The organism is Pseudonocardia sp. ICBG601 (genome assembly GCF_020496245.1).
The window spans coordinates 2487362-2601053 of the sequence record NZ_JAHLJA010000148.1 but is presented as its reverse complement, the minus strand read 5'-3'; the positions used below and the strand labels follow the sequence as shown (position 1 = coordinate 2601053).

The window sequence follows — 113692 nt, the reverse complement described above, 5'->3', positions numbered from 1 at the left end:
TCTCCGAGAGCGGTACGAAGCCGATCGCCGGGAAGATCGAGAACTGCACCGCGAACAGCAGCACCAGCAGCAGGGCCAGCACGTAGTTCGCCACCGACAGCCCGGTGATGCTGACGAGCATGCTGAGCCGGTCGAACAGGCGGTTCGGCCGGTAGGCCGCCAGCAGCGCGACCGGGATCGCCAGTCCGAGCGACAGGACGAAGGCCATCCCCACCAGCTGTCCGGTGACGGCCAGTCGCTCCGCGAGCACCGGGGTGACAGGCTGGCCGCTGACCACCGAGTTGCCGAGGTCACCGGTCACGGCGCCGCCGAGCCACTGCAGGTAGCGCACCGGCCCGGACCGGTCGAGCCCGAGCCGCTGTTCCAGCGCGGCGATCTGCTCGGCGGTCGCCTCCGGTCCGAGCAGCTGCTGCGCCGCCCCGCCCGGGATCAGGCTGAGCACCCAGAAGGTCAGGACGCTGGCCCCGAGCACGATGGGGACCGCCACCAGCGTCCGCTTGCCGACCATCCGCAGCGCCGGTGACCCGCGCAGCGCCGCGAGGCGCGCGGAACGGTCGCGGACCGGTACGCCCGCGGTCACTGCTGCGACTCCCGCCAGACCTCGTCCCAGTGCACGCCGGTGTTGACGACGATCGGCGGGATCCGGCTGGTCAGGCCCGGTCCGTACACCCCCGGGACCGCGAGGTTGGCCGGAGCGAACGCGAGGCCGAACGGGCCGTAGTGGTTCTCGGCGATCAGGCCGCCCGCCCGGTCGTAGAGCTCCTGGCGCTGCGCGGGATCGACCGAGGCGGCGGCCTGGTCGAACAGTGCGTCCAGCGCGGGGTCGGCGACCCCGGAGAACGGGCTGTCCGAGTCGAACCGGAAGTTGACGCCGACCCCGGCGGCCGGGTCCCACGAGCCGGCGGTCTGCAGCATCGCCTGCCAGCCGCCCCCGTTGAACTCCTGGACCAGTGTGGACAGCTCGTAGGTCTCGGTCCGGACGGTGATTCCCGCCTCCTGCCACTGCGTCTGCAGCGCGGTCATGACCTGCTCGGCCACGTAGGACCCGAGTGTCCCGAGGTCGACCTCCAGCCCGCCGAGCTCCGCGACGAGCTGCCGCGCCCGCTCCGGGTCGTGGCCGGTGTAGCCGGGGGTCGACTCGGTGTGGAACAGCCCGCCCGGACCGGTGAAGCTCTGGCTGACCGGGTAGAGGCCGCGGAACAGGCCCTGCCCGATCGCGTCGAAGTCGGTGGCGGCGTAGATCGCCTCCCGGGCCCGCGGGTCGTCGAACGGCGCGGCCCGGGTGTTGAGCTGGACGACGTAGGGCGACGTCGCGGGCTGCACGGTCACGGCGAGCCGCCCCTGGGACTGCGCCTGCTCCAGCAGCGGCGTCGTGGTCAGCCCCTCGTACGCCTGCGCCTGCCCCGCCAGCAGCGCCTGGTAGGCGGGCTGGTCGCCGCCGATCGACTGGAAGGTCAGCCGGTCCAGGTAGGGCAGACCCTCCTTGAAGTAGTCCGGGTTGCGTTCCAGCACCAGCTCGGAGCTGAGCTGGTTCGACACCACGGTGAAGGGCCCGGCGCCGACCGGCTCGATCGCGAACGCGTCCTCGCCCTTCGTCGCGAGCGCGGAGGGCGAGGCGATCCAGTTCACGTTCGTCACCGGCATCGCGTTGATCACCGCGGCGTAGGGCCGGGTGAACTCCAGGACGACGGTCAGCGGCCCGTCCGTGGTGATCCCGCCGTCGGCCAGTGGCCAGTTCGGCGAGCAGGTGCAGGGCGAGTCCACGGCGCGGCGGAAGTTGGCGGCGACCGCCTCGGCGTCGAACGGCGTGCCGTCGGTGAACCGGAGCCCCTCACGCAGGGTGATCCGGACCGTCCGGCCCCCGTTCTCGACCGAGCTGCTCTCCGCCTGGTGCGGCTCCACCCGGGCGTTGCTGCCGTCGTCGTCGGCGACGAGCCGGAACAGCCCGCCGTAGATCGCGCTCATCTGCGGCACGTTCGCCCCGCCGGTGGTGTTGGTCGCCGGATCCAGGCCGGTCGGCCAGCCGCCGGCGAACGACGCGTTCTCCAGCACCGTCAGCTCACCGCCCCGCTGGGGTGGACCGGTCGGCTCCGCGGGAGCGCCGCCCGCGTTCGTCGTCGCCCCACCTCCGCAACCGGCCACGACCATGGCCGTGGCCAGCAGCAGGGCCGGCAGGTGCATCCGTCGTCTCACGGGGCACTCCCGTTCGGTTCGGGACCGGCCGGCCCGCGCTGCGGCGGGGCGTCCGGTCGGTGGTGGGACCCGGGGACCGGCGGTCGGGGCGGCCGGGAACGTGATCGGGCTCACTGTGATGTCGACCAGCGTCGGACAGCCCCACGGTCGCGGTGGAGGGCGCTTCCGCCCGGCGGAAGACAACTTGGCGCCCCGCCCGGCCCGACCACGACGAATGACGTAGGCAGCTCTGTCCCATCCGACCCGTTCGTCCGTGCTGCCCTTGTGACGCAGCGTGTGACCTGCGGAGACTGGCCGGGCGCCGGCTCCGGCCGCCGCACGACGTGGACGCTGGACAAGGGGGTCGGGCGTGGTGGAACCCTGCGGTACGACGGGCACGAGGGCCGGTCGATGACGGTCACGGCGGAGCGCGGCCCGGGGTGGGCCCACGAACCGGATCCCGGCCGGCGGGTCACCGCCGCGGGCCGGATGCTGGCGGTGCTCGACGCCTTCGGACCCCGGCACCGGTCGCTCACGCTCAGCGACATCGCGCGGCGTGCCGGGCTGAGCCTGTCGACCGCGCACCGGCTGGTGCACGAGCTCGTGGCCTGGGGTGCGCTGGAGCGCGACGGCGAGGGCCGCTACTCGGTCGGGCTGCGGCTGCTGGAGCTGTCGGCGCTGGCACCGCGCGGTCTCGGCCTGCGCGAGGCCGCCTACCCGCACCTCGAAGACCTCCACCGGGCCACCCGCGGCAACGTCCACCTGGGGGTGCGGGACGGCACCGGCGTGGTCTACGTGGAGGCGATCCGTGCCCGCGTCCGCAACCCGGTGAACAGCCGGGTCGGGGACCGCTGGCCGATGCACGCCACCGGCACCGGGCTGGTGCTGCTCGCGCACGCCGAACCGGAGTTCCAGGAACAGGTGCTGAGCGCGCCGCTGGAACGCTTCAGCCCGCTGACGGTGATCGACCCGGACGAGCTGCGCCGCACCCTGGCCTCGATCCGGCAGACCGGGGTGGCGGTGGCGCGCGGGCAGATCACGGTGCCCGACATGGTGGTCGCGGTGCCGGTGCTCGACGCCGGCGGACGGGTCGCCGCGGCCGTCAGCGTGGTCGTGGAGGCGACCGACGCGCGGACCCGCGAGCTCGCGGGGGTGTTGACGCAGGCGTCCCGGGCGATCTCCCGGACCCTGGGGCCACGCCCGGTCACCGGCCTCTGAGCGTCCGGCACACGCCGCTCCCCCGGGCACCGGGCCCGGGGGAGCAAGCGTGCGGCGATACCGGGTCAGACCGGTGGGTCGACCCCGAGCCAGCGGAAGGTGTTGTGCCACAGGATGTCGTCCAGCTCGGCCGCGGACAGGTCCAGCGACCGCAGGGTCCGGCCGCAGGGCTCCTCGCGCGGCATCGCCGGGAAGTCCGAGCCCGCCAGCAGCCGGTCGTGGCCGAGCAGGTCGACGAGGTAGCGCAGGGCGCGGTGGTCGAAGACCATCGTGTCGTAGTAGAAGCGCCGGGCGAGCTCCGACGGGGACGGGCCGTCGTCGTGCGCGAACGCGCGCTCGGGCACCGCGGGCTCCTCGTTCCAGGTGCCGCTCCAGAAGTACTGCGCCCGCGGCAGGACGAGCGGGAACCCGCCGGCCGCGTGGCTGAACGACAGCCGCAGGTCCGGGCACCCGGCCGCGGTCCCGCCGGTGACCATCGACGCGGCGGCGGTCGCGCCCTGCAGGCCGACCACGTGGGTGCCCATCGCCGAGGCCGGGAGCTGGTCGGTCGGGGCGGGCATCGCGTGCACGAACACCGGCAGCCCGAGCCGTTCCGCCTCGGCGAAGAACGGCCGGAACCGCTCGTCCCCGATCGGCCTGCCGAGCACTCCGGAGGCGATCTCGACACCGTGCAGGCCGGCGTCGCGGATCTGCTTCAGCTCCGCGGTCGCGGTGTCCGGGTCCTGCATCGGGACGATGCCGAAGCCGTAGAGCCTGCCCGGGGCGGCCGCGCTCAGCGTCGCGGTGAACTCGTTGACGTGCCGGGCCAGTGACAGCCCGTCGGCGACCGGGAGGTCGTAGCGCAGCAGCGGCGGCATCGGGGTGATCACCTCGGCGTCCACACCGGACGCGTCCTGGGCCTCGATCCGCCGTTCGGCGTCGAAGAACGCGGCCTTCGCGGTGAACCGCACCGACCCGAACACCAGCAGCCGGGCGTCGGTGCCGTCGATCGCCTCCATCCGCGGGAAGCACCCGGGGGCGTCGCCGGGGTAGTCGTGGGGCAGCAGGTGGGCGTGTGCGTCGATCAGCACGGCGACTCCTCAGCGCAGGTGGGGATGGACCGACACGTGCACCGCGCGCTCGCCGGGCTCGTCCCCGCCGAGGGTCCGCAGTGCCAGCGCGGTGTCGTCGAGCCCGAAGGTGTGGGTGTGCAGCTTCTCCAGCGGGAAGCGGCCGGACTCGATGATCGCGATGGCCTCGGCGTAGCCGCGGGCGTCGACGCCGAAGGCACCGCGCACGGTCAGCGCCCGGTTGATGATCAGGTCGGTGTTCAGCGGGTTCTCCCGGCCGCCCTTGAGCCCGGCGAGCACGACGGTGCCGCCGTGCTTCGCGGCGCGCAGTGCCTGGGTGAGCGGGGCGGCGGCCATCGGGGTCAGCTCCAGGACGACGTCGGCCCCGGCCCCGCCGGTCAGGTCGAGCACCGTCTCGACCGGGTCCTCGGCGCCCTCCCCGTCGACGACGACGGTGTGGTCGGCGCCGAACTCCCTGGCCAGCTCCAGCTTGTGCACGTCGGACTCCAGTCCGGTGACGACGATCGTCCCGGCCCCGGCCGCACGGGCGGCGATCACCGAGGCGATCCCGCGCTGGCCCGCACCCAGCACCAGCACGGTGTCGCCGAGCCCGACGCCGCCCAGGTGCACCGCCCACCGGACGCCGGCGCCGAGCGGGTTGAACATCACCGCCAGCTCGGCGGGCAGGTCCCGGTCGACCTTGTGCAGCACCGCGTTCGGGGCCAGGTAGAGGTGCTCGGCCATGCCGCCCCAGAGAGACGGCGCGACGTCGGTCCCGGTCACGCCGTGTGCGTTCCCGCGGTGGCGGCAGGACTGGTAGCGGCCGGTGAGGCAGTCGTGGCAGGCCCGGCACGGCACGATGACCTCGAGGGCGACCCGGTCACCCGGCTCGACGCCCCACCGGGCGGCCGCGCGCTCGCCGACCTCCTCGACGATCCCGAGCGGCTCGTGCCCGGGGATCACCGGCTTGCCCGAGCCCATCCGCATGTGGCCGCGGAACATCTCGACGTCGCTGCCGCAGATCCCGTTCGCCTCGACCCGCAGCAGCCCGTCGTCGGCACCGATCGCGGGGCGCGGGAACTCGCGCAGCTCGATCGTCCCGGGTGCGGTCTGGACGGCCGCGCGTACCTGGTCGCTCATGGTGTGTCTCCTGCGTGGTCGGCGGGTCGGGGCAGCGGGAACGGGCTGAGCCCGCCGCCGTCGAGGACGAGGGTCTGGGCGGTGACGTAGCCGGCGTCCTCGGCGGCGAGGTAGGCGACCGCCGCGGCGACGTCGTCGGGCCGTCCGGCCCGCCCGACCGCGATGGACCGCCCGCGGGCGGCGACCGCCGCGACGGCGGCCTCGTCGTCCAGCGTCGGATCGAGCACCGCCCGGCTGGTGGCGAGCAGGCCGGGACAGATCGCGTTGACCGTGATCCCCCACCCGGCGACGTCCATCGCGAGCGCGCGGGTCAGCCCGACCACCCCGGCCTTGGACGCCGAGTAGGCGGCCGAGCGCGGGGCCGCGGACAGCCCGGCCATCGAGGAGATGTTGACGATGCGGCCGTAGCGCTGCCCGCGCATCACCGGCACCGCCTCCCGGCACATCAGGAAGGTGCCGGTCAGGTTGGTGTGCAGCAGCTCCTGCCACACCTGCAGCGAGGTCTCGCCGATGTCGGCCCGGTCGGCGCCCTGTGGTGCGGCGGCGTTGTTGACCAGGACGTCGAGCCGGCCGAACTCCTCGACGGCGGTGCCGACCATGCGGGCGGCGTCCTCGGGCCGGCCGATGTCGCCGAGCACGGCGACGGCCCGGGCCCCGGTGCCGGTGAGCTCCGCGGTCAGCGTCGTGAGCCCGTCGTGCGTCCCGGTCCCGGTCTGCGCCGCCTGCCGGGCGTTGGGCACGCCGCCGGGCGCCCGGTCGGTGACGACGACGGCGTACCCGGCCGCGGCGAGCCGGCGGGCGATCCCCTGGCCGGCGCCGTCCGGCTTGCCGCAGCCGGTGACCAGTGCGACCCGGGCGCTCACCGGGTCACCCCCGCCACCGGGACCGAGGTGCCCGACCAGTCGGAGAACAGCCGCACCACCATCGAGATGCCGGCGTTGCGGGCCCCGGCGACGGCCAGCAGCAGGTTCTCCCGGCCGGAGCCGGCGAGCAGCGGGTCGAAGCCGTCGCCGCGGGTGCCGTCGGCGAACCGGACCTGGCCGTCCAGGCCGTCCTTCCCGGCCCGGGCGAGGTCGGTGACGCTGCGGCCGCACCGCTGCGCCAGCCAGGCCCGCACCTCGGCACGGCCGAACCCGGCGGCGGCGAGCTGCTGGGCGTGCTCGGGACAGAACACGACCCCGGCGCTCGCGTGCCGGAAGATCCAGGCCCCGGTGCGAGAGAGCGTGTCGGCGACGTCGGCGAGCAGCTGCTCGGCCGAGCCGGTGTGCCGGTTGTCGACGTACTCGCAGGTCCGCAGCAGTGTCGCGGACACGGCGGACTCCCCCGGCGCGACGCCGGCCTCGACCGACAGCGGCTCCCAGGGGCTCTCCTCCTCGTTCTCGGCGATGCAGATCTGCCAGCGCCCGGGCAGCCCCTGGGTGGCCTGCTCCAGGGCGTGCGGGTGCACGCCGTAGACGTTGCGCACGATCAGCCCGATCGACCGGGCGACGGTGGCGTTCGGCCGGAACCCCGGCCCGAACACGCCGCCGGTGGAGTTGAACCCGAGCGCGTCGCGGACCGGGCCGTTGACCACGATCAGCGGTGCCGGGCCGCTGGTCGACTGCCAGCCCCCGCCGCCGGTGGCACGTTCCGCGGTCAGTGCGGCCCAGGCCGCGAGCACGACGGGGAAGTACTCCGGGCGGCAGCCCGCCATCACCGCGTTGATCGCGGCCAGCTCGACGGTGACCGCCCGGTCCAGCTGCGGCAGCCTGCCGATCTCGGTCTCCGGGGCCAGATCGGTGGTGGCGAGGAAGCGGTCGACCAGCGCGCGCGACGCGGGCACCACCGGCAGCCCGTCGGTCCAGCCCTGCTCGAAGCAGTGCTCGACCGCGGCGGCGGCGAGATCCGGGTCCGGGTCGGTCCCGGCGGTCACCGCTGCGCCCCGGTGAGCAGAGCGGCGACGTCGCCGGCGAGCCGCGCGGCACGGTCCCGGACCTGGTCCGGTTCGAGGATCGCGACCGGGTGCGGGGTGGTCAGGTAGCGGTAGCCGGTGGCGCCGCGCAGCGCGGCCATCGTGTCGGCGGTGGCGGCGAACGCGTCGCTGCAGATCACCGCGGCGGGCACCCCCGCCTGTTCGAACAGCACCCCGTCGGCGACGGCGGAGGCGCTGCACGATCCGCAGTCACCGACCCCGGTGACGACGACGTCGCAGCCGCGGGCGTACTCCTCGATCAGCTCGTCGGGCGCGGGGACGGCGAACTGCCGTTTCGTGCGGGCCACCGTGACCCCGGCGGCGCCGTGCTCGTCGACGAGCAGCCGGGCCAGTTCGCTGAGCAGCAGGTCGGCGTTCTTCTTGGTGTTCTCCAGGACCCCGATCCGGAGGCCGGTCAGGTCCGGGCGGCGCGGTGCGAGCAATGCCGCCCCGGGCTCCGGGGAGGGATCGGCGCCCCGGCCGGTCGGATCGAGTATGGGGTTGGGCTTCTCGGACACGTCTCGTTTCCTTCCCGCTCAGCCCGTGAGCCGGGTCAGCCGGGACTTCATCTCGGCGCGTTCCAGCGAGCCGGGCGGCACCAGCGTCACCGTGGCCCTGACCGACAGCCGGGTCCGGATCGCGGTCTCGATCTCCCGGCCGAGCTGCTCGGTGTCCCCGGCCGCGTCGCCCCACTCGGCCTCGACCCGCAGCGGCGGGTCGACCCGCGGGCCGTGCTCGGGCAGCACGATCTGCACGGCGCCGGTGGTGCGCGGGTGCAGCGCGACGACGAGGTCGCGCACCGCGGACGGGAAGACGTTGACGCCGAGCACGATCAGCATGTCGTCGGTCCGGCCGATGCAGCGGATCAGCGGGGCGTCGTCGGCCGCCCGGCCGGTGACGACCACCCGGTCCCGGGTGCGGAAGCGCACGAGCGGGCAGCACTCGCGGTCCACCGAGGTGTAGACGAGCTCGCCCTGGGCGCCGGGTTCGGCGCCCACCGGCTCGCCGGACTCCGGGTCGATCAGCTCGGCGACCACGTGCCGGCCGCCGGTGAAGCGCATCCCACCGCTGCCGGGCTGCTCGGCGAACAGCACCGGGGCCATGTCGGCGTTGCCGAGACCCTCGGTGACCGGGGCGCCCCACTCCTGCTCGACCTGCCTGCGGAACGCGGGTTCCCCGCCGCCGGGCTCGCCTCCGACGAAGATCTTCCGCAGCCCGAACTCGCGCGGGTCGCGGCCGGCCGCCCTCAGGTACTCGGCCAGGTAGCGGGCGTAGGACGGCGTCGAGTGCAGCGCCGTGACTCCGAGCGACTCCAGCGCCAGCACCGCCTTCTCCGACGCCCCGGTCCCGATCGGGACCATCGTGCTGCCGATGCGTTCCAGCGCGTCGCGGATCGGGAGGCCGCCGACGAACAGGGTGAGCCCGGCGCCGTGCAGGACGACGTCGTCGCGGGTGGCCCCCATGGTGCGGAACGCCCGTGCGACCAGCTCGGTCCAGGCGCCCGCGTCGCGCCGGGTCACCCCGACCCAGCTGGGGCGTCCGGTCGTGCCGGTGGAGGCGTGCACCCGCACGACCTCCGACATCGCGACGCCGGCGTGCCGGCCCAGCGGCGGCTGCGCGGCCTGGGAGTCGCGCAGCATCTGCTTGCCGGTGAAGGGGAACCGGGCCAGGTCGGCGAGCGAGCCGAACGCCGACGCGTCGATCCCGTGCTCGGCGAACAGGTCGGCGTAGAACGGTGAGCGGGCGGGCAGGCCCTCGAGCTGGGCCCGCAACAGGTCGGTGACGGCCTCGGCGTCGGCGGACGCGACGAACCCGGGCACGGGTGCAGGGGACACGGTGGCTCCTCGGATCGCGGCGGGCGTCAGACGTCGTGGACGATCACGCCGCGGATGGTGCGGCCGGCGGTCATGTCGGCGTAGCCCCGGTCGATCTCGTCCAGCCGGTACCGGCGGGTGATCAGCTCGTCGAGCTTGAGGTCGCCGGCCCGGTAGAGGCCGAGCAGGCGGGGGATGTCGTACAGCGGGTTGCAGCCGCCGAACAGAGCGCCACGGATCTGGCGCTGGTAGCTGATCATCATCCCGGCGTGCACGTCGACGGTGTTCTCGCCGAGCCGCCCGACCGCGGTCAGGGTGACCCTGCCGCCCTTGCCGACGACCGCGACGGCGTCGTTCACGATCTCCGGGGTGAGCACGCCCGGGGTGCAGATCGCGTGGTCGGCGAGCTGGCCCCAGGTGGTCTCGACGACGAACTCGTGCGCGCTCGCCGCGTCGGCGAAGGTGTGCGTCGCCCCGAACATCTCGGCGGACTCACGCTTGAACGTGACCGGATCGACGACGACCACGTTCTTCGCGCCGGCGTAGCGAGCGCCCTGCACGGCGTTCGAGCCGACCCCGCCCGCGCCGTAGATCACCACGGTCTCCCCCGCCCGGACGCCGGCGGCGTACACCGCGGAGCCCCAGCCGGTGGGGACGCCGCAGCCGACCAGCGCGCCGATCTCGAACGGGATGTCCTCGGGCAGCGGGACGCACGCCCACTCCGACACCACCGCGTACTGCGAGAACGTGCCGAGCGTGCAGAAGCCGCCGAAGTCCACGCGGTCGTCGCCGGTGCCCTCGTGGAACCGGAACGACCCGTCGAGGAACATCCCGGTGCCGGCGTTGAGGCCCTTCACGCACATGTTCTGGTGCCCGGTCGAGCAGGGACGGCAGGCACCGCAGGCGGGGATGTAGGAGCAGACGATCCGGTCGCCGGGGCGGACCCGGCGCACGTCCGGGCCGACCGACTCGACGATCCCGGCGCCCTCGTGGCCACCGACGACCGGGAACCGCACGGGCGCGTCGCCCGCGGTGATGTGGTCGTCGGAGTGGCAGAGGCCGGCGGCGTGGAACCGGACCCGCACCTCGTGCGCGCGGGGCGGTTCGAGCCGCAGGTCGGTCAGCTCCCAGCCGGTGTGCGGGCCGCGGGCCACCGCCGCCCGGGTGGTGATGACACCGGAGTCCGTGGTGGACGGTCCGGCCGTCGTCTCTGCTGTGCTCACTGCAGGGCCCCCTCCGGTCGCGCCGCGACGTGCGGCAGCACCTCCGCCCCGATCAGGGCGATGTGGTCGAGATCGGCGATGTCGTAGACGTGCAGGTAGACGGTGTCCGCGCCGGCCTGCGCCAGCCGTCCGATCCGGTCGGTGACCTGCTCCGGAGACCCGATGGCGGCGTTGTCGCGCATGAGGTCGGACCCGATGACCGCGCCGCGGCGGGCGACCTGCGCCGGGTCGGCGCCGCAGGCCACCGGCAGTACCGCGGAGCGGCGTGCGGTCGCCGGGTCCCGGCCAATCGCCTCGCACGCGCGGTCGAACACTGCGTAGCGCTCGGCCAGGTCGCCGCCGAGGGCACCGTTGAACTCGTCGGCGAAGCGGGCGGCGATCGCCGGGGTGCGCCGCGGACCGGACCCGCCGACGATCACCGGTGGGTACGGGTCCTGTGCCGGCTGCGGCGGGGTGTGGTTGTCCGCGATCCGGTGGTGGCTGCCCTCGTGCGAGAACGACGTGCCGTCCCGGGCGGCCCGCCACAGGCCGGTGACGACCGTCAGCTGCTCCTCCAGCCGGTCGAACCGGTCGCGGGTCGGCGGGAACGGGATCCCGAACGCGGCGTGCTCGCGCTCGTACCAGCCGGTGCCCAGTCCCAGCTCGACCCGGCCGCCGCTCATCTCGTCGACGGAGGCGACGATCGTCGCGAGCAGGCCGGCCTCGCGGAACGTGGCGGCGCCGACCAGGGCGCCGAGCCGGACCCGGCGGGTCTCGCGGGCCAGCCCGCCGAGCGTCGTCCAGCAGTCGGTGGGGCGGTAGGTGCGGTCGTGCGGGTCGACGCCCATCAGATGGTCGGAGCGGAAGAACGCGTCGAACCCGGCAGCCTCGGTCGCCCGGGCCAGCGCGAGGATCTCGTCGTAGCGGGCGCCGTGGCGGGGTTCCATCAGCACCCGCATCCGCACGTCACCCACGGATCGACACCGTCTTCACCTGCGTGTGCTCCAGCACGGCGTCGGCGCCCATGGTGCGGCCGAAGCCGCTGCGCCGGTACCCGCCGAACGGCCCGCCGATCACCCCGGCTCCGAGGGCGGCGTTGACCGCGACCTGCCCGGCGGCCAGCCCGCGCGACATCCGCACGGCGCGGCCGACGTCGCGGGTCCAGACCGACGCGACCAGCCCGTAGTCGGTGCCGTTCGCGACGGCGAGGGCCTGCGCCTCGTCGTCCACCGCGAGCACCGACAGGACCGGGCCGAAGATCTCCTCGCGGGCGATCGTCATGCCGGGATCGACGTCGTCGAACAGCGTCGGTTCGACGAAGAACCCGCGGTCCAGGCCGTTCCCGGTCGGTGTGCCGCCGCCGGTGACCAGCCGGGCGCCCTCCTCGCGTCCGGTGCGGACGTAGCCGAGCACCCGGTCCCGCTGCCGGGCGTTGATCAGCGGGCCCATCCGGGCGCGTTCGTGCCAGGGGCCGACGGTGACCGCCGCCATCTCGGCGGCGAGCCGTTCCACCACCTCGGCGCGGATCGACCGGTCCACCACGACCCGGGACCCGGCGGCGCAGATCTGTCCGGTGTTGAGCGTGATGCCCGCGACGATCGCCGGGATCGCCCGGTCCAGGTCGGCGTCGGGGAACACCACCTGCGGGGACTTGCCGCCCAGCTCCAGGTGCAGCGGGACCAGCCGGCGTGCGCAGGTCGCCATCACCGCGGACCCGGTCTCCGGGGAGCCGGTGAACCCGACCCGGGCGACGTCGGGGTGCGCGGGCAGCGCGGCGCCGGCCTCGTGGCCGTAGCCGGTGACGACGTTGACCACCCCCGGCGGGATCCCCGCCTCGCGGGCGAGCCGGGCCAGTGCGAGCGGGGTCAGCGGGGCGTCCTCGGCCGGTTTGACGACGACGGTGTTGCCCGCGGCGATCGCGGCGCCGGTGTCGTTGGCGAACATCGGGCCCGGGGCGTTCCACGGGATGATCGAGGCGACGACGCCGTAGGGCTCGCGCAGGGTGAGCCCCAGGACGTCCGAGGTGTGCGTGGGCAGCGAGAGCCCCTGCACCTTGTCGGCCTGCCCGGCCAGGAAGGTGAGCATCCGGGCCATCGGCGGCGGGCCCCAGTGCGGCCGCCCCACCTCGCGGGACTCCAGCCGGTCCAGCTCGTCGGCGTGCCGCTCGACCAGCTCGGCCCAGCGCAGCAGCAGCCGCCCGCGCTCGGTGGCACTGGTGTCGCGCCAGGCCGGGAACGCCTCCCGGGCGGCCGCGACGGCGGCGTCGACGTCGGCGGCGGTGCCGCGCGGCACCCGGCCGACGACCTCGCCGGTGGCGGGGTCGAGCACGTCGATCGTGCGGCCGTCGGCGGCGGGCACCCAGGCGTCGCCGATCAGGTGGGTGGCCCCGGCGGGCGGTGCGGTGCCGGTACCGGCGTCCGTGCCGGTTGTCGTGTCGGTCGTCATGGTCACCGCCTCAGTGCTCGTGGACGATCACGCCGCGGACGTTCCGGCCGTCCGCCATGTCCGCGTAGCCCTGGTTGACCTCCTCCAGGCGGTACCGCCTGGTGATCAGCTCGTCCAGCTTCAGATCGCCGGAGCGGTACAGGTCGAGCAGCCGGGGCACGTCGTGCAGCGGGTTGCAGGCGCCGAAGATCGCGCCCTGCACCCGGCGCTGGTAGCCGATCAGCATCCCGGACGGCGCCCGGACCGAGCCGTTGCCGACCGCGGTGACGGTGACCTGGCCGGACTTCCCGATGATCGCCAGCGCGCGGCCGATCACCTCGTCGTGCAGCACGCCGACGGTGATGATCGCGTGGTCGGCGAGCTCGCCCCAGGTGGTCTCGACGACGAACCGATGGGCCTCCTCGGCGTCGGCGAAGGTGTGGGTGGCACCGAACACCTTCGCCATGTCCCGCTTGAACGGCACCGGGTCGACGACCACCACGGTGCGGGCACCGGCGAGCCGGGCCCCCTGCACCGCGTTCGCGCCGACCCCGCCGCAGCCGTAGACGACGACCGTCTGCCCGGCACGGACCCCGGCGGCGTGCACCGCCGAGCCCCAGCCGGTCGGGACGCCGCAGCCGACCAGGGAGGCGACGTCGAACGGGATGTCGTCGGCGATCGGGATGCAGGAGAACTCGGAGACCACCGCGTACTGGGAGAACGTGCCGAGCACGCAGAGTCCGCCGAGGTCCTCGCCGTCGAGGTGGAACCGGAACGTCCCGTCCGGGAACTCACCGGTGGCGGCGTTCTTCCCGGCGTCGCACAGGTTCTGCCGGCCGGTGGAGCAGTACCGGCAGGAGCCGCAGGCCGGGATGAAGGAGCACACGACGTGGTCCCCGACCTGCACCCGGGTGACACCGGGACCGACCGCCTCGACCACCCCGGCACCCTCGTGCCCGCCGACGACGGGCATCCGCATCCGGGCGTCGCCCTTCTGGATGTGGTCGTCGGAGTGGCAGAGCCCCGCCGCGTGGAACCGGATGCGGACCTCGTTGGCGCGCGGGTCGTCCAGCTCGACGTCGGTGGTCTCCCACGGCGTCCCCGGTTCGCGGCAGATCGCGGCTCGGGTCGTCATACCCATGTCGGCTCCTCTGTATGGGAACGGATACGGCCGCCTCGGCGGAGGTCCGGGGCCCGGCCCGGAAGGGGATGTGGGCCGGGTCACCGGCTCGTGACCTCACGATGCCGCCCTCCCGGCGGGTGCCGGGAGGGCGCTTTCACGTCGTGGAAGGACGGTCCACACGAGCCCCGGCCAGCCAACGCTCGGCGTCGATCGCCGCGGCGCAGCCCGACCCGGCGGCGGTGACCGCCTGCCGGTAGTGCCGGTCCACCAGGTCGCCGCAGGCGAAGACCCCGTCGACGGCGGTCCGGGTGGTCCCGTCGAGCGTGCGGACGTAGCCGTCGGGGTCCAGGTCGAGCCGGTCGGCGACCAGCCCGCTGCGCGGGTCGTGGCCGATCGCGACGAACACCCCGGCGACGTCCAGCCCGGACTCGGAGCCGTCCCGGACGTCGCGCAGGCGCAGCCCACCGACCGCGCCGTCGCCGGTCACCGCGACGACCTCGCGACGGGTCGCCCAGCGGATCGCCGGGTTCGCCCGTGCCCGCTCCAGCATGATCCGCGACGCCCGGAAGGTGTCCCGGCGGTGCACGACCGTGACGCTGCGGGCGAACCGGGTGAGGAACTGCGCCTCCTCCATCGCGGAGTCCCCGCCACCGACGACGGCGACGTCCCGGTCCCGGAAGAAGAACCCGTCGCAGGTCGCGCAGGACGAGACCCCGCGTCCGAGCAGCTCCTGCTCCCCCGGCACGCCGAGGTAGCGCGGCGCGGCGCCCATCGCGAGCACCACCGCACGGGCCCGGTGCACCTCCCCGTCGGTCACGATCTCCGTGACCGGGCCGTCCAGCCGGATCTCCCCGACGTCGCGGGGCCGCAGGTCGGCGCCGAACCGCTCGGCCTGCGCCCGCATCCGTCCCATCAGGCCGGGCCCGTCGACGCCGTCGGGGAAGCCGGGGTAGTTCTCCACGTCGGTGGTGGTCATCAGGGCGCCGCCGTGGCTGGAACCCTCGAACACCAGCGGGGCCAGCCGGGCCCGGGCGGCGTAGACCGCCGCGGTGTACCCGGCCGGGCCGGACCCGACGACGACGAGATCGTGTACCGGGTCGTTCACGGCGACGCCGGCTGGTCGCTGAGCCACACGTCGGCGAGCCGGCGGCCCTGGTGGATCGGCACCGGGAACAGGTCCTGGGTCCGCGAGGAGAAGATCGTGTAGTCGAACTTCTGGATCGGGAACAGGCCCTGCACGATCTCGGTCTCCATCCGCCTCTGCATGGCGCGGTGCAGCTCGCGCCGCTCGGCGTCGTCGGTGGTGGTCCGGGTCCGGGCGTAGCCCTCGACCAGCTCCCGGTCGTCGACGAGCGCGTAGTTCTCGATGTAGCCCGGCATGAAGTCGCGCCAGGTCTGGTCGGGCAGGTGCACGGTCCGGAGTGCCTTCGTCATGGCGAACTCGTGGGTGCGCCGGCGTTCGATCCCGGTCCCGGGGTCGACGGTCTCGATCGTGACGTCGATCCCGACCTCGGCCAGGTCGGCCTGCATCCACTGGGCCTCGCGGACGTCCTCGTCGTCGACCCGCTGGACGAGCAGCGTGGTCGCGAAGCCGTCCGGGACGCCCGCCTCGGCGAGGAGCCGGCGGGCCTGCTCGGGGTCGAACGGGCGGATCTCGCGTACCTCGTCCTCGGACAGCGCGGCGTCGGAGATGTCGGGACGCAGGATGGAGGTGAGGTTGAACGAGCCGCGGATGGTCTCCCCCATCCCCTCCCAGTCGATCGCGAGGGACACCGCGCGGCGCACCCGCACGTCGTCGAACGGCTCCACGCGCGGGTTGAGGTAGAAGCTCACCGGCGCGCCCGGTGTCTCGACCACGGTGTGGTCGCCGTCGCGGAACTCGTCGGCCACGGTGACGTCGCTGGTGGTGCCGACGTCGAGGCGGCCGCTCCGCAGGGCCGCGGTGGTCGCCGCCGTGTCGTTGATGACCGGTCGCCGGACCTCGTCGAGGTACGGACGGTCGGGGACGTGGTAGTCGGGATTGCGCCGGAGCACCCACTCGACGTCCGGGGTGTGCTCGGCGAGCAGGAACGGCCCGGTGCCGATCGCCACCGTGTCCAGGTCGTAGCGCCCCTCGATCCCTTCCCGGGGAACGATCAGGAAGGTGTGGTAGGCCACGTACTCCAGCAGCGGGGCGAAGGGCCGGTCCAGGGTCAGGACGACGGTGTGCTCGTCCGGCGCCTGCACGGTCCGCACCGCCTCGAGCATGTAGGCCTGCAGGCCGCGCTCCTTCATCGCGGTGATCGTCGCGACGACGTCGTCGGCGACGAAGGGCCGGCCGTTCACCGGCTCGACGTCGTGCCAGGTGACGTCCCGGCGCAGGCGGAAGGTGTAGGTCAGACCGTCCTCGGAGACCTCCCACGACTCGGCCAGGTCGCCCTCCAGCTCCATCTCCGTGACGTCGGGTCCGGTGCGCCAGTCGAGCAGCTTCCCGTAGACCGAGCCGGAGATCAGCCCGGTGGCGCTCGGGTCGGAGCTCTCGAGCGGGTTCAGGTCGGTGGACACCTCGGCCGGCAGCTGCCACACCAGCGAGCCGCCGGGACGCGGGTCCCCGACCGGCTCGTCGCTGCCGCCACCGCCACCGGCCCCGCACGACGACAGCACGAGCGCTGCGGCCAGCAGCAGCGCCGCGGCGCGACCCCGTCTCACACCGTCTCCCGGTCGAGCTCGCCGGTCACGTCCAGCCCGACCAGCGGCACCGGGCCGGCGAGGTCGGCGGCCGCCGCCGGGACGTAGGCGAAGTTCTTCGCCCGGGCCCCGCCGTCGACGACGAAGTCCTGGCCGGTGATCAGCCGGGCCTGGTCGGAGCACATCCAGGCGACGCAGTGCCCGATGTCGGTCGGGGTGCCGGTGGTGCCCATCGGCACCATGGGCACCCGGTCGCCGCTCCAGCGGGCGGGCCGCCGCCACGGCTCGTCGCCGGTGCCGCCGCCGATCCCGTTCCGCGGCCGGTCCATGACCGACTTCCCGTCCGGTCCGGTCAGCGCCGGGTTGTCCGGGGTCGGCGCGGTCGGGGTGAAGGAGTTGACCCGGATCCCGTAGGGGGCGAGGTCCATCGCCGCGGCCCGCACGAAGTTGTTCACCCCGCCCTTGTGGAAGGCGTAGGCGATCACCCCGGCCGAGCCGGACCAGCCGTTCGACGACGAGACCAGCACGATCGAGCCACGGGTGCCGCGCTCGGCCATGTGCCGTCCGACCGCCCGGGTGTTGAGGAAGCTGCCCAGCCCGGCGACCCGCACGGCGCGGTCGAAGAACTCGGCGCTCTCGTCGAGCACCCCCTTGCCGCCGAGCAGGGCGGCGTTGTTGACCAGGATGTCGATCCCGCCCAGCTCGCCGACGACCCGTTCGACGTAGCCCGCCACCTGGTCCTCGTCGGTGACGTCACCGGGGACCGCGATGGCCCGGCCACCGTTGCGCTCGATCCGCTCGACGGCGGCGGCCGCCGCGTCCGGGTCGATGTCGTTGCAGGCCACGGTCGCGCCGTAGCGCGCGAGCGCCAGGCCGATCCCGCCGCCGATGTTCGGACCGGCTCCGGTGACCAGGGCCACCTTCCCGTCGAGTGAGATGTCCACTGTGCACGCTCCTAGTCGGGTCGTCGGTCGGTGGGATCGGTGGCGTCGAGCTCCTCCGCCGCCCGGGCGAGGCCGGGGGCGAGGCGGGCCGGCGGGCGGGGCCGCCACCACCGCCGGGACTCGGCGAAGGTGGCGTGCTGCAGGCGCGGGTCCAGGTGGTCGCGCAGCGCGTCGCCGAGCAGGTTGAGGCTGAAGACGGCCAGCGAGAGCAGCACCGCGGGCACGACGATCAGCCACGGCGCGCGCTCCACGTACCGGACGCCCTCGGAGAGCATCAGCCCCCAGGACGGGGTCGGCGGCGGCGCGCCGATGCCGAGGAAGCTCAGCGCCGACTCGGCGATGACGACCCCGGCGAAGATCAGGCTGGCCAGGGTGAACACCGGGGCGACGATGTTCGGCAGGACGTGCCGGAGCAGGATCCGGCCGGTCCCGGCACCGGTGGCCCGGGCCGCCTCGACGTAGCGCTCCTCGCGCACCCGCAGCGTCTCGCCGCGGGCGATCCGGTTGAACGACGGTGTGATCACCACGGTCAGCGCGATGATCGTGTTGCGCACCGAGGGCCCGAGGATCACCGCGATGAACAGCAGCAGCACGATGCCGGGGATCGCCTGGACGGCGTCCATCACCCGTTGCAGGACGATGTCGACGCCCCGGCCCGCGTAGCCGGAGACCACCCCGATCGTGGTGCCCAGAACCAGGCTGACCGCGGTGGTCACCACCCCGATCAGCAACGAGGTCCGTGCGCCGTGCAGCGAACGGCTCAGCACGTCCCGGCCGAGGTCGTCGGTGCCGAGCAGGAACCGGGCGGACGGGCCGTCGAGGATGTCGCGGCGGAACTGTTCCAGCGGGTCGTACGGCGCCACCAGCGGGGCCAGCAGCCCGGCCAGCACGAACAGCGTCAGTACCGTCAGCGCGATCCCGCCGAGGGGCTGGGCGCGGACGAACCGGGCGACGGCGCCGGGGACGGCGCGCAGCCGCGCGGGGGTGGCCGGCGCGCTCACGAGAGTGCCCTTCCGGTCCGGATCCGCGGGTCGACCAGCGCGTAGAGCAGGTCGATCACGATGATCGTCACCACGAACAGCCCCGCGTAGAAGATCGTGCAGGCGACGACCACCGGGTAGTCGCGCTCCAGCACCGCGGAGTAGATGAGCTGCCCGGTCCCCGGGATCCCGAACATCTGCTCCAGGATCACGGTGCCACCGAGCACCGTCGCCAGCTCCAGGCCGAGCAGCGTGAGCACCGCGATGGTGGAGTTCCGGGCGGCGTGCTTGCCGACGACGGTGCGCTCCCGCGCGCCCTTCGCACGGACCGTGCGCACGTAGTCCGACCCCAGCGACTCCAGCAACGACGACCGCGCCATCCGCGCGGTCCCCGCCATCCCGGCGGTGCCCAGCGCGATCACCGGGATCGCCATCTGCTGGATCCAGTTCACCGGGTCCTCGGTCAGCGGCCGGTAGGCCAGCGGTGGCGACCAGTTGAGCCAGACCGCGCACGCGGTCAGCGCCAGCAGCGCGACGACGAAGTTGGGCACCGACAGGAACGCGACCGCGAAGCTCCGCACGGCGGCGTCCAGCGCGGAGCCGCGGGTGACCGCGGCCAGCACACCCAGGGTGATGCCGGCGACGGTCGCGAACAGCATCGCCAGCAGGCCGAGTGAGACGGTGACCGGCACCCGTTCCAGGAACAGCCCGGTCACCGGTGCGCCGCCGCCGTAGAACGACCGGCCGAGATCGCCGCGTGCGACACCGGCGAGCCAGTTCCCCAGCTGCGTCCAGACCGGCACGTCGAGGCCGAACTCGGCGCGCAGCGCCGCGACCTGCTCCGGGCTCGCGCCGGACTCGGCGAGCTGCATCGTCACCGCGTCGCCGGGGACCAGCCGCACGAGCACGAACACCAGGGCGGTCACCAGCGCCATCACCACACCGCCGTAGGCGAGCCTGCGCAGGACGTAGCGGGTCACGGTCGCACCGCCCCGGACGTCCGTGCCCCGGCCAGCAGGCAGGCGACGTCGCGGTCGGCGACGACCCTGCGCAGCGCGGGCCGTTCCTCGCGGCAGCCGGCCTCGGCCTGCGGGCAGCGGGTGTGGAACCGGCACCCCGGCGGCGGGTCGATCGGGCTGGGCACCTCGCCGACCGGCGTGACCTCCTGGGCCGGTCCGGCGGTGGCCAGGTCCGGCACGGCGGACACGAGCATCCGGGTGTAGGGGTGCTGCGGGTCCCGCAGCACCGCGTCGCCGTCCCCGCGTTCCACGATCTCGCCGAGGTACATCACGCAGACCTCGTCGGACATGTAGCGGACGACGTTCAGGTCGTGGGCGATGAACAGGTAGGACAGCCCGCGCTCGGCCTGCAGGCCGCGGAGCAGGTTGAGCACCTGGGCCTGCACCGAGACGTCCAGCGCGGAGACCGCCTCGTCGCACACGATGAGGTCCGGGTCGGTGGCGAGCGCGCGGGCGATCCCGATCCGCTGGGCCTGACCGCCGGAGAACTGGTGGGCGTACCGGTTCAGGTCGCGGGCACCCAGCCCGACCCGTTCGAGCAGCTCGACGACCCGGTCGGCGAGCGCGGCCCCACGGGCCATCCGGTGCACCACGAGCGGCTCCCCGACCGCCTGCAGGACGGTCATCCGGGGGTTCAGCGAGCCGTTCGGGTCCTGGAAGACGATCTGCATCCGGCGACGCAGCCGGCGCAGCGCCGCGCCCGAGGCGGCGCCGAGATCGTCGCCGTCGAACGACAGCGTCCCCGAGGTCGGTTCGAGCAGCCGCAGCGCGAGCCGGGCCACCGTGGACTTGCCCGAACCCGACTCGCCGACCAGGCCGACCGTGCGACCGCGCGGGATGCTCAGCGACACGCCGTTGACGGCCTGCACGACCCCGCGCCGGCTCCGGAAGTGCTTGACCAGGTCGTGGGCCTCGAACAGCGCCGGCCCGTTCACCGGGCACCCGCCGTGGTGCCCGCGGGACCGCACCCGATCCGGTCGGCGTCCCCGGCCAGCCAGCACCGGCTGATCCGGCCCTCCCCCGTCCGGACCACCGGTGGCACCTCGGTGCGGCACCGCTGCACCGCCTGCGGGCAGCGCGGATGGAACCGGCAGCCGTCCGGCACGTCGGCCGGGTTCGGCACGCTCCCCGGGATCACCGTCAGCAGCTCGTCCCGTCCGGTGTGGACGGTCGGGACGGAGCCGATCAGCGCCCGGGTGTAGGGATGGGTGGGCGTGCTCAGCACCTCGGCGACGGTGCCCCGCTCGACGACCTGGCCCGCGTACATCACCACCACCCGGTCGGCCATCCGGGCCACCACCGACATGTCGTGCGTGATGAGCAGCAGTGCCGCGCCGTGCTCGCGTTGCAGCCGTCGCATCAGGGCCAGGATCTGCGCCTCGACGGTCACGTCCAGCGCGGTCGTCGGCTCGTCGGCGATCAGCAGCTCCGGGTCGCAGGCCAGCGCCATCGCCACCCCGACCCGCTGTTGCTGACCGCCCGACAGCTCGTGCGGGTAGGACCGCATCCGGCGCTCCGGGTCCGGCAGCCCCACCTCGCGGAGCAGCTCGACGGCGCGCTCCCGGGCCTGCGCCCGGCCGACCGGCCGGTGCACCCGGATCGCCTCGACGACCTGGTCACCGACGCTGAACAGCGGGTCCAGCGCGCTCATCGGGTTCTGGAACACCATCGCGATCTCGGCGCCGCGCAGCCGGCGCAACCGCTCGGAGCCGGCTCCGGCGATCTCCTCGCCCCGGAACGACACCGACCCGCCCGCGATCCGGCCCCTGCCGAGCAGCCCGAGCACCGCCAGCGAGCTGACGCTCTTGCCCGATCCGGACTCCCCGACCAGCGCGACCGTCTCGCCCGGCCCGACGTCGAACGAGACGCCGTCGACCACCCCGAGCGCACCGGCCGCCGTCGGGAACTCGACACGCAGGTCCCGCACGTCCAGCACCGGGTTCACGCCGCGGCCCCGCCGACGTGCACCGGGTGCGTGGTGCGCGACCACCCGCCGAAACCGAACGGCCGCACCACCAGCGACATCCCGGCGTTGCGGGCGCCGGTGACCACGATCGGCAGGTGCTCCGGCTCCGGCACCATCGGGAACGGGGCGTCGTCCGGGGCGTCCCCGGCCGCGCGGCCCTTCCCGGCGGCCCGCAGGTCGGCGGCGGTCCGCACGGCGTGCTCGCTGATCCAGGCGGCGACGTCGGCCTTGCCGAACCCGCCGTCGGCCAGCAGCGTGGCGTGCTCGACGCCGAGCAGCAGGCCCGCCGACGACCGTCCGCCGACCACCGTGCCGGTCCGGGCCACCGTGTCCGCGATGTCGCGGAGCAGGTCCTCCGGGTCGGTGGAGTCCCGGTTGTCGACGAACTCGCAGGTCCGGATCAGCATCGCCGAGACCGACCCGGCGCCGGGCGCGGCGCCGAGCTCCACCGAGAGCGGCTCCCAGGGGCTCTCCTCCTCGTTCTCCCCCACGCACACCGCGAACCGGCCGGGCAGCCCCTGGGTGGCCTGGTCCAGCTCGTGCGGGCGGATGCCGAGCACGTTGCGCACGGTCAGCCCGATCGCGCGGGCGATCGTCGCGTTCGCCCGGAAGCCGGGCCCCACCGAGCCGCCCGCCGAGTTGATCCCCAGCTCGGCCCGGACGTCGCCGTTCACCACGATCAGCGGGGCCGGGCCGCTGGTGCTCTGCCAGCCGCCGCCGGTGACGACCCGCTGGGCCATCAGCGCGTCCCACGCGGCCAGCACGACGGGCAGGTACTCCGGTCGGCAGCCGGCCATCGCGGCGTTCACCGCGACCCGCTCGACGGTGCACTCCCGGCCCAGGCTCCCGGCGTGCGCGACCACCTCGCCCGGATCGCGCGGGGTCGCCGCGAGGAACTCGTCGCGGGTCGCCGCGGTCACCGGGACGACCGGCAGCCCGTCGGTCCAGCCCTGGTCGTAGGCGTGCTCGACCGCGGCCCGGGCGATGTCCACCGGATCGACGGAGGTCGCGGCGCTCACCGGGCACCCGCCCCGGGGTGGTCCGCGCCGTTCCCGGGCGGGCCGGCCGGTCCCACCGGCGCGCGCAGCAGCCGGACCAGCCCGGGCAGCACCTCGCCGGCCCGGGCCGCGATGCCGGCGACGTCCAGCGAGGCGACCGGGTGCGGCACGACCGCGTAGTCGTAGCCGGGGCTGCCGCGCAGCCCGGCCATCGCGTCCGCGGTCGTCCGGAAGGCCTCGCTGACCAGCACGGCGGCCGGGACCCCGGCCGCCTCGAGCGCGATGCCGTCGGTGACGGCGGACGCGCTGCACGACCCGCAGTCGCCGACCCCGACCAGCACCACGTCGCACCGCTCGACCAGGTCGGCGAGGACCTCCGGTGCGACCGGGTCGTTGATGTGCGGCTTGACGTGCCGGGCGGCGGGCACCGTGCCGTGCTGCCGTGCGCACCGCTCCGCGACGGCGTCGAGCAGCTCCGCCGCGTTGCGCTTGGTGTTGAGCAGCAAGCCGAGCCGCAGCCCCGCCAGGTCCGCCGGGCGCGGAGCGAGCGCCGCGCCCGCCGGGGCGACCGGATCGGCTGCCCCGGTCGGATCGATCATGGTCTCGAACATGGCGGGTCCCGTCGTCGGAACTGAGGGTCACCGGCACGCTAGGAAGCCCGTCACCGGACCCGCCAGACCACCTTCCACCAGGTAAAAGGGTGCTGCCCGCCGCGCGACGGATGACGTAGCGGCCACGGGTCGTTCGCGCGTTACCCCCGTCCCGCGGCGCTGCCTACCGTCGGAGCCCATGACGTCGCACGACCGACCTTCCGTCCAGGTGATCAGCGCGCACTCCGGGGACTTCGTGTGGCGGGCGGGCGGGGCACTCGCGCTCTACGCCGAGCGCGGCCACGACGTGCGCATCGTCTGCCTGAGCTACGGCGAGCGCGGCGAGTCCCCCGGCCTGTGGCGACGGCCCGGGATGACCGTCGACGCCGCGAAGGCCGCCCGGCGCGACGAGGCGGAGGCCGCCGCCGCCGCGCTCGGCGCGAGCGTCACCTTCCTCGACCTCGGCGACTATCCCCTGCGGATCGACGACGACGCGCTGACGCGGATCGTCGCGGAGATGCGGGACGCGGCGCCGGAGGTGCTGCTCACCCACGTCGCCCACGACCCGTACAACCGCGACCACGACGCCGCCCACGAGGCGACCCTGCTGGCCCGCCAGGTCGCGCAGGCCGCCGGGCACGATCCCTCCACGCCGCCGATCGGTGCGCCGCAGGTGCTGCAGTTCGAACCGCACCAGCCCGAGCAGTGCGGCTTCGTGCCGAACCTGCTGCTCGACATCACCCCGGTGTTCGAACGCAAGCGCAAGGCCATGGAGTGCATGGGCGCGCAGTCGCACCTGGTGCAGTACTACACCGACCTCGGGCTGCGCCGCGGCGTGCAGGCCGTCCGCAACGGCGGTGACCGGTCGATCGTGCAGGCCGAGGCCTACCAGCGGGTCTTCCCGGTCGTCGGGGACGTGCTGCGGTGAGCGGGCACGTGATCGTCCGGACCCGGCGCGGCCCGGATCCCGGCGTGCTGGCCGAGCTGGCCCGGCACGGCGTCGCGACGGTGCACGAGGCGCACGGTCGCCGCGGCCTGCTCGCCCCGGAGATCCGGCCGGTCCAGCGCGGGGCGCGGATCGCGGGCCGCGCGGTCACCGTGCTGTCGCACCCCGGCGACAACCTCATGATCCACGCCTGCATCGAGCAGTGCGGGCCGGGCGACGTGCTCGTCGTCGCCACCACCTCGCGCTCCACCGACGGCATGTTCGGCGAGCTGTTCGCGACCCAGCTGCGGTACCGCGGGGTGCTCGGGCTGGTCAGCGACGCCGGCGTCCGCGACGTCGCCGAGCTGGCCGCGATGGGCTTCCCCGCCTGGTCGCGGGCCGTGCACGCGCAGGGCACCGCGAAGGCCGTACCCGGCTCGGTGAACGTGCCGGTCGTCGTCGCCGGGCAGCGGATCGACCCCGGCGACGCGGTGGTCGCCGACGACGACGGCGTGCTCTGCGTTCCCCGCGCCGAGGCGGCCGCCGTCGCCGCGGCCGCCACCACCCGCGCCGCGGACGAGGAGGACAAACGCCGCCGGTTCGCCGACGGCGTCCTCGGCCTGGACCACTACGACCTGCGCCCCACCCTGGAACGGCTGGGCGTGCGCTACCTCGACGACCCCGAGGGAGACCGGACATGAGCACCGTCGTCCTGCTGCACGGAGCCTGGCACGGCGGATGGGCGTGGCAACGGGTGGTCCCCGGGCTGCGCGCCGCCGGCCACGACGTGCACACCCCCACGCTCACCGGCCTCAGCGACCGGGCCCACCTGCTCACCCCGCAGGTGGGGCTGTCCACTCACGTCCAGGACGTCGTCGCGCTGCTGGAGGCCCACGACGCCCGCGACGTCGTGCTGGTCGGGCACAGCTACGCGGGCCAGGTCGTGACCGGGGTCGCCGACCGTGTCCCGGACCGGGTGGCCCGCCGGGTGTACCTCGACGCCTTCGTCGGCGACGACGGCGACGCCGCGATCGACCTGCTCCCCCCGACCGTCGCCGGGCACTACCGGGAGTCGGTGGCCGGGCCCGGGTTCGGCTGGCTGGTCCCGGTCCGCCCGCTGGAGCGGCTCGGCGTCACCGAGCAGGCCGACCTGGACTGGCTCACCCCGCGGCTCACCCCGCACCCGTGGCTCACCTACACCGAGCCGCTGCGGCTGACCGGGAAGGGCGACGACGTGCCCGCGACGTTCGTCGAGTGCACCGACTGGATGCGGGTCTTCCGGGAGCACGCCGGGCGGGCCGCCGGACGCGGCTGGCCGGTGCACGGCATCGCCACCGGCCACGAGGCGATGGTGACCGCGCCCGGCGAGCTCACCACGCTGCTGCTCGAGGAGACCCGCTGATGGAGTTCCTGGTCCGCACCGAGAACCGGCTCCCGGTCGACACCCCGGCCGCCACCCGCGACGAGCTGAGGGCCGGCGAGCGTGCCCGCGCCGTCGAGCTGCGCGAGGCCGGGATCCTCAAGCGGCTGTGGCGGGTCCCCGGGCGGAACGCGACCGTCGGGCTGTACGAGGCCGAGGACCCCGCGGCGCTGCACGACGCGCTGGCGTCGCTGCCGATGTTCCCGTGGATGGACGTGACCGTCGAGGCGCTGGCCACGCACCCGCAGGAGCGCTGACCCCGCAGGCCCGGAGGAGGACGGGGGTCAGGGGAAGACGACGGTGCGGTTGCCCGACACCGCGATCCGGTGCTCGCTGTGCCACCGCACCGCCCGGGCCAGGGCGAGCCGCTCGGCCTCCCGGCCACGGGCGGCGAGTTGCTCGGGGCTCAGCGAGTGGTCGACGCGCAGCAGCTCCTGCTCGATGATCGGGCCCTCGTCGAGGTCCGCGGTCACGTAGTGCGCGGTGGCCCCGATGAACTTCACCCCGCGCTCGTGCGCCTGGTGGTAGGGCCGCGCCCCCTTGAAGCTGGGCAGCATCGAGTGGTGGATGTTGATCGCCCGCCCCCGCAGGGCCGTGCACGCGTCGTCGGACAGGATCTGCATGTAGCGGGCCAGCACGACCAGCTCGACGCCCTGGTCGTGGACCAGGTCGAGCAGCTCCGCCTCGGCGGCCGGCTTGGTCTCCCGGGTGACCGGGATGTGCCGGAACGGCACCCCGAACCCCTCGGCCAGCGGCCCGAGGTCGGGATGGTTCGACACCACCGCGACGACGTCGAGCGCCAGCTCACCGGTCGAGTTCCGGAACAGCAGGTCGTTGAGGCAGTGCGCGAACCGGCTGACCATGATCACGGTGCGCGGGCGGTGCCCGGTGTCGGCGAGGCTCCAGGTCATCCCGAAGGGCGCGGCGAGCGTCGCGACACCGGCACCGAGCCGGTCCAGGTCGGGACGGTCGCCGTCCACCCGGGCGAACTCGACCCGCAGGTAGAAGGTGCCGGTGGTGGCGCTACCGAACTGGTGGCTCTCCACGACGGTGCAGCCCTCGTCGGCGAGCAGGCCGGTCACGGCGTGCACGATGCCGGGGGCGTCCGGGCAGCTGAGCAGCAGGACCGCGCGTGGTCCCCGCGCCGAGCCGGTCACGACGCGACCCGCGGCCCGGTCGGCGGCGCCGTCATCGGCCGAGGCGCTCGAGCAGCCGACGTCGCCACGTCTCGGTGCTCTCGAGGTCGTTGAAGGTGAACACGTGGATCCCGGCCAGTCCGGTGTCCCCCGCGGCCAGCGCCGGGGCGATGCCGTCGAGCACCCGGTCCGGCCGGTAGCCGCCGGGGGTGAAGAACCGCCGGACCATCCCCTGCTGCTTGCGCAGGAAGCGGGCCGACTGACCGAGCCCCAGCCCGGCGGAGACCCGGATCAGCTTCTGCCTGCTGACCGCCCCCGGGACCCCGACCCGGACCGGCAGCCGCACCCCGGCGGCGGCGATCCGGCGGGCCCAGCGCACGGTGGCGGACGGGTCGAAGCACAGCTGGGTGACGATCTGCGTGGCGTACGGCGCCTTCGCGGTGAGCGCGCCCTCGATCAGCTCGTCGGCGATGCCGCCGTGCCCCTCCGGGTAGCCGCCGATCCCGATGTGGTCGAACCGGCCGCCCGCGACCTCGTGCAGGTCGGTGAGCAGGGCGAGGGAGTCCGGGTAGCGCCCCGCGGGCTCCGCGGCGTCGCCGCCGACGACGAACAGCGTGCGGACACCCGCGCCGGTGAGCCGGTCGGCCAGGTCGGTGAGGTGCGCCCGGTCCCGGACGAGCCGGGCCGCGAGGTGCGGCGCGACGCGGTAGCCGTGCCCGGTCAGCCGGACGGCGAGGTCGACGGTCGGTCCGAGGCCCTTCGCCTCGGTCGTCGTCACGCTCAGCCCGGTGCCGGTGGGCACGTGCGCGAGCACCTTGTCCGCGGCGCTCGGGAACGGCAGGACCTCGTAGGTGGCCTCGCGCAGCACCCGGGCGAGCACGGCCCGCCGGTCGGTGCGCCGGGGCCCGGTGCCCCGGTCGGGAGGATCGAGCAACGACGTCACGGGGTGCTCCGGTTGTCCAGCAGGGCGAGCCCGGCGGCGGTGTTCGACGCCGGGACGTGGTAGGCGGTGTGCACCGTGCGGACGCGCTCGTTCATCGCCCCGCGCATGACCAGCCACATGATCAGCTCGATGCCCTCGGACCCGGCGAGCCGGATGTACTCGTCGCGGTGCAGGGCGGTGAGCCGCTGCGGGTCGTCCGCGATCGCCTCCAGGAACATGTGGTCGAAGCCGGGGTTGACGAACCCGGCCCGCGTGCCGGCCAGCTGGTGCGACATCCCGCCGGTGCCGAGGATGCCGACGGTGCGTGCGCCGTCGTAGGAGGCCAGGGCGCGCCCGATCGCCTGCCCGAGCGCGTAGCAGCGGGCCGCGGTCGGCTGCGGGTAGCGGATGACGTTGACCATGATCGGGACGACCGGGCAGGGCCAGGCGTCGCCGGGGTCGGGCGTCCACACCGACAGCGGCACGGTGAAGCCGTGGTCGACGTCCAGCTCGGAGAACACGGTGAGGTCGAACCCGTCGTCGACCAGGTGCTCCAGCAGGTGGAACGACAGGTCCGGGTCCCCGGTGACGTCCGGCACCGCGCGCCGGCCGTACCCCTCGTCGGCGACCCGGTACCGCTCGGCCGTCCCGATCGCGAAGGTCGGCACGATGTCCAGGTCGACGCCGTTGGCGTGGTCGTTGTAGACCAGGATCGCGACGTCCGGGGTCCGCTGGGCCAGCCACGCCCGGGCCGGGGCGTAGCCGTCGAACAGCGGCGCCCACCGCGGGTCGGCCGTCAGGTCACGGTCCATCGCGGCGCCGATCGACGGCACGTGCGAGGTCCCCAGGCCCCAGATGACCTCAGACATCGGTCCGTCCCCCCGCCGCCATCGCGGCCGTGAACTCCGCCTCGGTCATGCCGGTGAACACACCGCCCAGGTACTGCATCGAACGTCCGTCCATCATGGCCAGCTTGTAGACGTAGAAGATGCTGCCGCCGAGGTCGAGCATCGCCTGCCAGTCGCGTTCCAGGACGGCCGTGGTCTGCTCCGCCGACAGCGCGAACCGCAGGCAGTACGCGGCCTCGTCGGCGCGGAAGTCCGTCCGCGCCTCCTCGGTGCACAGCGACTGCAGCATCCGGTTCAGCGGCCGCCCGAGGCGCCCGGCCGGACCGTCGAAGACGTAGGTCCCCCGTGGGGCACTCCTGCCGGTCATGCTGGTTCCCCCCGCGGTCGGCTCTCGGCACCGACGCTAGGAGCCGGGCGGGCCACGGCCATCGCCCGGATGTCCCGACCGGTCGCGGCCGCCGCGCCCCGTCCGGCCCGCGACGGATGACGTAGCGGCGGGTCGCTACGTCATCCGTCGCACCCGATACGGCCGCCGTGGCAGGGCCGCTGCCGTCGTTCCGCGCTGCCGTGACCGAGCCCGGCGTTCCTAGCGTGGGTCCGATCGTCGTCGAGGACTGGAGCACCATGAGCGCGAAGAACCTGCAGGACGTGCTGGACCGGGCCGGCGATACCGTCGACCTGCTGCGCAACGCCCAGCTCGGCGCCTACATCTACCCGGTCGTCCCCTCCGAGTTCAGCAACTTCCGGCGCGAGGTGCGCGCCTGGCAGCGCACCGCGGTGCTGTTCGACCAGACCCACCACATGGTCAACCTGTGGGTGTCCGGGTCGGGTGCGCTGCAGCTGTTCACCGACACCGGGATCAACAGCACCGCGAACTTCCCGGTGGACTCCGCGAAGCAGTTCGTGCCGGTCGCGCCGGGCGGCGGGGTGATCGGCGACGGCATCCTGTTCCGGCTCGCCGAGGACCGGTTCGTCTTCGTCGGCCGCGCACCGGTGGCGAACTGGCTGACCTTCCAGGGCCAGGGCTACGACGTCGACATCCGCCGCGACGAGCGCTCCCCGTCCCGCCCGTACGGCCGCGAGGTGACCCGCGACGTCTGGCGGTTCCAGATCCAGGGCCCGCGCGCCTGGGAGGTCATCGAGAAGGTCAACGGCGGCCCGCTGGAGAAGGTGAAGTTCTTCCGGATGGGGCACATGAACGTCGGCGGGGTGGCGGTCCGGACGCTGCGGCACGGCATGGCCGGCGCGCCCGGGCTGGAGATCTGGGGACCGTACGAGAGCTACGGCGCCGTGCGCGAGACGATCCTCGAGGCGGGCCGCGAGTTCGGGATCGAACCGGCCGGGGCGCGCGCCTACTCCTGCAACACCCTGGAGTCCGGCTGGATCCCGTCGCCGCTGCCCGCGATCTACACCGGCGACGAGCTGAAGGCCTACCGGGAGTGGCTGGGCGCCGACTCCTACGAGGCGAACAACGCGGTCGCCGGCAGCTTCGTGTCCGCCGACGTCGAGGACTACTACACGAACCCGTGGGAGCTGGGCTACGGCGGCTTCGTGAAGTTCGACCACGACTTCGTCGGCCGTTCCGCGCTGGAGCGGATCGACCCGGCGGCCGAGCGCCGCAAGGTCACCCTCGCCTGGAACGCCGAGGACGTCGCGACGCTGCTCGCCTCCCCCGTCTCGGACGGGCCGGAGTACCAGTTCTTCGACCTGCCCAACGCGAACTTCGGGTCGTCCAACTTCGACGCGGTGGTCGACGCCGACGACAACGTGGTCGGCCTGTCGATGTTCACCGGGTACAGCGCGAACGAGCGCAAGGCGCTGTCGCTGGCCACGGTGGACCCGGGCGTCCCGCTCGGCGCCGAGGTGCGGGTCGTCTGGGGCGAGCCGGACGGCGGGACCCGCAAGACCACCGTCGAGCCGCACCAGCAGTTCGCGGTGCGCGCGGTCGTCAGCCCCGCCCCGTACAGCGAGATGGCGCGCGAGGACTACCGGCCCGGCTGGCGGACCGCGACCTCCTGATCCGGTCCCGGTCCCGGTCACGGGGCGGGCGCGCCGGCGGCGCGCCCGCCCCGTTCTCACGCCAGGTGCCGGGTCAGGAAGGTGACCACGCAGGCGGGTTTGGCGGCGCCCTCGACGGTCATCGTCATCGTGATCGTGACCTGCAGGCCCCCGGTCACCTCGGTGACGTCGTCGAGGACCGCGGTCGCCCGCAGCGTCGACCCGGTCGGCACCGGCGACGGGAACCGCACCTTCTCGCAGCCGTAGTTCACGACCATCGAGAAGCCGTCCAGCCGCAGGATGTCCGGCAGCAGCCGCGGCACCAGCGACAACGTCAGGTAGCCGTGCGCGATCGTGCCGCCGAACGGTGTCCCGGCGGCCCGCTGCGGGTCGACGTGGATCCACTGGTGGTCGCCGGTGGCCTGCGCGAACAGGTCGACGTCGTGCTGGGTCACCGTGACCGGGCCGCTCTCGCCGAGCACCTCGCCGCGCGGCAGCGCCCGGACGCCGTCGACGCCGGTCGCGACCGTCGGGGCGCTCACCGGGTACCGCCGGTGGCCGCGGCGGGCAGCGCCTGGGTGAAGTCCTGCAGCGGCGCGTCCGCGAACTCCGCGGCCACCGCCTCGGGGCTCCAGCCGCCGTCGCGCCACCGCTCGGCGACCTCCTCCGGGTGGGTCCACAGCGCGATCCGGTCGCCGCCCGCGGCGATCGCCTGACCGGTCACGTGCGCGGACGCCGCCGACGCCAGCCACACGACGACCGGTGCCGCGTCGTCCGGTGTGCCCAGCCCGGTGCGCCGCACCTCCGGCGGCACCGGCTCGCCCCGGTCGACGGCCTCGACCAGCTCGCCGAGCCCGGGGATGGTCGCGACCATCCTGGTCAGCGCGGTCGGCAGGACCGCGTTGGCGGTGACGCCGATCTTCGCGTGCTCCACCGCCCAGGTCCGCATCATCGCGACGATCGCCCCCTTCGACGCCGAGTACGCGCTCTGGCCGAAGCTGGCCCGCTGCCCGGCGGGTGACCCGACCAGGATCAGCCGGCCGCCGTCGCCCTGCTCGCGGAACCGGGCGGCCGCCGCCCGGCCGCAGGTGAAGGTGCCGCGCAGATGGCTGCCGACGACGAGGTCGAAGTCCTCGTCGGTCGTCCTGCGCAGCGTCCGGTCCCGCAGCGCCCCGGCGTTGGTCACCATCGCGTCGAGCCGCCCGAACTCGCCCACGGCGCGTTCGACCAGCGCGTCGGCGACCTCCGCCGTCCCGACCGCGCCGGGCTCGGCGACCGCGCGCCCACCGGCGTCGGTGATCAGCGCGACCGTCTCCTGCGCGACGCCGGCGTCGAGGTCGTTCACCACCACCGCGGCGCCCGACGCCGCCATCGCCCGGGCGTACGCCCGGCCCAGCCCCCGGCCCGCTCCCGTCACCACGGCGACCCTGCCGTCGAGCATCCGTACCTCCTCGCCTGCCCCGCCGTGCGGGCGTCCGGCGCGGGAGCCGACGTGCGGGCACCCGGCACCGGCGCCCGGCGGGCGCTCCTCCGACCGCGGGCGTGGTCCGCCCCGGCGTCCGACGCTAGGGGCCGCGCGGGGCGACGGCGGCGGTCTGCCGTCCCGGCCGCCCTACGTCATCCGTCGTGGCCGCCCGGTCAGCCCTGCGGCGGGACGAGCCCCTGCCGGACGGCGACCAGCGCCGCCTGGGTGCGGGAGGTGAGCTGCAGCTTGCGCAGGACGTTGCTGACGTGGGTGCGCGCGGTCCGCTCGCTGATCACCAGCTGGTCGGCGATCTCCTGGTTGGACCGGCCCCGGGCGACGAGGACCAGCACGTCCCGCTCGCGGTGGGTCAGCGCGCCGAGCCCGCTCGGCGGCGAGATCATCTCCTTGGTCAGCTGCCGGGCGACGCTCGGGTCGAGGAACACGTCGCCGCGGGCGGCGGCCCGGATCGCGGCGATCACCTCGCCCGGCTCGGCGCTCTTGAGCAGGTAGCCCGACGCCCCGTTGCCGAGCGCGGTGTGCACCCGCTCCATCTCGCCGAAGCTGGTCAGCACGACGACCCGCACCCCCGGGAATCGCTCGGCCACCAGCGCCGTCGTCGCGGCGCCGTCGAGGCGGGGCATCAGCAGGTCGATCAGGACGACGTCGGGCAGCTCCCGGTGCACGGCCATCGCACCGAGCCGGTCCAGCACCTCCTGCCCGTCCCCCGCCTCACCGACGACCTCGACGTCGTCGAGGGACTCCAGGTAGGCCCGGATCCCGCGCCGGACGACGGCGTGGTCGTCGGCGACGAGGACCTTGACCGGGGTGGTCGTCGTCGGTGACTCGGTCGGTGCGTCCACTCGCAGCGCCTCCGCTCGGCCGTCCGGGCTCCGGCGCCCGGGGGTTCCAGCATGGCAGCAGGATCCGCGAGGTCCCCCGAACTACGTCATCCGTCTCGGTCCGCCGCGGCCGGACGACCACCCCGGTGACGGTCATCGGCCGATCGCCCGCCGGGTGGCCGGGTTCCTACGGTCGGTGCATGGACGTCGCCTTCGGCACCGTGTGGGAGGCCGTCGCCGCCCGGCTCCCGGATGCGACGGCCGTGTGCGAGCCCGGGGCACGCTGGACCTTCGCCGAGTTCGACGACCGCGCGTCGCGGCTGGCGACCGCGCTGGAGTCGGCGGGCGTCCGGGCCGGGGACACGGTCGCCTGCTACCTGTACAACGGCTCGGCGTACCTGGAGACGGTGTTCGCGGCGTTCAAGCTCGGCGCGGTCCCGGTGAACGCCAACTACCGCTACACCGCGGCCGAGCTGACCTCCCTGCTCGACGACGCGGGCGCCGCCGCGATCGTGTTCAGCGGACCGCTCGCCCCGAACGTCGCGCACGCCGCGGCGCACCTGTCCTCGCTGCGGCTGCTGGTCCGCGACGGCGACGCACCCGCCGACGACCCCGGTCCGGACGCGGCCGACCTGGCGACGATCCGCCGCGCCACCCCACCCCGCCCGCACGTCCCGCGGCCGGGAACGGACCGGCTGTTCATGTACACCGGCGGCACCACCGGACGGCCGAAGGGCGTCGTGTGGCGGCAGGTCGACCTGCTGCACAGCATCGCCGTCGCGGTCTTCGGGCCGCTCGGCCGCGACGCCCCGCCCGCCGACCTCGACGACGCCGTGGAGCTCGCGGTGTCCGCCCGGACCGGCGGCCGCTCACCGGTGACGCTGCCGGTGGTGCCGCTGATGCACGGCACCGGGCTGTTCAACACCCTCGGTGCGCTGCTCGTCGGCGGCCGGGCGGTGCTCACCCGGCCCGGCCGGCTCGACCCGCGCCACGTCTGGGAGACCGTCGCCGCGGAGCGGGTCGGGACGATCGTGGTGGCGGGCAACGCGGTCGCCGTCCCGCTGGTCGACGAGCTGGTCCGGGCCGAGTCGGCGGGCAGCCCGCACGACCTGTCGTCCCTGCGGGTGGTGCTGAGCTCGGGGACCGCACTCGGCGACCGCACCAAGGAGGCACTGCACGCACGCACCGCGCTGACCGTCACCGACGCGATCGCCGCCAGCGAGGGCGGCCCGTTCGCGTTCGCGGTGACCCGCTCGGTCGACGACCTGCCGGCCCGGTTCCGGCCGGTGCCCGCCACCCGGCTGATCGCCGACGACGGCCGGGTGCTCGCCCCCGGCGAGCCCGGGACCGGGGTGCTCGCCTACCGCGGCCCGCTGCCGCTGGGCTACCACGGCGACGCCGAGCGCACCGCTGCGACGTTCCGGTTCGTCGACGGGGTGCGCTACGCAGTGCCCGGCGACCTGGCCGAGCTGACCCCGGACGGTGTCATCCGGTTCCTCGGCCGCGGCGCCGGGGTGATCAACACCGGTGGCGAGAAGGTGCACCCGCAGGAGGTCGAGGACGTGCTGCTCGCCGACCCGGCGGTGGCCGACTGCGTGGTCGTCGGGGTCCCCGATCCGGTGTGGGGTGAGCGGGTGACCGCGGTCGTCGCCTCCCCCGGCGCGGGTCCGGAGCTGCCCGGACGGCTGCGCGAGCGGGTCCGCGCGGTACTGGCCGGCTACAAGGTGCCGCGCGCCGTGGTCGTCGTCGACGAGCTGCCCCGCACCCCGACCGGCAAGATCGAGATCGCCCGGGCCAGGGAGCTGGCCGGGGCGGTTCCGTCCGCCGGGTGAGACTTCCTCGCCGTGCCCGTTCTCTGATAGAAGGTGAGCCTCACCTTACCTGAGGAGAACGATGAGGCCCCGTGGATCCACGCTGCTCGCGGCGCTGCTCGGTGCGGCACTGGTCCTGACCGGCTGCGGCGCGTCCCCCGGCAGCACCGGCACCGCCCCGGCGACGCCGACCGGCGGGGCCGCGTTCCCGGTGACCGTCCGGCACGCCTTCGGCGAGACGACGGTGCCCGCACCCCCGCAGCGGGTCGTCGCGCTGGGCATGAACGACCTGGCCGTCGCCCAGGCCGTCGGCGCACCGGTCGTCGGCGCGGTCCGCAGCTCCGGCGACAGCGGTCCCGTGCTCCCCTACCTCGACCCCCTCCCGCCCGAGGTGCTCGCAATCGAGCCCGACGGCACGCTGCCGCTGGAGCAGATCGCGGCGTTCCGGCCGGACCTGGTCCTCGGGGTCTCGGCGTTCCAGATCACCGACCGGGCGGGCTACGAGGCGCTGTCGCGGATCGCGCCGACCGTCACCTACGCCGAGGGCCTGTACACCGCCTCCATGCAGGACGACGCCCGCCAGATCGGGCGGGCGCTGGGCCGCGGGGACGCCGTCGAGACGCTGGTCGCCGAGGCGGACCGTCGGATCGCCGAGACCCGTGACCGGCTGCCCGGGCTCGCCGGGAGGACCTACCTCTACGGGCAGGCGCGCGGGGAGATCCTGCCGATGGTGGTCGGCGCGCAGAACCAGTCGACGGTGTTCCTGCGGTCGCTGGGGCTGGAGGTGCCGGCGTCGTTCCGGGACGCGCCGGCGAGCGACGCGCTGGCCCCGGGCACGGTCGGGGTGTCCTACGAGGAGGTCGGCAGGCTGTCGGAGGCCGACCTGCTCCTGATGACCTTCGCGGGGGCGGGCGACCGCGCGAGGTTCGAGGGCGACGAGCTGGTGCGCCGGGTGCGCGCGGTGCGGCAGGGCACCTACACACCGGTGACGCTGGACCAGGCCATCGCCCTGCAGGCGCCGAACGTGGTGTCGGTGGGCTGGCTGCTCGACGGGCTGCGGCCCGCGCTGGAGAAGGTCGCGACGAGCTGACGAGCCCGGCTACCCGCCGGTAGGCTCGGGGCGTGAACCCACCCGACATCGCCCTCAAGGCCATGAACGCGGGCCACCGTCTGCTGATCCGGCTGACCGGTGGGAAGGTCGGCCACTCGGCGATGGGGATGCCCGTCGTCGAGCTGACCACCCGCGGCCGGCGCTCCGGCGAGCCGCGCACGGTGATGCTCACGGCACCGGTCCACGGTGACGGGAGCTACGTCGTCGTCGCCTCCCGAGGCGGCGACGACCGCCACCCCGCCTGGTTCCTCAACCTGCGTGCGGACCCGGACGTCGAGGTCGCCGTGCAGGGCGGGCCACGCGTGCCCATGCGTGCCCGGATCGCCGACCCGGCCGACCGCGCGACGCTCTGGCCGCAGATCGCCGGGAAGTACCGCAACTACGCCGGCTACCAGCGCAGCACCACCCGGGAGATCCCGCTGGTCCACCTGGAGCCGCGCGGCTGACCGGCCACGCATCATCAGGGCAGATGATTCCGGAGATCCGGATCATCTTCGTAGGGTCGGGGTATGTCCGGTCCTGCCGTGCCTGCGGAGGCGGTCCCCCCACAGGCGTCCCCACTGCAGCTCTCGGTCCTCGGAGGTGTGCGGGCGCGCTGTGACGGCGACGACCTGCCGCTCGGCGGGCCGCGCCCGCGGGCCCTGCTCGCGGCACTCGTCGTCGCCGCCGGGCGTCCGGCCACCGAGGACCTGCTCATCGACGCCGTCTGGGACTCCGAACCCGCCCCGGCCGCGAAGCAGGCGCTGCACACCTACATCGCCCGGCTGCGCGGTGTCCTGGAGCCCGGCCGCTCGGCCCGCGGGGCCGCGACGGTGCTGGTCCGCGGCAGCGGCGGCTACGCCCTGGCCGTCCGGCCCGAGCAGGTCGACGTGTGGGCGATGCGCGAGCTCGCCGCCCGGGGCGCGACCGCGCTGGCCGAGCGACGCCCGCACGAGGCGGTGTCCGTGCTGGACCTGGCGCTGGCCACCGGCGACGGCACCCCGTTCGGCGACCTCGCCGACCGCGCCTTCCTGGCCGCCGAGGTGGCCGCGCTGACCGAGCTGCGCGCCGGGATCCGCGAGGACCGGGCCGCCGCCGCGCTCGCCACCGGCGAGGACGTGACGCTGCTCGACGACCTGGCCGCCCTCACCACCGAGTACCCGCTGCGCGAGCGCGCGTGGGAGCTGCGGGCCCGCGCGCTCTACCGCGCCGGGCGCCAGGCCGACGCCCTCGCCGTCCTGCGGACCGCGCGGGACCTGCTCGCCGAGGAGCTCGGCGTCGACCCGGGGCCCGGCCTCGCCGCGACCGAGCGGGCGGTGCTCGCCCACGACCCGGAGCTGCTGCACCGGGCCCCCGCCGCCGACGCCCCGGCGCCCGCCGCCGGGACCACCCGCAGGCCGCTGCCGGTGCCGTCGACGGCGCTGCTCGGCCGCGACGACGACCTCGTCCGGCTCCGCGCCGCCCTCGACGCCCACCGGCTGGTCACCGTCGTCGGCCCCGGTGGGGTGGGCAAGACCCGCGTCGCGCTGGCCGTCGCCGCCGACGCGGGCGGTCCGGTGTGGTGGGCCGAGCTCGCCGACCTCGCCCCGGGGACCTCCGGCGCGCTGCTGGCCCCGGTCGTCGCCGAGGCCACCGGGGTGCTCACCGCGCAGGGCGCCGACCAGCTCGCCGCCGCCCTGGCCGGCACCCCCGGCCTGCTGGTGCTCGACAACTGCGAGCACGTCCTCGACGCCGTCGCCGAGCTGCTCACCACGCTGCTGCCCGCGTGCCCCGGCGTGCGGGTGGTCGCGACGAGCCGCGAGCCCGTCGACCTGCCCGGTGAGCAGCTGCTGGAGCTCGCGCCGCTGTCGGCCGCCGCGGCCGAGCAGCTGTTCCTGGACCGCGCGTCGGCCGCGGCACCCGGCGCGGCCCCCACCGGCGACGACCGGGCCCGCGTCGCCGAGGTCTGCGCCCGGCTCGACGGGCTCCCGCTGGCCGTCGAGCTGGCGGCCGCCCGCAGCCGCACCCTGTCGGTCGGGGAGATCGCCGACGCCCTCGACGACCGGTTCTCCCTGCTCGTGGGGGCCGGCCGGGGCACCCCCGCCCGGCACCGGAGCCTGGAGCACACCATCGCGCTGTCGGTCGACGATCTCGGCCCGGCCGACCGCCGGCTGTTCGGGGCGCTGTCGGTGTTCACCGGCGGGTTCGACGCCGCCGCGGCCGCCGCCGTCGCCGGGGTGCCGGTCCGCGACGGGCTGGCCACGCTCGTCGCGAAGTCCCTGGTCGGCGTCGACACCGGCGCGCCGGGCCCCCGCCGGTTCGCGCTGCTGGAGACCCTGCGGGCCTTCGGCGACACCCTGCTCGACGACGCCGCGCGCACCGCCGCCCGCACCGCGCACCGGCGCTGGGTCCTCGACGTCGTCACCGAGGCCGACGCCGCGTGGCTCGGCCACGACGCGGCCCGCTGGTTCGGGCGGGTCCGCGCCGAGCAGCCGAACGTGCGGGCCGCCTTCGGCGCCGCGCTGGCCGACGGAGGCACCGCCGCGGTCGACGACGTGCTGCGCCTGGCCGGGGCGCTGGGGTGGTACTGGTACCGCTTCGGCCGGGTCGCCGAGGGCATCGGGTGGGTCACCGCGGCGCTGGCCGCGGCGGGGCCGGACGCCGACCCGGAGGCCGTCGGGCTGGCGCACTTCGCCTCCGGCCCCCTGCGCTACCTGGCCGGTGACCCGGCCGGTGCGGCCGCCGACGTCGCGGCCGGGCTGGAGCGGATGGACCCGGCCCGGCACCCGACGAAGGTCGCCCGGGGGCTCGCGTTCCGCGCCTACCTCGCGGCGGCGACCGACCCGGCGGCCGCGCAGGCCCTGCTGGGCGAGGCGCTCGCGGTCTCGCGCGCCGCGGGCGACGGCCCCGGCGAGTCCGAGACGCTGATGGCCGCCGGGCACCTCGCGCGGCTCGGCGGGGACACGGCGACGGCGCTGGACGTGCTGCGGTCCGCGGTGGCCGTCGCGCGGCGGGCCGGGCACGGGTTCGCCGACGGGTCCTCGCGCTGGCACCTGGTGAAGACCCTGCTCGACCGCGGCGACCCGGCCGCGCTGGACGAGGCGGAGTCGCTCGTGCGGTTCCTCGGCGGCGAGCCCGACGTGACGTCCTGGCTGGTCGCGACGCACGCCCTCGCGGGCGCGCTGGGGCAGTCCGGGGACGGCGTGCGGGGCGCCCGGCTGCTGGGGGCGGTGTCCGCGGTCGGCGGCGAGGTCGGCTACCGGCCCGAGGAGATGGACCCGCAGGACTCCGAGCGCAACGTCGCCCTGGTCCGGGCCGGGCTCGGCGGCTCCGCCGAGCGGTACGCGGCCGCGTTCACCGAGGGCGTCGCGGGTGGGCGGGCGGCGATCGCCGCGGTCCTCGACGAGCTCGGCGACGACGGCACCGTCGCCGCCCGGGTGGTGGGCCGGAGCGCCTGAGCCGCGCTCCCCGGGACCGCTTGCGCCGACCCTGCAAGGCCGCTGCAAGTGGATTGCCAGTGGCCCACCGCAGAGTTCGTGGTGTTCGCCCCACCGGCCGCCCGGGCCGCCGAGGCCACCACCCGAGGAGACACCATGAACGCCACCCTGCGCAGCCTCGCCCGGCTCGGCCTGGTCGCCGCAGCGACGAGCACCGTCCTGTTCGGCACCACGGCCTGCAGCCTCGCCTCCGTCCCGGCGGACAGTGTCGAGCAGCAGATCGTCAGCAAGCTGGGCGCGCAGGGCGTCTCCCTCGACAACGGGAAGGCCGACTGCGCCACCGACCTCGACGCGACCGTCGGGGCGAGCCAGACCTGCGAGTTCCACTCCGGTGGCCAGCCGGTCGGCGCGGTCGTCACCGTCACCGCCGTCGACGGGGACAACGTCTCCTTCGACATCACCACCGAGCCCCGCCCGGTGCCGAAGGCGCTGCTGCAGGACACCGTCGGCTCGCTCGTCGCGCAGAACGCCGGCGTCCCGATCGACACCACCACCTGCGAGGGCGACCTCGCCCCCACCACCGGCCAGGCCGTCGGCTGCCGCGTCACCTCCGGCGAGGAGTCGATCGACGTCCGCGCGACCGTGACCGAGATCCAGGGCGGTCTGGTCAACTTCGATGTCGAGCAGGTCTGAGCCGTGCGCACCGCGACCTGGCTCTCCGCGCTCGCGCTGGTCGTCGTCGCCGGGGCCCCGCTGACCGCCTGCTCGACCGGACCGGAACGGCAGGTGTGCGGGGTCCTGGAGGCCGACGGCGACGACTACCTCGAGGTGGACCCGGCCGCCTGCCCGGCGCCCGAGGCGGTCGTGTCACCGGCCGGGCCGCGGTGGGTGCCGGTGTCCGCACTCGACGACGACGACCACGACCACCACCGCACGGTCGTCGCCCGGTCCCCGGGTACACCGCGGACCACCGCCGCACGGACCCCGGCACCCCGGGCGACCGCGGCGCCGCGGACCACGACGAAGACGACGACGAAGACGACGAGTCCGAAGCGGACGACCCGGTCCCGGTGAGCACCGTGCCCCGGTCACCGCGGGCGGGCCGCCGGCGGGCCCGGGGTCCGCCGCCGGGCCGCCCGGGGACGCCGGGTGGGCCGGGGCACCGGGCCACGGGCTCCGCGCCGCAGCAGCGGTGCGGGACCGTGTCGCCCCGGGCCCGGCTCCGGGCCGTGTCCCCGCGTGTCCCCGCGTGTCAGCCCGTGGCCGGACCCCAGCGCAGCGTCAGCCGGGTACCCGCACCGTCCACCACGACGTCCCCCGGCCCGGCCCGGTCCACGCCGGGCCCGCGCTCCGGCCCGCCACCGGGACCGGCGAGCGACGGGACGACCGCCTCGATCCGCAGGTCCGCCGCGTGCGGGCGGCCCGCGTCGACCCACCCCGCGACCAGCCCGGCCAGCCGTTCGGCGGCGAGGTCACCGTCCGGCCCGCAGGCCCGCACCGTCGCCTCCGGGTCCGCCAGCAGCACCGCGCACCCGTCGCCCGCGACCAGGCCCAGCGTCGCGCGGACACCGCCGAGGTCGAACAGCGCCGGTGCGGCCCCACCCTCGGCCGGGCCGAACAGCCGCACCACCCCCGGGTCCGCGACCGCGCACCACAGCCCGAGCCCGTCCCACAGGTCCGCCACCGTGCCCGCCGCGGCCACCGGCCGGTCGGTGCCCGCACCGGTGGTCGCGCGGGCCAGCGCCCGCGGGTCCGGGACGTCGGCGTCGTCGGAGCCGCAGGCGGGCTGCACCCGCCACCGGCCGTCCGGCAGGGCGACCTCGGCACCCGGGTCGGCGCCCTCCCCGCGCAGCCGGACGAACGCGCAGCTGCGCACCGACCGCGAGTGCAGCCGTCCCGGGGCGGTGTGGGCGAACGCCACCGACAGCTGGCTGCCGCGCACCGTGAGCGGCAGCAGCAGCCGGCCGCCGGGCGCGAGCTGGGCGACCCACTCCGGCCGGACGCCGGTGGAGCCGACGGTCAGCTCGATCCGGTCGTAGGGCGCCGCGGGCGGGTACCCGAGCGCCCCGTCCCCGACGACGACGTCGACGCCGTCGAACCCGGCGGCGTCCAGGTTCGCCCGGGCCCCGGCGACCAGGTCGTCGTCGATGTCGAGGGTGGTCACGGCCCCGTCCGGACCGACCAGCTCCGACAGCAGCGCCGCGTTCCAGCCGGCCCCCGCACCGATCTCCAGCACCCGGTGCCCCGGCCCGGCCGCCAGCTGTTCCAGCATGATCGCGACCATCGACGGCTGGGAGACCGAGCTGACCGTCACGCCGTCGTCGACCTTGATCGGGACGGCGACGTCGGCGTAGGCCCCGCCGGGGTCGAGGGCGGGCAGGAACAGGTGGCGCGGCACCGTCTCCAGTGCCGCGCGGACCGCGGGGGTGCGCACCCGGCCGTCGCGGACCAGGGACGCGACCAGCGCGGAACGGGCGCGGTCGGCCGACATGCGGGCATTGTGCCCCTGCCGCCGTCTAGAGCAGAACGAGGTCGTCCGCGTGGACGAGCTCGCGCCGCTGCTCGGGCGGCAGCTCGCGGGTCCGGCGGCCGATCATGTGCGGCAGCTCGGTCGCGTCGTAGGAGACGACACCGCGTGCGATGGCCCGCCCGCCGGGGGCGAGCAGTTCGACGACGTCGCCGGCGTCGAAGTCGCCGGACACGCCGTGCACCCCGGCGGCCAGCAGCGAGCGGCGACGGCGGCGGACGGCCTCGACGGCGCCGTCGTCGAGGTCGAGGGCCCCGCGGACGTCGGCGGCGTGCCGCAGCCAGAACCGGCGGGCGCCCATCCGGGTCCCGGCGGCGCGGAACACGGTGCCGACCTTGGGGCCGTCCTCGGTGGCGGCCAGGGCGTCGGCGATCCGGTCGGCGGAGGTCAGCAGCACCGGGATCCCGGCCGCCGACGCCATCGCGGCCGCCTCGACCTTGGTGGCCATGCCGCCGGTGCCCAGTCCCGACCCGGGGCGGGTGACGCTGACCCCGGCGAGCTCGGCCGGGTCGTCGACCTCGGTGATCAGCGACGTCCCAGGGTCGCGCGGGTGGCCGTCGTAGAGGCCGTCGACGTCGGAGAGCAGCACGAGCGCGTCGGCGCCGACGATGTGTGCGACGAGCGCGGCGAGCCGGTCGTTGTCGCCCACCCGGATCTCGGCGGTGGCGACGGTGTCGTTCTCGTTGACCACCGGCAGCGACCCGAGCTGCAGCAGCCGTTCCAGGGTGCGCTGGGCGTTGCGGTAGTTCGAGCGGCGGATCATGTCGTCGGCGGTGAGCAGGACCTGCCCGATGCCCTGCCCGTGCCGGGCGAACGACGCCGAGTAGGCGTGGGCGAGCAGGAGCTGCCCGACCGACGCGGCGGCCTGCTGGGTCGCCAGGTCCCGCGGCCTGCGGCGCAGCTGCAGCGGCGCGAGGCCGGCCGCGATCGCCCCCGAGGAGACGAGCACGACCTGCGCACCGGCGGCGCGGCGCCCCATCAGGGCGTCGACCAGGGCGTCGAGCCGGGCCGGGTCGAGACCACCGGTCAGGCTCGTCAGCGACGACGACCCGACCTTCACCACGATCCGCTTCGCCGCACCCAGTGCGGCGCGCGTGCTCACGCGGGTCTCACTCCTCGATCTCGTGGTCCGACGAGTAGCGGGCGCCCGCGGCGAGCTCGGCGTCGGACAGGTGGTTCCGGCGCGCGACCCGGGCGCGCTTGCGCTCGGCGGCGCCGACCCGGTCGTTGCCCTCCAGCCGGATGTCGGTGCCGCGCCCGGTGAGCAGGGCGGCGACGCCGGCCGGGGTGGACGGCTCCCAGTCGAAGGTGACCTGGCCGATGGTGACCGGGCAGCCGGGCACGGCACCGGCCTTGGCCAGCGCCTCCTCCACGCCGAGCCGGGCGAGCCGGTCGGCGAGGTAGCCGACGGCCTCGTCGTTCTCGAACGCGGTCTGGCGGATCCACCGCTCGGGGCGCTCCCCGCGCACGACGAACCCGCCGTCGAGCTCCGAGTCGGGCGTGATGGTGAAGCCGGTGTCGTCGACGGCGCGCGGGCGCAGCACGATCCGGCTCGGCTCGGCCTCCGGGCGCGCGGCACGGGCCGCGGCGACCCGCTCGGCCATCGCGAAGCTCAGCTCCCGCAGCCCGGCCCGGGACGCGGTGGAGATCGCGTACACCGGCCAGCCGAAGCGCTCGGTCAGGTCCTCGCGGACCATGTCGACCAGGTCCGCGGCGTCCGGGACGTCGATCTTGTTGAGCGCGACCAGGCGCGGGCGCTGGTCGATCCGCTCCCCCAGCGCGCTGGTGCCGAGGGCCTCGGCGTAGTGCGCCAGCTCGGTCTCCAGCGCCTCGATGTCGGACACCGGGTCGCGCTCGGTCTCGAAGGTCGCGCAGTCCACGACGTGCACCAGCACCGAGCAGCGCTCGATGTGGCGCAGGAACTCCAGGCCGAGGCCGCGGCCGTCGGCGGCACCCGGGATGAGGCCGGGGACGTCGGCGACGGTGAAGGTGTCGTCGCCCGCGCTGACCACGCCGAGCTGGGGCACGAGGGTGGTGAACGGGTAGTCGGCGATCTTCGGGCGGGCCGCGGACAGCGCCGCCACCAGTGAGGACTTGCCCGCGCTGGGGAACCCGACGAGGCCGACGTCGGCGAGGCTGCGCAGCTCCAGGGTCAGCTCGACCTCGTCGCCGGGCTCACCGAGCAGCGCGAAGCCGGGGGCCTTGCGGGCGGCGGAGGACAGCGCGGCGTTGCCGAGCCCGCCCCGTCCGCCCTCGGCGGCGACGAACCGGGTGCCGACACCGACCAGGTCGGCGACGACCTCGCCGCGGGCGTCGAGCACGACGGTGCCGTCGGGCACCCGCAGCTCCAGGTCCGGGGCGTTCGCGCCCTGCTTGAACGCGCCCTGCCCCTGGGTGCCGCTCTTCGCCTCCGCACGGGGGCGGTGGTGGTAGTCGAGCAGCGTGTGCACACCCGCGTCGACGACGAGCACGACCGAGCCGCCCCGGCCGCCGTTGCCGCCGTCGGGGCCGCCGAGCGGCTTGAACTTCTCGCGGTGTACCGAGGCGCAGCCGTTGCCCCCGGCACCCGCGGTCGCGTGCAGCACGACGCGGTCCACGAACCGGGACATGACGGTGCTCCTGTCGTTGTGTCGTACCACGGCGGGGCCGCGGTGGGTGGTGACACGACGAACGGCGGGCCCCCCGTTACCGGGGTGACCCGCCGTCGGCGTCGCTGTGCTGGCGGGTCGCTCAGACCTCGGCCGGCACGATGTTCACGGTCTTGCGGCCGCGCTTGGAACCGAACTCGACGGTCCCGGCGGCGAGGGCGAACAGCGTGTCGTCCTTGCCGCGCCCGACGTTGACACCCGGGTGGGTGGCGGTGCCGCGCTGACGGATGAGGATCTCGCCGGCCTTGACCGACTGGCCGCCGAAGCGCTTCACACCCAGGTACTGGGCGTTGGAGTCGCGACCGTTACGGGAGCTGGACGCACCCTTCTTGTGTGCCATGACGCGGGCTCCTTACTTGCCGATCGCGGTGACCTGGACCTTCGTCAGGGGCTGACGGTGCCCCTGACGCTTGTGGTACCCGGTCTTGTTCTTGAACTTGTGGATCCGGATCTTCGGACCCTTGGTGTGCTCGACGACGGTGGCCGTCACCGCGGAGGTGAGGCCGCTGGCGTCGGTGGTCACCTGGTCGCCGTCGACGAGCAGCACGGCGGGCAGAATGATCTCGGCGCCGGGCTCACCGTCGAGCTTCTCGACGGTGACCACGTCGTCGACGGCCACCTTGTACTGCTTGCCGCCGGTCTTGACGATCGCGTACATCGCTGACGCACGACTCCTGAACATCGGGGGCGCACCTGGTGCGCTCGGGCTTTCACAGCTCGCGCCGGTCCCCGGCGCGCACACCACGGCCCCCGTGCCGAACACTGTCGTGTGCAGAGGCGTGGCTTCTGTCGGTCAAGGTTACGCGACCCCGTCGGAGTGCTCTCCGCCGGGGTCGCCGTCACCCTCCGTCCTGGGGCGGACCCGCCGGGCGGGAGGCCGCCCGGCGCGGACGACGGGTACGGGTGACGGCCGCGGCGGGCTCCGGCTGCGCGGCGACGGCCGGAGCGGCCGCCGTTCCCGCGTCGGCCGGTGCCGCCGTGGCCGCCGGCGGAGCGGACTCCTCCGGCGTCGAGGCGGTCGTGATGACCACCGCCTCACCACCGCGGACCGGGGCGCCGGCGGAGCGGCTGACCCGGCGGCGGCGCGGTGCGGGTGCGTCGGGCTCCGGGGCGGCGGGGATCGTCCCCGTCGGCTCCGGGGCCACGTCCTGGGCCGGTGCCGCGGCCTGCGGGGCACCGGTGGGCTCGGCGACCACCGGGGCGGCCGGACCGGTCAGCTCACCACTCGGCTCGGCGACGACGGTCTCGTCGTCGTCATCGGCCGGGGCCGGTGCGGGTGCGGCGTCGGTGACGGTGGTGTCGGCCGTGGCCGGCACGGAGACCCCGGTGGACCCGGCGGCCGCGCCGTCGTCGCCCTTCGGGGTGCTGCCCGCGGCGACGGCCGCGACTCCCGCGGCGGCGTCGACGCGCCCGGTGGCGCCGGAGCCGTCCCGCTCCTCGGCACGGTCGGAACCGTTGCGGTGCCCGGAGCCGTTGCGGTCGGAGTCGTGGCGGTCGGCGTCCTGACGGCCCTCGTCCCCGTTCCCGGAGTCGCCGTGGCCGGACTCGCCGTTGCCGTTGCCGCCGCGGCGACGACGGCGACGCCCGCCGCCGTCGGAGTCGCCGTTGCCGGCATTCCCGGAGCCGGACCCGTTGCCGGATCCGCCACCGTTGCCGCCGCCGTTGCCGGAGCCGTTGCCGTGCTGCGCGCCGTTGCCGGAACGGCCGTGCTGGTGGTCCGGCCCGGTGTCGGTCGAGACGATCACGCCCCGCCCGCGGCAGTGCTCACAGGTGGTGGAGAAGTGCTCCAGCAGCCCGCCGCCGACCCGCTTGCGGGTCATCTGGACCAGGCCGAGCGAGGTCACCTCGGCGACCTGGTGCCGGGTGCGGTCCCGGGCGAGGCACTCGGTGAGGCGGCGCAGGACCAGGTCCCGGTTCGCCTCGAGCACCATGTCGATGAAGTCGACGACGATGATCCCGCCGATGTCACGCAGCCGCAGCTGGCGGACGACCTCCTCGGCCGCCTCCAGGTTGTTGCGGGTGACGGTCTCCTCGAGGTTGCCGCCGGAGCCGGTGAACTTGCCGGTGTTGACGTCGACGACGGTCATCGCCTCGGTCCGGTCGATCACCAGGGTGCCGCCCGAGGGCAGCCAGACCTTGCGGTCCAGCGCCTTGAGCAGCTGCTCGTCGATCCGGTACTCGGTGAAGACGTCGGACGGGCCGGTGTGGCGGTGCATCCGGTCGGTGAGCTCGGGCGCGACGTGCCCGACGTAGCCGGACACGGTGTCCCAGGCGTCGGCGCCGGACACGATCAGCTTCGAGAAGTCCTCGTTGAACTGGTCGCGGACGACCTTGACCAGCATGTCCGGCTCCTCGTAGAGGAGCGTCGGGGCCTTGGGCGCGCCCGGGCCGGTCTTGTTCGCCTTCTCCTTGACGACCTCCCACTGCGCCTGCAGGCGGCGGACGTCACGCTCGAGGGCCTCGTGCGAGACCCCCTCGGAGGCGGTCCGGATGATCACACCGGCGTCGGCCGGGACGATCTCCTTCAGCATCTCCTTGAGGCGCTTGCGCTCGGTGTCGGGCAGCTTGCGGGAGATCCCCGCGGCACCGCCGGAGGGCACGTAGACCAGGAAGCGGCCGGCGAGGGAGATCTGCGTGGTCAGCCGGGCACCCTTGTGGCCGACCGGGTCCTTGGTGACCTGCACCAGCACCTGGTCGCCCGAGGAGAGCGCCTGCTCGATCTTGCGCGCCTTGCCGTTGAGGCCGGCGGCGTCCCAGTCGACCTCACCGGCGTAGAGCACGGCGTTGCGGCCGCGCCCGATGTCGACGAAGGCCGCCTCCATCGAGGGCAGCACGTTCTGCACGCGGCCGAGGTAGACGTTGCCGACCATCGAGCTGCCGGAGTTGCCGCCGGTGATGAAGTGCTCGACGAGGATGTCGTCCTCGAGCACGCCGATCTCGGTGCGGTCGGAGCGCTGGCGGATCACCATCTGGCGGTCGACCGACTCGCGCCGGGCCAGGAACTCCGACTCGGACAGGATCGGCGGACGGCGGCGGCCCGCGTCGCGGCCGTCCCGCCGGCGCTGGCGCTTGGCCTCGAGCCGGGTGGAGCCGCGCACGCCCTGGACCTGGTCGTCGGAGGACGACCCGGAGTCCTGGCGGGACTCGCTGCGGGCCTCGCGGACCCGGGTGACGGTGTTGGGCGGGTCGTCCTCGGAACGGTCCTCGACGTCGGACCCCCCGCGACGACGACGGCGCCGCCGGCGGCGCGAGCCGCCCGAGGACTGCTCGTCGGAGTCGTCGTCGGAGTCGTCGTCGGAGTCGTCCGAGGAGTCGGAACCGGTGGAGCCGGAGTCCTCGGAACCGAACTCGTCGGAGTCCTCCGCGTCGTCGCCGTCCTCGCCGGAGTCCTCGCCGCCCTTGCCGCGGCCGCGGCCACGACGGCCCCGGCGGCGACGACGGCGGTTGCCGTTCTCGTCCTCGCCGTCGTCGTCGGAGCCGTCGCCCCGGTCGTCGGCGTCGGTGGTCCCGTCGGCGTCGGTGTCGTCGGCGGCCGGGGTGGTGGCCCCGGTGTCCGCGGCCGGGGCCGCGGTGGTGTCGGTGTCGCGGTCCTTGCGACGGCGGCTCTTGCGGCCGCGGCGGGGGCCGCCGTCGGTGCCGTCCTCGCCACCGGACTGCTCGGCCGCGTCCTCACCGGCGGGCTCGGCGGCCGCCGGGGCGGTCTGCGCGGCGCCCTGGGCCGTGGGGGCCTGGAACATCGGGACGGCGAAGACCGGCGCCAGCGCGGGCGCGGAACCGCCCCGGGCGGCACCGGAACCGGTGTCGAACGGGTTCGCCGGGACCTCGGTGGTCGCGTCCCCGGCGTCGGCGGAGCCGATGTCGAGTACGGCCGCGGCCTCGGCGAGGGCGGCGTCCGGCGTGTCGGCCGCGGGAGCGGGCTCCGCCGCGGCGGGCTCGGCCCCGTCGGCGGGCTCCGGGGAGGTGGCCCCGGCGGCGTCCGTGACCGGGCGCAGCGCCGCGACGACCTGCTCGGCCGTCGCACGGGTGATGCTGGACTGGGCGCTGCGGACCTCCTGGCCCAGACCGACCAGGGTCGCCAGGACATCGCGGCTCGCCGTGCCCAGCAGCTTGGCCAGGGCATGGACCCGCATCTTCTCCGGCAGCTCGGAGAGCCCGCCGGTGCTACCGGCGGGCGCGTCGTTCACGGACATTCAGCTCCTTCGCCCCCGGGCGCCTCACGTCGGAGGCGGCCGCTCAGGGACCTTGCGCGTACGTTCCGCAGCTCGCGCGGGTTGCGCGGTACGGCACATCTGGTGTCGCTCCCCGGTCTTCGGGGATGGTGCTCGACGCCGGACCGGAGGCGGGAAGTGCCGTCCGTGTCAGGAACCGTCCGGCCGGGCCCGGGTCGCCGGGACCGCACCGAGCGGATCCACCAGGTCGCCCCCGTCGTCGAGCAGGCCCTGCGCCAACCGGGTGGCCGTCACCGGTACCGGCGGCGCCAGGTCTGCGACGACGGTGAGCGCGCCCAGTACGTCATCGGGTCGGACGGTCGGTGTCGTCAGCCGTACGACCGCCGTCAGTATCGCACAGTCGGTGACCGACGCCGGGGAACCCGCCGCCCCGGACGGGTCATGATCGGCCGGTGTGCCGTTCACCTGCGGTTCGACCGACAGAGTCACGACGGCGGCGCGCACGTCGATCTCCTTGCGCCCGGACGGGGTCACCCGGGTCACCACGACCGAGGTCTCGGCGAGGAACCGCTCGACCGCGGACCGCACCTCGGCGGGGTCGAGCCCGCGGATCTCGAGCCGCCAGCGGGCGGCGTCGATCCGGTCGGCCAGCGCGGGCGGCGTCGCGACCGCCGCCGCGACGACGTCGAGCCCGTCGGGCAGCGCCCGGTCCATGGCCTCCCGGACCAGCTCCGGGTCGACCTCGCGGGTCAGCCCCATCTCGACGTACTCGGCCTCGCTGGCCGCCCCGGTCGGGGCGGCGCCGACCCAGGACAGCCGCGGGTGCGGGCTGAAGCCGTGCGAGTGCGAGACCGGGACGCCGGCCCGGCGGACCGCGCGTTCGAAGCTGCGGGCCACGTCGCGGTGCGAGAGGAACCGCAGCCGGCCGCGCTTGGCGAAGCGCAGGCGGACCCGCTGCACCGTCGGGGGTGCCGGGTTCGCTGCCGCTCCTGCCTTCACGCGCGCCATGCCCCGGAGTCTAGGAGGCCGCCCGGCCGCCCCGACCGGGACCGTCTACTGCTCCAGCACCAGCAGCGCGTCGCCGGCGGGCCGGAACCCGGCACGCCGGTAGAACGCGGCGCTGCCCGCGGTCGGGGCCAGCATCAGCCGCCGGTACCCGCGGGCCCTGGCGTGCGCGACGACCGCCGCGAGCAGCACCCGCGGCACGCCCGCCTCGGTGAACGCGGCGAGGACGAAGGCGTTGCCGACCTGCCCGGTGCGCGTGCCGCGGCCCCCGGGGCGGGGCATCTGCACGGTCTCCAGCACGTTGATCGACCCGACCGGTGTCCACCCGGCGCGGTCGCTGCCCGCCTCGGCCACCCAGAAGGCCCGGCGCGGCTGCTCGACCCGCCACCAGGCGGCGAACGACTCGGCGAACGACGGGTCCTCGACCGGCCGCCCGGCGCGCTCCTCCAGCCAGAGGCGGCGCAGCCGGGTGAGCGCGGCGACGTCGCGCTCGTCGGCGACCCGGACCCGCAGATGTCTGCCGCCGTACTCCCAGGAGGACCCGTCGGCGTCGGCGAATGCCGGGTCCGGGATCGAGGACAGTCCGTTCTCAGTCACCCGGGCGTGCGCCCCCGAGCGACCCCGCGGCCGAGGCCGTCGGGTTGACCACGGTCAGCGGCAGCAGGGTGGTCCCGCTGGGGCCGACCTCGATGTCGGTGCCGGTGGACGGGCAGACGCCGCAGTCGAAGCACGGCGTCCAGCGGCAGTCGTCCTGCTCGCGGCCGTCGAGCGCGTCCTGCCAGTCCTCCCAGAGCCAGTCGCGCTCCAGGCCGGAGTCGAGGTGGTCCCAGGGCAGGATCTCGTCGGCGTCGCGCTCGCGGGTGGTGAACCAGTCCAGCGACACCCCCTGCGGCTCCAGGGCCTCGGCGGCGGAGTCGACCCAGCGGCGGTAGGAGAAGTGCTCGGACCAGCCGTCGAACCGGCCGCCGTCGCGCCAGACCTTCTCGATGACGGCGCCGACCCGGCGGTCGCCACGGGCGAGCAGTCCCTCGATCAGCGAGGGCTCGCCGTCGTGGTAGCGCATGCCGATGTTGCGGCCGATCTTCCGGTCGGTGTTGACCGCCTCGCGCAGCTTGCGCAGCCGGGAGTCGACGACCTCGGGGTGGCACTGCGCGGCCCACTGGAAGGGGGTGTGCGGCTTCGGGACGAACCCGCCGATGGAGATGGTGCAGCGGACGTCGTTGCGCCCCGACGCCCTCCGCCCGGCCTCGATCACCCGGTAGGCCATCCCGGCGATCTCCAGGACGTCCTCGTCGGTCTCGGTGGGCAGCCCGCACATGAAGTACAGCTTGACCTGCCGCCAGCCCTGGGAGAACGCCTCGGCGCAGGTCCGGATGAGGTCGTCCTCGGAGACCATCTTGTTGATCACGCGGCGGATGCGCTCGGAGCCGCCCTCGGGGGCGAAGGTCAGCCCGGAGCGGCGGCCGTTGCGGGAGATCTCGTTGGCCAGGTCGATGTTGAACGCGTCGACCCGGGTGCTCGGCAGCGACAGCGAGGTGTTGGTGCCCTCGTAGCGGTCGGCGAGGCCCTTGGTGATCTCGGCGATCTCGGAGTGGTCGGCGCTCGACAGCGACAGCAGGCCGACCTCGTCGAAGCCCGAGGCGCGCACCGCGGCGTCGACCATCTCGCCGACGCCCTGCAGCGACCGCTCCCGCACCGGGCGGGTGATCATCCCGGCCTGGCAGAACCGGCAGCCGCGGGTGCAGCCGCGGAAGATCTCGACGCTGGCCCGCTCGTGGACGGTCTCGGCCAGCGGGACCAGCGGCTTCTTCGGGTACGGCCAGTCGTCCAGCTCGATCGTGGTGCGCTTCTGGACGCTGGCGGGGACCCGCTCGTCGGCCGGGGTCACCGCGGCGATGTGGCCGTCGTCGGCGTAGGTCACGTCGTAGAGGGACGGCACGTAGCAGCCCGGCGTCGACGACAGCCGCAGCAGCAGCTCCCGGCGCCCACCCGGGCGCCCCTCGGACTTCCAGTCCCGGACGACGTCGGTGATGTCGCCGACGACCTCCTCGCCGTCACCGAGCGCGGCGACGTCGACGAAGTCGGCGACCGGCTCCGGGTTGAACGCCGCGTGCCCACCGGCGACGACGACCGGGTGGCTCTCGTCGCGGTCGCGGGCGTGCAGCGGGACCGCCGCCAGGTCGAGCGTGGTGAGCAGGTTGGTGTAGCCCAGCTCGGTGGAGAAGGAGACGCCGAGGACGTCGAAGTCACCGACCGCGCGGTGGGCGTCGACGGTGAACGACGGCACCCCCGACTCGCGCATCAGGGCCTCGAGATCGGGCCAGACCGCGTAGCAGCGCTCGGCCAGTGCGTCGGCGCGCTCGTTGAGGACCTCGTACAGGATCTGGACGCCCTGGTTGGGCAGGCCGACCTCGTAGGCGTCCGGATAGAGCAGTGCCCAGCGGACGGCCGCGGAGTCCCACGGCTTGACCTGCGAGTTCCCCTCACCGCCGACGTACTGCACCGGCTTGGCGACGCGGGGCAGGATCGGCTCCAGGGCGGGGAATACGGAGGTGGGTGCCACGCTGCACCAGGGTAGCCACGTCCGTTCGGGACGAACCGGCGGGTCGTGTCCGACCGAACGCGGGGTGTGGAACCCGAGCAGTACACCGACGTCGGCGCGGTCCGGCTGTGCCACCAGTCCTTCGGCGACCCCGCCGACCCGGCGGTGGTCCTGGTGATGGGCCTGGGCCTGTCGCTGGACTGGTGGCGCGACGACCTCTGCGCCGCCCTGGCCGGCCGCGGGTTCCGGGTGGTGCGGTTCGACAACCGCGACGTCGGCCGCTCGACGCACCTGTTCGGCCCCGGGATCTCGGCGTGGGGGTTCCTGACCCGCCGGGCCCGGCCGGTCTACACCCTGGCCGACATGGCCGACGACACCGGCGGGCTGATCGCCCGGGTCGCGCCGTCCGGGGCGCACGTGGTCGGTGCCTCGCTGGGGGCCTCGGTCGCCCAGGAGACCGCGATCCGCCACCCCGGCCTGGTCCGGTCGCTGACCTCGGTGATGGGCCGCCCCGGCGACGGCACCGGGCGGACCGCGCCGCGGATGCTGCCGGAGTTCCTGCGGCCGCCGCCCGCGGACCCGGTCGAGGGCCTGGTCCGGTCGTTCCGCCGGATCGGCTCCCGCGACCGGACCGCCGTGGACGACGAAGACGTCCGCGTCACGTTCCGGCGGGCGCAGGCCCGCGAGACCGGCGACGGCAGCGGGTCCGGCAGGCAGCTGGCGGCGATCGTCGCCGAGCGGGACCGGACCGCGGACCTGCGGGCGCTGACCTGCCCGGCGCTGGTGCTGCACGGGTGCGAGGACCGGGTCATCCGCCCCGACGGGGGCCGTGCGACCGCCGCGGCCGTCCCGGGCGCCGAGCTGGTGGAGGTACCGGGGATGGGCCACGACCTGCCGCGGTGGGTGTGGCCGGAGCTCGTCGAGGGGATCGTGCGGACCGCCGCCCGGGCGCACGCCCGCTGAGGCACGGGTCACGGCGGACGGGCGGGCCGGGCACCTACGCTGGCGCCGACCTGCTCCCCACGCGCGTCCCCGAACTCCCAGGAGACCCCGTGCCCGTGACCGACGCCGAGCTGCACGCCCGGTTCCGCCCGCTGTTCGACGAGATCGCCGCCGGCGCGGTGGAGCGCGAGCTGACCCGCAGGCTGCCCGTCGACGAGATCGCCGCCCTGCGCGACGCCGGGTTCGGCGCGGTCCGGCTGCCGGTGGAGGCCGGCGGCGCGGGGGCCTCGCTGCGCCAGCTGTTCGCGCTGCTCGTCGAGCTGGGGGCGGCGGACTCGAACATCCCGCAGGCGCTGCGGACGCACCTGCTGTTCGCCGAGCTGTGGTCGGCCGGTGCCGCCGACGACCCGGTACTGCGCGGGCGGCTGGAGCAGGTCGCGGCCGGCCGGCTCGTCGGCAACGCCATCTCCGAGCGCGGCGGCGTCGCGCGCAACTCCTCCACCACGGTGCTGCGCCGCGACGGGGACAAGCTGCTGCTCGAGGGCGAGAAGTTCTACTGCACCGGCACGCTCTACGCCGACCTCGTCGACGTCGTCGCCCTCGACGAGGACGGCAGCCGGGTGAGCGTGCTGGTGGAGACCTCCGCGCCCGGTGTCGAGCGGGTCGACGACTGGCGCGGGTTCGGCCAGAAGCTGACCGCCAGCGGCACGACCCGGTTCACCGCGGTCGAGGTCGACCCGGCCCAGGTGCGGCCCGCGCCGACCGACGCCCACCAGCCGGTCCGGCAGGGGTTCCTGCAGCTGGTGCAGCTGGCGGCGCTGGCCGGGATCGCCCGCCGCGCCGCCGACGACGCCGCCGCCTACGTCCGCGACCGGCGCCGCAACTGGCCCTACGGCAACGCCGACCTGCCCAAGGACGACCCGCTGGTGCAGCAGGTCGTCGGGAAGGTCGACGCGGCCGCGTTCACCGTCGCCGCCGTCGTCGACGCCGCGGCCGCCTCGCTGGAGCGGGCGCTGTCCGAGCCCGGCCACGGCCCGGCCGCCGAGCTCGACGTGTACCGGGCCCAGTCGACGGTGCCGCAGCTGGTGCTGGACGCGACCTCGGAGCTGTTCGAGGTCGGCGGCGCGTCCACCGTCGACGTCGACCGGGCGCTGGACCGGCACTGGCGCAACGCGCGCACCCTCGCCGTGCACAACCCGATCGTCTACAAGCAGCAGGTGGTCGGGGCCTTCGCGCTGAACGGGACGGTGCCGGTGCTGTCGCTGTCCCCGGGCGTCGCGGGCTGAGCGGGGCTCACCGGCCGGCGCGGGCGGTGAGGGCGGCGCGCGTGGCGTCGTCGGCGGGCAGGAAGGTCTCCAGCGCCAGCTCGGCGAGGGTGACGTCGTGCGGTGCGCCGAAGGTCGAGACCACCGAGTGGAACCTCAGCGTGCCGTCGTCGGTGTCGAGGACCAGCGGCAGCAGCACGTCCGAGCCCGGAGACGGCAGCGCGGTCTCCTCGGGCCCGGGGTAGTCCCGGCACTCGGCGAGCAGCGCGGCGAGCCGCCGGTCCGCGGTCATCCGCACCTGCCGTTCGAGCCGGTGCAGCAGGTGCTCCCGCCACTGGGCGAGGTTGCGGATGCGCGGCGCGAGCCCGGCGGGGTGCAGGCAGACCCGGTGCACGTTCGGCGGCGGCCCGAGCACGGCCGGGTCGAGGCCGGCGAGCAGCGCCGAGGCCGCGGCGTTGGCGAGCCGGACGTCGCCCCACCGGTCCACGACGAGGGCCGGGTACGGGTCGTGCGCGGCGACGAGCCGCGCCAGCGCCTCCCGCACGGGCGCGAGGTCCGGGTCGTCGAGCGACCGTTCGGCGTAGGCGGGGGCGTAGCCGGCGGCCAGGAGCAGCGCGTTCCGCTCCCGCAGCGGGATCTCCAGCGCCTCGGCGAGCGCGCCCAGCAGCTCCCTGCTCGCGCCCGAACGGCCGGTCTCGACGAAGCTGAGGTGCCGCGCCGAGACCCCCGCCGCGAGCGCCAGGTCGAGCTGGCTGCGCCGGCGGCGGCCCCGCCAGAACCGCAGCATCTCCCCCGGTCCCGCGGTGCGGGCCGGACGGACGTCGGTGTCGCTCACCGGGCCGACGCTAGCCGGACCCGGGCGTCGCGACGACTACCTGCGGGGTAGGCGGATCCGGTTACCCCGCAGGTCATCGCGCCGCGGCGACGGTGGCAGCAGGCTCGGTGAGGTCCGAACCGCACCACCCAGGAGGTAGGGATGACCGACTTCACCGCCCTCGCCGAGCGCTACGTCGCGGCGTTCAACGAGGCCGACCCGGCGGCGCGGAAGGCCCGCGTCGCCGAGCTGTTCACCACCGACGTCCGCTACACCGACCCGCTCGCCGACGTCACCGGGCACGACGGCGTCGCCGGGTTCCTGGGCGCGGCCCGGGAGAAGCTGGCCGGGTTCGAGTTCCGGCTGCACGGCGAGGTCGACGCGCACCACGACCGGGCGCGGTTCCGCTGGCAGGCGGCCCCGCCGGAGGTCTTCGCGTCGGGCGCCGAGCCTCCGGTGGTCGGTTTCGACGTCGTCGTGACCGACGGCGACGGCCGGATCGCGCAGGTGCACGGCTTCCTCGACGTCGTGCCGGCCCTCTGACGGGCCGGGCCGGTCAGTGGACGACCGGCCCCGACGACGGGCCGTGCGCCCACGACGGCGGCGGGCCGGGTTCGGCCCGCCGCCGCGGGACGACGAACGCGGCCACGGCCAGCAGCCCGGCCAGGAGCATCCCGTACTGCAGGCTCAGCAGGTAGCCGAGCCCCCGGCCCAGCGCGAACGGCGCCTGCGGGTCGACCAGCGTCCAGGCCGAGGCCGACGCGAGCAGGACGGCCGCGGTCAGCGGCGCCGCCGGGGACAGCCGGGCGGCGAGGGCCACCCCGCCCAGCAGCAGACCACCGGCCAGCAGCAGCCCGGACCCGGACGGGACCCGGTCGAGGTCCATCCGCATCATGCCCTCGTAGGCGATGCCCATCCCGGCGCCGGCGACGGCGAGCGCCACCGCCGTCCCCGCGAGCCCGACCAGGATCCCCATCAGGTGCCGCACGACCGCCCCCCTCCGCCGATCCGGACGGATCGGACATCAGGGGAAGCTATCAGCGCCTGCCGTTCGGCAGGGCCAGTCGGTTGATCGTGCCCAGGACCTGCATGTACTGCTTCCACAGCGGCCCGGTCGTGTACTCCAGCCCGTACTCCCGGCACAGCTCCCGCACCTCGGGGGCGATCTCGGCGTAGCGGTTGCTGGGCAGGTCCGGGAACAGGTGGTGCTCGATCTGGAAGCTGAGCTGGCCGGTCATCAGGTGGAAGTACCGGCCGCCGTCGAGGTTGGCCGAGCCCAGCAGCTGGCGGACGTACCACTCGCCGCGGCTCTCGTCCTCCAGCTGCTCCTCGGTGAACTGCACGGCGCCGGTCGGGAAGTGCCCGCAGAAGATGACCGCGTGCGTCCAGACGTTGCGCACCAGGTTCGCGGTGAGGTTGCCCGCGAGCACCGGCAGGAAGAACGGCCCGGCCAGCGCGGGGAAGGCCACGTAGTCCTTGAGGATCTGGCGGCCGGTCTTGCGGCCGATCGACTTGATCTGCTGCCACACCCGGCTCAGCGGCTTCTCCCCCGCCACGACCTTCTCGACCTCGAGGTCGTGCAGCGCGACGCCGTACTCGAAGAACAGGCTGAGCAGGAAGTTGTAGAGCGGGTTGCCGAGGTAGTACGGCGTCCACCGCTGCTCCTCGGACAGGCGCAGGATCCCGTAGCCCACGTCGCGGTCCTTGCCGACGACGTTGGTGTAGGTGTGGTGCATGTAGTTGTGCGAGTGCTTCCACTCCGCCGAGGACGAGACGTTGTCCCACTCCCAGGTCGACGAGTGGATCTTCGGGTCACGCATCCAGTCCCACTGGCCGTGCATGACGTTGTGCCCGATCTCCATGTTCTCGAGGATCTTGGCGATCGAGAGCATCGCGGTGCCGGCGATCCAGGCCGGCGGCAGGACGCCGGCGAACAGCAGCGCGCGGCCGCCGATCTCCAGCGCCCGCTGCTTGCGGATGACGCCGCGGATGTACTCGGCGTCGGACGCGCCGCGCTCGGCGAGGACGCGGTCGCGGATCGCGTCGAGGCGGCGGCCGAGCTCCTCGATCTGCTCGGCGGTGAGGTCGGTGGTGGCGGCCACGTCCTCCCGGCGCGACGACGGCACGAGCTCCAGCACCGGGCGCTGCGGGTGCTGCTCGCGGCCGGTCTCCTCGGGGCCGGGCTCGGCGTGCGTGGGGTTCTCCAGGACGGCGGTCATGAGGACCTCCTTCGGTCGGAGCGGGTGTGTCAGGGAAGGTCGATGCGCGCGGGGCCGCACGCGGAGTTGATGCAGGTCTGGACCAGGTCGCCGGGCTCGCCGTGCGCCTCGCCGGTGCGCAGGTCGCGCACCCGGCCCTCGCGCAGCGGCAGCACGCAGCCGAAGCAGATGCCCATCCGGCAGCCGCTGGGCATGAGCTTCCCGGCGGCCTCCCCGGCCTCGAGGAGGCTCTGGCCGGACTCGACGACGACGTCGTCCCCGCCGAGGTCGACGGTGCCGCCGGTGCCCTCGGTGGCGCGGGCCGGCGGGGTGAAGCGCTCGGCCACGACGCCGTCCCAGGCGCCCTCCAGGGCATCGAGCAGGCCGTCGGGCCCGCAGGCGTACACGGCGCGGTCCGCCCGGTCGGCGACGGCGGCGTCGAGGGTCGTGGGGTCGAGCCGCCCGGAGACGGCGCTGTGGCGCAGCACGACCCGCAGCGACGGGTGCCGCGCGGCCAGGCCGGCCAGCTCGGCGCGGAAGATCGTGTCCTCCGACGTGCGGGCGCCGTGCACGAGCACGACGTCGGGCATCGTCCCGGCGCGGTCGAGCGTGCGCAGCATGCCCATCACCGGGGTGATGCCGCTGCCCGCGGTGACGAACAGCAGCTTCTCCGGGAGCGGGTCGGGCAGGACGAAGCCGCCCGCCGCCTGGTCGAGCTCGACGATCGTGCCGATCGGCAGGTCGCGGACCAGGGTCGGCGACACGGCGCCGCCGTCGACCTCCTGCACGGTCACCGTGAGGTGCTCGGCGTCCTCCGGGGAGGTCAGCGAGTAGCTCCGGGTGAGCCGGACGCCGTCGACCTCGACGCCGATGCCGACGTACTGGCCGGCGCGGTGCCCGGCCCAGGCGCGCCCGGGCTCGATGGTCACCGAGACCGCACGGCCGGTCTCGCGGCGACGGGCGACGACCCGGCCGCGCAGCGACGTGGTCGACCAGAGCGGGTCGACCAGCGTCAGGAAGTCCTCGGGCAGCAGCGGGGTCGTGAGGGCGCTCGCGGCGGCCAGCAGGCCCCGGCGGCGCGAGGTCGTGCCAGGAGCGGATCGGAACATGACATCGACTGTGCACGGTTTGATGTCACATAGCAACCGGGGCCTCTTGAATCCTGTGTCACATGCCTGCCTGTTATCCTCTGTGTCATGGTCGAGGACCCGGAGTCGGCGGACTGGCGCACCATCGACGAGCTGGCGCGGTCCAGCGGTGTCACGGTGCGCAACATCCGCGCCTACCAGTCCCGGGGGCTGCTGCCCCCGCCGCAGGTCAAGGCCCGGACGGGCTACTACGGACCCGGTCACGCGGCGCGTCTGGAGCTGATCCAGGACCTGCAGGACGAGGGCGTCAAGCTCGACACGATCAAGAAGCTGCTCGACACCACCGGTGGCTCCACCGAGCAGGTCGTGCAGTTCATCCGGACCGTCCGCGCGCTGTTCGCGCCCGAGGACCGGCAGATCGTGCACCTCGCCGAGCTCGCCGAACGGTACGAGAGCACCGACGTCGGCGTGGCCAGGCGCGGGGTCAAGATGGGCCTGCTGCGCGAGCTGGGCGACGACACCTACGAGGAGATCAGCCCGCGGCTGATGAACGCCGCCGCCGAGCTGACCGGTCTCGGCATCCCGATCACCCGCTCGCTCGACGTCGTGGAGCAGCTGCGCAAGCACGCCGACGCCGTCGCCCGGCTCTACGTCGACCTGTTCCTCGGCGAGATCTGGCAGCCCTTCGACGCCGAGGGCCGTCCCGACGACCAGTGGCCGCGCGTCTACGAGACGATCGAGCGGATGCGCCGCATCTCCGGTGAGGTCATGATCGCCGTGCTGGAGCTGGCCGTGGCCGAGCGGGTCGACGTCACCTTCGGCCGCGACATCGTGCGCAACGTGAAGACCACGAGCGCGGGCCCCACCCTCGCCCCCGACGCCGCGGAGCCGTCCGCGGACGGGGCGCCGTCCTGACCACCGGGCCGGTCAGCGCCCGCGCAGCGCGCGGGAGACCACGGCCCGGGTGTCGGCGGGGTCGATGACGTCGTCGATCTCGAACACCGTCGCCACGCTGAGCGCCTTGCCGCGCTCGTAGTACCCGGCGACGAGCTCGTCGTAGCGGGCCCGCCGCGCGGTCTCGTCGGTGATCGCGGCCAGCTCGTCGCGGAAGCCGAGGCGGACCGCGCCCTCCAGCCCCATCCCGCCGAACTCGCCGGTCGGCCAGGCCACGGTGAGCACCGGCGCGTGCAGGTCACCGCCGGCCATCGCCATCGCGCCGAGGCCGTAGCCCTTGCGCAGCACGACCGTCACCACCGGCACCGTCAGCCGTGCCCCGGCGACGAACATCGCCCCGAACCGGCGGACGGTCGCGGTGCGCTCGGCGTCCGGGCCGACCATGAACCCCGGGGTGTCGCACAGTGACACGACCGGCAGCCCGCGGGCCTGGCACAGCGCCAGGAACGCGGCGGCCTTGTCCGCGGCGTCGCCGTCGATCGCGCCGCCGAGGTGCTCCGGGTCGTTGGCGATCACGCCGACGGCGCGGCCGTCGAGCCGGGCCAGTGCGGTGACCATCCCCGCGCCGAACCCGCCGCGCAGCTCGACGACGGAGCCGGTGTCGCACAGGGTGTCGACGACGCGGCGGACGTCGTAGGCGCGCAGCCGGTTCTCCGGGACGAGGTGGCGCAGCAGCCGCTGGTCGGCGTGCCCGCCGGGCACCGGGTCCCCGGCGACGTGCAGCAGGTACCGGCGGGCCGCGGCGGCCGCGGCCCGGTCGTCGGGCACCAGCAGGTCGACCACGCCGTTCGCCCACTGCATCGGCATCGGGCCGACGTCACCGGGTGCGACGACGCCGAGCCCGCCGCCCTCGATCATCGCCGGGCCGCCCATGCCGAGGCTGCTGCCCTCGGTCGCGACGATCAGCTCGCAGGCCCCGGCCAGGGCCGCGTTGCCGGCGAAGCAGTAGCCGGCGACGACCGCGACGGTCGGGACCCGGTCGCGCAGGCGGGCGAACAGCCGGAAGGTCGGCACGTCGAGCTGGGTGACGGCGGAGGTGTCGGTGTCCCCCGGCCGTCCACCGCCGCCCTCGGCGAACACGACGACCGGCAGCCGGTCGCGCTCGGCGAGCTCGAGGAGCCGGTCGGTCTTGCGGTGGTTGAGCACACCCTGGGTGCCGGCGAGCACGGTGTAGTCGTAGGCCAGCACGGCGACCGGGCGTCCGCCGACGGTCCCGGTGCCGGTGACGATCCCGTCGGCGGGGGTGCGGGCGACGAGCTCGGCGGTGCTGCGCCGGGCCCGCTGCGCCGCCAGGGTCAGCGCGCCGTACTCGACGAGGCTGTCGGGGTCGAGCAGGTCGGCGACGTTCTCCCGGGCGGTGCGCCGTCCCGCCGACCGCCGGCGTGCGACGGCGGCGGGCCGGCCGGCGTCGAGCCCGCCGTGGCGGCGGTCGCGGACCTCGGCCAGGTCGGGCCGGATCCGGTCGGGGTCGACGTCCTCGGCACGGCCCGGGGCGTCCGCGGGGTCGGCGTCGGCGAGGACGGCGAGCAGCTCCCCCGCCTCGACCGCGTCCCCGACGGCGACGACGACCGTCTCCACCCGGGCCGGCCGCTCCGCGGTGACCGGGTGCTCCATCTTCATCGACTCGAGGACGACGACCTCGCCGCCCGCGGCGACGACCTGCCCGGCCGGGGCGGGCAGCGCCACGACGACGCCGGGCCGGGACGCGCGCGCGGCGGTCCGGTCCGCGGGGACCTCGACCGCCGGGCCCGGCGCCGATCCGTTACCCGCGGCGTCACCCGCCGCGGGCGCGCCGGTCTCGGGCGCACCGGTCGCGGGCAGCACGGTCTCGCGGGGCGCCGCGGCCAGCTCGACCAGGTGCCGGTCGACGAAGGTGGTGTCCAGTGTCCCGTCGACCAGCTCGGGGCGGGCGAGGACGGCCTGCAGCAGCCCCAGGGTGACCGCGACGCCGGCCACGTCGAACCCGGCGAGGGCACGCCGGGCGGCGGCGGCAGCGGCCTCCGGCGTCGCCCCGCGGGCGACGACCTTGGCCAGCAGCGGGTCGTAGCGCGGCCCGACCCGGTACCCGGCGTAGCCGTGGGTGTCGACGCGGACCCCGCGCCCGGCGGGCGGCTGGAAGCGGGTCAGGGTCCCGGCGGCCGGGACGAGGGCCCCGTCCGGCCCGACGGTCTCGGTCGTCACCCGGGCCTGGACCGCGGTCCCGCGCGGCGCGGGCGGGGAGGCGAGGCCGAGGTCGGCGAGCCGGGCGCCGTAGGCGACCCGCAGCCCCAGCTCGACGAGGTCGAGGCCGGTGGTCTCCTCGGTGACGGTGTGCTCGACCTGGATCCGCGGGTTGACCTCCAGGAACGCGATGTCCTGCCCGGCGAGCAGGAACTCGACGGTGGCGAGGCCGCGGTAGCCGTCGCACAGGCGCAGCGCGGCCTCGTGCAGCCGCGCGCGCACCGGGGCGGGCACGGCGGGGGCGGGCGCGATCTCGACGAGCTTCTGCCGGCGGCGCTGCGCGGAGCAGTCCCGGTCCCCCAGCACGACGGCGCCGGTGCCGTCGCCGAGGACCTGCACCTCGACGTGCCGGGCGGCCGGCAGGAGGCGTTCGACCTGCACCGCGCCGTCGCCGAACGCGGCGAGCGCCTCGGACGAGCAGCGGCGCACGGCGTCGTCGAGGTCGGCCGGGTCGGTGACCGGGCGCATCCCGCGCCCGCCGCCGCCGGAGCGGGCCTTGACCATGACGGCGCCGCCGGGGCCGAGGCGGGACAGCAGCGCGGCGCCGTCGGCGGGTTCGACGGCCTCCAGCACCGGTACGCCGAGCGCCCCCGCGTGGTCGCGGGCGGCGGCCTTGTCCCCGAACAGCTCCAGCGCCTGCGGCGACGGCCCGACGAACACCACTCCGGCGTCCGCACAGGCCCGGGCCAGCGCCGGCCTCTCGGAGGCGAACCCGTAGCCGGGGTGCAGCGCACCGGCCCCGGCGTCGACGGCGGCACACACCAGCGCGTCGACGTCGAGGTAGGCGGCGGCGCCGGTGCCGGGCAGCGCGACGGCGGCGTCGGCGCGGGCGACGTGCGCGCAGGCGGCGTCGTCGGCCGCGTGCACGGCGACCGTGCGCACGCCCAGCCCCGACGCCGTCTCCATGATCCGGACGGCGATCTCGGCGCGGTTGGCGACGAGCAGCGCCCCGGGGAGCGCGGGGCTCAGGACAGCAGACCCGCGGCCCGCAGCGCGGCGCGGACGTCCTCGTGGTGCCACTCGTCCAGCGGCACCAGCGGCAGCCTGATTCCGCCGGGCATGAGCCCCAGCTCGGCCAGGGCCCACTTCACCGGGATCGGGTTCGGCTCGGAGAACAGCGCCGCGTGCAGGCCCGCGAGGTCGGCGTCGAGCGCGGAGGCGGTCTCGGCGTCACCGGCGACGGCGGCCTTGCACATCCGGGCCATCGTCTCGGGGGCGACGTTCGCGGTGACCGAGATGTCGCCGTGGAACCCGGCGAGCATCGACGCGCGGGCGGTGCCGTCGTCACCGGAGTACAGCGCGAAGTCGTCCAGGCCCAGCGCGACGAGCTCGCGGACCCGGTCCAGGTCGCCCTTGGCCTCCTTGAGGCCGACGATGTTCGGGATCTCCGCCAGCCGGGCCACCGTCGACGGCAGCATGTCGCAGGCCGTGCGGCCCGGGACGTTGTAGAGGTACTGCGGGATGTCGACGGTCTCGGCGATCCGCTTGAAGTGCTGGTAGAGGCCCTCCTGCGGAGGCTTGTTGTAGTACGGCGTCACGAGCAGCGCGCCGTCGGCGCCGGCCGCCCGCGCGGCGCGGGTCAGGTGGATCGCCTCGTCGGTGGAGTTCGCCCCGGTGCCGGCGATGACCGGGACCCGGCCGTTCGCGACCTCGATGGTGCGCCGCATGACCTCGGTGTGCTCGAGCACCGACAGCGTGGACGACTCGCCGGTCGTGCCGACCGAGACGATCGCCGCGGTGCCCGCGTCGACCTGCCGCTCGACGAGCTCGCCGAGGGCCTTGTGGTCGACCTCGCCGCTGTCGTGCATCGGGGTCACGATCGCGACGATGCTTCCGGTGATCATGCCGGGCCTCCCTGGTACCGCTGCTCCTGCCGGTGCGACCGTAGCAAGCGGGACCGACGTCCCGGTGCGGGTTTCCTCTCAGCCGCCGGCTCAGCCCAGGGCCAGCCGGGCGGGCTGGACCGACCGCGTGATCCGGCGCACCGCCTGCACCGCGATCACCCCGGCCGCGACCGTCGCGACGACGGTGACGGCGATCGGCCGGTCGTTGGCCACGATGCCGAGCAGCGCCCAGCACAGCGCCCCGGCGAAGCCCGCGAACCCGGCGGTGGAACCGACGACCGACAGCACGACCGCGGTGAGGATCACGAGCAGCAGGATGGCCGCGACCTGCGGGAGCACCCCGTCGGACGGCAGCCCGACCGCGACTCCGGCCGCCAACAGGCCCAGCACCAGCGCGGCCGAGGACCAGCCGAGGTAGATCGCCAGCGGCAGCCGCATCGCCAGCCGTTCCGCCCAGCCGTCGGCGACGCTGCGGGACAGCCGTCCGTAGACGACACCGAGCGCGACGACGAGCAGGACCAGCAGCACCTCGGCGGTGACCACCCACCGGTTCGAGAAGGCCGCGATCCACAGCGGGTTGAGCACCGCGGTCGCCGCGACCCACCAGCCGACGCGGCGGTGCACCTCGCGGCCGCGCTGGCCGGGCAGCAGGGCGTAGCCGGCGTAGACCAGCACGCCCAGGTAGATCAGACCCCAGATCGAGAACGCCCAGCCCGCGGCCAGCAGCGGGGTGTCGTAGTCGCGCGCGACGGCGCCGATCCCCGACCCCCCGAACGCCGACACGAGTACCTGCAGGATCGCCAGGACCGCCACGACGACTCCACGGACCAGGTCCGCGGTCGTCGGGCGCGGGGTGAGCACGGTCATGGCCCACATGGTGGACCGCGGGGGCGGCCTCTGCCATCCGGCCGTCGGGGGGAATCGATCTTCCCGCGGGCCGGGGGTCAGCCGAGCGGCAGGTAGAACAGGTGGACGTCGCGCGCGTCCTCCGGGGAGAGCAGCACCCCGCCGGGCAGCCTGCCGTACTCGACGAAGCCGCGGGCGGCGTAGAACGCGGGCAGCGGGGTGCCGCCGCGGGCGCCGAGGGTCAGCATCGCCAGGCCCGTCTCCCGGGCGTGGGCGACGGCGGCGTCGAGCAGGACCGTGCCGAGACCACGTCCCTGCAGGTCCGGGCGGACCATGAGGCGCTGCACGTCGGCGCGGTGCGCGGCGATGCCGGTGCTCGGGACCAGGAAGACCGTGCCCAGCGGGGCGGTCTCCTCCCCCAGCACGAACATCCGGGACGCGCCGGACCGGGCGGCGTCGACGGTCTCGACCGCCAGTGCGCGGACCTCGTCCGGGTCGGCGCCGGGCACGAAGTCCACGGCGCCGCCGGCCTCGGTCACGGCGATCCAGAGGTCACCGAGCGCGGCGGCGGCGCCGGGGTGGGGGTCGACGACCCGGCGGACGGCCGGGACGCCTGCGGTCACAGGTTCGGGAACCAGAGCTTGATCTCCCGGTCGGCCGACTCCGGGGAGTCCGAGCCGTGCACCAGGTTGGAACCGGTCTCCAGGGCGAGGTCGCCACGGATGCTGCCGGGGGTGGCCTTCTCCACCGGGTCGGTGCCGCCGGCGATCTGCCGCCAGGCGGCGATGGCGCGGGGGCCCTCGACGACCGCGGCCAGGACCGGGCCGGAGGTGATGAACGACAGCAGCTCCTCGAAGAAGGGCTTGCCGTCGTGCTCGGCGTAGTGCTGGGCGGCCAGCTCACGGTCCACCGTGCGCAGGTCGAGGGCCACCAGACCGAGGCCCTTGCGCTCGATGCGCGAGACGACCTCACCGACGAGCTTGCGCGCGACGCCGTCGGGCTTGACCAGGACGAGAGTGCGTTCAGTCACGCGCGACAGGGTAGCGACGACCCGGTGGGGGTCCGGCACCCACCGTCAGGACGGCGGCTCCGGCTCGTCGGTGAGCTCCGCCAGCGCGGCGGCGATCCCAGGAAGGTCATGCAGACTGCCCTCGGACACCGAGACCACCGACGTGAACACGGCGTCCTGGTCGACCCGCGGCGGATGCCCGTTCAGTACCAGGAACACCGCCGTCGTCGCCCAGGCCAGCCGCTTGTCGCCGTCCACCAGGGCGTGGTTGCCGCAGATGCTCTGGAGCAGCGCGGCCGCCTTGAGGTGGACGGTCGGATAGGCGTCTCGGCCGAACAGCACGGTCGCCGGCCGGGCCGGCGCGGACTCGAGCAGACCGAAGTCGCGGACCACCGGCTCCTGGCCGAGTGCGTCCGGGGCGAACCGCAGGACGTCGACCAGGGAGAGGTACCGGGTCACGCCCGCCCGAGCCGGTCGAGGGCCTCCCGGAAGTTCGTGGTGACCCATGCGGCTGCGTGGTCGACGTCGGCGTCGTGGTCGTGGCGGGCGACGTACTCCCGGACCGCGGACCGCGCGACCTCCTGCATGGAGCGTCCCTCCGCCTCCACCCGGGCGCGGAGGGCGTCGGACTCGTCATCGGTCAGGCGGAGGGTCATGGCCACGACCGAGGACGATGCCGGAAGTGATACCGCCGGACTCAGTCCTGCTGCTGCGACGGCAGCGTCCCCGCCGCCATCCGCCGGGCCACCTCGCGCCGCATCCAGACCAGGACCGCCCACACGAGGATGAACACCACCGCGACCACGACCAGCGACGACAGGAACACCAGCGCCGCGACGAGCAGCGCCCCCTGCAGCACCAGCGCCGCGGTGAGCCCCCACGGCCGCCGCTGCACCCCGGACGCCAGGATCATGGCGACGGCGATGCCCGCCACCACCCCGAAGCCGAGCGCGGTCGACCCGGTGCCGAAGCGCGGGAGCACCAGCAGCGCCAGGAGGACGACGATCGCCTCCAGGATCAGCGTCGCGGCGAACACGCCGCGGGCGCCCTTCATGGGGTCGGTGGGCGGCGGCCGCACACCCTCGGGCACACCCGGCACGTCACTCACTCCGGTTCCTTCCCGAACAGCGACCGCGCCTCGCCGACGGTGACGACCGACCCGGTGACGACGACGCCGACCCCGGACCCGCCCGCCTCCTCGGCGATCTCACGGGCCTGCTCGACGGCCTCGGCCAGCGACGGCTCGACGCTGACCCGCTCGGAGCCGAACACCTCGGCGGCGAGCGCACCGAGCGCGTCGGGGTCCATGGCGCGCGGCGAGGAGTTGGTGGTGACGACGACCTCGTGCAGCGCGGGCTGGAGTGCCTCCAGGATGCCGCGGGCGTCCTTGCCCTCCAGCACCCCGATCACGCCGACCAGCCGGGTGAAGCGGAACTCGGTGCCGAGCGCGGCGGCCAGCGCCGTCGCCCCGGCCGGGTTGTGCGCGGCGTCGAGCAGCACGGTCGGCCGGTCCGGCCCGCCCTCGACGGGCTCGAGCCGCCCGGGTGAGCGGACCGAGGCGAACGCGGCGCGGACCGCGTCGGGGTCGAGGGGCTGCGCGGTGCCGGCGCCGACGAGCGCCTCGGCCGCGGCCAGCGCGACCGCCGCGTTCGACGCCTGGTGCTCGCCGTGCAGCGGCAGGAAGATCTCGTCGTAGCGGCCGGACAGGCCCTGCAGCTCCAGGCGCTGCCCGCCGACGGCGATCTCGCGGGAGACGACGCCGAACTCCGCGCCCTCCCGCGCGACCTGCGCGTCGACCTCGGCGCAGCGGGCCAGCAGGATCTCGGCGACCTTCCGGTCCTGCGCGGCGAGGACGGCGACGGAGCCCTCCTTGATGATCCCGGCCTTCTCGCGGGCGATGTCGGTGATGTCGTCGCCGAGGTACTCGGCGTGGTCGAGCCCCACCGGCAGGACGACGGCGACGTGCGCGTCGGCGACGTTGGTGGCGTCCCAGCGCCCGCCGAGCCCGACCTCGATCACCGCGGCCTCGACCGGGGCGTCGGAGAAGGCGGCGAAGGCCATCCCGGTGAGCACCTCGAACTTGCTGAGCGCGGGCCCGTCGCCGCGCTTGGCGTCGACGAGCTCGACCAGCGGCTCCACCTCGCGGTAGGCCGCGACATAGCGCTCGGGGGTGACGGGCCGGTTGTCGAGGTTGATCCGCTCGGTGGCGCGCTGCAGGTGCGGGCTGGTGTAGCGCCCGGTCCGCAGCCCGATCTCGGTGAGCAGCGCGTCGACCATCCGGGAGGTGGAGGTCTTGCCGTTGGTGCCGGTCAGGTGCACGACCGGGTAGCCGCGCTGCGGGTCGCCGAGGGCGTCGCACAGGGCCTGCATCCGCTCCAGCGACGGCTCCATCACCGACTCGGGCCAGCGCCGGTCCAGCGCCGCGTCGACGGCGAGGAACTCGGCGTAGCCGGTCACCGTGGACTGGGCCGGGACGACGTCGGGGTCTCCCCCGCCGCGGATCTCGTCCAGGACGGCCGCGATCAGGGCCTCCTGGGTGTCCTCCGGCGCCGCAGCCGACGCCTCGGGGGCGTCGGAGCGGTCCTCGCCACCGGGCTCGTCGTCCTGCTCCTGCTCGGCGTCGCCGCCGGACGGCTCACCGTCGGGCGAGTCGCCGAACCCGCCCTCGGCCCACCGGTCGCCGCCGTAGGTCGGCGAGTCGGCCTCGGTGAAGTCGTCGAACTCGTCGTACTCCTTCGCCACGGCGGGATCAGGCCTCCGGGAGCGCGGCGAGCCGCGCGGTGATGCGGTCGATGTCGGCGACGGCGGTCGCGTGCCGGGCACGGATCCCGTCGACGACCTCGGCCGGTGCCTTCTCGGTGAACTTCGGGTTGGTCAGCTTCTTGTCCGCCTGGTCGCGCTCCTTCTCGGCGACGGCGAGGTCCTTGCCGAGCCGGGCCCGCTCGGCGGCGACGTCGATCGCCCCCGAGGTGTCCAGCTCGACGGTGACCGGACCGCCGGAGGTGGCGACCTCGAAGCTCGCGGTGGCGGCGAAGTCGTCACCGGCCGGGTCGAGGCGGTTCAGGAAGCGCAGCGCGCGCTCGTGCGCGGCCAGCCCGGCGTCGCCGAGGCCGGTGAGGCGGGCGGCGACGGCCTTGCGGTCGGGCAGCCCCTGCTCGGTGCGGAACCGGCGGACCTCGGTGATGACCTTCTGCGCGTCGGTGACCCGGGCCGTGGCGGCCGCGTCGACCGGCGCGCCGGTGCCCTCGGCCGTCGGCCAGGCCGCGGTCACGACGGTCTCGCCGCCGGTCAGCGCGGTCCACAGCGCCTCGGTGACGAACGGCGCGATCGGGTGCAGCATCCGCAGCAGCGCGTCGAGGACGTGCCCGAGGACCGCCCGGGTGCCCGGCTCGGTCGCCGGGTCGTCGAGCTGGGTCTTGCACAGCTCGACGTACCAGTCGGCCAGCTCGTCCCACGCGAAGTGGTAGAGCCCCTCGGTCGCCTTCGCGAACTGGTAGCCGTCGAGCAGCTCGTCGGTCTGCGCGCGGACCTCGGCGAGCCGGCCCAGGATCCAGCGGTCGGCGTCGGTCCGGTCGGCGTCCGCGGGCAGCGGCAGGCTGGCGTCGGCGCCCTTGGCCAGGGCGAACCGGGTGATGTTCCAGAGCTTCGTGGTGAAGTTCCGGGACCCGGCGACCCACTCCTCCGACAGCGACATGTCGGTGCCGGGGTTGGAGCCGCGGGCGATGGTGAACCGCAGCGCGTCCGCGCCGTAGGAGTCGATCAGCGCCAGCGGGTCGATGACGTTGCCCTTGGACTTCGACATCTTCTTGCCGTGCTCGTCGCGGATGAGCCCGTGCAGGTAGACGTCGCGGAACGGGGCCTTCCCCATCACGTAGGTCCCGAACATCATCATCCGGACGACCCAGAAGAACAGGATGTCGTAGCCGGTGACCAGGACCGAGTTCGGGTAGTAGCGCTCCAGGTCCGGGGTCTCGTCCGGCCAGCCGAGCGTGGAGAACGGCCACAGCCCGGAGGAGAACCAGGTGTCGAGGACGTCGGGGTCCTGGCGCCAGCCCTCGCCCGACGGCGGCTGCTCGTCCGGTCCGACGCAGACGACCTCGCCGTCCGGGCCGTACCAGACCGGGATGCGGTGCCCCCACCACAGCTGACGGCTGATGGTCCAGTCGTGCATGTTGTCGACCCAGTCGAAGTACCGCTTGGCCTGCTCCTTCGGGTGCAGGACGGTCTCGCCGGAGCGGACGGCGTCGCCCGCGGACCGGGCCAGCGGCTCGACCTTGACGAACCACTGCAGGCTCAGCCGCGGCTCGATCGGGACCCCGGTGCGCGAGTCGTGCCCGACCGAGTGCAGGTAGGGGCGCTTCTCGGCGACGATCCGGCCCTGGGCGCGCAGCTCCTCGCGGATGGCCTCGCGCGCCTCGAACCGGTCCATGCCGTCGAACCGGGTGCCGGTCCCGGCGATGGTGCCGGCCTCGTCCATGATCGTCGGCATCGGCAGGTCGTGCCGGCGGCCGACCTCGAAGTCGTTCGGGTCGTGCGCCGGGGTGATCTTGACGGCGCCGGAGCCGAACTCGGGGTCGACGTAGTCGTCGGCGACGACCGGGATCATCCGCCCGGTGATCGGCATCTCGATCTCGGTGCCGACCAGTGCGGCGTAGCGCTCGTCGTCGGGGTGGACGGCGACCGCGGTGTCGCCCAGCATCGTCTCGACCCGGGTGGTCGCGACGACGACCGAGGCGTCCCCGTCGCCGTAGCGCATCGAGACGAGCTCACCCTCGGTCTCGATGTGGTCGACCTCGATGTCCGAGATCGCCGAGCGCAGCGCCGGGGACCAGTTGACCAGGCGCTCGGCCCGGTAGATCAACCCGTCGTCGAACATCTTCTTGAAGACGGTGGCGACGGCGCGCGACAGCCCCTCGTCGAGGGTGAAGCGCTCGCGGGACCAGTCGACGCCGTCCCCGAGGCGCTCCATCTGCCCCAGGATCGAGCCGCCGGACTCGGCCTTCCACTCCCAGACCTTCTCGACGAACGCCGCGCGGCCGATCGCGTGCCGGTCGGGCTCGCCCGCGGCGGCCATCCGCCGCTCGACGACCGACTGGGTCGCGATCCCGGCGTGGTCCATGCCGGGCAGCCACAGCGCGTCGCGCCCCTGCATCCGGGCGCGCCGGGTCAGGACGTCGATCAGCGTGTGGTCCATCGCGTGGCCCAGGTGCAGGCTGCCGGTGACGTTCGGCGGCGGGATGACGATGCAGAACGGGTCGGCGTCCGACGACGGGTCGGCCCGGAAGTACCCGGCGTCGACCCAGCGGCGGTACATGTCGCCCTCTACCTCGCCCGGGGTCCACTTGGCGGGCAGGTCGGCGGTACGCGCTGGCAGGGTCTCGGTCACATGTCAAGTCTACGAGTCGACACCGACAGCATTTCCGGCCCCCGCACCCTCGTGCCCGCGACCGGGACACGGGTCGCCGCCCGCCGGACGGGCACCCCCCGCACGGCCCACCGCCCGGTGATCGCCGGGGGCGGAGCCGCGGGTGCGGCCGACTCGCCCCGGCGCTCCACTCCCGGCGATCACCGGGCGGGCAGCAGCACCGCCCACGGTCGCGGCCACCCCAGCAGCCGGGTGACGGCGGCCGGGTCCCCCTGCCCGAACAGCTCCGGGTCGACGGCCCGCACCCGGCCGGAGCCGGGCTCGTAGACGCGCCACCGGCCGTCGTCGGACGGGGGCAGGACCAGCACCCAGTGTCGCGGCAGCCACCCGGACCCGACCAGCAGCGGGACCGGGACCCCGGCGTCGCGCACCCCGGCCAGCGCACCCGCGGTCGCCGGGCGGACGCGGTAGCGCCCCGCGGCGGGCGCGTGCCGGTGCAGCCAGGCCCGCATGCCCCACGGCGTGGTGCCGAGGGCGCGTGGCCAGAGCCGGTTGGCCTGCCGGTGCGCGGTGCGCTGGGCCTCGGCGAACCGGTCGGCCACGGCGCCGGGCCACCCGGATCCGGTCAGCACCGCGGTCACGACCAGCACCGACGGGCCGCAGGTGACGCCGTCGACCTGACGGCCGAGCAGGGTGCCGGGTGGGAGGTCGTCCATGACGACACCCTCCCCCGCGGCGGGCCCCGCCGTCACCGCGGCGCGCCCCGGCGCCGGTCGCGGCGCCCTAGGCTCGGCCCCATGACCGCTCTGAGCCCCGAGGTCGTCGCGTTCCTCTCCCACGGCACCCGCACCGGCATGCTCGGCTGGACCGCGCAGGACGGGCGCCCGCTCGTCGCGCCGGTCTGGTTCCTCGTCGAGGACGACGCGATCGTGTTCAACACCGGCGCCGCGACCGCGAAGGGCCGGGCGATCGCCCGCGACCCGCGCGTCGTGCTCACCGCCGACCTGCCCGAGCCCCCGTACGGGTTCGTGCAGGTCCAGGGCGTCGCCGAGACCGGCCAGGATCCCGACGAGCTGCTGCGCACCGCGACCGCGCTCGGTGGCCGCTACATGGGTGCCGACCGTGCGGAGGAGTTCGGCCGGCGCAACGGCGTCCCCGGCGAGCTGGTCGTCCGGATCCGCCCCACCAAGGTCATCGCCCAGCTCGACGCGACCGCCTGACCCCCGGCTCCGTCCCCGGGACCCGCGCGTGCACCCGCCGGGATCCACACCCCCTGGCAGGCGTCCACACCCGTCGCAACAGGTGTGGGCGCCCGCCAAGGGGTGTGGACGTGGCCGGAGGAGTTGTCGCACCCCTACGGGGGTCGGCGCACCCGCCGCGGAGGGTGCGACGACCTCCGCCGGGGTGCGGCGGGCCGCCGGGGACCGCCACGGGCGCTCCGGTCGCGGAGGCCGGAAGCCGCTGAGGCCGAGGAGGCCGGGGCCGCGGAAGCCAGAGGCCTCTGGGCCCGCGGAAGCCGGGGGCCGAGGAGGCCCGGGGCCGAGGAGGCCGCGTCCCACGTGGCGGGTTCGGGCGACGACACCGGTCACCTCCCGCGGGCACCCCCCGGTGGCGCCGCACAGCTGTCGGCCACGCGGGGAGTGCGGACGCGGTCGTCAGGTCCGGCGCAGGGTGGTGGTCCAGAGGGAGGCGCCGGCCTGGTCGCGCAGGTGGACCTCCAGGGTCGTCCCGTCGGGGGCGATGTCGAGCTCCCCGAAGTGCTGGAACCCCTCCAGCGGGCTCGCGCCCTGCCGGGACGGTCCGCGCACGAACTCCGCCCGCGGACCGAAGGTCGGGTCGAGCTCGTTCGGACCGAAGGCACCGGCGTGCAGCGGGCCGGAGACGAACTCCCAGAACGGGTCGAAGTCGGTGAACGCGGCGCGCTCGGGGGCGTAGTGGTGGGCGGCGGTGTAGTGCACGTCCGCGGTCACCCACACCACGTTGCGGACCTTCCGCCGGCGGATCCCGGCGAGCACCCCGGCGATCTCGGACTCACGCCCGCTCGGCGGCCCCGGCACCCCGTTGGCGACGGCCTCCCAGGCGGTGTCGCCGTCGGGTACCAGCACCCCGATCGGCATGTCCGAGGCGACGATCTTCCAGGTCGCCCGGGAGGACGCGAGCGCGTCGACGAGCCAGCGGGCCTGGGCCTCCCCCAGGATCCGCTCGCCGCGGCCGGTGTTGGCGGAGTTCGCGCTGCGGTAGGTGCGCATGTCCAGCACGAACACCTCGACGTGCGGGCCGAACGGCACCCGCCGGTACACCCGTCCGTCGACGGCGAGGCGCGGGTCGACCGGCTGCCACTCGTGGAACGCGCGGAACCCGCGGGCCGCGAGCACGTCCACCCGCTTCTCGGTGTACTTCTCCCCCACCTCACCGGTGAGGATCTCCCCCGGGTACCAGTTGTTGGTGACCTCGTGGTCGTCCCACTGCACGATCTGACCGACCGAGGCCGCGAACCGGCGCAGGTTGTCGTCGCGCAGGTTGTAGGCGAACTGGCCGCGGAACTCGGTCAGGGTCTCGGCGACCTTCGCCTTCTCGGGCGTCATCTCGTTGCGCCACACCCGGCCGTCGGGCAGCGTGACGGTCTCGGTGAGCGGGCCGTCGGCGTAGACGGTGTCGCCGGAGTGCAGGAACAGGTCGGGGTGGCGGTCGGCCATCGCGGAGAAGATCCGCATGCCGCCGGTGGCGCGGTCGATGCCCCAGCCCTGCCCGACGACGTCGCCGGACCACTGGATCCGCACCGGCTCGCCGCGCCCGGGGACCGCCCGGAAGGAGCCGGTCAGCGGCGCGCTCGCGGGACCGCCGTCGAGCGGCTCGGCGACGACGCGGTAGTGCACCCGTCCCCGCGTCGCCGGGACCCGCAGCTTCCCGGTGAGGTCGGTGTCCGGGGTCAGCACCGGGCCGGGGATCCGCAGCGCCCGCCGGAAGTCCGGCGAGCCCGCGACCTCCACGACCATCCGCGACGGCCGGTCGGCGCGGGTCCAGACGAGCCCGGAGCCGGGCCGGACGTCACCGGCGGCGACGCCGTGGGTCAGGACCGGCCGGCCGGAGCGCACCAGGACGGGTGCGGCCGCACCCGTCCCCGGCAGGGCGAGGGCCGCGGCGCCGGCGAGACCGCCGGCGGCCGCGGTGCGGAACAGGGAGCGTCGGGAGAGAGCCACGCCCGCCGTTCTAACCCGGACGAGTGATCACGAACCGGACCGTACGGGTGAACGGCGGGCGAAGACTCAGCCGAACAGGGCGGGGATCTTCAGGACGAGCTCGTACAGCCCGTAGGCGAACGGGACGCCGACCCACACCCAGGCCAGGACGGCCCCGATCCACTGCACCGGCCCCCAGGTCGACGACCCGCCGGTCTCGGCAACGCTGCTCACGCGGTCTCCTTCTGGGTCGGGGTCCGGGCCGCCTCTGCGGACGGCTCGTGGTGCTTCGCGTCGACCGGCTTGATCAGCTCGTTGCAGACGAACGCGATGACCAGCAGCACGATCATGATGATGAACGCGGTCGTGTAGCGGGCCGGGCCCTCGACGCCGGCCTCGATCCGCGCGTCGGCGATCGCGTTGACGATCAGCGGGCCGAGGACGCCCGCGGTGGACCACGCCGTCAGCAGCCGGCCGTGGATCGCGCCGACCTGGTAGGTGCCGAACAGGTCCCGCAGGTACGCCGGGACGGTGGCGAACCCGGCGCCGTAGAACGACAGGATCAGCACCGCGGCGACGATGAACAGCGCCCGCGACTGGTTCGGGATCAGCGTGATCAGCAGGTACAGCAGCGCACCGACGCCCAGGTAGATGCGGTACATGTTCTTCCGACCCAGCACGTCCGACAGCGACGACCACGCGATGCGCCCGGCCGAGTTCGCCAGCGACAGGATCGCGACGAACCCGCCCGCCGCCGCGGCGAGGGTGGCCGTGGCCCCGTTCTCCGCGAAGAAGTCCTGGAAGATCGGCGAGGCCCGTTCCAGGATGCCGATGCCCGCGGTGACGTTGAAGCACAGCACGACCCACAGCAGCCAGAACTGCGGCGTGCGGATCGCGTTGTTCGCCGAGACGTTCCCGGTCGAGATCATCCCGCTCTTCTTCGCCGTCGACGGGTCCCAGCCCGGCGGCGTCCAGCCCTCGGCGGGCACCCGGATGAGGATCCAGCCGACCGACATGAAGACCAGGTAGATCAGGCCCATCGTGAGGAACGTGGACCCGATGCCGGCCGAGGTGGCGCCGTCACCGGAGCCGCCGAACGCCGACAGCAGCGAGTTCGTGAGCGGGGTCGCGATGAGCGCGCCGCCGCCGAAGCCCATGATCGCCAGGCCGGTGGACAGGCCCGGGCGGTCCGGGAACCACTTGATCAGCGTGGAGACCGGCGAGATGTAGCCGATGCCCAGGCCGATGCCGCCGACGAAGCCGTAGCCCAGCACGACCAGCCAGTACTGCTCGGCGTAGAGGCCGAGACCCGAGATCAGGAACCCGGCGACGAAACAGCTCGACGCGACGACCATCGCCCAGCGCGGGCCGTTGCTGTCGACCTTCGTGCCGAACAGCGCCGAGGACAGGCCCAGCATGATGATGCCGAGCGTGAAGGGCAGCGCCGTGGCGACGCCCGACAGGTCGAGTGCGTTCGCCAGCGGCGTCTTGAAGACGCTCCAGGCGTAGACCTGGCCGATCGCCAGGTGGATGGACAGCGCTGCCGGTGGGACGAGCCAACGGCTCCATCCGGGTGGAGCAACGATGCGCTCCCGCGTGAGAAATCCGGACATGTCGCCCCTCCGTCGTATGTTGACGGAGCAACGCTAAGTAGTGCGGAAGGGTGCAGCAACCCGAGCGGGTCTCGAAACGACAACGCCGGTCCCACCTGCTGGTGGGACCGGCGTCGGGTCGGTTCTCGCGGCGGCTCAGGCCGAGCGGTCGCGGCGCTCGCGGCGCTGCGGCTGGCGCGGGACGATCGTCGGGTTGACGTTGTCCTTCACCGTCTGCGCGGTCACGACGACCTTCGCCACGTCGTCGCGGCTGGGGATGTCGTACATGACCGGGAGGAGCACCTCCTCCATGATCGCCCGCAGGCCACGGGCGCCGGTGCCGCGCAGGATCGCCTGGTCGGCGACGGCGTCGAGGGCGTCCTCGGCGAACTCCAGCTCCACGCCGTCCATCTCGAACAGCTTGCGGTACTGCTTCACCAGGGCGTTCCGCGGCTCGGTCAGGATCTTGACCAGGGCGTCCTTGTCGAGCGAGGTCACCGAGGCGACGATCGGCAGCCGGCCGATGAACTCGGGGATCAGACCGAACTTGATCAGGTCCTCGGGGAGGGTCTCGGCGAAGCGCTCCGCGGAGTCCAGGTCCTTCTTCGAGCGAATGTCGGCGCCGAAGCCGATGCCGGACTGGCCGACCCGCTCGCCGATGATCCGCTCCAGCCCGGCGAAGGCGCCGGCCACGATGAACAGGACGTTCGTCGTGTCGATCTGGATGAACTCCTGGTGCGGGTGCTTGCGGCCGCCCTGCGGCGGGACGCTCGCGGTGGTGCCCTCGAGGATCTTCAGCAGCGCCTGCTGCACGCCCTCGCCGGACACGTCGCGGGTGATCGACGGGTTCTCCGACTTCCGCGCGATCTTGTCGACCTCGTCGATGTAGATGATGCCGGTCTCGGCGCGCTTCACGTCGTAGTCGGCGGCCTGGATGAGCTTGAGCAGGATGTTCTCGACGTCCTCGCCCACGTAGCCGGCCTCGGTGAGGGCGGTCGCGTCGGCGATGGCGAACGGGACGTTGAGCATCTTGGCCAGCGTCTGCGCCATGTAGGTCTTGCCGCACCCGGTGGGGCCGAGCATCAGGATGTTCGACTTGGCGATCTCGATGCCGTCGGAGGCGTCGCCGCCCGCGGCACGGCTGCGCTCGCCGGCCTGGATGCGCTTGTAGTGGTTGTAGACCGCCACCGACAGCGTGCGCTTGGTGGTGGCCTGACCGACGACGTACTGGTCGAGGAACTCGTGGATCTCGGTGGGCTTGGGCAGCTCGTCGAGCTTGACCTCACCGGCCTCGGCCAGCTCCTCCTCGATGATCTCGTTGCAGAGATCGATGCACTCGTCGCAGATGTAGACGCCGGGGCCGGCGATGAGCTTCTTGACCTGCTTCTGGCTCTTCCCGCAGAACGAGCACTTGAGCAGGTCCCCGCCGTCGCCGATGCGTGCCATAGGTGTCGATCCCCAGTCCTGGTCCGGCGTTCTCGCGTCGCGCCCGTCGCCCCGTGCGGGTTGACGGTACCTGCCCGCGGCCCGCACGGGGACCGGAAGCGGTGTCCGGTTCCCCGGCGGGTCGCCGGGCGGTCACCGGCGGCCGGAACCGGCCGCCGGTGACCCGGGTGTCACTTGCCGCCGGCGGTACCGGACAGCTTGCGGCTCTGCACGATCTCGTCGACCAGGCCGTACTCCTTGGCCTCCTCGGCCGTCAGGATCTTGTCCCGGTCGATGTCCTCGCGCACCTGCTCCGCGGAGCGGTTCGAGTGCCGCGCGATGACCTCCTCCATCCGCTTGCGGATGCGGGAGATCTCCGCCGCTTGGATCTCCAGGTCCGACACCTGGCCGTACACGCCTTGGGTGGCCGGCTGGTGGATCAGGATGCGGGCGTTCTCGACCGCCATACGACGGCCGGGGGTGCCCGCGCACAGCAGCACGGCCGCGGCCGACGCCGCCTGCCCGAGGCAGACGGTCTGGATGTCGGGGCGGATGAACTGCATCGTGTCGTAGATCGCCATCAGCGACGTGAACGACCCGCCCGGCGAGTTGATGTACAGCGAGATCTCGCGGTCCGGGTCGAGCGACTCGAGCACCAGGAGCTGCGCCATGGTGTCGTTCGCCGAGGTGTCGTTGATCTGCTCACCGAGGAAGATGATGCGCTCCTCGAAGAGCTTGTTGTACGGGTTCGACTCCTTGACCCCGTAGCTGGTGCGCTCCACGTACGACGGGAGCACGTACCGGGAGCGGGCCGGGTCCGGCGCCCAGCCGCCGGGGCCGCGCAGGTCGGTCATCGACTCCGGGTGGCGCGGGTCGAAGGTGCTCACTTGTCGCTCCCGTTCTGCTCGCCGATCCGCCCGGCGTGCGTCACGACGTGGTCGACGAAGCCGTAGTCCTTGGCCTCCGGCGCGGAGAACCAGCGGTCCCGGTCGGAGTCGCGCTCGATGGTCTCGACCGACTGACCGGTGTGCTGGGCGATCAGCTCCGCCATCTCCCGCTTGGTGCGGCGGAACTGCTCGGCCTGGATGGTGATGTCGGCTTCGGTGCCGCCGACGCCCGCGGACGGCTGGTGCATCATGATCCGCGCGTGCGGCAGCGCCGAGCGCTTGCCCGGGGTGCCCGCCGACAGCAGGAACTGCCCCATCGACGCGGCCATGCCCATCGCCGTGGTCGCCACGTCGCACGGGATCAGGTTCATCGTGTCGAAGATGGCCATGCCGTCGGTGACCGAGCCACCGGGCGAGTTGATGTAGAGCTCGATGTCCTTGTCCGGGTCCTCGGCCGCGAGCAGCAGCATCTGCGCCGCGATGCGGTTCGAGATCTCCGCGTCCACCTGCTGACCGAGCACGATGATGCGCTGCTGGAGCAGGCGGTCGTACACGGAGTCGGACAGCGACATCGCGCTGATGCCGGACCGCATCTGCGGCCCGGTGCCGCGGCCCGCGGACGGGCCGGTGTCCTGCTGGCTCACTTCACCCTGCTTTCCGAAGTCGGGCCCACTCCCGCGGCGCGGACGCCGCGGGAGGGGGTCCCGGAGTCTTCCTCTGGATCGCTCTCGGTTCTCCGGTGTCGGGTCTTGCGAACCCGTTCACGGTCCCGGTGGGGGACCGGTTCGGGGCCGACCCTACGCGGAGCGGATGCCCCGCGTAGGGAACGACGCCCGATGTTCGCCGACAGCGCACGACGTGTCGTGCGAGGCCGGGTGACGGCCGCCGATCAGGCCTTCGCGTCGGCCTTATCGGAGGCCTCGTCGGTGGTGGTGTCCGTGGCGTCGTCGGCGGTGTCGTCGGCACCGTCCACGTCGGTCGCGGGGATCTCCTCGACGGTGGTCTCGTCCTCGTCCGGCCCGAGCAGGTCGGACAGGTCGACGGCCTCGCCGCCCGGCAGGGTGACGGTCGCCGCACGCACCGCGGTGATGAGCGCCTTGGAGCGGCGGACGTCCTGGTAGATCACGCCGAGCTGGCCGGCCTGCTGGATCTGCTGGACGAACTGCTCCGGGGCCATGCCGTACTGCTGGGCCTGGTAGACGATCCGCTCGGTGAGCTCCTGGTCCCCGACCGAGATCTCCTCGCGGTCGGCCAGGGTGTCGAGCACGAGGCGGTAGCGGACGGCCTTCTCGGCCTCCTCGCGCGTCTCGGTGTCGAACTGCTCGCGGGTCTTGTCCTGCGAGGAGAGGAACTCGCCGAACTTGTCCTCGTCGTGGTCGAAGGCGTGCACCGCGTCGTGGGTGCGGGTCTCGACCTCGGCGGCGACGACCGACTCCGGCAGCGGCACCTCGGTGTCCTCGACGAGCTTGTCCAGGAGACGGTCGCGGGCCTGCGCGGCCTGCTCCATCCGCTTGGACCGGCCCAGGCGCTCGCGCAGGTTCTCGGTCAGCTCGTCGAGCGTGTCGAACTCCGAGGCCAGCTGGGCGAACTCGTCGTCGGCGTCGGGGAGGTGACGCTCCTTCACGGTGGTCACCTTGACGGTGATCTCCGCGTCCTTGTCGGCGTGCTCGCCGGCGACCAGCTTCGAGGTGAAGGTCTTCTCCTCGTCGGCCGACATGCCCTCGAGGGCCTCGTCGATGCCGTCGATGAGACCACCCTGGCCGACCTCGTAGGAGAAGCCGGTGGTGGTGGCCTCCTCGATCTCCTTGCCGTCGACGGCGGCGGAGAGGTCGATCTGGACGTAGTCGCCGGACTGCGCGGGACGCTCGACACCGGCCAGGGTGCCGAACCGGGCGCGCAGCTGGTCGAGCTGCTCGGTGACCTCGTCCTCGGTCACCTCGGTCTCGTCGACCTCGACGGTCAGGCCGTCCAGGTCGGGGAGGGTGATCTCGGGGCGGATGTCGACCTCGGCGGTGAACGCGATGCGCTCGCCGTCGGCGATCTCGGTGACCTCGATGTCGGGCCGGCCGATCGGCTTGACGTCCTCGGACGTCACCACGGCCTCCTGGTACTTGACCGGGATCGCGGCGTTCACGACCTCGTCCAGGACGGGGCCACGGCCGATCCGGGCCTCCAGGATGCGGGCCGGCGCCTTGCCCGGGCGGAAGCCGGGGATGCGGACCTGCTGGGCGATCTTCTTGTACGCGCGGTCGAAGTCGGGCTTGAGCTCGTCGAACGGCACCTCGACGTTGATCCGGACGCGCGTCGGGCTGAGGTGCTCGACGGTGCTCTTCACGGTGGAACTCCTTGGGCGGTACGAGTGCTGCAACGGGCCGCGGCACGCGCGGCCCCCGGTCGGTGGCCCCGCCCGCCGGCGCCGGACGATCCCGGCTCTGCGCCGGGCGTCCCGTGCCACCGGCCGCCGGGTACGTGGGACGCGCCCGGTGACGGCGGGGCTCGCGCGAGTCTAGGCGAGCCCGGTCACCGTGCGACGGCCCGGGCGCGGGTCACGGCGCGGCGGGGCCCTCGACGCCGCCGGCCGCACCGACGTCGGCGACGGTCACGTCGACGGCCAGGGTGTCGTCGCCGAGGACGGCACGGACCCGGTCGGCGACCTCGTCGGCGACCGCGGCGAAGGGCCTGCCCAGCCGCAGGACGACGGCGATCTCCACCGGGTCGGCCAGCCGCACGCCCTGGACCCGGTGCCCCGGCAGGTACGACGCGACCGAGCCGAACGGGCCGCCGTCGAGCCGCAGCACCGACGGGTGGGCCAGCACGGCGTCCGCGACGGCCTGCGGGCCGGGTCCTGCGGCGGGGTCGGTCACGGGGCGGACCTTAGCCACAGAAGACGGCGGCGGCACCCCGCTGTGGGGTGCCACCGCCGTCGTCGTGCGCGGGTCAGCTCTTGAAGGTGTCCTTGAGCTTCTCGCCGGCCTGCTTCAGGTTGCCGGTGGCCTGGTCGGCCTTGCCCTCGGCCTGCAGGTCCTTGTCGTCGGTGGCCTTGCCGGTGGCCTCCTTGGCCTTGCCACCCAGCTCCTCGGCCTTGTTGCTGATCTTGTCTCCGAGACCCATGGGGCTCACCTGCTTCCTGATCGCGTGTCCGGCGGGCGGGGGTGCGAGCCGGTCGCTACGGTCCTTGACGGGGTGGACTACCCCCACCCTCCACTTTCCAATCCCGACGGGGCGCTCATGGCGAACGCGCAGGTCAGCGGCCCACCGGCCGCCGGGGCCCCGGTCCCCGACGTGCCGTCGGCGCGGCCGGTGCGGGTGCCGTCGCGGGCCGCGCTGGACGAGACCACGCTGGTCGTCCGGGCCCAGGACGGCGACGTCGGCGCGTTCGAGGAGCTGGCCCGCCGCCACCAGAACGCCCTGTTCCGGGTCGCGGTCCGGGTGCTCGGCGACGCCACCGACGCCGAGGACGCCCTGCAGGACGCGCTCATCGACGCCTGGCGGCGGATCGGCACCTTCCGCGGCGAGGCGGCCTTCTCCACCTGGATGTACCGGATCGTCACCCACCGCTGCACCGCACTGGTCCGGCGGCGGCGACGGACCGACCCGCTCCCGGCCGACGACGGACCGGGCGCCCCGGCCGACGACCGCTCCCCCACCCCGGAGCGGGCCGCCGAGGTCGACGCGGAGATGGCGGCACTGTCGCGGGCCGTCGCGTCGCTGCCGGAGGACCAGCGCACGGCCTGGGTGCTGCGGGAGCTGGAGGGGCTGGGCTACAGCGAGATCTCGCAGATCACCGGGGCGGGTGAGACCGCCGTCCGCGGCCGGATCCACCGGGCGCGCGGGGCACTGGCGGAGAGGATGCGGGCATGGCGGTAGAGAGGACCGGGGCGGAGCGCGTCGAGCCGCTGGCCTGCGGCCGGGACGCCGCCGACGTCTGGGACCACGCGGAGGCGGGTGTGCTCGACGAGCACGAGCTGACCTGCCCGCACTGCGTGCGCGCCCACGCGGACCACGACCGGCTCGGTGGGCTGGTGGCGCGGATGGCGGCCGAACCGCTGCGGCCGCCGCCGTCGGTGCTGGAGCAGGTGATGGGCGCGGTCGTCGCGGACCTGCGCCCGCACGAGCTGCTCGCCCTCGGGCCGGACGCCTGGCTGGGCAGGCCGACCGCGGAGGCGGCGCTGCGCCACGTCGTGGACACGATGGACGGGCTGCGGGCCCGCCGGTGCCGGATCGAGCAGCTGCGCGACCCGGACGGTTCCGCGGACGGCCCGGCCGCGGTGTGGGTGCGGGTGACGGTCGCGGCCCGGTTCGGGGTCGACCTCGCCTCGGTCACCGCGCGCGTCCGGCAGATGATGATCTCGGCCGGGGACCGCACGCTCGGCGTGCCGATCGCCGGGGTGGACATCCTGGTGGAGGACCTGTGGGAGGAGCCGGCATGAGCGGGCCGACGACGGTGTCCGTCTCCGACCTGGCCGTCGCGCGGGTGGCGGCGCGGCGGGTCCGGCGGGTGCCGGGGGTGGCGGCGCTGCTGGGCGACGTCGCGCAGACCCTGCTGGGGCTGGCCGCGGACTGGCTGCCCCGCGACCCGGTGCCCGAGGAGCTGCGGGTGCAGGGCCTGGTCGCGTCGGTGCACGGGCACGAGACCGAGATCCGGGTGACGGTCGGGGTGCGGTTCGGCACGAACTGCGCCGAGCTGGCCGAGCGGGTGCGCCGGGAGGTGGCCGAGGAGGTCGCGACGGTGTGCGGTCTCGACGCCCGGGTGCGGGTGACCGTCGCCGACATCGCGCTGCCGGTCTGACCCTCCCCCGCCCGCGTGCGGGCCCGCCGGGGTCAGGCCCGGCCGACGAGCACGCAGTCGCCGCAGGTCCCGCCGCCGGGGGCGCGGACGTAGAGGCAGCAGGAGCGGCGCCGGAACGCCCACTCGGTGTCCGGGTCGGTGTCGTCGAGGCGGAGCAGGCGCCCGGTGGCCCCCGACGGCAGCGGCCCGCGCAGCACCGGGTGGTCGGCGAGCGCGTCGAGCAGGGCCAGGTAGCGGCGCCGGTCCGGGCGTCGCATGGCCTCCATGACCCGTGCCGCCCCGCCGATCGAGGACACCACGTTGCCGCGCAGCACCCGCGGCGACACCGCGGCCCGGGCGGCGACGGCGGCGTACAGCGGCTCGAGGTGGGTGGCGGCGAGCTCGCGGGCGAGCAGGTCCGCGGCGCCCGCCGGGTCGTCGGCGACGTCCGGGGTCTCGACGCCGGTGGGCCCGGCGGGCAGGCCCGGCGCCCACGGGTCGGCGGCGCCGGGGTCGCGGCGCAGCTCCCCCAGCGACGGGAGCACACCGTGCAGGGCCACGGCCGCGAAGGGCATCGACACGAGCCGCGCCGCGAGTCCCATCACCGCCACCGAGGCCCCGATCCGCCGGTCCCCGCCGAGCGCGGTGGTGACCTCGTCGATCCGCCGGCCGAGCGGGTCCGGGCCGCCGGGGACGGGCGCGGCGTAGAGCCCGTCCCACCGGACGGTGCCGGACGCGGCGGGCGTCGCCACCGCGAACCAGGGACCGATCGTGGCGACGTCGGTCAGCACGGCGGCGACCCGCTCGTCCGTCACCCGACCGGGTGATGGCGACGACGGCTCGGCGGCGGCGGGGTGGGACGGGGACGCGTTCATCGCCCCCAGTCTCCCCCGGGCCCCGGGCTGCGGTGCGTAACGGTTCGGACGCCCGCGGCGATCCCATGCAGTAGAAGGCCGCTCCCGACGGATGGTCACGCCTCGCTCACCGTCCGGACACGGGACGGCAACGTTGACCTGCTCGCATGGTCAGCGATCCACATCACGGGACCGGTGGGCCGCTCTCAGTAGCGCACCGCGGTTGCGACGTGCGACTCTGTGCACTCGCCAGACCGCACTCGCCGGGGTGTGCGGTCGAACCGTGCCGCAGGAATGGCCGGGTACTGGAAGTCAGCGCCCGGCCGCTAGGCGTGCCCGGAGGAAGATTCCGTCCGCCGGTCACCCACCCGGCGGCACGGTGCACCTGAACGGCCCTCGTCGCACGTCCCACTCGGGCTGCGCGCTGTATTCTGAGAACCTTTTTCGGACCGCAGCGAGCTGCCCGGTCCGGGTCGTCCGATGCGGGTGGCTCCAGGTGCACCGAGACGACAGGAGGAGCAGTTGGCCGCGATCAGTGACCAGACGCGTCGCCCCTCGCCCGGTGGGCTGTACGCCGCCGATCACGAGCACGACGCCTGCGGTGTGGCCATGTTGGCCGACGTCACCGGCAAGCGCAGCCACGCCATCGTGCAGAAGGCCATCGAGGCCCTGCTGCGACTGGAGCACCGCGGTGCGCGTGGCGCCGAGTACAACACCGGTGACGGTGCCGGGATCCTGATCCAGGTCCCGGACGCGTTCTACCGCGAGGTCACCGACTTCGACCTGCCCGCGGAGGGCGCCTACGCCACCGGCATCGCGATGCTGCCGCGTGACGAGGCCGAGGCCGCCGCGGCGATCGAGCGGATCGACGCGCTCGCCGCCGAGGAGGACCTCACGGTCCTCGGGTGGCGCGAGCTCCCGACCGACCCCGACGCCGCCGACCTGGGCTCGATCGCCCGGGACGCGATGCCCGGCTTCCGCCAGCTGTTCGTCGGCGGTGTCGAGCTGACCGGGGACGCCCCGGAGAACGCCCCCGCCGGCATCGAGCTGGAGCGCCGCGCGTTCTGCTTCCGGAAGCGGGTCGAGCACGACACCGAGACCTACTTCCCGTCGCTGTCGCCGCGCACCGTCATCTACAAGGGCATGCTCGCCGAGCCGCAGGTCGCCGCGTTCTACCCGGACCTGAACGACGAGCGCGTGACCTCCGCGCTGGCGATCGTGCACTCGCGGTTCTCCACGAACACGTTCCCGGCGTGGCCGCTGGCGCACCCGTTCCGCTACGTGGCGCACAACGGTGAGATCAACACCCTGCGCGGCAACCGGAACTGGATGGCGGCCCGCGAGTCGCTGCTGGAGTCCGCGAACCTGCCCGGCGACCTGTCGCGGCTGACCCCGATCGTCACCCCGGACGCGTCGGACTCGGCCACCTTCGACGAGGTCCTGGAGCTGCTGCACCTGTCCGGGCGCAGCCTGCCGCACGCGGTGCTGATGATGATCCCGGAGGCCTGGGAGCACAACACCGAGATGGACCCCGCCCGGCGGGCGTTCTACGAGTACCACTCCACGCTGATGGAGCCGTGGGACGGACCGGCCCTGGTCGCGTTCACCGACGGCACCCAGATCGGCGCGGTCCTCGACCGCAACGGCCTGCGCCCGGCCCGCTACTGGGTCACCGAGGACGGCCTGGTCGTGCTCGCCTCCGAGGTCGGCGTGCTGGACGTCGCGCCCGACAAGGTCGTCCGCAAGGGCCGCCTCGAGCCGGGCCGCATGTTCCTCATCGACACCGAGCGCGGCAAGATCGTCGACGACGACGAGGTCAAGGGCGCGCTGGCCGCCGAGCAGCCGTACACCGACTGGCTGCACGCCGGTCTGATCCGGCTCGACGACCTGCCCACGCGTACCCGCGAGACCCCGACCCACGAGACGCTCAACCTGCGCCAGCAGGCCCTCGGCTACACCGAGGAGGAGCTCAACCTGCTGCTCCGCCCGATGGCGGTCACCGGGGCCGAGCCGATCGGCTCGATGGGCAACGACGCGCCGATCGCGGCCATCTCCGAGCGCCCGCGTCAGCTCTACGACTACTTCATCCAGCTGTTCGCCCAGGTCACCAACCCGCCGCTGGACGCGATCCGCGAGGAGCTCGTCACCTCGCTGTTCAGCCAGCTCGGGCCGGAGCAGAACCTGCTCGACGCGACGCCCGCGCACTGCCGCACGATCGTCGTGCCGTTCCCGGTGCTGACCAACGACGACCTCGCGAAGATCGTCCACATCAACGACGACGGCGAGTTCCCGGGCTTCAGCTCGCACGTCGTGCGGGGCACGTTCTTCGCCCGCGACGGCGGCAAGGGCATGCTGTCGCGGCTGGCCGAGATCAAGCAGGAGGTGTCCCGCGCGATCGAGGGCGGGGCCCGCCTGATCGTGCTGTCCCAGCGCGGGGTGGACGCCGAGCACGCGCCGATCCCGTCGCTGCTGCTCACCGGCGCCGTGCACCACCACCTGGTGCGGGAGCGTTCCCGTACCCGGGTCGGGCTGCTCGTCGAGTCCGCCGACGCCCGCGAGGTGCACCACATCGCGCTGCTGCTGGGCTACGGCGCCTCGGCGGTGAACCCGTACCTGGCGATGGCCACGGTCGAGGACCTCGCCGAGCGCGGCGACGTCCCCGGCGTCGACGGCCGGACCGCGGCCAAGAACCTGGTCAAGGCGCTCGGCAAGGGCGTCCGCAAGACCATGTCGAAGATGGGTGTCTCGACCGTCGCGTCCTACACCGGCGCGCAGATCTTCGAGGCCATCGGTCTCGGGTCCGAGGTCGTGGACTCGGCGTTCGTGGGCACCACCTCGCGGCTGGGCGGCGTCGGCTTCGACGTGCTCGCCGAGGAGGTCCTCTCCCACCACCGCCGCGCCTACCCGGCCGACGACGTCCGTGCCTCGCACCGGGCGCTGCCGGTCGGCGGCGAGTACCAGTGGCGTCGCGAGGGCGAGCTGCACCTGTTCAACCCGCAGACCGTCTTCAAGCTGCAGCACTCCACGCGGGCCGGGAAGTACGAGGTCTTCAAGGAGTACACGAAGGCCGTCGACGACCAGGCGCGGAAGCTGATGACGCTGCGCGGCCTGTTCACCTTCAAGGACGGCCAGCGCGAGCCCGTGTCGGTCGACGAGGTCGAGTCGATCGAGTCGATCATGACCCGGTTCGCGACCGGCGCGATCTCCTACGGCTCCATCTCCCAGGAGATGCACGAGACCCTGGCGATCGCGATGAACCGCATCGGCGGCCGGTCCAACACCGGTGAGGGCGGCGAGGACCCGGACCGCTTCACCCCGGACCCGAACGGCGACTCGCGGCGCAGTGCGGTCAAGCAGGCGGCGTCCGGCCGGTTCGGCGTCACCTCCGAGTACCTGGTCAACGCCGACGACATCCAGATCAAGATCGCCCAGGGCGCCAAGCCCGGTGAGGGCGGCCAGCTGCCCGGCGGCAAGGTCTACCCGTGGATCGCGACCACCCGGTACTCGACGCCGGGCGTCGGCCTCATCTCGCCGCCGCCGCACCACGACATCTACTCGATCGAGGACATCAAGCAGCTCATCCACGACCTGAAGAACGCCAACCCGCGGGCCCGCATCCACGTGAAGCTGGTGTCCCAGGTCGGCGTCGGGACCGTGGCGGCCGGCGTGTCCAAGGCGCACTCCGACGTCGTGCTCATCTCGGGCCACGACGGCGGCACCGGCGCCTCGCCGCTGTCCTCGATCAAGCACGCGGGCGGTCCCTGGGAGCTCGGCCTGGCCGAGACCCAGCAGACGCTGATGGCCAACGGGCTGCGTGACCGGATCACCGTGCAGGCCGACGGCCAGCTCAAGACCGGGCGCGACGTCGTCATCGCGGCGCTGCTCGGCGCCGAGGAGTACGGCTTCGCGACCGCCCCGCTGGTCGTGTCGGGCTGCATCATGATGCGCGTCTGTCACCTGGACACCTGTCCGGTCGGCGTCGCGACGCAGAACCCGGAGCTGCGCAAGAAGTTCAACGGCAAGGCCGAGTACGTCGTGAACTTCATGAGGTTCGTGGCGCAGGAGGTCCGCGAGATCCTCGCCGAGCTGGGCTTCCGCTCGCTCGATGAGGCGATCGGCCGGGCCGACGTGCTCGACGTCGACACCGCCGCCCAGCACTGGAAGTCCAAGCACCTGGACCTCTCGCCGATCTTCAAGATCGCCGACGTGCCGGACGACGCGCCGCGCAAGCGGACCCGCGAGCAGGACCACGGCCTGGACAAGGCGCTGGACAACACCATGATCCAGCTGGCCGAGGGCGCGCTGCGCAACGGCGACCGGGTCCGCCTGGACCTGCCGGTGCGCAACGTCAACCGCACCGTCGGCACGATGCTCGGGTCCGAGCTGACCCGGGCGCACGGCGGCAAGGGCCTGCCCGACGACACGATCGACATCACGTTCACCGGCGCAGCCGGGCAGAGCTTCGGTGCGTTCGTGCCCAAGGGCATCACGCTGCGGCTGGTCGGCGACACCAACGACTACTTCGGCAAGGGCCTGTCCGGTGGCCGGCTGACCCTGCGGCCGGACCCGTCGTCGCCGTTCACCGCCGAGGAGAACGTCATCGCCGGCAACGTGATCGGCTACGGCGCGACCTCGGGCGAGATGTTCATCCGCGGTGTCGTCGGCGAGCGGTTCTGCGTCCGGAACTCGGGCGCGGTGGCCGTCGTCGAGGGCGTCGGTGACCACGGCTGCGAGTACATGACCGGTGGCCGGGTCGTCGTCCTCGGGCGGACCGGGCGCAACTTCGCGGCCGGCATGTCCGGCGGCGTCGCCTACCTGCTCGACGTGGACCGGAACCGGGTCAACCCGGAGATGGTCGACCTCGACCCGCTCTCGGACGAGGACCGGTCGATCGTGCACGACCTCGTCGAGCGGCACCACGCCGAGACCGGTTCTGCGGTGGCGCATGCGCTGCTCACCGACTGGGACGCCGCCGTCGAGCGGTTCGGCAAGGTCATGCCCAAGGACTACAAGCGCGTGCTGCTCGCGACGGAGAACGCCGAGCGCGAGGGCCGCGATGTCAACCAGGCGATCATGGAGGCTGCTCATGGGTGACCCCAAGGGCTTCATGACCACTCCCCGGCAGACGCCCACCCGGCGGCCGGTGGACCTGCGGCTGATGGACTGGCGCGAGGTCTACGAGGACTTCCCGACGAAGACCCTGGAGTCCCAGGCCGGGCGCTGCATGAACTGCGGCATCCCGTTCTGCCACCAGGGCTGCCCGCTGGGGAACCTCATCCCCGAGTGGAACGACCTGGTCTACCGCCAGGACTGGCGGGAGGCGATCGAGCGGCTGCACGCCACGAACAACTTCCCGGAGTTCACCGGGACGCTGTGCCCCGCCCCGTGCGAGGCGGCGTGCGTGCTGGCCATCAACGACGACGCGGTCACGATCAAGCAGGTCGAGATCGAGATCGTCGACAAGGCCTGGGACGAGGGCTGGGTCGGCCCGCAGGTGCCCGAGGTGAAGACCGGCAAGAAGGTCGCCGTCGTCGGGTCGGGTCCGGCCGGGCTGGCCGCCGCCCAGCAGCTGACCCGGGTCGGGCACGACGTCGTCGTGTTCGAGCGGGCCGACCGCATCGGCGGGCTGCTGCGCTACGGCATCCCCGAGTTCAAGATGGAGAAGGCGCGCCTGGACCGGCGCCTGGAGCAGATGGTCGCCGAGGGCACCCACTTCCGGGCCTCGGTCGACGTCGGCACCGACATCACCGTCGAGCAGCTGCGGGCGGACTTCGACGCGGTCGTCCTCGCCGGTGGCGCGACGGCGTGGCGCGACCTGCCCGCCGACGGCCGCGACGCCGAGGGCGTCTACCAGGCGATGGAGTTCCTGCCGTGGGCCAACCACGTGCAGCAGGGCGACATGGACGCGCCGCCCATCTCCGCCGAGGGCAAGGACGTCGTGATCATCGGCGGCGGTGACACCGGCGCCGACTGCCTGGGCACCTCGCACCGTCAGGGCGCGAGGTCGGTGACCCAGCTGGAGATCATGCCGACCCCGCCGGAGCACCGCACCGACGGCATGCCCTGGCCGACCTACCCGATGGTCTACCGCGTCTCCTCGGCCCACGAGGAGGGCGGCGAGCGCCTGTTCTCGGTCAACACGACCGAGTTCGTGAAGGACGCCGACGGCAAGCTCGCCGGCATCCGGATCGTCGAGGTCACGCGCGGCGAGAAGGGCTTCGAGCCGGTCGAGGGCACCGACAAGGAGCTCCCGGCCCAGCTGGTGCTCCTCGCGATGGGCTTCGTCGGCCCGGAGAAGGGCGCCCTGCTGAACGACCTCGAGGTCGACCTCGACGAGCGCGGCAACGTCGCCCGCGACGACCGCTACATGTCCTCGGTCGACGGCGTGTTCGTCGCCGGTGACATCGGCCGCGGCCAGTCGCTGATCGTGTGGGCCATCGCCGAGGGCCGCTCCGCGGCCGCCGGTGTGGACGAGTGGCTCACCGGCCGCTCCGTGCTGCCCCGCCCGATCGACCCGGGCGACCGCCAGATCGCCTGACGTCGTACGCACGGACGAGGGGCCCGGCCGCACAGGCCGGGCCCCTCCCGTGTGCCGGGGTCAGTCCATGCGCTCCAGCTCGTACGCGTCGTCGCCGATCCAGATCCGCACGCCCTCGGCGTCGTCGGAGATGTAGCCGTCCTCCTCCTCGCCGAGCTCGCGGATCGCGCCGAGCGCGAGCCGGTCGAACTCCACGACGCCGTCGCCCACGTCGACCGGCCGGTACTCCCGGGCCAGCATCGCGGTGCGGCACTGCGTCGCCAACCACGTCGCGTTCTCCGTACCGACCTCGACCCGCCACCGCTCACCGCGCATGCGACGAGTATGGCCTGGATCACTCCGTCCGTCGCCGGTCTTCTACCGGCGATCGTGACGGAATGCTCCTCATCGGACGCACACCGCGATCCGCTCCCGCCCGTCGCGGGGGCGGCGCCGCTCACGGTGGCGGGCGAGACAGGGGCCACTGCACCCACAACCCGACGGCGGGTCGGGCGTTGAACCCCGTGACCGGCATCTGCAGAACCGGGAGCCCCTGTCGATGCCGGGCACCATCGGGTCATCGGGTACCGCGGCCACGCGCCGCGGGCCCGATGCCCGGTGGTGTATCCCCGCCCCGGTCGCCGCGTGAGGCGATGAGTTCTCCGGGGCCCGCCGGTCGTAGGCGGTGAGTGCCCCGGAACCGCCGGGGCCGTGCCCGCGGAGGCCACCATGACCGCTCCCTCCCCCACCCGCCGTATGCCGGTCGCCGCACACCGTGCGCTGTGGGTGCTGCAGATCCTGCTCGGCCTGTTCTTCGTCCTGGCCTCGGCGCTGCCGAAGTTCTGGGGCGACCCGTTCGCCGTCGCGATCTTCGACGGGATCGGCCTCGGCCAGTGGCTGCGCTACGTCGTCGGGTTCCTCGAGCTGGCCGGCGGGATCGGCCTGTGCACCCGGCGCTTCGCCACCCCGGCCGCCACCGGGCTCGTCCTGCTGATGATCGGTGCGGCGCTCACCCAGGCATTCGTCCTGCACGGCGGGGCGCTGGTCGTCACGCCGCTGGTCCTCGGCGCCCTGGCCGCCGTGATCGCGGTCGCGCGACGGAACGAGACGCTCACCACGCCTCGCTGACCTGCGTTTACGCACAGCGATCATCGGGCATCTCCGGGGAGAGAAGACCGATCCGGATACCCCGGTTCGCCCGAGTCAGTCCCGCAAGGGGGAGGAACCCGCCATGGCCGACCGCCACGTCAAGCCGGTCGACGACGGCTGGACCGTCGAGAAGGAAGACGCCCAGCGCCCGAGTGCCCGTACGAGCACCCAGGCCGAGGCCATCACCCGGGCGGTGGAGATCATCGCCAACGACGGCGGCGGCAACCTCGTCGTGTACGGCACCGACGGCTCGGTGCGCGAACGCCGCTCCATCGACTCCGACGCCGACGCCGGCACCGCCACGAAGGCCGCCGCGAGCGCCACCGCCACCGCGGCCGGCGACACCGCGTCGAAGGCCGCCGAGACCACCGGCAAGGCCGCCGACAAGATCGGTGCCGACACGAGGACCACCGCCAAGAAGGTCGCCGGCGAGACCGGTGACAGCGCGGCGAAGGCCGGCGAGACCGTCAAGAAGGGCGCCGACAAGGTCGCCGCCGAGGCCCGCAAGGTCGACGACCAGGGCAAGGACCCGAAGAAGGCGGGCAAGGCCGCCGCCGAGGCCGCGAAGGCCACCGGCGAGCAGCTGGCCGGGAACGCCCAGCGCACCGGCAAGCAGGTCGCCGGCGAGGTGTCGGCGTCCGCGGAGCGGTCCGCCGCCACCGTCAAGGCCGTCGCCGGACAGGGTGCCGACTCCGCGGTGCGCACCGCGGACCGGGCCGCGCGCGTGAGCGCCCGCGTCGAGGACGACCTCGACGACACCGGGGCCCGCCTGGCCCGCCGGCTCTACGAGAACGGCGAGCGTGCCGCCTCGCAGCTCGACGACCTCGCCCTGCGCGTCTACAAGCCGCTGAACCCGATCCGGTTCACCAGCCGCGTCGCCGCCGGGGCGGTCGCCACCGCGTTCGGCGTGACCGGTGCGGTCACCTCGCGCGCGGGCAAGCTGTTCCAGCGCGGGACCCGCAAGGCCGCCGGCCGCTGAGTCCCTGCAGTACCGCGACCGCGCCCCCGCCGACCTCGTCGGCGGGGGCGCGGTCGTGTGCGGTCAGGACGGCGGGCGCAGCACGTAGTCGCCGGTGTCGTCGCTCCACTCCATCGCGATGAGGTCCCGGGCGCGGGCCGCCTTCGCGAAGGACAGGAAGCTGCCGAAGCCGTAGCGCTTCTCGGAGAAGTCCGGCACCCGCTTGCGGAGCTGGTTCTTCAGCCCGGACAGCTGCGGCGGGTCCCCGGCCGCGGCGATCCCGCGCACCACGTCGACGAGCAGCGCGAACGCGTCGTGGTCGGCGTCCGGGTCGTCGGGCAGCGCCACCTCGGGGTCACCCTGCGCCGCACCGGTGGTCAGCGTGACCGCGCCGCGGTCCTGCAGATGGCGCAGCAGCTCGCCGAAACCGCGGAAGCCGTGGTCGGCCTCGTCGAAGGTCGGGTCCTTGCGCAGGATCGCGCGCTTGAGCCGCGACGCCAGCACGGTGCCGTCGGCCTGCCGGGCGAGACCGCCCAGGGTGCTGACGACGAGCCCCGCGACGTCGCGCTCCTCGGCACCGGTGGTGGCGGTGTCGTCGCTGCCGTCGGAGAAGGTGACGTCGAACGGGTCCGGCGGGACGATCGGTTCCGGTTCCGGCTCCGGGACCGCGACCGGGGCGGGCGTCGACACCGGTCCCGCGGCCGCGGCGGCGGCCGGAGCCGGGCGGGGACTCCCCCGGCGACGACGCGGCGGCGCGGGCGCCTGGGTCGGCTCGACACCGGGGAGCCGGTCGTAGAACAGGAACTCGTCGCAGGCGGGCGGCAGCAGCGCCGAGGTCGAGGACTGCACCCCGATCCCGATCACGCGCTTGTCCAGCTCGCGCAGCTTGTGCATGAGCGGGGTGAAGTCGGAGTCGCCGGTGCCGATGGCGAAGGTGGTGATGAACTCCCGCTCGTAGGCGAGCTCGATCGCGTCGACGGCGAGCTTGATGTCCGCCGCGTTCTTGCGGGAGCCGCCGATCCGCTGCGGGATCTCGATGAGCTCCACCTGGGCGCGGGCCATCAGGCGGCGGTCCTCGTCGAAGGAGGACCAGTCGGCATAGGCGCGGCGGACCACGACCCGCCCGCGTTCGGCGAGCGCGTCGGCCACCGGGCCGAAGTCGAAGGGGACGACCCCGAGCCCGTCGCGGGCGCCGATCGCGAGGTTCTCGTAGTCGAGCAGCAGTGCGATGCGTTCGTCCTCGTGGGCCACCGCGGAAGCCTAATGCGCTGGCCCGGGTGCCCGCCCGCAGGGCACGGTGCACCGATGCGCGCGGAGGACGTCGAGAACGCGGTGACGGTACTGGTCGGAGCGCTGGGGACGGTGCCCGACGACGGCTGGTCCGCCCCGGCCGGACCGCTGGACTGGTCGTGCCGCGACACCGTGGTGCACGTCGCGGACGACCTGTTCGGCTACGCCGCCCAGGTGGCGCTCGCCCCGCCCGACGACTACCCGCCGTTCGAGATCGTGGTGCCCGGCGGCGTCGGCACCGCCGGGCTGCTGCAGGTCGTCGCGACCGGCGGGGCGATGCTCGCCGCCGCCGTCCGGACCGCGCCCGCGGGGGTGCGCGGCTGGCACCCCTACGGCGACGCCGACGCGGCCGGGTTCGCCGCGATGGGCGTCGCCGAGGTCCTGGTGCACACCCACGACATCACCCGGGCCACCGAACCGGCGTGGGCGCTGCCGGCGGCGCCGTGCCGGGACGTGCTCGCCCGGCTGTGGCCGGACGTCGACGCGGGCGACGACCCGGCCGGGGCGCTGCTGCACCACACCGGCCGGGCGTCGTGGCGCGGTGTGCCCGCGCCGGTCCGGTGGCGCTGGTACGGCGCGCCGCGCTGAGGGCGGCGCCGGGGCCTGAGGGGGCGCGGGCGGTCAGCCGCCGTCCGGCTCCCCCTGCGACCCGCCCAGCGGCTGCTCGGCGACCTGGCCGGTCCACGCGGCACGCGCCCCGGAGTCCCCGATCCGCACCGTCGTCACCACCGCCCCGACCGCGACGACGACGGCCAGCACGGCCACCACCACCGTCGCGACGGTCCCGCCGGGCGCCGTCCCGGCCGGGACCTCCGGGGCCCCGCCGCCGACCGTCGCGGGGACGCGGCGCCCGGCCCGGACCGCCGCGACGTGGCGCACCGCGACCACGACGGCGACCACGGCCAGCCCGGCGACCCACGGCAGCAGCCCGTCGCCCAGCTCGGTGTGGGCCCGGATGAGCGGGGTCCGCGGCAGCCGGTGCTCCAGCCACTCCCCCGCCTCGGTGGTCACCGGGACCAGGGCCAGGGTGGCCGCGGCGAGCACCACGGTCGGCCAGACCAGACGCACCCGCGCCGCGGGCCAGACCGCGACCAGCACCAGCCCGAGGGCGGTCAGCGGGACCAGCACCACGACGCCGTGCACCAGCAGGATGTGCGCCGGCAGCCCGGCGATCGTCGACTCCACACCGGCGACGCTAGGACCGGCGTCACCCCTCCGGACAGTGAACTCAGCAGATCCTCACCGGGTTCTCACCCGGGCCTCACAGCGGCAGGGGATGATCTCGCGGGCACGACACGAGGAGAACGGTCCATGGACGCCGGCACCACCGGGATCGACGCGGTCCCGATCACCACGTGGCAGTTCGTGACGGGGTTCGTCCTCGCCGGTGTGGTGGTCCTCGTGCTGGTCGTCCTGGGGGTGCGGCGGGCCGGGCGGTCCCGGTACCGGTCGCTGCGGATCCTCGCCCGGCTGGGCGCGACGGGCGTCGTCGCGGTGGTGCTGCTGTCGAACGCCCTGGTCGGGGTGAACGCCGGGCTGGACTACCTGCGGACCGTCGGTGACGTGGCCGGGACCGGACCGGTCGAGGGGATCGGGGTCGCCCAGCTGCTGCTGAGCCGGAAGGTCCCGGCGACCGGTCAGGTCGTGCAGATCCCGATCCCGGGGACGGCGTCGCACTTCGCCGCCCGGCCCGCGGTCGTGTGGGTGCCGCCGGCCTGGTACGAGCGGCCCCGGCCGCAGCTGCCGGTGATCGTGCTGCTCCACGGGACCCCCGGACGTCCGGTGGACTGGGTGGACTCCGGGGGCGCCGCCGACGTCGCGAACGCCTGGGCCGCCCAGCATCACGGGGTGGCGCCGATCCTGGTGATGCCCGACGTCAACGGCACCTACACCGCGGACTCCGAGTGCGTCGACACCTCGACCGCGAAGGTCGAGACCTACCTGACCCGCGACGTGCCCCGGGTGGTGAGCAGGCTGCTGGGGACGCGGCCGCCGGGGCCGTCGTGGGCGGTGGCGGGGTTGTCCGAGGGCGGCAGCTGCGCGGTGATGCTGGCGCTGCGCCACCCCACGGTGTTCGCCACGTTCGGTGACTACGCCGGGCTGCTCGGCCCGCGGGTCGGGGACTCCAACGGCGGGGTCCCGGACACCGTCGCCGGGCTGTTCGGCGGGTCGCAGACCGCGTTCGCCGCACACGACCCGGCGACCCTGCTGGCCGCGAACCGGGTCCCCGGGATCGCCGGCTGGTTCGAGGCGGGCGACGCCGACACCGACCCGGCCGCCGCCGCGCGCACACTGTCGGCGGTGGCGACCCGGGCCGGTGTCGAGAACCGGCTGGTGATCGTGCCCGGTGGCGGGCACGACTTCGACCTGTTCTCCCAGGCGCTGTCGGACTCCTACCCCTGGCTCGTGGGACGGGTGTCGGCCCCGATCCCCTGATCCGCGGTCAGGGCGCGCCGAAGCCGGCCGCCCCCAGGACCTGACGGCCCTCGTCGCCGTTCACGAACTGCACCCACTTCTGCGCCAGCTCGGCGTTCTTCGTGTTCTTCAGGACGACGATCGGGTACTGGTTGACCGCCTCCGACGCCTGCGGGATGTCGACGCCCTGCGCCTGCCCCTTCGACGCGGTGACGTCGGTCCGGTAGACGAGCCCGGCGTCGGCGTTGCCGGTGGTGACCTTCTGCAGCACCGACTTGACGTCCTGCTCCTCGGAGACGGGCGTGATGTCCACGCCGGCGGCCTTCTCGACCTTCTCCGTCGCCGAGCCGCACGGCACCTGCGGGGCGCAGACCACGGTCCGCAGACCGGGCTTGCTCAGGTCCTGCAGCGACGCGATCTGCTTCGGGTTCTGCGGCGCGACCGCGATCTGCAGGGTGTTGGTGGCGAAGACCTCGGGCTGCCCCTGGGCGTTGCCCGCGTCGGTCACCTTGGTCATGTTGTTCTGGTCGGCCGAGGCGAACACGTCGGCCGGGGCGCCCTGGTTGATCTGCTGGGCCAGGGCCGAGGACCCGGCGAAGTTGAACACCACGTCCGTGCCCGGGTTGGCGGCCTCGAACTTCTTCTCCAGGTCACCGAACGTGCCGGTCAGCGACGCCGCGGCGAACACCGTCAGCGTGCCGCCCTGCGCCTCGCCGCTCGGCTGCGCGGCGGTCCCGCCGCCCCCGGCTCCCCCGCCGCAGCCCGCCAGCGCGAACAGCGCCGTCGCCGCCAGCGCGGCGCCGGCCACTCGTCCTCTGATCCTCACGAACACCCTCCCGGGATCGACTCCTCGCGCCGTTCGCCGATCACGAACTGCGGCTCGGCGGGCATCTTATGCACGCAATCACCGGTTACGCACCATCGATCGGCACGCAGGTCCGGATCTCTACCGCGCGGCTCGACTGTGGACTCTCAGTGATCGCTCAGCGTCCTCTGGGGTTGCTCTGCGCAACGACCGGAAGGGTCACCCACGGCGGCGGATCGTGCCGCCACGACGCAGGAGGACGACGGCGCATGGTGCTGGAGACGCTGGTCCCGCCGGGGGCCCCGGCCCCGGGGACGACGGCGGTGGGGTCGGCCCGCGGGCGGGACGGGTCCACCCCGGGTCCGGCGGTGCGGCGATGAGCGCGGTCGAGACCACCGTCGAGATCGCACCGCCACCGGGGCCGTCGCGGCGTCGCCGGCGCCGACGTCGGGCGGGTGCCGTGCTGGGGGTGCTCGTGGTGCTGCTCGGCGGCGCGGGCGCCGGGGTCGGCGCGGTGACGCTGGCCGCGCCCCCCGGGACCGGGCCGGTCGAGGCGACCGCCGAGTGGGCCCGCGACCACGGGCTGAACTGGCTCGTCACCGGCCTGGAGAAGCTCCAGTACGACGTGGACGCGCCGTCCGAGGGCGGCACCCCGGCCGGCGGGATCCCGCGGGCTCCGGGTGCGCTGTCCGACCCGGCGACGACGCCGCCGCTCGCCCCGGTCGCGGCGGGGGCCCCGCTGCCCGGGGAGGGCGTGTGGCAGACCGTCGTCGCCGACCACGGGCGGCCCGCGGTCCAGGTGACGACGCTGCGGGTCGACGACACCCACACCTCCTACCTCGCCGGGGTGCTGCGGATGGACCCCGCGCTGGTGCGGGGCACCCTGCACCCGGGCGTCGGCGAGCCCGCCGGGCACTGGCACGCGTCGACGTCGCTGGCCGGGCGGGCGGGTGACGGCGTGGCGGTGGCGTTCAACGGCGGGTTCAAGCTGTCCGACCCCAGCCACAACGGCTACTACGCCGAGGGCCGCACGGTCGCGCCGCTGCTGCCCGGCAAGGCCAGCCTGGTCCTGCACACCGACGGCCGGGCCGACGTCGGGGCGTGGGGCACCGAGGTCGGGATGGGGCCGGACGTCGCGAGCGTGCGGCAGAACCTGCTCCCGCTCGTCGACGACGGCGCGGTGAACCCGACGTGTGCCACCGGCGGCACCGCGGAGTGGGGCAGCACGATCGGCCAGAACGCGTTCGTCCACCGGTCCGGTTTCGGCGTGACCGCCGACGGCACCGAGGTGTACGTCGCCGGACCGGCGCTGTCGGTGTGCACGCTGGGCAGGCTGCTCGCCGACGCCGGCGTGGTCCGTGGCATGGAGCTGGACATCAACCCGGCCTGGGTCAGCGGGACCTACTTCCACGACCGGCCCGGGCACGCCCCGCAGGGGTTCGCGCTGTTCCCGGCCGAGCAGGTGCCGCCCACCCACTACCTCGCGCCGACGATGCGGGACTGGTTCGCCTGGTACCTGCGGTCGTGACCGGGCGGCGGGTCCCGCCCGGGACGGGTCAGTCCTCGGGCGGGGCCTCGCCCAACTCGTCGGCCTCCGCACCGGCGGCGGCGATCTCCTCCTTGACCACCCCGTAGGCGACCCCGGGCCCGTAGCCCTTGCGCGCGAGCATGCCGACCAGCTTGCGGGCGCTGGACTGCCGCTCCTCGCGACTCCCGACGGGCAGGCTCCGCAGCCGCCGTACGACGAGCTCGCGGGCCCGGTCGCGTTCGGAGTCGTCGTCGATACCGGTGAGCGCCTCGTCGGCGATCTCGCGGTCGACGCCCTTGCGGTGCAGCTCCATCGCGATCGCCCGCTTGCCGAGGCCGCGGTGGCGGTGCCGGGACCGGACCCACTGCTCGGCGAAGGCCTGGTCGTCGACGAGCCCGACCTCGTCGAACCGGTCGAGGACGCGGTGCGCGACCTCGTCGGGGATCTCCTTGCGGCGCAGCGCGTCGCCGAGCTCCTTGACCGTGCGGGCGCGGTCGGTGAGCAGGCGCAGGCAGATGTCGCGGGCGCGGGTCTCCTGCTCCTGCGGTGTCTCGACGCGTGGGGTGGCGTCCACGCCCCGGCGTCTCCCCCGGCCACGGCCCTCTCCACGGCGCCGGCCACGGGGAGTGGTGCTCTCCTCGACCGGGTCCGGCCCGGTGCCCTCGGGCGCGGCGGCCGCGGCGTCCCGGTCGGTCGGGCCTGCCGCGGCGGCCGGACGCCGACGCGGGGTCGCGCGGTCGCGACGGGGTCCGCTGCGGCGAGCACCCCGTCCGGACAGCTCCTCGAAGGAGACCACACGGGGCGAACCGGGTCCCGCATCGTCGACGCCGTCGCCCGCACTCCCGCCGGAAGCGGGGCCGGGGCCGTCGAGGGTCAGTCTGCGGACCGGGGCGGGGGCCGCCGCCTCGTCCGTCGCGCCGTCCGCCGCGGGGCCCGGGGACCAGGCCGCCGGCGGGTCGGTCGCCGTCGTGGGGGCCTCGTCGGCGCCGCTCAGCGCGGCGAACGAGACCTGGTGGGGGCTCGTGTCCCAGCCGGGGACCGCCGGGGGCTCGGCGACGGACTCGTCCGGCCCACCGCCGGTCGGGTCGGCGGTCCGGATCGCGGGCGGATCCTGCTCGTCGGTGACCGACGGGGTCACGCCGAACAGGTCGTCGAGCGGGACGGTGCGGGGCCTGGTCGGCTCCGCACCGTCCCGTCCGGACGTGCCTCCGGACCCGTCGCGCTCGCCGGTCACGCTCAGAAGTCGACCGGGGCCGGGAGGGGCTCGACCGGGCTGGTCTCCTCGGCGTCGACGACGGCGCCGATCCCCAGCTTCTCCTTGATGCGCTTCTCGACCTCGGCGGCGACGTCCGGGTTCTCCTTGAGGAACTTGCGGGCGTTCTCCTTGCCCTGCCCCATCTGGTCGCCCTCGTAGGTGTACCAGGCACCGGACTTGCGGATGATCCCCTGCTCGACGCCCACGTCGATCAGCGAACCCTCCTTGGAGATGCCGACGCCGTAGAGCACGTCGAACTCCGCCTGCTTGAACGGCGGGGCCACCTTGTTCTTCACGACCTTGACCCGGGTCCGGCTGCCGACCATGTCGGTGCCGTCCTTCAGGGTCTCGATGCGGCGGATGTCCATACGGACCGACGCGTAGAACTTCAGCGCCTTACCACCGGTCGTGGTCTCCGGGGACCCGAACATCACGCCGATCTTCTCGCGCAGCTGGTTGATGAAGATCGCGGTGGTGCCGGAGTTGCTGAGCGCACCGGTGATCTTCCGCAGCGCCTGGCTCATCAGCCGGGCCTGCAGACCGACGTGGCTGTCGCCCATCTCGCCCTCGATCTCGGCGCGCGGCACGAGCGCGGCCACCGAGTCGATGACGATGATGTCGAGCGCGCCGGAGCGGATCAGCATGTCCGCGATCTCCAGCGCCTGCTCACCGGTGTCCGGCTGGGAGACCAGCAGGTCGTCGGTGTCGACACCGAGCGCCTTGGCGTACTCCGGGTCGAGCGCGTGCTCGGCGTCGATGAACGCCGCGACACCGCCCGCGGCCTGCGCGCTCGCCACGCAGTGCAGCGCGACGGTCGTCTTACCGCTGGACTCCGGGCCGTAGATCTCGACGACGCGGCCGCGCGGGATGCCCCCGACGCCGAGCGCGACGTCGAGCGCGATGGAGCCCGTGGAGATGGCACTGATCGGGACGCGGGCCTGGTCGCCCAGGCGCATCACCGATCCCTTGCCGTGGTTCTTCTCGATCTGGGCGAGGGCGAGTTCGAGCGCCTTGCCGCGGTCCGGAGCGGACATCTCTTGACTCCTCGCTGGTGGTCGACGATCGGGTCCTGCTGGTGTCTTTCGGGGAGGCACACCACAACGGTATGGGGTACCCCTGACAGTTACGGGCCCGGATCGGCGCCTGTGGACAACTCGTCCGACACCGCGCCGCAGGACCGGTACCGCGGGCCCTGCCGGAACCGTAGACGAACACGCGTTCGATCCGACACCGCGACACGCCGACCGGGCACCCACGGGAGCCGAGCGGTCACCACGACCGCCCGGGGCGCCGCTACCGCCGTGCGGGTGGGACCTCGTAGGCCGCGCAGACCGCGCGCCAGACCCGGCGCAGGTCGAGACCCGCCTCGATCGCCTGCTCGACGGTCCGGCCGCCGAGGTCGGCGAAGACGTGGTCACGGGCCAGCGACGCCGCCCGCACCGGCCCGAACTCGCCCTCCATCAGTTCCCGGAAGTGGCTCAGTCGCACGCCCGCGAGGGTAGACGGGTCACCCGTTCCGTGCGGTGTCCGCCCGATGACGGCCCGGAGCCGGTAGCCTGGGTGATATGTCCGAACTGCTCGCCACCGTCCCGGTCGACGTCGCCGACGAGGTCCTCGCGACGACCGGCATCGGGTCGCCGCTGGCGTGGCAGGTCGTGTCGCTGCTCGCTCTGCTGTCCGCGCTGGTCGTGCTGGTGCGCTGGTGGCTCCACCAGCGCCGTCGCTGAGGGTCCCGCTCAGCCGGCCGCCGGGCGTCCCGTGCGGGCCGCGCGCGCGGCCACCAGCAGGAACGGCACCGTCGCCACGACCACCAGCGCGCCGAGCAGCGCGTAGGACGACACCGTCACGAGCACCCCGGCCACGATCCCGGCGGCGGCGCCGGCCAGGTTCATCGCCACGTCCACCGAGCCCTGCACCCGCGGCCGGTCGGCCACCGCCAGCGACGCCGTGAGCTGCGCCGACCCGCCCACCACCGCTGCCGACCAGCCCAGGCCGAGCAGCACCAGGCCTACCGACAGCAGGCCGGTCGCGGTCGGCGCGGCGAGGGCGCAGACCACCCCCGCCAGCGGCAGCAGCACCCCGGCACCGGCCAGCACCCGCGCCGGTCCGAGCCGGTCGGCGAGCCACCCGAACAGCGGGCTGAGCGCGTACATCCCCGCGATGTGCAGGCTGATCAACAGCCCGACGACCGACAGCGCCGCGCCGCCGTGGTCCATGTGCACCGGGGTCATCGACATCAGCCCGACCATCACCGCGTGCCCGAGCACGATGCCGACCGCGCCGAGCAGCGCGGGGCGCGAGGCCCGCAGCACCGCCCACGGCCGCACCACCGTGGCCCCCGGCGCGATGGCCGGGGTGCCCGCGCGCTCCCGGGCCCGCAGCAGCGGGTCGGGCCGCAGACCCAGCCACCCGGTCAGGGCCGCCAGGGCGAACGCGACCGCGCAGAGCAGGTACGGACCGGCGACACCGGGCAGCCCGACCGACACGGCCACGGCGTCCAGCGGACCGAGCAGGTTCGGCCCGGCGACCGCACCGACCGTCGTCGCCCACACCACCAGCGCGAGCGCGCGGCCGGCCCGCACCGGCGCGGCCAGGTCGGTGGCGGCGTAGCGCGCGGCGAGCCCGACCGCCGTCCCCGAGCCCACCAGCAGCAACGACACCAGCAGCAGCGCCACCGAGCCGGTCGTGGCCGCGACGACGGCACCGACCGCGCCGAGCAGCCCCACCAGATGACCGCCGACCAGCGCGGGACGCCGTCCCCGGGCCTGGGCCACCCGTGCGACGACGGCGGCCGCACCCGCCGCGCCCAGCACGCTCGCCGTCGACGCGACGCCACCGACCGCGGGCGAGCCGGACAGCCGGGAGGCGACCAGCGAGCTCGCCGCGATCGAGGTCGCGACGGCCGTCCCACCGAGCACCTGCCCGATCGCGAGCACCGCCAGCAGGCGGGGCTGGGCGGGGTCCTGCGGCGGGGAGACGGCGTCGGGTGCGGCGGTCACGGACGGATGCTGCCGTGCGACGGCCGCCGCGCGCCAGGGCGTTACGCTCCGGCCCGGCCACACGAGCGGAGGACGGTGGACATGGCGGGCACGACCCCGAACACACGCAGGTCGGCGGGCACGGACGACGCGGAGCTGCAGAACGCCTACCGCATGGTCTCCGACGTGCTGGCCGGAGCGGTGCGCGAGACCCTCGCCACGCCGGGGCCCGACCCGGCCCGGTTCGCCGTGCGCCGGCTGACCGCGGTCGACCGGGACATGCCGCCGGACGCCACCCCGCCCGGCTGGTCGCTGGCCTTCCTGGTGCTGGCCGACTGGTACGACGCCGCCCGCACCGCGCTCGCCGACCACGACGACCGCTCCGAGCGGGCACTGGCCTGGATCGGGAGCAACCTGGGCCCGCGCTACGCGGCCCGGGCCCGCTACACGGTCGCCCCGCTCGTCGACCCGGCCGACGCCCGCGAGACCTCGCACTACGTCGACGCGCTGGGCGTGGACTTCCTGGCGTCGATGGTCTGGACGGTCGCGGCGGTCGTCGCCGAGTTCCCGGCCGAGGACACCGCGGAGGTCTGGCCCCGCACGAGGGCCGACGCCGCCCGCTGACGTCGCAGGTCACGCCCGGTCCGACGGGCGCTCGACGGGTGACTGTCGGACCCCACCCGCATGATGGTCGGCGTGACCGCACTCGAGGGCTTCTCCCCTGCCACCCGCCAGTGGTTCGAGGGGGCCTTCGCCGCGCCCACGGCGGCCCAGGAGGGCGCCTGGTCCGCGGCGCAGGCCGGGCGCAACGCGCTCGTCGTCGCGCCGACCGGGTCCGGCAAGACCCTCGCCGCGTTCCTGTGGGCGTTGGACCGGCTCGCCGCCACCCCGCCGCCCGCCGAGCCGAAGCACCGCTGCCGGGTCCTCTACGTCTCACCGCTCAAGGCCCTCGCCGTCGACGTGCAGCGCAACCTGCGCTCGCCGCTGACCGGCATCCGCCAGGCCGCGCAGCGGCTCGACGAGCCGGTCCCCGACATCACCGTCGGGATGCGCACCGGCGACACCCCGGCCGACGAGCGGCGCCAGTTCCAGCGCACCCCGCCGGACGTGCTGGTGACCACCCCGGAGTCGCTGTTCCTGCTGCTCACCTCGGCCGCGCGGGAGTCGCTGCGCGGGGTGACGACCGTGATCCTCGACGAGGTGCACGCCGTCGCCGGGACGAAGCGGGGGGCGCACCTGGCGGTGTCGCTGGAGCGCCTCGAGGAGATCACCGAGGCCACCCCGCAGCGGATCGGGCTCTCGGCGACCGTGCGCCCGGTGGACGAGGTCTCGACGTTCCTGTCCGGCACCCGCCCGGTCGAGGTCGTGCAGCCCGCGATCCCCAAGACGATCCGGGTCGAGGTGCAGGTCCCGGTGCCCGACCTGGCCGCGCTCGACGAGCGGCCCGCCCCGGGCAGCACCGACGAGGAGGTCGTCGGGTCCGCCGCGGGCACGGCGCGCAAGCCCTCGATCTGGCCCGCCGTCGAGGAGCGGCTGCTCGGCCTGGTGCGCGAGCACCGTTCGACGATCGTGTTCTCCAACTCGCGCCGGCTCGCCGAGCGGCTGACCTCCCGGCTCAACGAGCTCGCCGCGGAGCAGGAGGCCGCCGCCCTGGAGGAGGCCGCGGACCTCGACGCCGACGCCCCGGGTGCGTTCCCGGCCGAGGCGGTCGGGCAGTCCGGGGTGGGCGGCGGGGCCGCGCCGACGGTGGCCAAGGCCCACCACGGCTCGATGTCGCGCGACCAGCGGACCCTGGTCGAGGAGGAGCTGAAGTCCGGCGTGCTGCCGTGCGTCGTCGCGACCTCCAGCCTGGAGCTGGGCATCGACATGGGCGCCGTCGACCTGGTCGTGCAGGTCGAGGCGCCGCCGTCGGTCGCGTCCGGGCTGCAGCGGGTCGGGCGTGCCGGGCACCAGGTGGGCGCGGTGTCCGAGGGCGTGGTGTTCCCGAAGTACCGCGGGGACCTCGTGTCCTGCGCCGTCGTCGCCGAACGGATGACGACCGGGTCGATCGAGTCCACGCGCTACCCCCGCAACCCGCTCGACGTGCTGGCCCAGCAGATCGTCGCGATGGTCGCGATGGAGTCGTGGCAGCTGTCCGACCTCGCCGCGACGATCCGCCGGGCGGCCCCGTTCGCGGCGCTGCCGGACTCCGCGCTGCACTCGGTGCTGGACATGCTGGCCGGGCGCTACCCGTCCGAGGAGTTCGGCGAGCTGCGCGCCCGCATCACCTGGGACCGGGTCACCGACGAGCTGCGCGGCCGCCCGGGCGCGCAGCGCCTGGCCGTCACCTCCGGCGGCACCATCCCCGACCGCGGCCTGTTCACCGTGATGACCCCGGGCGGCGCGGACGGCGCCGGCTCGCGGGTCGGTGAGCTCGACGAGGAGATGGTCTACGAGTCCCGCGTCGGGGACACGTTCCTGCTGGGGACCTCGTCGTGGCGGGTCGAGGACATCACCCACGACCGCGTGATCGTCACCCCGGCGCCGGGGGTGCCCGCCCGGATGCCGTTCTGGAAGGGCGAGTCGATCGGGCGGCCGCTGGAGCTGGGCCGGGCCGTCGGCGCGTTCGTGCGCGAGATGTCCGGGCTGGCCGACGCCGACGCCCGCGAGCGCGCCACCGCGGCCGGGCTCGACGAGTGGGCCTGCGACAACCTGCTGTCCTACCTGCGCGAGCAGCGCGAGGCGACCCGGCACGTGCCGAGCGACCGCACGATCCTGGTCGAGCGGTTCCGCGACGAGCTGGGCGACTGGCGCCTCGTCGTGCACTCGCCGTTCGGGGCGCAGGTCAACGGGCCGTGGGCGCTGGCGATCGCGGCCCGGATGCGGGAGCGCCGCGGGGTCGAGGTGAGCGCGTCGGGCGCCGACGACGGGATCGTGCTGCGCCTGCCGGACGCGGTCGACGACAACGGCACCGAGGTCGTCCCGAGCGCCGAGGACGTGCTGCTGGAGCCGGGCGAGATCGAGCAGATCGTCGTCGCGGAGCTGGGGAACTCGGCGCTGTACGCGTCGCGGTTCCGGGAGTGCGCCGCGCGGGCGCTGCTGCTGCCCCGCCGCGACCCGCGCCGCCGCAGCCCGCTGTGGCAGCAGCGTCAGAAGTCGGCGCAGCTGCTGAGCGTGGCGGGCAAGTTCGAGCAGTTCCCGATCACCCTGGAGGCGATGCGGGAGTGCGTGCAGGACGTCTACGACCTGCCCGGGCTCCGCGAGCTGATGGGCGACGTCGCCTCGCGGAAGGTGAAGGTCGCCGAGGTCGAGTCGTCGCAGCCGTCGCCGTTCGCGCGCAGCCTGCTGTTCGGCTACGTCGGGATGTTCCTCTACGAGGCCGACGCGCCGCTGGCCGAGCGCCGCGCGGCCGCGCTGTCGCTGGACTCGACCCTGCTGGCGGAGCTGCTCGGCTCCGAGGCGATCCGGGAGCTGCTCGACCCGGAGATGCTGGCCGAGATCGAGGGCCAGCTGCAGCGCACCGACCCGGACCGGCACGCCCGTGACATGGAGGGCGCCGCGGACCTGCTCCGCTTCGTCGGTGACCTGTCCGAGGCCGACGGGCGGGCCCGCGGCGTCGACCCGGCCTGGCTGGCGCAGCTGGAGCGCGACCGCCGGGCGCTGCGGGTGCGGATCGCCGGCGAGGAACGGTTCATCGCGATCGAGGACGCCGGCCGCATCCGGGACGCGCTGGGCACGGCGCTGCCGGTCGGGGTGCCGGAGGCGTTCACCGAGCCGGTGCCCGACCCGCTCGGGGATCTCGTGCTGCGCTGGGCGCGCACGCACGGGCCGTTCACCGCCGCCGAGCTCGCCCGCCGCTTCGGGCTCGGCGTGGCCGTGGTCGCCGGGGTGCTGGAGCGGCTGACCGGCACCGGTCGGCTGATGAAGGGCGAGCTGCGCCCGCAGGCGTCGGTGCCCGCCGGTTCCGGCGGCGAGCTGGAGTACTGCGACGCCGAGGTGCTGCGCCGGCTACGGCGCGCGTCGCTGGCGAAGCTGCGGCACGAGGTCGAGCCCGTCGAGCAGCGCGCCCTCGGGCGGTTCCTGCCGCAGTGGCAGGGCGTCCAGGTGCGGTCGGGCTCCGAGCGGCGCGGCCGGGTGCGCCGCGCACCGGGTGCCGAGGACGTGCTCGGTGTGGTCGAGCAGCTCGCCGGGGCGCCGCTGCCGGCGAGCGCGGTCGAGTCGCTGGTGCTGCCGGCCCGGCTGCCGGGCTACACCCCCGCGCTGCTCGACGAGCTGACCGCCGCCGGTGAGGTGACCTGGGTCGGGTGCGGAGCGCTGTCCGGGCAGGACGGCTGGCTGGCGCTGGCCCCCGCCGACGTGGCGGACCTGCTGCTGCCCGCCCCCGACCTGGACACCGCGGGCACCCCGCTGCACACCGCGGTGCTGGCCGCGCTCGGGCTGACCGACCCGGCCGCGCTGACCGATCCGGAGGCCGCACCGGACTCCGGGGGCGGTGCGCTGTTCTTCCGCGAGCTCGCGACCCGTGCCGGGGTGCTGCTGAAGGAGCAGGACGAACCGGCCCCCTCCGACGACGACGTCGTCGCCGCCGTCTGGGACCTGGTCTGGGCGGGTGCGCTCACCAACGACACGCTCGGCCCGCTGCGGGCCCGGCTGTCCGGGGGCGGTGGGCGGCGTGGCGCGTCCGGGCGTCAGGGCGGGGCGCACCGCACCGCGCGGCGGCCGGCCCGCGGGCGCTACGCGCAGCTGCGTGCGGGGCGGCCGTCGATGCCCAGCCGGACCGGGCCGCCGTCGGTCGGCGGGCGCTGGTCGGTGGCCGTGCCGCGCGAGCCCGACGCGACCCGTCGTGCGCACGCGGCCGCGGAGGCGTTCCTGGAGCGCCACGGCGTGCTGACCCGGGGCGCGCTGGGCACCGAGCGGGTCACCGGCGGGTTCGCCGCGGTCTACAAGGTGCTCCGGGCGATGGAGGAGTCCGGCCGGTGCCGGCGCGGCTACATCGTCGAGGGGCTGGGCGCGGCGCAGTTCGCGGTGCCGGGCGCGATCGACCGGGTCCGGGCCCTCGCCGGGACCGACGGCGGCCCGTCCCCCGCCCAGCCGACCGGTCCGCGCCGCCTCGGTGCCGGGCCGGGCGCGGTCGTCGCCGATCCCACCGACCGCGCCGGGTCCGCCGACCCGACCGTGGACGGCGAGCCCCTGCCCGACGACCTCTCCGGCGACGTGGCCGGGTTCCCGGGGGGCGACGACCCGTACGCGGGGGTGCCCGACGACCTGCGCGGCGGCCTGGGCGGGCTCGGCGGCGCGGGCCGCCACGGCGAGTTCGACGGCGGCGCCGGTCGCCGCCCGCAGGCGCCGCGTGAGGCGTGGCGCGAGCTGTCCCGGGTGGTGCTCGCCGCCACCGACCCCGCCCAGCCCTACGGCGCGGCCCTGCCCTGGCCGGACACGACCGGCGAGACCCGGCACCGCCCCGGTCGCAAGGCCGGCGCCCTGGTCACCCTGGTCGACGGGGCGCCCGCGCTCTACGTCGAGCGCGGCGGGAAGTCGCTGCTGTCGTTCACCGAGGACCGCGACGAGCTGCGCGCCGGGGCCGAGTCGCTCGCCGGGGCGGTGCACGAGGGCTGGCTCGGGTCGCTCGCCGTGGAGCGGGCCGACGGGCAGGACTCGCTGGTCTCGGCGCTGTCCGAGGTGCTCACCGAGGCCGGGTTCCGGGTGACGCCGAAGGGGCTGCGGCTGCGGGCCTGACCGGCGACATCACGCACCGGGGTCAGTACCGACGGTTGGCCAGGACCGGGACCGCCCGGCGGGCCGCGGTCACCGCGTCGAGGTCGAGGTCCACGACCAGGGTCCCCGGCGCGGCGTCGAGCGCCGCGACGAGCGAGCCGGTCGGACCGGCGACCGCGCTCATCCCGATCCCGGTCGGGGCGCCACCGGGGACCGGACGTCCCGCCGCCTCCGGGTCCGCCTGGTCGCAGGCCGCCACGAAGGCCGTCGTGTCGAGGGCCCTGGCGCGCACCAGCAGCTCCCACTGCTCACGCTTGCCCGGCCCCGCGCCCCAGGACGCGGGCACGACGACGACCTGCGCCCCGGCGTCGCCGAGGGTCTGGAACAGGCCCGCGAACCGCAGGTCGTAGCAGGTCGCGAGGCCGACCCTCACACCGTCGACGGTGACCGTGACCGGCTGGTCCCCCGGGGCGACCGTGTCGGACTCGGCGAACCCGAACGCGTCGAACAGGTGGATCTTGTCGTAGTGCTCCTCCACACCGGGCCCGGTGACGAGCAGGGTGTTGCGGACGCGGCCGTCGTCGGCGGGGGTGAACATCCCGGCGACCACGATGACGCCCGCGGCGGCGGCGAGCTCGCGGACCCGGGACGCCCAGGGGCCGTCGAGGGGCTCGGCGACCGGGCCGAGCGGCACCCCGAAGCGGCACTGGGTGGCCTCGGGGAACACGACCAGCCGCGCGCCCCGGGCGGCCGCGTCGGCGACGCCGTCGGCGACCAGGGCGAGGTTCTCCGCCGGGTCGGTGGTGGCGGCGATCTGGACGAGGGCGATCCGCATGCGTTCTCCTGGGGTGGTTCGGTGTATACGTGTCGTATGCCGACGTCACGGGAGTCCGGTCGCGAGCGCGCGTTGCACTACCTGCGCGAGACCGTCCTGGTCGATCCGCAGGTGCAGGGCACGTTCCTCAACGAGAACGAGCTCGCCGGCCGGATCGGGGTGTCGCGCACGCCCGTCCGTGAGGCGTTGCTGCTGCTCGTGGCCGACGGCCTGGTCGAGATGTTGCCCGGTCGCGGCGCCTACGTGCCACCGTTGACCGGCCGGCAGATCTCCGAGCTGATGGAGCTGCGCGGGGTCCTGGAGCAGCACGCCGCGCGCGCGGCGATGGACGCCTGCGGCGTCCCGTTCGAGGCGATGAACGCGGCCCTGGACCGGCAGCGCGAGCTCGCCGGCGCCGGCGGGGACCCGGCCGAGTTCATCGAGCTCGACATGGTCTTCCACCAGGCGCTCGTCGACGCCACCGGGAACGCGCTGCTCTCGCGGACCTACGCCGGGCTGCGGGTGCGCCAGCGCCGGGTCGGCGTGACCGCGCTGTTCCGGACCGAGGACCGGCGGCAGGCGGTCTGCACCGAGCACGGCCGGATCGTCGAGGCGCTGGCCGGCGACGATCCCGACGCGGCGGCGAAGGCGATCGACGAGCACCTGCAGCTGACCCTGCGCGTGCTGCTCAGGGCGTGAGGGCGAGGTAGGCCTCGTCCTCCTCGTGGTCCGGGTCGCGGCCGATGAGCAGCCCGACGACGGTCAGCGCGCAGGCGACTGCCAGGTAGGTCGCGACCGGCACCCAGTTGCCCGACCCGCCGGACAGCGCGGTGAACGCCAGCGGCGCGACCGCGCCGCCGACGACGCCGGCGATCGTGTAGGCCAGCGAGCTGCCGGTGTAGCGCAGCCGTGGTGAGAACTGTTCGGTGACGAACGCGGCCTGCGGGCCGTACATGAACGAGTGCAGCGCGAGCCCGACGACGATGCCGACGACGAGCAGCGCGAACGAGCCGCCCGAGATCATCGGGAAGAAGACGAACGGCCACACCGCTCCCCCGACCGCGGCGACGCCGTAGACGAGGCGCCGGTTGAACCGGTCGGTGAGCGCGCCGGCCAGCGGGATCGAGGGCAGCTGCAGCGCCGAGCCGATCAGGATCGCGCCGAGCACCTCCGACCGGGAGAACCCGAGCTGGGTGGTGGCGAAGGTCAGCACGAAGACGGTGAACAGGGCGTAGCTGACGTCCGGCCCGATCCGGCTGAGGATCCCGGCGAGCAGCGGGCGGCGCTCGGCGGTGAACACCTCACGCACCGGCGCCGACGGCCGGTCGCCGGACTCGGCGATCGCGCGGAAGACCGGGGTGTCCTCCAGCTTGAGCCGGATCCACAGCCCGAACGCCACCAGCACCGCCGACAGCAGGAACGCCAGCCGCCAGCCCCAGTCCAGGAACTGCTGGTCGGTCAGCAGCAGGGTGAGCAGGGCCAGGACGCCGTTGGACAGCAGGTTGCCCGCGGGCGGGCCGACCTGGGCCGCCGAGGCCCAGAACCCGCGCCGGCGCGGCTCGCCGAACTCGCTGGAGAGCAGGACCGCGCCGCCCCACTCCCCGCCGACGCCGACGCCCTGGGCGAAGCGCAGCAGCACCAGCAGGACCGGGGCGGCGACGCCGATCGTGCCGTAGGTCGGCAGCAGACCGATGAGGAACGTCGCGACGCCGATCAGCACGAGCGTGATGACCAGGACCTGCTTGCGGCCGATGACGTCGCCGAGCCTGCCGAACACGACACCGCCGAGCGGGCGCGAGACGTAGCCGACGGCGTAGGTCGAGAACGCGAGCAGCAGACCGGTGACCGGGTCCGCGGCCGGGAAGAACAGCACCGGGAACACCAGTGCGGCCGCCGCGGAGTAGACGGCGAAGTCGTACCACTCGAGCGAGGTGCCGGTGAGGCTCGCGACGAACGCCTTGCGCAGGTCACGGCGGTCGACCGGTGGTGACGAGGAGGCGGACGGCGAGGTCATCGCGGGCTCCCGGGGTCGGAGGTGGTCGGTGGGACGGGGCTCATACTTGCTGTATACACAGTGTGTGCGCAACCCTCGTGCACATCGGTTACGCGACGTACACATCTGACGGAGGTCCCCCGTGACGCTCGAACTGGCCCTGCCCGACGGCAGCACCCGCTCGGTGGAGGTCCACCGGGTCTTCAACGCCGGGTACGCCGGACGTGCCCAGGAGGAGGTCGCCGCGCACGTCGCCGAGCTGGCCGAGCTGGGCGTGCCGGCCCCGGACACGGTGCCGGCGCTGTACCCGGTCTCGCCGTACCTGGCGTCGCAGACCGACCGGGTCCCCGCCCAGCACGACCGGACCTCCGGCGAGGCGGAGTGGGCGCTGGTCGTCGGCGACGACGTCACCGACCCGCTGCTGACCGTCGCCTGCGACCACACCGACCGCGCTCTGGAGGTGCACGGTGTCGCGTGGAGCAAGAACGCGGGTCTCGACGTCCTGGGCCGGAAGGCCTGGCGGCTGTCGGAGGTCGCCGACCGGCTCGACGACATCACCCTGCGCGCGTGGGTCCGTCACGGCGGCGACCACGACGGCACCGAGGAGCTCGTGCAGGACGCGACGCTGGCCGCCCTGCTCCCGCCCGGGTACTGGGTCGACCTGCTGCGCGAGCGCGGCTGGCTGGTGCCCGGCACCGTCCTGCTGTCGGGGACCGTCGCGATGAGGTCGGGTGTCGACCAGTTCGCCGACGCCTGGCGGGTGGAGCTGCACGACCCGGCCAGCGGCGACACGATCGGCCTGGCCTACGAGGTCGACCGGCTCCCGGAGCCGATCGGCTGACGGCCGCCCCGGGCGGAGGGCCGGTCAGCAGGCCCGGTGGACGTATCCGGGATCGCCCGCGGGGACCAGCAGCCGGTCGCGGACGACCGTCGTCCGCGGACGCCGGCCCGGGTCCCCGCAGGCGGCGGGATCGGCGTCCGGGCCGTCGACGTACTCGACGTCGAGGACACGGTCCCCGTAGGCGGCGGTGAAGGCGCCGCACTCGTCGAACGCGACGCACTCCTCGGCGACGGCGAAGTCGTAGCCGCGCGCGGGCAGCCGGTCGAGCAGGTCGGTGGCGTTCTTCTGCCCGACGGCGAGGCCCCGCGCGTGGACGACCCCGGCGAGGTCGACCGCGAGGGCCTCGGCGTCGTCGGCGGTGAACGCCCCGCCGGACCGGGTCCACGAGTCCAGGTTGTCGAGCTCCACGGCGTCGAACCCGGCGGCGGCGCAGCGGTCGACGACACGGGTGACGACCTCGGCGACGCCCGCACGACGCTGCGGGGTGGAGATGTCGAGCAGCAGCTCGTCGGGCCACCCGGGTCGGCGACGGGCTCGCGGTCGCCGCCGCGCAGGACGAGGTCTGGGTGCTCGCGCAGCCACCGCTCCCGGTCCTGCGGCTGGGTCTGGAAGGCGTTGACGTAGCAGACCGACCAGGTACCGGGGGCAGGATCCGCGGTGCTGTCGCGCACGACGATCCCGGTGCCCGGCGGGGGCGGGTAGGCGCCGCCGAGCTGGTAGTCCGCACCCGCCCCGGCCGGGAACGCGCGGCGGAGGCCGGTCGCACCCGCCGGCGCGGACGTGTCCACGGCACCGGGGTCCGGTGCCCCGGGGGTGGGGACGGTCGCGCACCCGGCGAGCAGCACCGCCGCGACGGCGAGCGCCCCGCACAGCGCGAGCCGCCGGCACAGCGCGAACGGCAGGCACAGCGCGAGCGCCCGGCCGTGCCCGTCCACGCCGCCCGTCACCGCGCCCTCCCCCTGCCGCGAGCCCCACCGGCCCGCCGCGATCTCCGGTACCGCCGCACCCCACCGGGCGGGCACCGGTCCGCCCGTCCCTGCGCCACGTGTCGATCCTCCGGGCGGCACCGGTCCGCCGTCCGGAGGGCCACGGTGCCGATCCTCCCCCGCGCGCACCTGGCGCCGACCGTGACGCCCGCCGCACCGGGGGGCCCGGCCGCCGCCCGTACCGGGTGGCACCATCGCCGTCATGATCCGTCGCTCCCCCGGCACCCCGTCCCGCGACCGGCGTCTCGCTCTCGGGCTCGCGGGGCTGCTCGGCACCGCCGCCGTCCTGCACGTGGTGCGGCCCGAGCCGTTCGACTCGATCGTGCCGCGCAGCCTGCCCGGGGAGCCCCGGTTCTGGACCTACGCCTCCGGGGCGGCCGAGGGCGCCGTCGCCGCGGCGGTCGCGCACCCGCGGACCCGGCGCGCGGGCGGCTGGGCCGCGGCAGCGCTGTTCGCGGCGGTGTTCCCGGCGAACGTGTCGATGGCGCTGCACTGGAACCGCAAGGACCCGCTGTACCGGGCGATCGGCTGGGGACGGCTGCCGCTGCAGGTCCCGCTGGTGCTGTGGGCACTGCGGATCGCCCGCAGCGCCCCGCGCGACTGACCGGAGGGTGGACCGCCGGTAGACCGAAGTCGATCGTCCACCGCCCGATGCCCGCTGCGCCGGACGGACCAGCCGGGGTCTGATGGCGCCGGGCCCGGGACCGCCGATGCCCGTCGTCGCTCGGGGGGACACATGACGTCGTCGACCACGGTCCGGGACTCCGACGCCGCACCCGCGACCGTTCCGCCGCTCGCGCGGCTGCCCGTCGGGATCGTCGCCGGAGTGGTGGCCGTCGTGCACCTCGTCATGGGGGCGCTGGGGCGCGGGTACTGGTTCGACGAGGCGCTGATGCTGGCGATCGGACGGAACCACCTCGACTGGGGGTCGGCCGACCAGCCCCCGGTCGCACCGGCGCTGGCCGGGCTCGCCGACGTCCTCGCGCCCGGGGTGAACGGGGTGCTGCGGATCGTGCCGTCGCTGGCGACGGCGGGCGCGGTCGTCGTCGCCGCGCTGATCGCCCGTGAGCTGGGTGGCGACCGCCGCGCCCAGGTCCTCACCGCGCTCGCCCAGGCCACCGGGCTGTGGGTGACGCTGTTCGGGCACTTCCTGACGCCGTACTCGCTGGAGCCGCTGCAGTGGGCGCTGCTGCTGTGGCTG

At 74.5% G+C, this 113692-nt stretch carries 107 protein-coding genes (2 of these 107 cut by a window edge); 34 read left to right on the top strand and 73 right to left on the bottom strand.

Features of this window, described 5'->3' with window-relative positions; translation table 11 throughout:
* Together KPL57_RS41780 and KPL57_RS41775 are read right to left on the bottom strand one after the other, a co-directional pair.
* A protein-coding gene (locus tag KPL57_RS41780; RefSeq protein WP_226355929.1) for an ABC transporter permease crosses the window boundary here: on the bottom strand, positions 1 to 580 show its 5' portion. Its footprint begins 437 nt before the window's first position; only the first 580 of its 1017 coding nucleotides appear in the window; it begins with the start codon at positions 578 to 580; its stop codon lies beyond the left edge, outside the window.
* A complete protein-coding gene (locus tag KPL57_RS41775) occupies positions 577 to 2193 on the bottom strand; it encodes an ABC transporter substrate-binding protein (RefSeq protein WP_226355928.1) in 1617 nt (538 codons plus the stop codon). Before KPL57_RS41775 ends, KPL57_RS41780 begins: the two co-directional genes overlap by 4 nt.
* Positions 2194 to 2661: 468 nt before the next feature.
* Between KPL57_RS41775 and KPL57_RS41770 the strand changes: the two genes are divergently transcribed.
* The gene (locus KPL57_RS41770) at positions 2662 to 3390 is read left to right on the top strand and encodes an IclR family transcriptional regulator (protein ID WP_226356695.1); all 729 of its coding nucleotides are present in this window, start codon (positions 2662 to 2664) and stop codon (positions 3388 to 3390) included.
* Positions 3391 to 3455: 65 nt separating this feature from the next.
* Here KPL57_RS41770 and KPL57_RS41765 read toward each other — a convergent pair whose 3' ends face one another.
* The 19 genes from KPL57_RS41765 to KPL57_RS41675 all read right to left on the bottom strand — a co-directional run bounded on the left by KPL57_RS41765 (position 3456) and on the right by KPL57_RS41675 (position 23278).
* A complete protein-coding gene (locus KPL57_RS41765; protein ID WP_226355927.1) occupies positions 3456 to 4460 on the bottom strand; it encodes an amidohydrolase family protein in 1005 nt (334 codons plus the stop codon).
* Between the two features lie 9 nt (positions 4461 to 4469).
* Positions 4470 to 5579: a zinc-binding dehydrogenase gene (locus tag KPL57_RS41760; protein WP_226355926.1), complete on the bottom strand. Its 1110-nt coding sequence runs from the start codon at positions 5577 to 5579 to the stop codon at positions 4470 to 4472.
* Positions 5576 to 6442, bottom strand: a complete 867-nt coding sequence (locus KPL57_RS41755) for an SDR family NAD(P)-dependent oxidoreductase (RefSeq protein WP_226355925.1) — start codon at positions 6440 to 6442, stop codon at positions 5576 to 5578. Before KPL57_RS41755 ends, KPL57_RS41760 begins: the two co-directional genes overlap by 4 nt.
* Positions 6439 to 7491 (bottom strand): hypothetical protein, encoded by a 1053-nt coding sequence (locus KPL57_RS41750; RefSeq protein WP_226355924.1) that lies wholly within the window; start codon positions 7489 to 7491, stop codon positions 6439 to 6441. Before KPL57_RS41750 ends, KPL57_RS41755 begins: the two co-directional genes overlap by 4 nt.
* Positions 7488 to 8048 carry a UGSC family (seleno)protein gene (locus tag KPL57_RS41745; RefSeq protein ID WP_226355923.1) on the bottom strand — a complete coding sequence of 187 codons (561 nt, stop codon included), beginning with the start codon at positions 8046 to 8048 and terminating at the stop codon, positions 7488 to 7490. Before KPL57_RS41745 ends, KPL57_RS41750 begins: the two co-directional genes overlap by 4 nt.
* An 18-nt stretch (positions 8049 to 8066) precedes the next feature.
* Positions 8067 to 9365, bottom strand: a complete 1299-nt coding sequence (locus tag KPL57_RS41740; RefSeq protein ID WP_226355922.1) for a phenylacetate--CoA ligase family protein — start codon at positions 9363 to 9365, stop codon at positions 8067 to 8069.
* 26 nt (positions 9366 to 9391) lie between these two features.
* Entirely contained in the window at positions 9392 to 10516 is a 1125-nt protein-coding gene (locus tag KPL57_RS41735) for an NDMA-dependent alcohol dehydrogenase (RefSeq protein WP_226356694.1), read from the bottom strand.
* A 47-nt stretch (positions 10517 to 10563) separates the two neighbouring features.
* Positions 10564 to 11511 carry a TIGR03560 family F420-dependent LLM class oxidoreductase gene (locus KPL57_RS41730; protein ID WP_226356693.1) on the bottom strand — a complete coding sequence of 316 codons (948 nt, stop codon included), beginning with the start codon at positions 11509 to 11511 and terminating at the stop codon, positions 10564 to 10566.
* A 1-nt stretch (position 11512) separates the two neighbouring features.
* Positions 11513 to 12991 (bottom strand): aldehyde dehydrogenase, encoded by a 1479-nt coding sequence (locus tag KPL57_RS41725; RefSeq protein WP_226355921.1) that lies wholly within the window; start codon positions 12989 to 12991, stop codon positions 11513 to 11515.
* A gap of 10 nt (positions 12992 to 13001) precedes the next feature.
* Positions 13002 to 14111 carry an NDMA-dependent alcohol dehydrogenase gene (locus KPL57_RS41720; RefSeq protein WP_226355920.1) on the bottom strand — a complete coding sequence of 370 codons (1110 nt, stop codon included), beginning with the start codon at positions 14109 to 14111 and terminating at the stop codon, positions 13002 to 13004.
* Positions 14112 to 14247: 136 nt separating this feature from the next.
* Positions 14248 to 15198 (bottom strand): thioredoxin-disulfide reductase, encoded by a 951-nt coding sequence (gene trxB / locus KPL57_RS41715; protein ID WP_226355919.1) that lies wholly within the window; start codon positions 15196 to 15198, stop codon positions 14248 to 14250.
* Positions 15195 to 16781, bottom strand: a complete 1587-nt coding sequence (locus tag KPL57_RS41710; RefSeq protein ID WP_226355918.1) for an ABC transporter substrate-binding protein — start codon at positions 16779 to 16781, stop codon at positions 15195 to 15197. The genes trxB and KPL57_RS41710 overlap by 4 nt, the downstream gene beginning before the upstream one ends.
* The gene (locus KPL57_RS41705; RefSeq protein ID WP_226355917.1) at positions 16778 to 17704 is read right to left on the bottom strand and encodes an SDR family NAD(P)-dependent oxidoreductase; all 927 of its coding nucleotides are present in this window, start codon (positions 17702 to 17704) and stop codon (positions 16778 to 16780) included. The genes KPL57_RS41710 and KPL57_RS41705 overlap by 4 nt, the downstream gene beginning before the upstream one ends.
* Before the next feature lie 11 nt (positions 17705 to 17715).
* Positions 17716 to 18705, bottom strand: a complete 990-nt coding sequence (locus KPL57_RS41700) for an ABC transporter permease (RefSeq protein WP_226355916.1) — start codon at positions 18703 to 18705, stop codon at positions 17716 to 17718.
* Positions 18702 to 19664, bottom strand: a complete 963-nt coding sequence (locus KPL57_RS41695) for an ABC transporter permease (RefSeq protein ID WP_226355915.1) — start codon at positions 19662 to 19664, stop codon at positions 18702 to 18704. Before KPL57_RS41695 ends, KPL57_RS41700 begins: the two co-directional genes overlap by 4 nt.
* Positions 19661 to 20638 (bottom strand): ABC transporter ATP-binding protein, encoded by a 978-nt coding sequence (locus tag KPL57_RS41690; protein WP_226355914.1) that lies wholly within the window; start codon positions 20636 to 20638, stop codon positions 19661 to 19663. The genes KPL57_RS41695 and KPL57_RS41690 overlap by 4 nt, the downstream gene beginning before the upstream one ends.
* Entirely contained in the window at positions 20635 to 21639 is a 1005-nt protein-coding gene (locus KPL57_RS41685) for an ABC transporter ATP-binding protein (RefSeq protein WP_226355913.1), read from the bottom strand. Before KPL57_RS41685 ends, KPL57_RS41690 begins: the two co-directional genes overlap by 4 nt.
* Before the next feature lie 5 nt (positions 21640 to 21644).
* On the bottom strand, positions 21645 to 22688 hold the full coding sequence (locus tag KPL57_RS41680; protein WP_226355912.1) for a hypothetical protein: 1044 nt from the start codon (positions 22686 to 22688) through the stop codon (positions 21645 to 21647).
* Entirely contained in the window at positions 22685 to 23278 is a 594-nt protein-coding gene (locus KPL57_RS41675; RefSeq protein ID WP_226355911.1) for a UGSC family (seleno)protein, read from the bottom strand. Before KPL57_RS41675 ends, KPL57_RS41680 begins: the two co-directional genes overlap by 4 nt.
* A 178-nt stretch (positions 23279 to 23456) precedes the next feature.
* On the opposite strand from KPL57_RS41675, the gene KPL57_RS41670 reads away from it, so the two are divergent.
* Genes KPL57_RS41670 through KPL57_RS41655 form a run of 4 tightly spaced genes read left to right on the top strand, consistent with a single transcriptional unit; the run spans position 23457 to position 25859 of the window.
* Entirely contained in the window at positions 23457 to 24185 is a 729-nt protein-coding gene (locus tag KPL57_RS41670) for a PIG-L deacetylase family protein (RefSeq protein WP_226355910.1), read from the top strand.
* On the top strand, positions 24182 to 24883 hold the full coding sequence (locus KPL57_RS41665; RefSeq protein WP_226355909.1) for a 4-carboxy-4-hydroxy-2-oxoadipate aldolase/oxaloacetate decarboxylase: 702 nt from the start codon (positions 24182 to 24184) through the stop codon (positions 24881 to 24883). Before KPL57_RS41670 ends, KPL57_RS41665 begins: the two co-directional genes overlap by 4 nt.
* Complete coding sequence (locus tag KPL57_RS41660; RefSeq protein ID WP_226355908.1) at positions 24880 to 25584, top strand: alpha/beta fold hydrolase; 705 nt, start codon at positions 24880 to 24882, stop codon at positions 25582 to 25584. The genes KPL57_RS41665 and KPL57_RS41660 overlap by 4 nt, the downstream gene beginning before the upstream one ends.
* On the top strand, positions 25584 to 25859 hold the full coding sequence (locus KPL57_RS41655) for a muconolactone Delta-isomerase family protein (protein WP_062401312.1): 276 nt from the start codon (positions 25584 to 25586) through the stop codon (positions 25857 to 25859). Before KPL57_RS41660 ends, KPL57_RS41655 begins: the two co-directional genes overlap by 1 nt.
* Positions 25860 to 25886: 27 nt before the next feature.
* Here KPL57_RS41655 and purU read toward each other — a convergent pair whose 3' ends face one another.
* The 4 genes from purU to KPL57_RS41635 are packed head-to-tail and all read right to left on the bottom strand — an operon-like array spanning position 25887 to position 28875.
* Positions 25887 to 26759: a formyltetrahydrofolate deformylase gene (gene purU, locus KPL57_RS41650; protein ID WP_226355907.1), complete on the bottom strand. Its 873-nt coding sequence runs from the start codon at positions 26757 to 26759 to the stop codon at positions 25887 to 25889.
* 31 nt (positions 26760 to 26790) lie between these two features.
* The gene (locus KPL57_RS41645) at positions 26791 to 27681 is read right to left on the bottom strand and encodes a methylenetetrahydrofolate reductase (protein ID WP_308016733.1); all 891 of its coding nucleotides are present in this window, start codon (positions 27679 to 27681) and stop codon (positions 26791 to 26793) included.
* A complete protein-coding gene (locus KPL57_RS41640; protein WP_226355906.1) occupies positions 27678 to 28529 on the bottom strand; it encodes a class III extradiol dioxygenase subunit beta in 852 nt (283 codons plus the stop codon). Before KPL57_RS41640 ends, KPL57_RS41645 begins: the two co-directional genes overlap by 4 nt.
* Positions 28522 to 28875, bottom strand: a complete 354-nt coding sequence (locus tag KPL57_RS41635; RefSeq protein ID WP_226355905.1) for a protocatechuate 3,4-dioxygenase — start codon at positions 28873 to 28875, stop codon at positions 28522 to 28524. Before KPL57_RS41635 ends, KPL57_RS41640 begins: the two co-directional genes overlap by 8 nt.
* Before the next feature lie 257 nt (positions 28876 to 29132).
* Here KPL57_RS41635 and KPL57_RS41630 point away from each other — a divergent pair, with 257 nt between their 5' ends.
* Positions 29133 to 30527, top strand: a complete 1395-nt coding sequence (locus tag KPL57_RS41630) for an aminomethyl transferase family protein (protein ID WP_255655850.1) — start codon at positions 29133 to 29135, stop codon at positions 30525 to 30527.
* Between the two features lie 56 nt (positions 30528 to 30583).
* Here the strand turns inward: KPL57_RS41630 and KPL57_RS41625 are convergent, their stop codons facing one another.
* The 3 genes from KPL57_RS41625 to KPL57_RS41615 form a co-directional block, all read right to left on the bottom strand.
* Positions 30584 to 31048, bottom strand: coding sequence for a MaoC family dehydratase (locus KPL57_RS41625; protein ID WP_226355903.1), 465 nt, complete (start codon positions 31046 to 31048; stop codon positions 30584 to 30586).
* Positions 31045 to 31947, bottom strand: a complete 903-nt coding sequence (locus tag KPL57_RS41620; protein WP_226355902.1) for an SDR family NAD(P)-dependent oxidoreductase — start codon at positions 31945 to 31947, stop codon at positions 31045 to 31047. Before KPL57_RS41620 ends, KPL57_RS41625 begins: the two co-directional genes overlap by 4 nt.
* A gap of 197 nt (positions 31948 to 32144) precedes the next feature.
* Positions 32145 to 32831, bottom strand: a complete 687-nt coding sequence (locus KPL57_RS41615; protein WP_226355901.1) for a response regulator transcription factor — start codon at positions 32829 to 32831, stop codon at positions 32145 to 32147.
* 179 nt (positions 32832 to 33010) lie between these two features.
* On the opposite strand from KPL57_RS41615, the gene KPL57_RS41610 reads away from it, so the two are divergent.
* The 6 genes from KPL57_RS41610 (at position 33011) to KPL57_RS41585 (ending at position 40201) form a co-directional block, all read left to right on the top strand.
* The gene (locus tag KPL57_RS41610) at positions 33011 to 34642 is read left to right on the top strand and encodes an AMP-binding protein (RefSeq protein ID WP_226355900.1); all 1632 of its coding nucleotides are present in this window, start codon (positions 33011 to 33013) and stop codon (positions 34640 to 34642) included.
* Between the two features lie 61 nt (positions 34643 to 34703).
* Complete coding sequence (locus tag KPL57_RS41605; protein ID WP_226355899.1) at positions 34704 to 35711, top strand: ABC transporter substrate-binding protein; 1008 nt, start codon at positions 34704 to 34706, stop codon at positions 35709 to 35711.
* Positions 35712 to 35773: 62 nt separating this feature from the next.
* Positions 35774 to 36178, top strand: coding sequence for a nitroreductase/quinone reductase family protein (locus KPL57_RS41600; protein WP_226356691.1), 405 nt, complete (start codon positions 35774 to 35776; stop codon positions 36176 to 36178).
* 138 nt (positions 36179 to 36316) lie between these two features.
* Positions 36317 to 39148: a BTAD domain-containing putative transcriptional regulator gene (locus KPL57_RS67840; RefSeq protein WP_308253089.1), complete on the top strand. Its 2832-nt coding sequence runs from the start codon at positions 36317 to 36319 to the stop codon at positions 39146 to 39148.
* 78 nt (positions 39149 to 39226) lie between these two features.
* Entirely contained in the window at positions 39227 to 39820 is a 594-nt protein-coding gene (locus KPL57_RS41590) for a DUF4333 domain-containing protein (protein ID WP_226355898.1), read from the top strand.
* A gap of 3 nt (positions 39821 to 39823) precedes the next feature.
* Complete coding sequence (locus KPL57_RS41585) at positions 39824 to 40201, top strand: hypothetical protein (protein WP_226355897.1); 378 nt, start codon at positions 39824 to 39826, stop codon at positions 40199 to 40201.
* Positions 40202 to 40379: 178 nt separating this feature from the next.
* On the opposite strand, the gene KPL57_RS41580 is transcribed toward KPL57_RS41585, so the two are convergent.
* The 9 genes from KPL57_RS41580 to KPL57_RS41540 all read right to left on the bottom strand — a co-directional run bounded on the left by KPL57_RS41580 (position 40380) and on the right by KPL57_RS41540 (position 52039).
* Positions 40380 to 41618, bottom strand: a complete 1239-nt coding sequence (locus tag KPL57_RS41580) for a methyltransferase domain-containing protein (RefSeq protein WP_226355896.1) — start codon at positions 41616 to 41618, stop codon at positions 40380 to 40382.
* A gap of 25 nt (positions 41619 to 41643) precedes the next feature.
* Entirely contained in the window at positions 41644 to 42756 is a 1113-nt protein-coding gene (gene proB, locus KPL57_RS41575; protein WP_226355895.1) for a glutamate 5-kinase, read from the bottom strand.
* 7 nt (positions 42757 to 42763) lie between these two features.
* On the bottom strand, positions 42764 to 44263 hold the full coding sequence (obgE, locus tag KPL57_RS41570) for a GTPase ObgE (protein WP_226355894.1): 1500 nt from the start codon (positions 44261 to 44263) through the stop codon (positions 42764 to 42766).
* 121 nt (positions 44264 to 44384) lie between these two features.
* Positions 44385 to 44642 carry a 50S ribosomal protein L27 gene (rpmA, locus tag KPL57_RS41565; protein ID WP_020624745.1) on the bottom strand — a complete coding sequence of 86 codons (258 nt, stop codon included), beginning with the start codon at positions 44640 to 44642 and terminating at the stop codon, positions 44385 to 44387.
* 12 nt (positions 44643 to 44654) lie between these two features.
* Positions 44655 to 44960 (bottom strand): 50S ribosomal protein L21, encoded by a 306-nt coding sequence (gene rplU / locus KPL57_RS41560; RefSeq protein WP_020624746.1) that lies wholly within the window; start codon positions 44958 to 44960, stop codon positions 44655 to 44657.
* Between the two features lie 181 nt (positions 44961 to 45141).
* On the bottom strand, positions 45142 to 48492 hold the full coding sequence (locus tag KPL57_RS41555; RefSeq protein ID WP_226355893.1) for a translation initiation factor IF-2 N-terminal domain-containing protein: 3351 nt from the start codon (positions 48490 to 48492) through the stop codon (positions 45142 to 45144).
* Positions 48493 to 48660: 168 nt separating this feature from the next.
* Positions 48661 to 49479 (bottom strand): TIGR03936 family radical SAM-associated protein, encoded by an 819-nt coding sequence (locus tag KPL57_RS41550; protein ID WP_226355892.1) that lies wholly within the window; start codon positions 49477 to 49479, stop codon positions 48661 to 48663.
* Between the two features lie 45 nt (positions 49480 to 49524).
* Entirely contained in the window at positions 49525 to 50073 is a 549-nt protein-coding gene (locus KPL57_RS41545) for a GNAT family N-acetyltransferase (protein ID WP_226355891.1), read from the bottom strand.
* Positions 50066 to 52039 carry a TIGR03960 family B12-binding radical SAM protein gene (locus KPL57_RS41540; protein ID WP_226355890.1) on the bottom strand — a complete coding sequence of 658 codons (1974 nt, stop codon included), beginning with the start codon at positions 52037 to 52039 and terminating at the stop codon, positions 50066 to 50068. Before KPL57_RS41540 ends, KPL57_RS41545 begins: the two co-directional genes overlap by 8 nt.
* A 66-nt stretch (positions 52040 to 52105) precedes the next feature.
* Between KPL57_RS41540 and KPL57_RS41535 the strand changes: the two genes are divergently transcribed.
* Positions 52106 to 52981 (top strand): alpha/beta fold hydrolase, encoded by an 876-nt coding sequence (locus KPL57_RS41535; RefSeq protein WP_226355889.1) that lies wholly within the window; start codon positions 52106 to 52108, stop codon positions 52979 to 52981.
* Positions 52982 to 53070: 89 nt separating this feature from the next.
* Positions 53071 to 54246 carry an acyl-CoA dehydrogenase family protein gene (locus KPL57_RS41530; protein WP_226355888.1) on the top strand — a complete coding sequence of 392 codons (1176 nt, stop codon included), beginning with the start codon at positions 53071 to 53073 and terminating at the stop codon, positions 54244 to 54246.
* Between the two features lie 7 nt (positions 54247 to 54253).
* Here KPL57_RS41530 and KPL57_RS41525 read toward each other — a convergent pair whose 3' ends face one another.
* The gene (locus KPL57_RS41525) at positions 54254 to 55060 is read right to left on the bottom strand and encodes a helix-turn-helix domain-containing protein (protein WP_308253088.1); all 807 of its coding nucleotides are present in this window, start codon (positions 55058 to 55060) and stop codon (positions 54254 to 54256) included.
* 141 nt (positions 55061 to 55201) lie between these two features.
* On the opposite strand from KPL57_RS41525, the gene KPL57_RS41520 reads away from it, so the two are divergent.
* Positions 55202 to 55582 carry a nuclear transport factor 2 family protein gene (locus KPL57_RS41520; RefSeq protein ID WP_226355887.1) on the top strand — a complete coding sequence of 127 codons (381 nt, stop codon included), beginning with the start codon at positions 55202 to 55204 and terminating at the stop codon, positions 55580 to 55582.
* 13 nt (positions 55583 to 55595) lie between these two features.
* Here the strand turns inward: KPL57_RS41520 and KPL57_RS41515 are convergent, their stop codons facing one another.
* The 3 genes from KPL57_RS41515 to KPL57_RS41505 are packed head-to-tail and all read right to left on the bottom strand — an operon-like array spanning position 55596 to position 58346.
* Entirely contained in the window at positions 55596 to 56027 is a 432-nt protein-coding gene (locus KPL57_RS41515) for a hypothetical protein (RefSeq protein WP_226355886.1), read from the bottom strand.
* A gap of 49 nt (positions 56028 to 56076) precedes the next feature.
* Positions 56077 to 57258: an acyl-CoA desaturase gene (locus tag KPL57_RS41510; protein WP_226355885.1), complete on the bottom strand. Its 1182-nt coding sequence runs from the start codon at positions 57256 to 57258 to the stop codon at positions 56077 to 56079.
* A gap of 29 nt (positions 57259 to 57287) precedes the next feature.
* On the bottom strand, positions 57288 to 58346 hold the full coding sequence (locus tag KPL57_RS41505) for a ferredoxin reductase (RefSeq protein WP_226355884.1): 1059 nt from the start codon (positions 58344 to 58346) through the stop codon (positions 57288 to 57290).
* 87 nt (positions 58347 to 58433) lie between these two features.
* Here KPL57_RS41505 and KPL57_RS41500 point away from each other — a divergent pair, with 87 nt between their 5' ends.
* The gene (locus KPL57_RS41500) at positions 58434 to 59240 is read left to right on the top strand and encodes a MerR family transcriptional regulator (RefSeq protein WP_226355883.1); all 807 of its coding nucleotides are present in this window, start codon (positions 58434 to 58436) and stop codon (positions 59238 to 59240) included.
* 12 nt (positions 59241 to 59252) lie between these two features.
* On the opposite strand, the gene KPL57_RS41495 is transcribed toward KPL57_RS41500, so the two are convergent.
* From KPL57_RS41495 to KPL57_RS41445, 11 genes are all read right to left on the bottom strand, one after another.
* Positions 59253 to 62468: a carboxyl transferase domain-containing protein gene (locus KPL57_RS41495; RefSeq protein WP_264199236.1), complete on the bottom strand. Its 3216-nt coding sequence runs from the start codon at positions 62466 to 62468 to the stop codon at positions 59253 to 59255.
* Positions 62465 to 63343, bottom strand: coding sequence for a 4-hydroxy-tetrahydrodipicolinate synthase (gene dapA / locus KPL57_RS41490; protein ID WP_226355881.1), 879 nt, complete (start codon positions 63341 to 63343; stop codon positions 62465 to 62467). Before dapA ends, KPL57_RS41495 begins: the two co-directional genes overlap by 4 nt.
* A 90-nt stretch (positions 63344 to 63433) precedes the next feature.
* Positions 63434 to 64210 carry a hypothetical protein gene (locus KPL57_RS41485; protein WP_226355880.1) on the bottom strand — a complete coding sequence of 259 codons (777 nt, stop codon included), beginning with the start codon at positions 64208 to 64210 and terminating at the stop codon, positions 63434 to 63436.
* A 77-nt stretch (positions 64211 to 64287) separates the two neighbouring features.
* Positions 64288 to 64812, bottom strand: a complete 525-nt coding sequence (locus tag KPL57_RS41480) for a GNAT family N-acetyltransferase (RefSeq protein ID WP_226355879.1) — start codon at positions 64810 to 64812, stop codon at positions 64288 to 64290.
* Entirely contained in the window at positions 64809 to 65219 is a 411-nt protein-coding gene (gene ndk, locus KPL57_RS41475) for a nucleoside-diphosphate kinase (RefSeq protein WP_062404405.1), read from the bottom strand. The genes KPL57_RS41480 and ndk overlap by 4 nt, the downstream gene beginning before the upstream one ends.
* Before the next feature lie 45 nt (positions 65220 to 65264).
* Positions 65265 to 65657, bottom strand: coding sequence for a type II toxin-antitoxin system death-on-curing family toxin (locus KPL57_RS41470; RefSeq protein WP_226355878.1), 393 nt, complete (start codon positions 65655 to 65657; stop codon positions 65265 to 65267).
* Positions 65654 to 65854: a hypothetical protein gene (locus KPL57_RS41465; RefSeq protein WP_226356689.1), complete on the bottom strand. Its 201-nt coding sequence runs from the start codon at positions 65852 to 65854 to the stop codon at positions 65654 to 65656. The genes KPL57_RS41470 and KPL57_RS41465 overlap by 4 nt, the downstream gene beginning before the upstream one ends.
* A 41-nt stretch (positions 65855 to 65895) precedes the next feature.
* On the bottom strand, positions 65896 to 66306 hold the full coding sequence (locus KPL57_RS41460) for a DUF4233 domain-containing protein (RefSeq protein ID WP_307799092.1): 411 nt from the start codon (positions 66304 to 66306) through the stop codon (positions 65896 to 65898).
* Positions 66303 to 67940: a folylpolyglutamate synthase/dihydrofolate synthase family protein gene (locus tag KPL57_RS41455; RefSeq protein WP_374203839.1), complete on the bottom strand. Its 1638-nt coding sequence runs from the start codon at positions 67938 to 67940 to the stop codon at positions 66303 to 66305. Before KPL57_RS41455 ends, KPL57_RS41460 begins: the two co-directional genes overlap by 4 nt.
* A 7-nt stretch (positions 67941 to 67947) precedes the next feature.
* A complete protein-coding gene (locus KPL57_RS41450; RefSeq protein ID WP_226355877.1) occupies positions 67948 to 70584 on the bottom strand; it encodes a valine--tRNA ligase in 2637 nt (878 codons plus the stop codon).
* Between the two features lie 179 nt (positions 70585 to 70763).
* Positions 70764 to 71279, bottom strand: a complete 516-nt coding sequence (locus KPL57_RS41445) for a hypothetical protein (protein WP_226355876.1) — start codon at positions 71277 to 71279, stop codon at positions 70764 to 70766.
* Positions 71280 to 71360: 81 nt separating this feature from the next.
* Between KPL57_RS41445 and KPL57_RS41440 the strand changes: the two genes are divergently transcribed.
* The gene (locus KPL57_RS41440) at positions 71361 to 71783 is read left to right on the top strand and encodes a PPOX class F420-dependent oxidoreductase (protein ID WP_226355875.1); all 423 of its coding nucleotides are present in this window, start codon (positions 71361 to 71363) and stop codon (positions 71781 to 71783) included.
* 435 nt (positions 71784 to 72218) lie between these two features.
* On the opposite strand, the gene KPL57_RS41435 is transcribed toward KPL57_RS41440, so the two are convergent.
* The 9 genes from KPL57_RS41435 to KPL57_RS41395 form a co-directional block, all read right to left on the bottom strand.
* Entirely contained in the window at positions 72219 to 73763 is a 1545-nt protein-coding gene (locus KPL57_RS41435) for an alkaline phosphatase (RefSeq protein WP_226355874.1), read from the bottom strand.
* A 66-nt stretch (positions 73764 to 73829) separates the two neighbouring features.
* Positions 73830 to 73976 carry a hypothetical protein gene (locus KPL57_RS41430; RefSeq protein WP_157818505.1) on the bottom strand — a complete coding sequence of 49 codons (147 nt, stop codon included), beginning with the start codon at positions 73974 to 73976 and terminating at the stop codon, positions 73830 to 73832.
* Positions 73973 to 75355, bottom strand: coding sequence for an OFA family MFS transporter (locus KPL57_RS41425; RefSeq protein ID WP_226355873.1), 1383 nt, complete (start codon positions 75353 to 75355; stop codon positions 73973 to 73975). Before KPL57_RS41425 ends, KPL57_RS41430 begins: the two co-directional genes overlap by 4 nt.
* Before the next feature lie 135 nt (positions 75356 to 75490).
* Positions 75491 to 76780 carry an ATP-dependent Clp protease ATP-binding subunit ClpX gene (gene clpX / locus KPL57_RS41420; protein WP_226355872.1) on the bottom strand — a complete coding sequence of 430 codons (1290 nt, stop codon included), beginning with the start codon at positions 76778 to 76780 and terminating at the stop codon, positions 75491 to 75493.
* A gap of 170 nt (positions 76781 to 76950) precedes the next feature.
* Positions 76951 to 77613: an ATP-dependent Clp protease proteolytic subunit gene (locus tag KPL57_RS41415; RefSeq protein ID WP_226356687.1), complete on the bottom strand. Its 663-nt coding sequence runs from the start codon at positions 77611 to 77613 to the stop codon at positions 76951 to 76953.
* Positions 77614 to 77642: 29 nt separating this feature from the next.
* Complete coding sequence (locus tag KPL57_RS41410; RefSeq protein WP_062404398.1) at positions 77643 to 78239, bottom strand: ATP-dependent Clp protease proteolytic subunit; 597 nt, start codon at positions 78237 to 78239, stop codon at positions 77643 to 77645.
* Positions 78240 to 78535: 296 nt separating this feature from the next.
* Positions 78536 to 79981 carry a trigger factor gene (tig, locus tag KPL57_RS41405; protein WP_226355871.1) on the bottom strand — a complete coding sequence of 482 codons (1446 nt, stop codon included), beginning with the start codon at positions 79979 to 79981 and terminating at the stop codon, positions 78536 to 78538.
* 211 nt (positions 79982 to 80192) lie between these two features.
* Positions 80193 to 80510, bottom strand: coding sequence for a hypothetical protein (locus tag KPL57_RS41400; protein ID WP_226355870.1), 318 nt, complete (start codon positions 80508 to 80510; stop codon positions 80193 to 80195).
* A 73-nt stretch (positions 80511 to 80583) separates the two neighbouring features.
* A complete protein-coding gene (locus tag KPL57_RS41395) occupies positions 80584 to 80757 on the bottom strand; it encodes a CsbD family protein (protein WP_062401261.1) in 174 nt (57 codons plus the stop codon).
* A 117-nt stretch (positions 80758 to 80874) separates the two neighbouring features.
* Between KPL57_RS41395 and KPL57_RS41390 the strand changes: the two genes are divergently transcribed.
* From KPL57_RS41390 to KPL57_RS41380, 3 genes are read left to right on the top strand one after another with little or no spacing between them, the layout of a single operon-like run.
* A complete protein-coding gene (locus tag KPL57_RS41390) occupies positions 80875 to 81513 on the top strand; it encodes an RNA polymerase sigma factor (RefSeq protein WP_226355869.1) in 639 nt (212 codons plus the stop codon).
* Positions 81504 to 82076 (top strand): Asp23/Gls24 family envelope stress response protein, encoded by a 573-nt coding sequence (locus KPL57_RS41385; RefSeq protein ID WP_226355868.1) that lies wholly within the window; start codon positions 81504 to 81506, stop codon positions 82074 to 82076. Before KPL57_RS41390 ends, KPL57_RS41385 begins: the two co-directional genes overlap by 10 nt.
* Positions 82073 to 82435 carry an Asp23/Gls24 family envelope stress response protein gene (locus KPL57_RS41380; RefSeq protein ID WP_226355867.1) on the top strand — a complete coding sequence of 121 codons (363 nt, stop codon included), beginning with the start codon at positions 82073 to 82075 and terminating at the stop codon, positions 82433 to 82435. The genes KPL57_RS41385 and KPL57_RS41380 overlap by 4 nt, the downstream gene beginning before the upstream one ends.
* Before the next feature lie 32 nt (positions 82436 to 82467).
* Here KPL57_RS41380 and KPL57_RS41375 read toward each other — a convergent pair whose 3' ends face one another.
* Positions 82468 to 83289: a (2Fe-2S)-binding protein gene (locus KPL57_RS41375; protein WP_226355866.1), complete on the bottom strand. Its 822-nt coding sequence runs from the start codon at positions 83287 to 83289 to the stop codon at positions 82468 to 82470.
* 588 nt (positions 83290 to 83877) lie between these two features.
* On the opposite strand from KPL57_RS41375, the gene gltB reads away from it, so the two are divergent.
* Positions 83878 to 88362 (top strand): glutamate synthase large subunit, encoded by a 4485-nt coding sequence (gltB, locus tag KPL57_RS41370; protein ID WP_374203869.1) that lies wholly within the window; start codon positions 83878 to 83880, stop codon positions 88360 to 88362.
* Positions 88355 to 89806, top strand: a complete 1452-nt coding sequence (locus KPL57_RS41365) for a glutamate synthase subunit beta (RefSeq protein WP_226355864.1) — start codon at positions 88355 to 88357, stop codon at positions 89804 to 89806. The genes gltB and KPL57_RS41365 overlap by 8 nt, the downstream gene beginning before the upstream one ends.
* 60 nt (positions 89807 to 89866) lie before the next feature.
* On the opposite strand, the gene KPL57_RS41360 is transcribed toward KPL57_RS41365, so the two are convergent.
* On the bottom strand, positions 89867 to 90121 hold the full coding sequence (locus tag KPL57_RS41360) for a hypothetical protein (protein WP_226355863.1): 255 nt from the start codon (positions 90119 to 90121) through the stop codon (positions 89867 to 89869).
* Between the two features lie 393 nt (positions 90122 to 90514).
* Between KPL57_RS41360 and KPL57_RS41355 the strand changes: the two genes are divergently transcribed.
* Together KPL57_RS41355 and KPL57_RS41350 are read left to right on the top strand one after the other, a co-directional pair.
* On the top strand, positions 90515 to 90913 hold the full coding sequence (locus KPL57_RS41355) for a DoxX family protein (RefSeq protein WP_226355862.1): 399 nt from the start codon (positions 90515 to 90517) through the stop codon (positions 90911 to 90913).
* 103 nt (positions 90914 to 91016) lie between these two features.
* Complete coding sequence (locus KPL57_RS41350; RefSeq protein ID WP_226355861.1) at positions 91017 to 91913, top strand: DUF2188 domain-containing protein; 897 nt, start codon at positions 91017 to 91019, stop codon at positions 91911 to 91913.
* A gap of 63 nt (positions 91914 to 91976) precedes the next feature.
* On the opposite strand, the gene KPL57_RS41345 is transcribed toward KPL57_RS41350, so the two are convergent.
* Entirely contained in the window at positions 91977 to 93143 is a 1167-nt protein-coding gene (locus KPL57_RS41345; RefSeq protein ID WP_226355860.1) for a PIN domain-containing protein, read from the bottom strand.
* A gap of 54 nt (positions 93144 to 93197) precedes the next feature.
* Between KPL57_RS41345 and KPL57_RS41340 the strand changes: the two genes are divergently transcribed.
* Positions 93198 to 93770 (top strand): maleylpyruvate isomerase N-terminal domain-containing protein, encoded by a 573-nt coding sequence (locus tag KPL57_RS41340; protein ID WP_226355859.1) that lies wholly within the window; start codon positions 93198 to 93200, stop codon positions 93768 to 93770.
* 33 nt (positions 93771 to 93803) lie between these two features.
* Here KPL57_RS41340 and KPL57_RS41335 read toward each other — a convergent pair whose 3' ends face one another.
* A complete protein-coding gene (locus KPL57_RS41335) occupies positions 93804 to 94367 on the bottom strand; it encodes a DUF2231 domain-containing protein (RefSeq protein WP_226355858.1) in 564 nt (187 codons plus the stop codon).
* Between the two features lie 126 nt (positions 94368 to 94493).
* On the opposite strand from KPL57_RS41335, the gene KPL57_RS41330 reads away from it, so the two are divergent.
* Complete coding sequence (locus KPL57_RS41330; RefSeq protein WP_226355857.1) at positions 94494 to 95618, top strand: alpha/beta hydrolase family protein; 1125 nt, start codon at positions 94494 to 94496, stop codon at positions 95616 to 95618.
* 7 nt (positions 95619 to 95625) lie between these two features.
* Here the strand turns inward: KPL57_RS41330 and modA are convergent, their stop codons facing one another.
* A complete protein-coding gene (gene modA, locus KPL57_RS41325) occupies positions 95626 to 96417 on the bottom strand; it encodes a molybdate ABC transporter substrate-binding protein (protein ID WP_374203868.1) in 792 nt (263 codons plus the stop codon).
* Positions 96418 to 96778: 361 nt separating this feature from the next.
* Between modA and KPL57_RS41320 the strand changes: the two genes are divergently transcribed.
* Positions 96779 to 97930 carry a hypothetical protein gene (locus tag KPL57_RS41320; protein ID WP_226355855.1) on the top strand — a complete coding sequence of 384 codons (1152 nt, stop codon included), beginning with the start codon at positions 96779 to 96781 and terminating at the stop codon, positions 97928 to 97930.
* A gap of 28 nt (positions 97931 to 97958) precedes the next feature.
* Here the strand turns inward: KPL57_RS41320 and KPL57_RS70700 are convergent, their stop codons facing one another.
* The 3 genes from KPL57_RS70700 to KPL57_RS41305 all read right to left on the bottom strand — a co-directional run bounded on the left by KPL57_RS70700 (position 97959) and on the right by KPL57_RS41305 (position 100673).
* Positions 97959 to 99164 carry a RecX family transcriptional regulator gene (locus tag KPL57_RS70700; RefSeq protein WP_308253087.1) on the bottom strand — a complete coding sequence of 402 codons (1206 nt, stop codon included), beginning with the start codon at positions 99162 to 99164 and terminating at the stop codon, positions 97959 to 97961.
* A 2-nt stretch (positions 99165 to 99166) separates the two neighbouring features.
* Positions 99167 to 100219 (bottom strand): recombinase RecA, encoded by a 1053-nt coding sequence (recA, locus tag KPL57_RS41310; protein ID WP_020624149.1) that lies wholly within the window; start codon positions 100217 to 100219, stop codon positions 99167 to 99169.
* Positions 100220 to 100478: 259 nt separating this feature from the next.
* Positions 100479 to 100673 (bottom strand): DUF3046 domain-containing protein, encoded by a 195-nt coding sequence (locus KPL57_RS41305; protein ID WP_226355854.1) that lies wholly within the window; start codon positions 100671 to 100673, stop codon positions 100479 to 100481.
* A 77-nt stretch (positions 100674 to 100750) separates the two neighbouring features.
* Between KPL57_RS41305 and KPL57_RS41300 the strand changes: the two genes are divergently transcribed.
* Positions 100751 to 100912 carry a hypothetical protein gene (locus KPL57_RS41300; RefSeq protein ID WP_167379121.1) on the top strand — a complete coding sequence of 54 codons (162 nt, stop codon included), beginning with the start codon at positions 100751 to 100753 and terminating at the stop codon, positions 100910 to 100912.
* Between the two features lie 9 nt (positions 100913 to 100921).
* On the opposite strand, the gene KPL57_RS41295 is transcribed toward KPL57_RS41300, so the two are convergent.
* Positions 100922 to 102184 carry an MFS transporter gene (locus tag KPL57_RS41295; RefSeq protein ID WP_226355853.1) on the bottom strand — a complete coding sequence of 421 codons (1263 nt, stop codon included), beginning with the start codon at positions 102182 to 102184 and terminating at the stop codon, positions 100922 to 100924.
* A gap of 81 nt (positions 102185 to 102265) precedes the next feature.
* Here KPL57_RS41295 and KPL57_RS41290 point away from each other — a divergent pair, with 81 nt between their 5' ends.
* Entirely contained in the window at positions 102266 to 102787 is a 522-nt protein-coding gene (locus KPL57_RS41290) for a hypothetical protein (protein WP_226355852.1), read from the top strand.
* A 60-nt stretch (positions 102788 to 102847) separates the two neighbouring features.
* The gene (locus KPL57_RS41285; RefSeq protein WP_226355851.1) at positions 102848 to 107878 is read left to right on the top strand and encodes an ATP-dependent helicase; all 5031 of its coding nucleotides are present in this window, start codon (positions 102848 to 102850) and stop codon (positions 107876 to 107878) included.
* Positions 107879 to 107900: 22 nt separating this feature from the next.
* Here KPL57_RS41285 and KPL57_RS41280 read toward each other — a convergent pair whose 3' ends face one another.
* A complete protein-coding gene (locus tag KPL57_RS41280; protein ID WP_226355850.1) occupies positions 107901 to 108692 on the bottom strand; it encodes a carbon-nitrogen hydrolase family protein in 792 nt (263 codons plus the stop codon).
* Between the two features lie 36 nt (positions 108693 to 108728).
* Between KPL57_RS41280 and KPL57_RS41275 the strand changes: the two genes are divergently transcribed.
* Positions 108729 to 109370: a GntR family transcriptional regulator gene (locus KPL57_RS41275; protein ID WP_226355849.1), complete on the top strand. Its 642-nt coding sequence runs from the start codon at positions 108729 to 108731 to the stop codon at positions 109368 to 109370.
* Here KPL57_RS41275 and KPL57_RS41270 read toward each other — a convergent pair.
* The gene (locus KPL57_RS41270) at positions 109360 to 110685 is read right to left on the bottom strand and encodes an MFS transporter (RefSeq protein WP_178376774.1); all 1326 of its coding nucleotides are present in this window, start codon (positions 110683 to 110685) and stop codon (positions 109360 to 109362) included. The two genes, KPL57_RS41275 and KPL57_RS41270, sit on opposite strands and share 11 nt — an antisense overlap.
* Positions 110686 to 110806: 121 nt before the next feature.
* Here KPL57_RS41270 and KPL57_RS41265 point away from each other — a divergent pair, with 121 nt between their 5' ends.
* On the top strand, positions 110807 to 111505 hold the full coding sequence (locus tag KPL57_RS41265) for a DUF2848 domain-containing protein (RefSeq protein WP_226355848.1): 699 nt from the start codon (positions 110807 to 110809) through the stop codon (positions 111503 to 111505).
* Positions 111506 to 111529: 24 nt separating this feature from the next.
* Here the strand turns inward: KPL57_RS41265 and KPL57_RS41260 are convergent, their stop codons facing one another.
* Positions 111530 to 112087: an endo alpha-1,4 polygalactosaminidase gene (locus tag KPL57_RS41260; protein ID WP_226355847.1), complete on the bottom strand. Its 558-nt coding sequence runs from the start codon at positions 112085 to 112087 to the stop codon at positions 111530 to 111532.
* A 606-nt stretch (positions 112088 to 112693) separates the two neighbouring features.
* Here KPL57_RS41260 and KPL57_RS41255 point away from each other — a divergent pair.
* Entirely contained in the window at positions 112694 to 113095 is a 402-nt protein-coding gene (locus KPL57_RS41255) for a MauE/DoxX family redox-associated membrane protein (protein WP_226355846.1), read from the top strand.
* Positions 113096 to 113227: 132 nt separating this feature from the next.
* A protein-coding gene (locus tag KPL57_RS41250) for a glycosyltransferase family 39 protein (RefSeq protein ID WP_226355845.1) crosses the window boundary here: on the top strand, positions 113228 to 113692 show its 5' end (the start). The gene runs 999 nt beyond the window's last position; the window shows 465 of its 1464 coding nt (coding positions 1-465); it begins with the start codon at positions 113228 to 113230; its stop codon lies off the right edge, out of view.

Coding starts and splice junctions, on each gene's coding strand:
- KPL57_RS41725 (WP_226355921.1), bottom strand. CDS start 12,991: ATGACGACCGACACGACAACCGGCACGGACGCCGGTACCGGCACCGCA.
- KPL57_RS41760 (WP_226355926.1), bottom strand. CDS start 5,579: ATGAGCGACCAGGTACGCGCGGCCGTCCAGACCGCACCCGGGACGATC.
- KPL57_RS41410 (WP_062404398.1), bottom strand. CDS start 78,239: ATGCGGTCCGGCATCAGCGCGATGTCGCTGTCCGACTCCGTGTACGAC.
- KPL57_RS41355 (WP_226355862.1), top strand. CDS start 90,515: ATGACCGCTCCCTCCCCCACCCGCCGTATGCCGGTCGCCGCACACCGT.
- KPL57_RS41500 (WP_226355883.1), top strand. CDS start 58,434: ATGGTCGAGGACCCGGAGTCGGCGGACTGGCGCACCATCGACGAGCTG.
- KPL57_RS41445 (WP_226355876.1), bottom strand. CDS start 71,279: ATGGACGACCTCCCACCCGGCACCCTGCTCGGCCGTCAGGTCGACGGC.
- KPL57_RS41360 (WP_226355863.1), bottom strand. CDS start 90,121: ATGCGCGGTGAGCGGTGGCGGGTCGAGGTCGGTACGGAGAACGCGACG.
- KPL57_RS41440 (WP_226355875.1), top strand. CDS start 71,361: ATGACCGCTCTGAGCCCCGAGGTCGTCGCGTTCCTCTCCCACGGCACC.
- rplU (WP_020624746.1), bottom strand. CDS start 44,960: ATGTACGCGATCGTCAAGACCGGCGGCAAGCAGTACAAGGTGGCCGTC.
- KPL57_RS41720 (WP_226355920.1), bottom strand. CDS start 14,111: ATGGGTATGACGACCCGAGCCGCGATCTGCCGCGAACCGGGGACGCCG.
- KPL57_RS41605 (WP_226355899.1), top strand. CDS start 34,704: ATGAGGCCCCGTGGATCCACGCTGCTCGCGGCGCTGCTCGGTGCGGCA.
- KPL57_RS41675 (WP_226355911.1), bottom strand. CDS start 23,278: ATGTTCGAGACCATGATCGATCCGACCGGGGCAGCCGATCCGGTCGCC.
- rpmA (WP_020624745.1), bottom strand. CDS start 44,642: ATGGCACACAAGAAGGGTGCGTCCAGCTCCCGTAACGGTCGCGACTCC.
- KPL57_RS41465 (WP_226356689.1), bottom strand. CDS start 65,854: ATGACCCTCCGCCTGACCGATGACGAGTCCGACGCCCTCCGCGCCCGG.
- KPL57_RS41425 (WP_226355873.1), bottom strand. CDS start 75,355: ATGTCCGGATTTCTCACGCGGGAGCGCATCGTTGCTCCACCCGGATGG.
- KPL57_RS41505 (WP_226355884.1), bottom strand. CDS start 58,346: ATGTTCCGATCCGCTCCTGGCACGACCTCGCGCCGCCGGGGCCTGCTG.
- KPL57_RS41635 (WP_226355905.1), bottom strand. CDS start 28,875: ATGACCGGCAGGAGTGCCCCACGGGGGACCTACGTCTTCGACGGTCCG.
- KPL57_RS41610 (WP_226355900.1), top strand. CDS start 33,011: ATGGACGTCGCCTTCGGCACCGTGTGGGAGGCCGTCGCCGCCCGGCTC.
- KPL57_RS41395 (WP_062401261.1), bottom strand. CDS start 80,757: ATGGGTCTCGGAGACAAGATCAGCAACAAGGCCGAGGAGCTGGGTGGC.
- KPL57_RS41270 (WP_178376774.1), bottom strand. CDS start 110,685: ATGACCTCGCCGTCCGCCTCCTCGTCACCACCGGTCGACCGCCGTGAC.
- clpX (WP_226355872.1), bottom strand. CDS start 76,780: ATGGCACGCATCGGCGACGGCGGGGACCTGCTCAAGTGCTCGTTCTGC.
- KPL57_RS41510 (WP_226355885.1), bottom strand. CDS start 57,258: ATGACCGCCGTCCTGGAGAACCCCACGCACGCCGAGCCCGGCCCCGAG.
- KPL57_RS41520 (WP_226355887.1), top strand. CDS start 55,202: ATGACCGACTTCACCGCCCTCGCCGAGCGCTACGTCGCGGCGTTCAAC.
- KPL57_RS41655 (WP_062401312.1), top strand. CDS start 25,584: ATGGAGTTCCTGGTCCGCACCGAGAACCGGCTCCCGGTCGACACCCCG.
- KPL57_RS41555 (WP_226355893.1), bottom strand. CDS start 48,492: ATGTCCGTGAACGACGCGCCCGCCGGTAGCACCGGCGGGCTCTCCGAG.
- KPL57_RS41770 (WP_226356695.1), top strand. CDS start 2,662: ATGCTGGCGGTGCTCGACGCCTTCGGACCCCGGCACCGGTCGCTCACG.
- KPL57_RS41330 (WP_226355857.1), top strand. CDS start 94,494: ATGGACGCCGGCACCACCGGGATCGACGCGGTCCCGATCACCACGTGG.
- KPL57_RS41380 (WP_226355867.1), top strand. CDS start 82,073: ATGAGCGGGCCGACGACGGTGTCCGTCTCCGACCTGGCCGTCGCGCGG.
- KPL57_RS41620 (WP_226355902.1), bottom strand. CDS start 31,947: ATGCTCGACGGCAGGGTCGCCGTGGTGACGGGAGCGGGCCGGGGGCTG.
- KPL57_RS41280 (WP_226355850.1), bottom strand. CDS start 108,692: ATGCGGATCGCCCTCGTCCAGATCGCCGCCACCACCGACCCGGCGGAG.
- KPL57_RS41285 (WP_226355851.1), top strand. CDS start 102,848: ATGATGGTCGGCGTGACCGCACTCGAGGGCTTCTCCCCTGCCACCCGC.
- KPL57_RS41275 (WP_226355849.1), top strand. CDS start 108,729: ATGCCGACGTCACGGGAGTCCGGTCGCGAGCGCGCGTTGCACTACCTG.
- KPL57_RS41415 (WP_226356687.1), bottom strand. CDS start 77,613: ATGACCGACCTGCGCGGCCCCGGCGGCTGGGCGCCGGACCCGGCCCGC.
- gltB (WP_374203869.1), top strand. CDS start 83,878: ATGTTGGCCGACGTCACCGGCAAGCGCAGCCACGCCATCGTGCAGAAG.
- KPL57_RS41485 (WP_226355880.1), bottom strand. CDS start 64,210: ATGACCGTGCTCACCCCGCGCCCGACGACCGCGGACCTGGTCCGTGGA.
- KPL57_RS41350 (WP_226355861.1), top strand. CDS start 91,017: ATGGCCGACCGCCACGTCAAGCCGGTCGACGACGGCTGGACCGTCGAG.
- KPL57_RS41660 (WP_226355908.1), top strand. CDS start 24,880: ATGAGCACCGTCGTCCTGCTGCACGGAGCCTGGCACGGCGGATGGGCG.
- KPL57_RS41385 (WP_226355868.1), top strand. CDS start 81,504: ATGGCGGTAGAGAGGACCGGGGCGGAGCGCGTCGAGCCGCTGGCCTGC.
- KPL57_RS41640 (WP_226355906.1), bottom strand. CDS start 28,529: ATGTCTGAGGTCATCTGGGGCCTGGGGACCTCGCACGTGCCGTCGATC.
- KPL57_RS41365 (WP_226355864.1), top strand. CDS start 88,355: ATGGGTGACCCCAAGGGCTTCATGACCACTCCCCGGCAGACGCCCACC.
- dapA (WP_226355881.1), bottom strand. CDS start 63,343: ATGATCACCGGAAGCATCGTCGCGATCGTGACCCCGATGCACGACAGC.
- KPL57_RS41550 (WP_226355892.1), bottom strand. CDS start 49,479: ATGGCGCGCGTGAAGGCAGGAGCGGCAGCGAACCCGGCACCCCCGACG.
- KPL57_RS41630 (WP_255655850.1), top strand. CDS start 29,133: ATGAGCGCGAAGAACCTGCAGGACGTGCTGGACCGGGCCGGCGATACC.
- KPL57_RS41390 (WP_226355869.1), top strand. CDS start 80,875: ATGGCGAACGCGCAGGTCAGCGGCCCACCGGCCGCCGGGGCCCCGGTC.
- KPL57_RS41340 (WP_226355859.1), top strand. CDS start 93,198: ATGCGCGCGGAGGACGTCGAGAACGCGGTGACGGTACTGGTCGGAGCG.
- KPL57_RS41255 (WP_226355846.1), top strand. CDS start 112,694: ATGATCCGTCGCTCCCCCGGCACCCCGTCCCGCGACCGGCGTCTCGCT.
- KPL57_RS41670 (WP_226355910.1), top strand. CDS start 23,457: ATGACGTCGCACGACCGACCTTCCGTCCAGGTGATCAGCGCGCACTCC.
- KPL57_RS41600 (WP_226356691.1), top strand. CDS start 35,774: ATGAACGCGGGCCACCGTCTGCTGATCCGGCTGACCGGTGGGAAGGTC.
- obgE (WP_226355894.1), bottom strand. CDS start 44,263: ATGTCCCGGTTCGTGGACCGCGTCGTGCTGCACGCGACCGCGGGTGCC.
- KPL57_RS41300 (WP_167379121.1), top strand. CDS start 100,751: ATGTCCGAACTGCTCGCCACCGTCCCGGTCGACGTCGCCGACGAGGTC.
- KPL57_RS41375 (WP_226355866.1), bottom strand. CDS start 83,289: ATGAACGCGTCCCCGTCCCACCCCGCCGCCGCCGAGCCGTCGTCGCCA.
- KPL57_RS41290 (WP_226355852.1), top strand. CDS start 102,266: ATGGCGGGCACGACCCCGAACACACGCAGGTCGGCGGGCACGGACGAC.
- KPL57_RS41580 (WP_226355896.1), bottom strand. CDS start 41,618: ATGTCGGCCGACCGCGCCCGTTCCGCGCTGGTCGCGTCCCTGGTCCGC.
- KPL57_RS41320 (WP_226355855.1), top strand. CDS start 96,779: ATGAGCGCGGTCGAGACCACCGTCGAGATCGCACCGCCACCGGGGCCG.
- recA (WP_020624149.1), bottom strand. CDS start 100,219: ATGTCCGCTCCGGACCGCGGCAAGGCGCTCGAACTCGCCCTCGCCCAG.